General features: G+C 74.2%; 93 protein-coding genes and 5 pseudogenes (1 of these 98 running past the window's edge). 53 read left to right on the plus strand and 45 right to left on the minus strand.

The genetic code is table 11. The features are described from left to right. On the plus strand, positions 1 to 179 hold the 3' portion of the coding sequence (locus tag HCN08_RS08185) for a hypothetical protein (protein ID WP_167982080.1). Its footprint begins 97 nt before the window's first position; only the last 179 of its 276 coding nucleotides appear in the window; the start codon falls outside the window, past its left edge; its stop codon occupies positions 177 to 179. Next, complete coding sequence (locus tag HCN08_RS08190; protein ID WP_167982237.1) at positions 176 to 484, plus strand: hypothetical protein; 309 nt, start codon at positions 176 to 178, stop codon at positions 482 to 484. Before HCN08_RS08185 ends, HCN08_RS08190 begins: the two co-directional genes overlap by 4 nt. 7 nt (positions 485 to 491) lie before the next feature. On the opposite strand, the gene HCN08_RS08195 is transcribed toward HCN08_RS08190, so the two are convergent. Further along, entirely contained in the window at positions 492 to 4,337 is a 3,846-nt protein-coding gene (locus HCN08_RS08195) for an nSTAND1 domain-containing NTPase (RefSeq protein ID WP_167982238.1), read from the minus strand. Positions 4,338 to 4,587: 250 nt separating this feature from the next. Between HCN08_RS08195 and HCN08_RS36465 the strand changes: the two genes are divergently transcribed. From HCN08_RS36465 to HCN08_RS08210, 3 genes are all read left to right on the plus strand, one after another. Then, positions 4,588 to 10,878 (plus strand): RHS repeat-associated core domain-containing protein, encoded by a 6,291-nt coding sequence (locus tag HCN08_RS36465; protein ID WP_206318518.1) that lies wholly within the window; start codon positions 4,588 to 4,590, stop codon positions 10,876 to 10,878. Between the two features lie 80 nt (positions 10,879 to 10,958). Continuing rightward, entirely contained in the window at positions 10,959 to 12,617 is a 1,659-nt protein-coding gene (locus tag HCN08_RS08205) for a VCBS repeat-containing protein (protein ID WP_167982240.1), read from the plus strand. A gap of 81 nt (positions 12,618 to 12,698) precedes the next feature. Continuing rightward, entirely contained in the window at positions 12,699 to 13,397 is a 699-nt protein-coding gene (locus HCN08_RS08210; protein WP_167982241.1) for an MBL fold metallo-hydrolase, read from the plus strand. A gap of 15 nt (positions 13,398 to 13,412) precedes the next feature. On the opposite strand, the gene HCN08_RS08215 is transcribed toward HCN08_RS08210, so the two are convergent. Genes HCN08_RS08215 through HCN08_RS08225 form a run of 3 tightly spaced genes read right to left on the minus strand, consistent with a single transcriptional unit; the run spans position 13,413 to position 17,037 of the window. Next, positions 13,413 to 15,809: an FtsX-like permease family protein gene (locus HCN08_RS08215; RefSeq protein ID WP_167982242.1), complete on the minus strand. Its 2,397-nt coding sequence runs from the start codon at positions 15,807 to 15,809 to the stop codon at positions 13,413 to 13,415. Continuing rightward, complete coding sequence (locus HCN08_RS08220) at positions 15,806 to 16,516, minus strand: ABC transporter ATP-binding protein (protein ID WP_167982243.1); 711 nt, start codon at positions 16,514 to 16,516, stop codon at positions 15,806 to 15,808. The genes HCN08_RS08215 and HCN08_RS08220 overlap by 4 nt, the downstream gene beginning before the upstream one ends. After that, positions 16,513 to 17,037: a PadR family transcriptional regulator gene (locus tag HCN08_RS08225; RefSeq protein ID WP_167982244.1), complete on the minus strand. Its 525-nt coding sequence runs from the start codon at positions 17,035 to 17,037 to the stop codon at positions 16,513 to 16,515. The genes HCN08_RS08220 and HCN08_RS08225 overlap by 4 nt, the downstream gene beginning before the upstream one ends. A 200-nt stretch (positions 17,038 to 17,237) precedes the next feature. Here HCN08_RS08225 and HCN08_RS08230 point away from each other — a divergent pair, with 200 nt between their 5' ends. Further along, positions 17,238 to 18,035, plus strand: a complete 798-nt coding sequence (locus HCN08_RS08230) for an RNA polymerase sigma factor (protein WP_322974311.1) — start codon at positions 17,238 to 17,240, stop codon at positions 18,033 to 18,035. Beyond that, complete coding sequence (locus tag HCN08_RS08235; protein WP_167982245.1) at positions 18,032 to 18,649, plus strand: hypothetical protein; 618 nt, start codon at positions 18,032 to 18,034, stop codon at positions 18,647 to 18,649. Before HCN08_RS08230 ends, HCN08_RS08235 begins: the two co-directional genes overlap by 4 nt. Positions 18,650 to 18,671: 22 nt before the next feature. On the opposite strand, the gene HCN08_RS08240 is transcribed toward HCN08_RS08235, so the two are convergent. Further along, positions 18,672 to 19,250, minus strand: a complete 579-nt coding sequence (locus HCN08_RS08240; RefSeq protein ID WP_167982246.1) for a TetR/AcrR family transcriptional regulator — start codon at positions 19,248 to 19,250, stop codon at positions 18,672 to 18,674. Between the two features lie 154 nt (positions 19,251 to 19,404). On the opposite strand from HCN08_RS08240, the pseudogene HCN08_RS36880 reads away from it, so the two are divergent. The 5 genes and pseudogenes from HCN08_RS36880 to HCN08_RS08265 form a co-directional block, all read left to right on the plus strand. Continuing rightward, positions 19,405 to 20,424, plus strand: a pseudogene (locus HCN08_RS36880) (carboxylesterase family protein); the annotation flags it as partial. Between the two features lie 678 nt (positions 20,425 to 21,102). Continuing rightward, positions 21,103 to 21,657 (plus strand): carboxylesterase/lipase family protein, encoded by a 555-nt coding sequence (locus tag HCN08_RS36475; RefSeq protein ID WP_167982081.1) that lies wholly within the window; start codon positions 21,103 to 21,105, stop codon positions 21,655 to 21,657. A gap of 125 nt (positions 21,658 to 21,782) precedes the next feature. Beyond that, positions 21,783 to 22,691: an SDR family NAD(P)-dependent oxidoreductase gene (locus HCN08_RS08255; protein WP_167982247.1), complete on the plus strand. Its 909-nt coding sequence runs from the start codon at positions 21,783 to 21,785 to the stop codon at positions 22,689 to 22,691. A 191-nt stretch (positions 22,692 to 22,882) separates the two neighbouring features. Next, complete coding sequence (locus HCN08_RS08260; protein WP_167982248.1) at positions 22,883 to 23,758, plus strand: ATP-grasp domain-containing protein; 876 nt, start codon at positions 22,883 to 22,885, stop codon at positions 23,756 to 23,758. Beyond that, positions 23,755 to 24,579: an ATP-grasp domain-containing protein gene (locus HCN08_RS08265; RefSeq protein WP_167982249.1), complete on the plus strand. Its 825-nt coding sequence runs from the start codon at positions 23,755 to 23,757 to the stop codon at positions 24,577 to 24,579. Before HCN08_RS08260 ends, HCN08_RS08265 begins: the two co-directional genes overlap by 4 nt. On the opposite strand, the gene HCN08_RS08270 is transcribed toward HCN08_RS08265, so the two are convergent. The 5 genes from HCN08_RS08270 to HCN08_RS08290 form a co-directional block, all read right to left on the minus strand. Beyond that, on the minus strand, positions 24,557 to 25,630 hold the full coding sequence (locus HCN08_RS08270) for a hypothetical protein (protein ID WP_322974312.1): 1,074 nt from the start codon (positions 25,628 to 25,630) through the stop codon (positions 24,557 to 24,559). The genes HCN08_RS08265 and HCN08_RS08270 overlap by 23 nt on opposite strands. 293 nt (positions 25,631 to 25,923) lie before the next feature. Continuing rightward, entirely contained in the window at positions 25,924 to 28,278 is a 2,355-nt protein-coding gene (locus tag HCN08_RS08275) for an SCO7613 C-terminal domain-containing membrane protein (protein WP_167982250.1), read from the minus strand. Positions 28,279 to 28,875: 597 nt separating this feature from the next. Continuing rightward, complete coding sequence (locus HCN08_RS08280; RefSeq protein WP_167982251.1) at positions 28,876 to 29,646, minus strand: SAM-dependent methyltransferase; 771 nt, start codon at positions 29,644 to 29,646, stop codon at positions 28,876 to 28,878. A gap of 41 nt (positions 29,647 to 29,687) precedes the next feature. After that, positions 29,688 to 30,101 carry a nuclear transport factor 2 family protein gene (locus HCN08_RS08285; RefSeq protein WP_167982252.1) on the minus strand — a complete coding sequence of 138 codons (414 nt, stop codon included), beginning with the start codon at positions 30,099 to 30,101 and terminating at the stop codon, positions 29,688 to 29,690. Between the two features lie 42 nt (positions 30,102 to 30,143). Further along, positions 30,144 to 31,064, minus strand: a complete 921-nt coding sequence (locus tag HCN08_RS08290) for a zinc-binding dehydrogenase (protein ID WP_167982253.1) — start codon at positions 31,062 to 31,064, stop codon at positions 30,144 to 30,146. 244 nt (positions 31,065 to 31,308) lie between these two features. Here HCN08_RS08290 and HCN08_RS08295 point away from each other — a divergent pair, with 244 nt between their 5' ends. The 4 genes from HCN08_RS08295 (at position 31,309) to HCN08_RS08310 (ending at position 34,040) form a co-directional block, all read left to right on the plus strand. Continuing rightward, on the plus strand, positions 31,309 to 32,286 hold the full coding sequence (locus HCN08_RS08295) for a LysR family transcriptional regulator (protein WP_167982254.1): 978 nt from the start codon (positions 31,309 to 31,311) through the stop codon (positions 32,284 to 32,286). 325 nt (positions 32,287 to 32,611) lie between these two features. Next, on the plus strand, positions 32,612 to 32,815 hold the full coding sequence (locus HCN08_RS08300) for a TNT domain-containing protein (RefSeq protein WP_167982255.1): 204 nt from the start codon (positions 32,612 to 32,614) through the stop codon (positions 32,813 to 32,815). Continuing rightward, positions 32,812 to 33,045, plus strand: a complete 234-nt coding sequence (locus HCN08_RS08305; RefSeq protein ID WP_167982256.1) for a hypothetical protein — start codon at positions 32,812 to 32,814, stop codon at positions 33,043 to 33,045. The genes HCN08_RS08300 and HCN08_RS08305 overlap by 4 nt, the downstream gene beginning before the upstream one ends. 539 nt (positions 33,046 to 33,584) lie before the next feature. After that, positions 33,585 to 34,040 (plus strand): SPW repeat protein, encoded by a 456-nt coding sequence (locus HCN08_RS08310; RefSeq protein ID WP_167982257.1) that lies wholly within the window; start codon positions 33,585 to 33,587, stop codon positions 34,038 to 34,040. Between the two features lie 104 nt (positions 34,041 to 34,144). Here HCN08_RS08310 and HCN08_RS08315 read toward each other — a convergent pair whose 3' ends face one another. Both HCN08_RS08315 and HCN08_RS08320 read right to left on the minus strand, forming a co-directional pair. Then, a complete protein-coding gene (locus HCN08_RS08315; protein ID WP_167982258.1) occupies positions 34,145 to 34,411 on the minus strand; it encodes a DUF6295 family protein in 267 nt (88 codons plus the stop codon). A 6-nt stretch (positions 34,412 to 34,417) separates the two neighbouring features. Continuing rightward, complete coding sequence (locus HCN08_RS08320) at positions 34,418 to 35,215, minus strand: dienelactone hydrolase family protein (RefSeq protein WP_167982259.1); 798 nt, start codon at positions 35,213 to 35,215, stop codon at positions 34,418 to 34,420. 49 nt (positions 35,216 to 35,264) lie between these two features. Here HCN08_RS08320 and HCN08_RS08325 point away from each other — a divergent pair, with 49 nt between their 5' ends. Both HCN08_RS08325 and HCN08_RS08330 read left to right on the plus strand, forming a co-directional pair. Further along, entirely contained in the window at positions 35,265 to 35,834 is a 570-nt protein-coding gene (locus HCN08_RS08325) for a MarR family winged helix-turn-helix transcriptional regulator (protein WP_167982260.1), read from the plus strand. A 151-nt stretch (positions 35,835 to 35,985) separates the two neighbouring features. Then, on the plus strand, positions 35,986 to 37,647 hold the full coding sequence (locus HCN08_RS08330) for an MFS transporter (protein WP_167982338.1): 1,662 nt from the start codon (positions 35,986 to 35,988) through the stop codon (positions 37,645 to 37,647). A 73-nt stretch (positions 37,648 to 37,720) separates the two neighbouring features. Here the strand turns inward: HCN08_RS08330 and HCN08_RS08335 are convergent, their stop codons facing one another. The 3 genes from HCN08_RS08335 to HCN08_RS08345 all read right to left on the minus strand — a co-directional run bounded on the left by HCN08_RS08335 (position 37,721) and on the right by HCN08_RS08345 (position 40,228). Continuing rightward, a complete protein-coding gene (locus tag HCN08_RS08335) occupies positions 37,721 to 38,647 on the minus strand; it encodes a Dyp-type peroxidase (protein ID WP_167982261.1) in 927 nt (308 codons plus the stop codon). 71 nt (positions 38,648 to 38,718) lie between these two features. Continuing rightward, positions 38,719 to 39,900, minus strand: a complete 1,182-nt coding sequence (locus HCN08_RS08340; RefSeq protein ID WP_206318520.1) for a baeRF3 domain-containing protein — start codon at positions 39,898 to 39,900, stop codon at positions 38,719 to 38,721. Positions 39,901 to 40,051: 151 nt separating this feature from the next. After that, entirely contained in the window at positions 40,052 to 40,228 is a 177-nt protein-coding gene (locus HCN08_RS08345; protein WP_167982262.1) for a hypothetical protein, read from the minus strand. A 187-nt stretch (positions 40,229 to 40,415) separates the two neighbouring features. Between HCN08_RS08345 and HCN08_RS08350 the strand changes: the two genes are divergently transcribed. The 5 genes from HCN08_RS08350 (at position 40,416) to HCN08_RS08370 (ending at position 44,504) form a co-directional block, all read left to right on the plus strand. Beyond that, positions 40,416 to 40,784: a hypothetical protein gene (locus HCN08_RS08350; RefSeq protein WP_167982082.1), complete on the plus strand. Its 369-nt coding sequence runs from the start codon at positions 40,416 to 40,418 to the stop codon at positions 40,782 to 40,784. A gap of 104 nt (positions 40,785 to 40,888) precedes the next feature. Beyond that, positions 40,889 to 41,398 carry a SigE family RNA polymerase sigma factor gene (locus HCN08_RS08355; protein WP_167982263.1) on the plus strand — a complete coding sequence of 170 codons (510 nt, stop codon included), beginning with the start codon at positions 40,889 to 40,891 and terminating at the stop codon, positions 41,396 to 41,398. Positions 41,399 to 41,746: 348 nt separating this feature from the next. Then, positions 41,747 to 42,574 (plus strand): hypothetical protein, encoded by an 828-nt coding sequence (locus tag HCN08_RS08360; RefSeq protein WP_167982264.1) that lies wholly within the window; start codon positions 41,747 to 41,749, stop codon positions 42,572 to 42,574. A 186-nt stretch (positions 42,575 to 42,760) separates the two neighbouring features. Then, entirely contained in the window at positions 42,761 to 43,045 is a 285-nt protein-coding gene (gene tatA, locus HCN08_RS08365; RefSeq protein ID WP_167982265.1) for a Sec-independent protein translocase subunit TatA, read from the plus strand. A 391-nt stretch (positions 43,046 to 43,436) separates the two neighbouring features. Beyond that, a complete protein-coding gene (locus HCN08_RS08370; protein WP_167982340.1) occupies positions 43,437 to 44,504 on the plus strand; it encodes a PucR family transcriptional regulator in 1,068 nt (355 codons plus the stop codon). A gap of 24 nt (positions 44,505 to 44,528) precedes the next feature. Here the strand turns inward: HCN08_RS08370 and HCN08_RS08375 are convergent, their stop codons facing one another. Then, positions 44,529 to 45,059 (minus strand): MarR family winged helix-turn-helix transcriptional regulator, encoded by a 531-nt coding sequence (locus HCN08_RS08375; protein WP_167982266.1) that lies wholly within the window; start codon positions 45,057 to 45,059, stop codon positions 44,529 to 44,531. 103 nt (positions 45,060 to 45,162) lie between these two features. On the opposite strand from HCN08_RS08375, the gene HCN08_RS08380 reads away from it, so the two are divergent. The 4 genes from HCN08_RS08380 (at position 45,163) to HCN08_RS08395 (ending at position 53,486) form a co-directional block, all read left to right on the plus strand. Then, a complete protein-coding gene (locus HCN08_RS08380) occupies positions 45,163 to 45,714 on the plus strand; it encodes a YceI family protein (protein WP_167982267.1) in 552 nt (183 codons plus the stop codon). A 220-nt stretch (positions 45,715 to 45,934) separates the two neighbouring features. After that, on the plus strand, positions 45,935 to 46,687 hold the full coding sequence (locus HCN08_RS08385; RefSeq protein WP_167982268.1) for a hypothetical protein: 753 nt from the start codon (positions 45,935 to 45,937) through the stop codon (positions 46,685 to 46,687). 29 nt (positions 46,688 to 46,716) lie between these two features. Then, positions 46,717 to 48,777: an SPFH domain-containing protein gene (locus HCN08_RS08390; RefSeq protein WP_167982269.1), complete on the plus strand. Its 2,061-nt coding sequence runs from the start codon at positions 46,717 to 46,719 to the stop codon at positions 48,775 to 48,777. 89 nt (positions 48,778 to 48,866) lie between these two features. Further along, on the plus strand, positions 48,867 to 53,486 hold the full coding sequence (locus tag HCN08_RS08395) for a DNA repair ATPase (protein ID WP_167982270.1): 4,620 nt from the start codon (positions 48,867 to 48,869) through the stop codon (positions 53,484 to 53,486). A 54-nt stretch (positions 53,487 to 53,540) separates the two neighbouring features. Here the strand turns inward: HCN08_RS08395 and HCN08_RS08400 are convergent, their stop codons facing one another. Beyond that, positions 53,541 to 54,119 (minus strand): CGNR zinc finger domain-containing protein, encoded by a 579-nt coding sequence (locus HCN08_RS08400; RefSeq protein ID WP_322974313.1) that lies wholly within the window; start codon positions 54,117 to 54,119, stop codon positions 53,541 to 53,543. A 395-nt stretch (positions 54,120 to 54,514) separates the two neighbouring features. Here HCN08_RS08400 and HCN08_RS08405 point away from each other — a divergent pair, with 395 nt between their 5' ends. Both HCN08_RS08405 and HCN08_RS08410 read left to right on the plus strand, forming a co-directional pair. Further along, positions 54,515 to 55,684, plus strand: coding sequence for an MFS transporter (locus HCN08_RS08405; protein ID WP_322974315.1), 1,170 nt, complete (start codon positions 54,515 to 54,517; stop codon positions 55,682 to 55,684). Between the two features lie 106 nt (positions 55,685 to 55,790). After that, positions 55,791 to 56,657: a hypothetical protein gene (locus HCN08_RS08410; protein ID WP_167982271.1), complete on the plus strand. Its 867-nt coding sequence runs from the start codon at positions 55,791 to 55,793 to the stop codon at positions 56,655 to 56,657. A gap of 57 nt (positions 56,658 to 56,714) precedes the next feature. On the opposite strand, the gene HCN08_RS08415 is transcribed toward HCN08_RS08410, so the two are convergent. Next, a complete protein-coding gene (locus HCN08_RS08415) occupies positions 56,715 to 57,308 on the minus strand; it encodes a phosphatase PAP2 family protein (protein WP_167982272.1) in 594 nt (197 codons plus the stop codon). Further along, positions 57,305 to 58,015 (minus strand): DedA family protein, encoded by a 711-nt coding sequence (locus HCN08_RS08420; RefSeq protein ID WP_167982273.1) that lies wholly within the window; start codon positions 58,013 to 58,015, stop codon positions 57,305 to 57,307. Before HCN08_RS08420 ends, HCN08_RS08415 begins: the two co-directional genes overlap by 4 nt. 271 nt (positions 58,016 to 58,286) lie before the next feature. Here HCN08_RS08420 and HCN08_RS08425 point away from each other — a divergent pair. Continuing rightward, positions 58,287 to 58,637, plus strand: a pseudogene (locus HCN08_RS08425) (BlaI/MecI/CopY family transcriptional regulator); the annotation flags it as partial. 506 nt (positions 58,638 to 59,143) lie between these two features. Further along, on the plus strand, positions 59,144 to 60,058 hold the full coding sequence (locus HCN08_RS08430) for a M56 family metallopeptidase (protein WP_167982274.1): 915 nt from the start codon (positions 59,144 to 59,146) through the stop codon (positions 60,056 to 60,058). A gap of 21 nt (positions 60,059 to 60,079) precedes the next feature. Here the strand turns inward: HCN08_RS08430 and HCN08_RS08435 are convergent, their stop codons facing one another. Next, positions 60,080 to 60,730, minus strand: coding sequence for a TetR family transcriptional regulator (locus HCN08_RS08435; protein ID WP_167982275.1), 651 nt, complete (start codon positions 60,728 to 60,730; stop codon positions 60,080 to 60,082). Between the two features lie 87 nt (positions 60,731 to 60,817). On the opposite strand from HCN08_RS08435, the gene HCN08_RS08440 reads away from it, so the two are divergent. Together HCN08_RS08440 and HCN08_RS08450 are read left to right on the plus strand one after the other, a co-directional pair. Further along, the gene (locus HCN08_RS08440) at positions 60,818 to 61,822 is read left to right on the plus strand and encodes a quinone oxidoreductase family protein (RefSeq protein WP_206318521.1); all 1,005 of its coding nucleotides are present in this window, start codon (positions 60,818 to 60,820) and stop codon (positions 61,820 to 61,822) included. 79 nt (positions 61,823 to 61,901) lie between these two features. Beyond that, positions 61,902 to 63,170 carry a DUF2786 domain-containing protein gene (locus HCN08_RS08450; protein WP_322974316.1) on the plus strand — a complete coding sequence of 423 codons (1,269 nt, stop codon included), beginning with the start codon at positions 61,902 to 61,904 and terminating at the stop codon, positions 63,168 to 63,170. Positions 63,171 to 63,232: 62 nt separating this feature from the next. Here the strand turns inward: HCN08_RS08450 and HCN08_RS08455 are convergent, their stop codons facing one another. Continuing rightward, positions 63,233 to 64,444, minus strand: a complete 1,212-nt coding sequence (locus tag HCN08_RS08455; RefSeq protein ID WP_167982276.1) for an RCC1 domain-containing protein — start codon at positions 64,442 to 64,444, stop codon at positions 63,233 to 63,235. A gap of 181 nt (positions 64,445 to 64,625) precedes the next feature. On the opposite strand from HCN08_RS08455, the gene HCN08_RS34750 reads away from it, so the two are divergent. The 3 genes and pseudogenes from HCN08_RS34750 (at position 64,626) to HCN08_RS08470 (ending at position 66,076) form a co-directional block, all read left to right on the plus strand. Beyond that, positions 64,626 to 65,309: a DUF4253 domain-containing protein gene (locus tag HCN08_RS34750; protein WP_206318522.1), complete on the plus strand. Its 684-nt coding sequence runs from the start codon at positions 64,626 to 64,628 to the stop codon at positions 65,307 to 65,309. Positions 65,310 to 65,451: 142 nt separating this feature from the next. Beyond that, positions 65,452 to 65,599, plus strand: a pseudogene (locus HCN08_RS36885) (DUF4291 family protein); the annotation flags it as partial. A 174-nt stretch (positions 65,600 to 65,773) separates the two neighbouring features. Further along, a complete protein-coding gene (locus HCN08_RS08470) occupies positions 65,774 to 66,076 on the plus strand; it encodes a hypothetical protein (protein ID WP_167982083.1) in 303 nt (100 codons plus the stop codon). Between the two features lie 164 nt (positions 66,077 to 66,240). On the opposite strand, the gene HCN08_RS08475 is transcribed toward HCN08_RS08470, so the two are convergent. Then, entirely contained in the window at positions 66,241 to 66,771 is a 531-nt protein-coding gene (locus HCN08_RS08475; RefSeq protein WP_167982277.1) for a hypothetical protein, read from the minus strand. Positions 66,772 to 67,060: 289 nt separating this feature from the next. Beyond that, complete coding sequence (locus HCN08_RS36480; RefSeq protein ID WP_322974327.1) at positions 67,061 to 67,564, minus strand: replication initiator; 504 nt, start codon at positions 67,562 to 67,564, stop codon at positions 67,061 to 67,063. A gap of 500 nt (positions 67,565 to 68,064) precedes the next feature. Here HCN08_RS36480 and HCN08_RS08485 point away from each other — a divergent pair, with 500 nt between their 5' ends. After that, positions 68,065 to 68,547 (plus strand): hypothetical protein, encoded by a 483-nt coding sequence (locus tag HCN08_RS08485; protein ID WP_167982279.1) that lies wholly within the window; start codon positions 68,065 to 68,067, stop codon positions 68,545 to 68,547. Positions 68,548 to 68,579: 32 nt separating this feature from the next. Here HCN08_RS08485 and HCN08_RS36485 read toward each other — a convergent pair whose 3' ends face one another. Together HCN08_RS36485 and HCN08_RS36490 are read right to left on the minus strand one after the other, a co-directional pair. Further along, positions 68,580 to 69,011, minus strand: coding sequence for a phosphotransferase family protein (locus tag HCN08_RS36485; RefSeq protein ID WP_322974317.1), 432 nt, complete (start codon positions 69,009 to 69,011; stop codon positions 68,580 to 68,582). A 4-nt stretch (positions 69,012 to 69,015) separates the two neighbouring features. Further along, the gene (locus HCN08_RS36490; RefSeq protein ID WP_322974318.1) at positions 69,016 to 69,501 is read right to left on the minus strand and encodes a phosphotransferase; all 486 of its coding nucleotides are present in this window, start codon (positions 69,499 to 69,501) and stop codon (positions 69,016 to 69,018) included. 235 nt (positions 69,502 to 69,736) lie between these two features. Here HCN08_RS36490 and HCN08_RS08495 point away from each other — a divergent pair, with 235 nt between their 5' ends. Together HCN08_RS08495 and HCN08_RS08500 are read left to right on the plus strand one after the other, a co-directional pair. Continuing rightward, positions 69,737 to 70,333, plus strand: a complete 597-nt coding sequence (locus HCN08_RS08495; RefSeq protein ID WP_167982346.1) for a hypothetical protein — start codon at positions 69,737 to 69,739, stop codon at positions 70,331 to 70,333. Positions 70,334 to 70,357: 24 nt separating this feature from the next. Continuing rightward, positions 70,358 to 70,813: pseudogene (locus tag HCN08_RS08500) on the plus strand (DUF4291 domain-containing protein); the annotation flags it as partial. A gap of 16 nt (positions 70,814 to 70,829) precedes the next feature. Here HCN08_RS08500 and HCN08_RS08505 read toward each other — a convergent pair. Further along, complete coding sequence (locus HCN08_RS08505; RefSeq protein WP_167982281.1) at positions 70,830 to 71,390, minus strand: MarR family winged helix-turn-helix transcriptional regulator; 561 nt, start codon at positions 71,388 to 71,390, stop codon at positions 70,830 to 70,832. A gap of 113 nt (positions 71,391 to 71,503) precedes the next feature. On the opposite strand from HCN08_RS08505, the gene HCN08_RS08510 reads away from it, so the two are divergent. Continuing rightward, entirely contained in the window at positions 71,504 to 72,271 is a 768-nt protein-coding gene (locus tag HCN08_RS08510; RefSeq protein ID WP_167982282.1) for an SDR family NAD(P)-dependent oxidoreductase, read from the plus strand. Between the two features lie 41 nt (positions 72,272 to 72,312). Here the strand turns inward: HCN08_RS08510 and HCN08_RS08515 are convergent, their stop codons facing one another. Then, positions 72,313 to 73,269: an SDR family NAD(P)-dependent oxidoreductase gene (locus HCN08_RS08515; protein ID WP_167982283.1), complete on the minus strand. Its 957-nt coding sequence runs from the start codon at positions 73,267 to 73,269 to the stop codon at positions 72,313 to 72,315. Between the two features lie 111 nt (positions 73,270 to 73,380). On the opposite strand from HCN08_RS08515, the gene HCN08_RS08520 reads away from it, so the two are divergent. Continuing rightward, complete coding sequence (locus HCN08_RS08520; protein ID WP_322974319.1) at positions 73,381 to 73,959, plus strand: TetR/AcrR family transcriptional regulator; 579 nt, start codon at positions 73,381 to 73,383, stop codon at positions 73,957 to 73,959. A gap of 66 nt (positions 73,960 to 74,025) precedes the next feature. Here the strand turns inward: HCN08_RS08520 and HCN08_RS08525 are convergent, their stop codons facing one another. From HCN08_RS08525 to HCN08_RS08535, 3 genes are all read right to left on the minus strand, one after another. Next, entirely contained in the window at positions 74,026 to 74,379 is a 354-nt protein-coding gene (locus HCN08_RS08525) for a hypothetical protein (protein WP_167982284.1), read from the minus strand. After that, positions 74,376 to 74,870, minus strand: coding sequence for a hypothetical protein (locus tag HCN08_RS08530; RefSeq protein ID WP_167982285.1), 495 nt, complete (start codon positions 74,868 to 74,870; stop codon positions 74,376 to 74,378). Before HCN08_RS08530 ends, HCN08_RS08525 begins: the two co-directional genes overlap by 4 nt. Positions 74,871 to 74,960: 90 nt before the next feature. Continuing rightward, the gene (locus tag HCN08_RS08535) at positions 74,961 to 75,542 is read right to left on the minus strand and encodes a PH domain-containing protein (protein WP_167982286.1); all 582 of its coding nucleotides are present in this window, start codon (positions 75,540 to 75,542) and stop codon (positions 74,961 to 74,963) included. A gap of 252 nt (positions 75,543 to 75,794) precedes the next feature. On the opposite strand from HCN08_RS08535, the gene HCN08_RS08540 reads away from it, so the two are divergent. Together HCN08_RS08540 and HCN08_RS08545 are read left to right on the plus strand one after the other, a co-directional pair. Then, entirely contained in the window at positions 75,795 to 76,583 is a 789-nt protein-coding gene (locus tag HCN08_RS08540; RefSeq protein WP_167982287.1) for an SDR family oxidoreductase, read from the plus strand. Between the two features lie 70 nt (positions 76,584 to 76,653). Continuing rightward, positions 76,654 to 76,864: pseudogene (locus tag HCN08_RS08545) on the plus strand (hypothetical protein). Here HCN08_RS08545 and HCN08_RS08550 read toward each other — a convergent pair. Next, on the minus strand, positions 76,842 to 78,122 hold the full coding sequence (locus HCN08_RS08550) for an APC family permease (RefSeq protein ID WP_322974320.1): 1,281 nt from the start codon (positions 78,120 to 78,122) through the stop codon (positions 76,842 to 76,844). The pseudogene HCN08_RS08545 and the gene HCN08_RS08550 overlap by 23 nt on opposite strands. Positions 78,123 to 78,987: 865 nt before the next feature. On the opposite strand from HCN08_RS08550, the gene HCN08_RS08555 reads away from it, so the two are divergent. The 6 genes from HCN08_RS08555 to HCN08_RS08580 all read left to right on the plus strand — a co-directional run bounded on the left by HCN08_RS08555 (position 78,988) and on the right by HCN08_RS08580 (position 94,932). After that, entirely contained in the window at positions 78,988 to 80,493 is a 1,506-nt protein-coding gene (locus tag HCN08_RS08555; RefSeq protein WP_167982288.1) for an acyltransferase domain-containing protein, read from the plus strand. A gap of 14 nt (positions 80,494 to 80,507) precedes the next feature. Continuing rightward, a complete protein-coding gene (locus HCN08_RS36495) occupies positions 80,508 to 88,094 on the plus strand; it encodes a cytochrome P450 (RefSeq protein WP_167982289.1) in 7,587 nt (2,528 codons plus the stop codon). Beyond that, positions 88,091 to 90,706 carry a KR domain-containing protein gene (locus tag HCN08_RS08565; RefSeq protein WP_167982290.1) on the plus strand — a complete coding sequence of 872 codons (2,616 nt, stop codon included), beginning with the start codon at positions 88,091 to 88,093 and terminating at the stop codon, positions 90,704 to 90,706. The genes HCN08_RS36495 and HCN08_RS08565 overlap by 4 nt, the downstream gene beginning before the upstream one ends. A 42-nt stretch (positions 90,707 to 90,748) precedes the next feature. Next, positions 90,749 to 92,092: a flavin-containing monooxygenase gene (locus HCN08_RS08570; RefSeq protein WP_167982291.1), complete on the plus strand. Its 1,344-nt coding sequence runs from the start codon at positions 90,749 to 90,751 to the stop codon at positions 92,090 to 92,092. Beyond that, positions 92,092 to 94,341 carry an MMPL family transporter gene (locus HCN08_RS08575; RefSeq protein ID WP_167982292.1) on the plus strand — a complete coding sequence of 750 codons (2,250 nt, stop codon included), beginning with the start codon at positions 92,092 to 92,094 and terminating at the stop codon, positions 94,339 to 94,341. Before HCN08_RS08570 ends, HCN08_RS08575 begins: the two co-directional genes overlap by 1 nt. A gap of 102 nt (positions 94,342 to 94,443) precedes the next feature. Beyond that, positions 94,444 to 94,932, plus strand: a complete 489-nt coding sequence (locus tag HCN08_RS08580) for a nuclear transport factor 2 family protein (RefSeq protein WP_167982293.1) — start codon at positions 94,444 to 94,446, stop codon at positions 94,930 to 94,932. Positions 94,933 to 95,039: 107 nt separating this feature from the next. Here the strand turns inward: HCN08_RS08580 and HCN08_RS08585 are convergent, their stop codons facing one another. Then, a complete protein-coding gene (locus HCN08_RS08585) occupies positions 95,040 to 96,185 on the minus strand; it encodes a DUF3103 family protein (protein ID WP_322974321.1) in 1,146 nt (381 codons plus the stop codon). A gap of 287 nt (positions 96,186 to 96,472) precedes the next feature. On the opposite strand from HCN08_RS08585, the gene HCN08_RS08590 reads away from it, so the two are divergent. Both HCN08_RS08590 and HCN08_RS08595 read left to right on the plus strand, forming a co-directional pair. Beyond that, positions 96,473 to 96,730 carry a type II toxin-antitoxin system Phd/YefM family antitoxin gene (locus HCN08_RS08590; RefSeq protein ID WP_167982294.1) on the plus strand — a complete coding sequence of 86 codons (258 nt, stop codon included), beginning with the start codon at positions 96,473 to 96,475 and terminating at the stop codon, positions 96,728 to 96,730. Beyond that, entirely contained in the window at positions 96,727 to 96,987 is a 261-nt protein-coding gene (locus HCN08_RS08595) for a Txe/YoeB family addiction module toxin (protein ID WP_167982295.1), read from the plus strand. Before HCN08_RS08590 ends, HCN08_RS08595 begins: the two co-directional genes overlap by 4 nt. Positions 96,988 to 96,993: 6 nt before the next feature. Here the strand turns inward: HCN08_RS08595 and HCN08_RS08600 are convergent, their stop codons facing one another. The 4 genes from HCN08_RS08600 to HCN08_RS08615 all read right to left on the minus strand — a co-directional run bounded on the left by HCN08_RS08600 (position 96,994) and on the right by HCN08_RS08615 (position 99,296). Continuing rightward, positions 96,994 to 97,230, minus strand: coding sequence for a helix-turn-helix domain-containing protein (locus HCN08_RS08600; protein WP_167982296.1), 237 nt, complete (start codon positions 97,228 to 97,230; stop codon positions 96,994 to 96,996). Positions 97,231 to 97,335: 105 nt separating this feature from the next. Then, positions 97,336 to 98,382 carry a rod shape-determining protein gene (mreB, locus tag HCN08_RS08605; RefSeq protein ID WP_322974322.1) on the minus strand — a complete coding sequence of 349 codons (1,047 nt, stop codon included), beginning with the start codon at positions 98,380 to 98,382 and terminating at the stop codon, positions 97,336 to 97,338. Beyond that, positions 98,379 to 98,870, minus strand: coding sequence for a DUF7144 family membrane protein (locus tag HCN08_RS08610; protein ID WP_167982297.1), 492 nt, complete (start codon positions 98,868 to 98,870; stop codon positions 98,379 to 98,381). The genes mreB and HCN08_RS08610 overlap by 4 nt, the downstream gene beginning before the upstream one ends. A gap of 210 nt (positions 98,871 to 99,080) precedes the next feature. Beyond that, positions 99,081 to 99,296 (minus strand): dodecin, encoded by a 216-nt coding sequence (locus HCN08_RS08615; RefSeq protein WP_167982298.1) that lies wholly within the window; start codon positions 99,294 to 99,296, stop codon positions 99,081 to 99,083. A 113-nt stretch (positions 99,297 to 99,409) separates the two neighbouring features. Here HCN08_RS08615 and HCN08_RS08620 point away from each other — a divergent pair, with 113 nt between their 5' ends. Continuing rightward, positions 99,410 to 100,501 (plus strand): PP2C family protein-serine/threonine phosphatase, encoded by a 1,092-nt coding sequence (locus HCN08_RS08620; RefSeq protein ID WP_167982299.1) that lies wholly within the window; start codon positions 99,410 to 99,412, stop codon positions 100,499 to 100,501. A 10-nt stretch (positions 100,502 to 100,511) separates the two neighbouring features. Here HCN08_RS08620 and HCN08_RS08625 read toward each other — a convergent pair whose 3' ends face one another. From HCN08_RS08625 to HCN08_RS08645, 5 genes are all read right to left on the minus strand, one after another. After that, positions 100,512 to 101,915 (minus strand): glutamate decarboxylase, encoded by a 1,404-nt coding sequence (locus HCN08_RS08625; RefSeq protein WP_167982300.1) that lies wholly within the window; start codon positions 101,913 to 101,915, stop codon positions 100,512 to 100,514. Between the two features lie 85 nt (positions 101,916 to 102,000). Beyond that, positions 102,001 to 104,439 carry a polysaccharide pyruvyl transferase family protein gene (locus HCN08_RS08630; RefSeq protein ID WP_240969881.1) on the minus strand — a complete coding sequence of 813 codons (2,439 nt, stop codon included), beginning with the start codon at positions 104,437 to 104,439 and terminating at the stop codon, positions 102,001 to 102,003. Then, a complete protein-coding gene (locus tag HCN08_RS08635; protein WP_167982301.1) occupies positions 104,436 to 105,749 on the minus strand; it encodes a hypothetical protein in 1,314 nt (437 codons plus the stop codon). The genes HCN08_RS08630 and HCN08_RS08635 overlap by 4 nt, the downstream gene beginning before the upstream one ends. Positions 105,750 to 105,956: 207 nt before the next feature. Next, complete coding sequence (gene wrbA, locus HCN08_RS08640) at positions 105,957 to 106,586, minus strand: NAD(P)H:quinone oxidoreductase (RefSeq protein ID WP_240969882.1); 630 nt, start codon at positions 106,584 to 106,586, stop codon at positions 105,957 to 105,959. Between the two features lie 177 nt (positions 106,587 to 106,763). Beyond that, positions 106,764 to 108,974: a tetratricopeptide repeat protein gene (locus HCN08_RS08645; protein ID WP_167982303.1), complete on the minus strand. Its 2,211-nt coding sequence runs from the start codon at positions 108,972 to 108,974 to the stop codon at positions 106,764 to 106,766. A gap of 205 nt (positions 108,975 to 109,179) precedes the next feature. On the opposite strand from HCN08_RS08645, the gene HCN08_RS08650 reads away from it, so the two are divergent. Next, positions 109,180 to 110,046 (plus strand): alpha/beta fold hydrolase, encoded by an 867-nt coding sequence (locus HCN08_RS08650; protein WP_167982304.1) that lies wholly within the window; start codon positions 109,180 to 109,182, stop codon positions 110,044 to 110,046. Positions 110,047 to 110,061: 15 nt separating this feature from the next. On the opposite strand, the gene HCN08_RS08655 is transcribed toward HCN08_RS08650, so the two are convergent. From HCN08_RS08655 to HCN08_RS08670, 4 genes are all read right to left on the minus strand, one after another. After that, positions 110,062 to 110,517 (minus strand): hypothetical protein, encoded by a 456-nt coding sequence (locus tag HCN08_RS08655; RefSeq protein WP_167982305.1) that lies wholly within the window; start codon positions 110,515 to 110,517, stop codon positions 110,062 to 110,064. 479 nt (positions 110,518 to 110,996) lie between these two features. Beyond that, entirely contained in the window at positions 110,997 to 113,663 is a 2,667-nt protein-coding gene (locus HCN08_RS08660; protein WP_322974324.1) for a tetratricopeptide repeat protein, read from the minus strand. A 143-nt stretch (positions 113,664 to 113,806) separates the two neighbouring features. Beyond that, a complete protein-coding gene (locus HCN08_RS08665; RefSeq protein ID WP_167982306.1) occupies positions 113,807 to 114,124 on the minus strand; it encodes a DUF397 domain-containing protein in 318 nt (105 codons plus the stop codon). Beyond that, positions 114,121 to 114,957 carry a helix-turn-helix domain-containing protein gene (locus HCN08_RS08670; protein WP_167982307.1) on the minus strand — a complete coding sequence of 279 codons (837 nt, stop codon included), beginning with the start codon at positions 114,955 to 114,957 and terminating at the stop codon, positions 114,121 to 114,123. Before HCN08_RS08670 ends, HCN08_RS08665 begins: the two co-directional genes overlap by 4 nt. Positions 114,958 to 115,219: the final 262 nt, after the last annotated feature.

Genomic DNA, 115,219 nt, shown 5'->3' on the forward strand with positions numbered 1-115,219 from the left:
CCCTGTGTCCCGCGCCGTACACGCTGCGTGGCGAGGACGTCGCGCTCGTACGGCCGTACTACGTCGCGTACGAGTGGCAGCGGCCCCGCAGGGTGCGGCGGGCCCTGTGGGTGACGTCCGCCGCGTTGGATCTGGGGCCGCTCGTGGGGCACCCGGCGGAGAGGCGGGACGCGGCATGAGCGTCAACAGCATGCGGCTGTTGCCGTGGGCGACGTCGGACGGGCGGCCGTGCTACCTGATCGGCGGCGGGACGGGGTACGTCAGCCGGGTCGCGGACAACATGGAGGGCGTGCAACTGGCCATGGCGGAGGACCTGTTGGACCACGCGGCGGACCTGTTCGCCGACGACAGGGCGACCGCCCCGCAGATGCGCTTCCTCGCCGGCCGCCTCGCCGAGTCGTTGCGGGACGTCCACCGTATCGCCGAGAGCCGCGGCGCCCGGCTGCCCGCCCCGGAGCACACCCGCGCCGCCGACAGGGAGTGAGCGAGCGTCAGCACAGCGGCCTGAAGTGGGCCTCAGGTATGTATGCGCGCCACTGCTCCGGCGTGAGGTTGTCCCGGGTGGTGGCGCACACCCTGCGCACCGCCCGGTCCAGGTCCAGCGGCGACAGCTGGACGGCGCGGTCGGCTCCCGCGCTGGCCAGCACGCCGCCGCGGGGGCTGTACGCGACGGCGGCGAGGGAGCCCGTGTGCCCGGCCGTCGCCGGTGTCCGTACCGGCGTGACGCGGTGGATGTCGGCTACGTTCCAGAACCGGATCGTGCCGTCCTCGCTCGCCGCGGCCAGCGTGCCGCCGCCGGGCGCGAACGCCACCGAGGTGACCGCCTCGGTGTGGCCGGTCAGCGGCTCGCCGAGGGACACCGGGCGGGCCGGGTCGGCCACGTCCCACAGCCGCACGGCGTGGCCGACGCCCGCGGTGGCCAGCACGTGCCCGGTGGGCGCGAAGGCGCCGCCGAGCAGCCCGCCGGTGTCACCGGTGGCGATCAGCGGCAGCGGCCGGGGGCGGGCGGGATCGCGCACGTCCCACCGGCGCACCTTGTCGTCGTAGCTGGTGGCGGCCAGCGTGCCGCCCGCCGGGTCGAAGGCCGCCCAGGTGACCGTGCTGATGCCCGCGTCGAGCGGCGGGCCGGTCCGTACCGGGGCGGCCGGGTCGCGCAGGTCCCACAGTTGCAGCCGGTAGCCGTCGCCGCCCGCCGCGAGCAGCGCCCCGTGCGGCGAGAACGCCAGCGCGTCCGCCGTGTCGGGGCGGCCCGCGCGGATCGGCGGGTACGGCCGCGGGTGCGCCGGGTCGGCGGTGTCCCACAGCCGTACCGTCCCGTCGGCGCCGAGGGCGGCCAGCAGGCGGCCGTCCGCGCCGAAGGCGACCCGGGACGCGCCGGTGGGCACCGCGAGGGCGGGCCCGGCCGGGCGCGGGCGCGCGGGGTCGGCGACGTCCCACAGCCGTACGGTCCCGTCGCCGCTCGCGCTGGCCAGGACCGTGCCGTCCGGGCGGTAGGCAAGGGCGTCCACGGCGCCGGTGTGGCCGATCAGGGCGGTGCCCGGCAGGTTCCACAGCCGTACGGTGTGGTCGTCGCCGGCGCTCGCCAGGGACCGGCCGTCCGGGGCGAAGGCGATCCAGTTGACGAACCCGGTGTGCCCGACCAGCGGCGGGCCCAACTGCGCGGCGTGCGCGGGGTCCGAGACGTCCCACAGCCGGATGGTGTGGTCGGCGCCGCCGGTGGCCAGGGTCCGGCCGTCCGGGCTGAAGGCGACCGCGAGCAGCGTGCTGGTGTGCCCGGTCAGCGGCTGCCCCACGGTCCGGGGCCGCGCCGGGTCGTGGACGTCCCACAGCTGTACGGTGCGGTCGTCGCCGACCGTGGCCAGGGTGCGGCTGTCGGGGCTGAAGGCGACGGCGTAGACGGTGGAGGAGAACTCGGTCAGCGGCGGCGCCCACAGCGTCGGCGCGGGCGCGTCGGCCTTCCACAGCCGTACGGTGTGGTCGTGCCCGGCGCTGGCGACGGTGCGGCCGTCCGGGCTGAACGCCGCCGAGGCCACGGAGTCGCTGTGGCCGGTCAGCGGCTGGCCCATGGGCCGCGGGTGCGCCGGGTCGCTGACGTCCCAGCGGCGTACGGTGTGGTCGTGGCTCGCGGTCGCCAGCATGCGGCCGTCGCCGCTGAAGGACACCGAGAACACATAGCTGCCGTGGCCCGTCAGCGGCGGCCCCCACGCGCGCGGATTCGCCGGGTCGCGGACGTCCCACAGCCGGGCGGTGCCGTCCCGGCCGGCGCTGGCCAGGGTGCGGCCGTCGGGGCTGAACTGGAGCCAGTACACCCAGTCGGTGTGGCCGCGCAGCGGCGGCCCGAGCGGCACGGGGTGGGAGGGGTCGGCCAGGCTCCACAGCCGGATGGTGTCGTCGCCCCCGCCGGTCGCCAGGACGCGGCCGTCCGGGCTGAAGGCGACCGCGTAGACCGCCTCGGTGTGGCCGGACAGCGGGAGCGACAGCGGGACGTTCTGCGTGTCGAGCAGCCCGGTCGCGGCCTCCGGGCCCGGCCGGGTCCGGTACGAGGCCAGGTCGAGGTCCGCGGCGAGCGAGAGGTCGGTCTGCCTGGTCTGGCCCGCCTCGGCCAGCACCTGCTCGGCCACCGCCCGGTCCCGCTCCCCGCGCGCGGTCGAGCGCTGCTGGACGGCGAGCACGGCCGTCCCGGTGGCGAGCAGCGCGAGCACCGCCAGCAGCGCGACCGCGCCCCGCCGGACCCGGTTGATACGCCGGCGGTGCCGCAACGAGGCGGCGAGGAACGCCTGGACGCGGTCGCTCACCGGGACGGCGTGCCGCCGCTCGGCCCATTCCGCAGCCGCCGCGAGCCGGCTGCCGCGGTAAAGGGTGCCGGAATCGTGCTGCTCGCGCTCCCACACCGCCGCGGCCTCGCTCAACTGCTGGTGCAGCAGCAGCCCGGCGCGGTCCTCGGCGATCCAGCCGTGCAGCCGCGGCCAGGCGGGCAGCAGCGCCTCGTGGGTGATCTCCACCGTCTCGGTGTCCAGCGTCAGCAGGCGGGCCGCGGCCAGCGCGTCCAGCACGGCCCGGGTGTCCGCGTCGCCGGAGTCGAACTCGCTGAGCGGCACCCGGCGCTTGGTCGGCTCCGCGCCCTCGCCGAGCGCGACCAGCCGCAGGAAGACGCCCTGCGCGAGCCGGGCCTGACGTGGCGTCAACTCCGTCCAGACGGTCTCCGCGGTCTGCGCGAGCGCCTGCCGGATGCCGCCCGCCGCGAGGTAGCCGGCCGCGGTGAGCGCGTTGCCGCGGCGGCGGCGCCATGTCTCGCGCAGGGCGTGCGAGACCAGGGGCAGCACGTTCGCCCGGCCGGCCGCGTCACCGACCACACCGGCCAGCAGCGCGCCCTCCACCGTGCAGCCGGCCCGGACCGCGGGGCCGGTGATGGCCAGCCGCAGCTCGTCGGTGGTCATCGGCCCGACCAGCAACTGGGCGTCGCGCAGCGCCTCGACGAGCTCGGGATGCTCCGAGCAGCGGGCGTAGAAGTCGGCCCGCACCCCGATCACCACCCGGATACGGCTGTTGGCCGCCTGGGCGGCGGTCAGCAGCGCCGTGATGAAGCGGTCGCGCTCGCGGCGGTCCGCGCAGAGCGTGAAGACCTCCTCGAACTGGTCCACGACCAGCAGCAGTTCGGCGTCCGCCGGTTGTCCGGCCAGCAGTTGCAGGACGGTCAGGTGCAGTGCCCGCGGGGTGCGCTCCAGCTCCTCGCGCAGCGCCGCGGCCGACCCCGCGCCGAGCGCGGCCAGCCGTACCGCGCACTCCTCCAGCGGATGCGGCCCGGGGGTCAGGAGCACCGCCGGCCGCGCGGTGTCCTGGCCGCCGCTCATCCGGGGCAGCAGGCCGGCCCGCAGCAGCGAGGACTTCCCGGCGCCGGAGGCACCGAAGAGGGCGACGAACCGGCGCTCCCCGACCCGCTGTTCGAGGTCCGCCGTGAGCTGCTCCCGGCCGAAGAACCACTCCGCGTCCTCGGGCCCGAACGCCGCGAGGCCCACGTACGGGCAGCGCTCGTCCGCCGCCGGCCGGTCCTGCGCCTCCTCCGCCTCGCGCAGCGCCTCCGCCGCGGCGGTGTGCCAGCGCTCCTCCCACTGCGCCGGGTCGCCGCCGCACGCCCGGACGTAGGCCAGGGTCACCGCCAGCGTCGGGAAGCGGCGGCCGGCCGCCGCTTCCGCCAGCGTGGTCGCCGAGTAGTGGGCCTCGCGGGCGAGTTGGCGGTACGGCGGGCTGCCCGCGGTCCTGCGTAACCGGCGCAGACTCGCGGCGAAGCGGGTGACCGCGGCGTCGTCGTCGCCCAGCGGGGCCTCGGGACGTGGCACTCGTCCCCCTTCCCTGACGTGATCAAGTGGTCATTGTCCGGTGATTGTTGTCCGACCGGCCATCCCCGAAACCGGACAACCGCCGGGCTTGTAGAACGGCTGCCGGGTGCGCCACCGGCTGGTGGGCGGCCCGCCGCCGCGCCGCCGCGCCGCCGGCACCTCTCCCCGGACGGACACCATCCCCATGACCTTGCACCGGACTCCCGCCGTACGCCACCGGACTCCCGCCGTTCGCCACCGGGCTCCCGGGGTGCGCCACCGGGCTGCCGGGACACGTCACCGGGCGCCCGGCGTACGGCCGCGCCGCCTCGTCGCGCTGCTGTCCGGCGCCCTGCTGGCCGCCGGGACGCTCCAGGCGGTGCCGGCCGCCGCGCACGCCGCGGGCGGGCACGCCCCGGCTGCTGCGGCGGCGACGGCCGGGCGGTCCGTGCCCGGGAGCGCGCTGCCGCACACCGCGCGACCACCCGACCCGGAGGCCGGGCCCGCCCCCGCGCTCGCCCGTCCGGCGTGGCCCGCCGCCCGCAGCGGCGCCCTCACGGTGGGCGGCGGCGAACCGGTCGCGCTGCCCGGCACCGGCCTGGCGGTGACGGCCGCGCACGGCGCGCAGCTGGCGGTGCGCACCCTGGACCAGGACACCGTACGGGCCCTGGGCGGCGTCGGTTACGCCTTCACCGCGTCGGTGCCCGGCGGCGCGCGGGCCGCCGCCCCGCAGCCGGTGACCGTACGGCTGGACTACGCGGCCTTCCGGCAGGCCGCCGGCGGCGGATTCGCCGACCGGCTGCGGCTGGAGCGGCTGCCGGGCTGCGTGCTGGCCCGACCCGCGTGCGCCGCCCGGCCCGTCGTCGTCCCCGCGCGCAACGACCCGGCCGGCGCGACGATCACCGCCGACGGCGTGCAGCCGGACGGCGACGTCTACGTACTGGCGAGCACGGCGTCCGGCAGCAGCGGCGACTACCGGGCCACCGACCTGAAACCCTCCGGCAAATGGTCCGTCGGCCCGCAGTCCGGCGACTTCACCTACTCCTACCCGCTCCCGCTGCCGCCCTCCCCGTACGGCAAGGCCCCCGCGCTCGCGCTGGGTTACTCCGCCCAGTCCGTGGACGGCAGGACCTCGGCCACCAACAACCAGGCGTCCTGGGCCGGTTTGGGCTGGAGCCTCGAACCGGGCTTCATCGAGCGCAAATACCGCGCCTGCGTGGACGACGGCAGCCCCACCCTGTCCGACCTGTGCTGGTACTCGCCCTACTCCTCCGCCGAGGAGGGCGCCGAGTACGTCATCTCCCTCAACGGCACCACCACCGAGCTGATCAGGGACGCCGACGGCGGCTACCACGCCGAGGCCGACCCGGGCTGGAAGATCCAGCACACCTACGACGGCACCAACTCCGACAACAGCAAGGAAGCCTGGGTGGTGTCCACCCCCGACGGCTCCCGCTACTACTTCGGCTACCACGAGGACTCTAACCTCACCGTCCCCGTCGTCGGCAACAACTCCGGTGAGCCCTGCCACGATTCGGGCCAGTCGCTGTGCCGGCAGACCTACCGCTGGAACCTGGACCAGATCCGCGACCCCGACGAGAACGACACCCGGCTGTACTGGACCAAGGAGACCAACTCCTACAAGCGCTTCAGCAACGGCGACGTGGAGACGTACGACCGCGGCAGCTACCCCAGCCGCGTCGAGTACGGCATGCAGGCCGGCCAACAGCCCGCCGTCCGCGTCGACTTCACCAGCGCCTACCGCTGCCTGTCCGACATCGACAAGCCGAGCCCCGACTGCGCCGCCCCCACCTCCTCCGCCGGCAGCGACTACCCGGACGTGCCCGCGGACCTCATCTGCGGCTCCACCTGCACCAAGAACAGCCCGTCGTTCTTCGTGGTGCGCCGGCTGGCCGCGATCTCCACCCAGGTGTGGGACCCGGCCACCTCCGCCTTCATGGAGGTCGACCGCATCCAGCCCACCTTCGCCCTGCCCGACCCGGTCGGCGCCACCGACGCCATGCTGTGGCTCAACTACCTCCAGGTGTACGGGAAATGGGGCGACAACGTCACCCTCCCCGCAGTGGACTTCGACGGCGCATGGCTCAACAACCGCGTCGACCACCCGAGCGGGGACACCACCGCGGCGATGCCGATGCGCCGGATCACCTCCGTCCAGAACGGACTCGGCGGCGAGACGGACGTCCACTACGGGCACGGCTCGCCCGCCGCCACCTGCCCCAGCGACGGCTCGACCTCCACCTGGGAGTCGGGCAAGCACTGGGACACCAACACCCAGGAATGCTTCCGCGTCGACTACAAGCCGGAGGGCGCGACGTCGACCACGCACGGCGTCTTCCAGAAGTACGTGGTGACCGGCGTCGACCAGGTCGACCTGGTGGGCGGCTCACCGACGCAGACCACCACGTACGACTACCTCGGCGATCCCGCCTGGCACTACGACGACGACCCGACCGCCCCCGCCGACCGGCAGATGTGGGGCGACTGGCGCGGCTACCAGGACGTCCGGCAGACCGACGGCACCGGACCCGAAGGGCAGCGCACGGTCACCGAGACCACGCGCTTCCGCGGCATGGACGGCGACCGGCTCGCGTCCGGCGGCACCAAGAGCGTGACCCTGACCGACTGGGCCGGCAACACCTTCGCCGACAACCACGCCAAGGCCGGCCAGGTGCTCCAGGTCCGGCACTTCCGCCTCGACGGTTCCGGTACCTCGGGCACCTCCCGCACCGAACTGGCCGACGAGCGCTACACGTACTGGGACTCCGGCATCACCGCCAACGGCGCCGGCCTGCACAACGCCCACATGATCCGCCCCTACCAGACCCGCGCCCGGCAGCTGAAGGCCGACGGGACATGGCGGGAGACCGGCAGCGACCAGGACGGCTACAGCGCCGCGAACGGCGGCCTGCCCACCCGCAAGGTCCAGTGGGGCGAGATCGGCACCGGCGCCGACAACACCTGCACCGAGATCGACTACGCCCGCAACACCGACGACTGGCGCTGGATGCTGGACTACCCCGAGCGCACCGAACTCCACAGCGGCGACCCGGACCCGCAGAGCACCCAGTGCCCGGGCCCCGCGGTCTCCCGCACCGTCACGCTCTACGACAACGCCACCGCGCCCGGCACCGCGGACAAGCCGATCGACGGCAACCCCACCGAGGTCCGCACCTACTGGAACGACACCAACTACGCGTCGCAGAAGAAGGCTTACGACGGCTACGGCCGGGTCACCTCCGACACCGACGGCCTGAACCACACCACGACCACGTCGTACACCCCGGCGAGCGGCTGGCCCATGAACGGCACCAGGACCACCGACCCGCTCGGCCGCGCCACCACGACGTACACCAGCCGCGCCTTCGGCACCACCACCCGCACCGTCGACCCCAACGGCCTTGCGACCACGACCGATTACGACGGCGCCGGCCGCGTCGAGCGGGTCTGGCTGCCGACCGAGCCCAAGCCGAACGGCGTGGACGTGCCGCCGCCGGCCGGCGCCGTCCCGTCGTACACGTACACCTACCACTTCACCCTCGGCGGCACGGCCCCCAACTCCCAGCCCAGCAAGCCGACCGTGGTCACCGCCGAGCAGTTGCAGTCCCTCGACGCCGGCACACCCACCTGGCTGCCGACGTACACCTACCTCGACGGGTTCGGCCGCACCCGCGAGGTCCAGACCCCGTCACCGTCCGGTTCGGGGGGCCGGACGGTGACGGACACCACGTACGACGAACGGGGCCTGGCCAAGGGCACCTCCGCCCCGTACTGGAACTCCACCGCGCCCGGCGACGACCCCGGCCTGTTCCTGAACCCGCAGCGGGCGGAGCTGCCGTCCTGGACGGAGAAGACCTACGACGCGCTCGGCCGCGAGAGCGCCGCCACCCTCTACACCCTCGGCCAGGCGCAATGGACCACCGCGACCGCCAACTACGGTGACGGGAAGGTCGTCACACCGCCGCGCGGCGGACGCACCGCCTACTGGAACGACGGCCTGGACCGGACGGCGCTGGTCGAGGAGAACGTCCCGGCCGGCACCGACGTACCGCCGCCCACCGTGCCCACGACCCGCTACACGTACACCCCGCGCGGCGAACTGGCCGGCATCACCGACGCCGCCGGCAACGCCACCGCCTACGGCTACGACTGGATGGGCCGCCGCACCAGCACCAAGGACCCCGACGCCGGCGCGTCCAGCACCGTCTACGACCCGGTCGGCAACGTTCAGAGCACCACCGACGCGGCCGGCAATACGCTCGCCTACACGTACGACGCGCTCAACCGCAAACGCGTGGAATGGTCCGGGTCGGTCGGCGGCGTGAAGCTCGCCGAGTGGACGTACGACACGGTCCCCTTCCCCGGCCAGACGGGCACGCCGGTCAAGTTCGTCCTCGGGCAGCCCGCCGGCACCACCCGCTACGTCGACGGCCGGCCCTACCGCGTCGACGTCACCGGCTACGACCTGCGCTACCAGGTCACCGCCCGCACCTGGACCGTGCCGGCCGACGAGGGCTTCGCCGCCGCTTACAGCGTCGGCTACGGCTACGACCGCGCCGGGCACCGCACTTCCGTCAGCTACCCGGCCGCCGGCGACCTGCCCGCCGAGACCGTCACCACCGGCTACAGCGCCGCCGGGCAACCGGACACGCTCACCGGCCCGGCGGCCACGTACGTCAAGTCCACCACCTACAGCGGCGCCGGCCAGCTCATGGCCAGGGCGTACGGCGGCGACGGGGCGGTGCAGCGGGCTTACGCCTACGAGGCGGGCGGGGCACAGCGGTTGACCGGCATCAGGACGCTGGTCGGCACCGGTGCTGACGCCGGCGCCGGCACCGTCACCGTGCAGAACGACCTGTACGGCTACGACCAGGCGAGCAACCTCACCTCCGTCACCGACCTGACGCAGGCGCCCGCGCAGAACCAGTGCTACCAGTACGACGCGCTGCAACGCCTCGGCGCGGCCTGGACGACCGCCGCCGGCTGCGCCAACGGGCTCTCCGGCGCGGACACTTCGGGCCCCGACCCGTACCGGCTCGCCTACACCTACGACGCGGTGGGCGACATGGCGTCGGTGGCCGACGCAGCCGGCACGGTCACCTACACCTACCCCGCGCCGGGCCCGGCCGCGATCCGCCCGCACGCCGTTTCGGCGGTGGGCGCGGACTCCTACGGCTACGACGCCGACGGCCGCCTCACCTCCCGTACGGTGGCCGGCACGCCCGCCACGCTGGCCTGGGACGACGCCGGGGAGCTCGCCTCGGTGTCGGCGGCGGGCGGCGCCCGGACGTCCTTCGCCTACGACGCCGACGCCGACCGCCTCCTGCGCCGCGACGCCGGCGGCACGACGCTCTACCTGGACGGCACCGAACTGCGCGCCTCCGGCGGGGCGGTGAGCGCGGTGCGCTACTACACCGCCGGCACCGCGGTCGTGGCGATGCGGACGGGGGGCGGGGTGGTGTGGCTCGGCAGCGATCAGCAGAACTCGACGCAGGTCGCGATCGGTGCCGGTGCCGGTGCCGGGGTCGGGGACGGGGCCGGGGATGGGGACGGAGCCGGTGCCGGGGTCGGGGCCGGCGGTGGCGCCGAGGGCGGGGTCGGGGCCGTCTCCCGGCAGCGGTACCTCCCGTACGGCGCCCACCGCGGCGCCGGCGACGCCCTGCCCGCGACCGACCGCGGCTTCCTCGGCAAGACCGAGGACGCCGACACCGGCCTGGTCCAGGCCGGCGCGCGCTACTACGACCCGTCCACCGGCCGCTTCATCTCCCCGGACCCCCAGTACGACACGTCCGAGCCCAAGTCCCTGAACCCGTACGCGTACGCCGAGGACAACCCGACGACGCTGAGCGACCCGAGCGGGCTGAGCGCCTGCGGCCACGCATGCGACTCCAACGCGACGTCCCTCGACCTCTACGCCGGCGGCACCAGCGACAACTCCAGCTCCGTCACGCGCTCTTACTGGGGCGGCCACACCGAGGAGGAGGTCGCCACCACGGCGACGATGTGCGGCAACTGCAGCCGCGCGGAACAGAACCGGATGCGCCGGGCACCCGACTGGTCGGACGCGTACGTGAAGCAGATGGCCGACGACCCGGCCAAGGAACCTGCCTGCACCCCATCGCTGTTGTTCCCCCGCTGCGTGAACGTGCCTTCCCCGCAACAGCCCGGCGGGTGCGGACTCGTCTGCCTGCCCGCCCCCCATCTCCCGGAGGTCCGCCTGCCGCGGATTCCGGCGCACTGCACCTGGTTCGGCTTCTGCCAGGTCAACGCACCCAAAAAGATCTCCGATCCCATTTCCCGGTTCGTGAGCCGGCACGGGAATCTGATCACTGCTGCCGGCGGCGGGGCCGCGGCCATCGGCTGCGCGGCGCTGACCGACAGCGCTGTGGGGGCCGCGACATGCGGAGCCGCCGGCGCCCTGTGGACCGGTTACCTGGTGGACAAGTGGGCCCCGGCAAGCGGGCAGGGCAGATGCATCGGCCTGGGCGTACTCGTGCCGCCACCAGGCTCTCCCCCCATCGCCACAAGCCGCAGTTGCTGACCCCCGACACGCCCCCTCGACACGACCCCGGACACGACCCCCGACACGCTGACCAGCGTCAGCTGGCCTAAGGAGACCACGTGTTTCACCGCAGACCGGTTCTGGCCACGGCCGCCGTCCTCACGGCCCTAGCAGCCGCCCTCGCACCCGGCGCGACCGCCGGTGCGGCTCCAGCGGGCCAGGGAGCGGGGCCGCAGGCCGTCGCCCCACCCGGCGGCGCAGCCGCCCGCGCGGATGTCAACGGCGACGGGTACGCCGACGTGGTCGTGTCCACCGGCGCGCGGCTCACGTACGCCGGCGACCCCAACACCCTGGGCGTGGACCGGGGCGGGTCGGTGTACGTGATCCCGGGCGGCGGGAGCCTGCCGACCGCGCCGGCCGTGGTCGTCAGCCAGGACAGCCACGACTTCGTGCCCGGCAGCGGCGAGGACGACGACACGTTCGGACAGGCCCTGGCCACCGGCGACTTCAACGGCGACGGCCTCGCGGACGTCGCGATCGGCAACCCCACCGAGAGCTTCGGCACGAAGCTCGGCGTCGGCATGGTGACGGTGCTGTACGGCAGGACGACCTCGCCGTACCTCGGCCTGATCCCCAACACCCTCACCCAGATCGACCAGGGCCAGCCGGGCGTGCCCGGCGACAACGAGGCCGGCGACCGGTTCGGCGCGAGCCTGGCGGTCGGCGATTTCAACGCCGACGGCTACGCCGACCTCGCCATCGGCCAGCCCGGCGAGGCCGTGGGCACCACGCAGCGGGCCGGCGCGGTCACCGTCGTCTACGGCGGCACGCACGGCCTGACGGCGACCGGCTCGGTCGGCTACACGCAGGACACCGCGGGCCTCAACGGCACCCCGGAGACCGACGACAGGTTCGGCTGGTCGCTGGCCGCCGGCGACGTCACCGGCGACGCCAGGGACGACCTGGTCGTGGGCGCCTCGGGCGAGGCGGTCGCCGGCACCACCGACGCGTGGGGCGGCGTATGGCTGCTCCCGGGCTCGGCGAGCGGCGTGGACCCCGCCACGAGCAGCAGCTTCAGCGTCGCGAGCACCGGCACGCAGGACCACCTGCGTTCGGTCGCGGTCGGCAAATTCCACGGCGGCGCGTACGCCGACGTGCTCGTCACCGCCGACCGGAAGAAGGGCGCCCCGCAGTACGCCGGCGCCCTGGTCGTCGCCCGCGGCGGCAGCGACGGCGTGAGCGCGAGCCGGCTGCAGACCCTCGACCAGTCCAGCCCGGGCATCGCCGGCACCCCGGAGGAGAACGACTTCTTCGCCGGCTCGCTCGCGGTCGGCGACCTGGACGGCGACGGCTACGACGACCTGGCCGCGGGCTCGCTGCGCGAGGACAACGTCGGCAGCGTCACCCTGCTGCGCGGCGGCACCGCGGGCCTGCTGTCGGCCACCGGCACCACCGTCACCGAGGACACCCCGGCGATCGGCGCGAGCGCCCAGCCCGGCGAGGGCTTCGGCTACGGCCTGCGCATCCTCGACGTCACCGGCGACGGCACCCCCGAACTCCTGGTCACCGCCCCCTGGGAGGACGGCTCCCTCCAGTCCGGCGCCCTCTTCCGCCTCTCGGTGACCGCCACCGCCGGCAGCCTGACGGTCACCTCCGCCACCTCCACCACCCGCGGCACCCTCGGCGGCGGCTCCGCCTTCGGCCCGGCCACCCCCTTCGCGGGCGGCACGGTGGTCACCCTGGACACCAACCAGCAGCCCCAACTCAGCAAAGGCTGAGCCGAAGTTCGGGCGGGCCTCACCCGTCTGCCGTGGGCGTACGGCCGCGCCGGGGGAGGCGGGGGCTGGCAGCATGGCGGGATGAGGCATGACGTGGACGTACGGCGGCTCGATCTGGGGTATTTCGTGCGGCCCGCGGTGGAGACCGGGGGGCCGGAGCCGCGGGTGGAGCCGGTGCTCGGGTATTTGGTGCGGCGGGGGGAAGGGCTGGTGCTCTTCGACTCCGGGATCGGGGCCGTCGACGACGAGACCGAGGCGCATTACCGGCCCCGGCGGCGGGAGTTGGCCGCTGCGCTGGGGGCCGCCGGGGTGCGGCTCGGCGACATCTCGCTGGTGGTGAACTGCCATCTGCACTTCGACCATTGCGGCGGGAACAGACTGCTGGGCAGCACGCCGATCCTGGTGCAGGACGTGGAGTTGGCCGCCGCGCGGCAGGGCGGCTACACCGTCGACGCGCTCGTCGACTTCCCGGGCGTGCGGTACGAGGAGATCGCGGGGGAGGCCGAGGTGTGGCCGGGGGTGTGGATCATTCCCACGCCCGGCCACACCGACGGCCACCAGTCGCTGGTCGTCGAGCAGAGCGACGGCACCGTCGTCCTCGCCGGGCAGGCGCACGACTTCGCCTCGCAGTTCGGCTCGGACCACCTGGCCCGGCGCGCGGCACGCGAGCAGGTGGCACAGCCGCTGCCGGGCTTCCGGCCCTGGCTGGACCGGCTCGCCGCCTTCGACCCGCGGCGGGTGCTGTTCGCGCACGACTGCTCGGTCTGGGAGCCGTCCTGAACAGGCGTACTGGGGCTACTCGTTGCGGGCGTTCGCCGGGGCCGTCAGGCGGGTGAGGAGGGGGAGGGTCGCGGTGATGACGGCGAGGGCGGCGAGGAGGCCCGCGGCGACCAGGGCGTAGTAGGACGGGCCCGGCGGATGGAGGGAGTAGCCCATCTGCGCCCGGAGGAAGAGCTGCGCGGTCAGGAAGCCCGCCGCGATGGCGACGGCGGCCACCGCGAGGAGCGGCAGGGCGCTTTCGAGGAGGACGACGACGCGGAGGGTGCGCAGCCGGACACCGGTCAGGCGCAGCAGGCTGAAGGGGCGCCTGCGGTCGCCCAGGCCCGCGGCGACGCTGACGGCGAGGCTGCACCCGGCGATCGGGAAGCTCACCGCGATGACCACGTCGGCCAGTTGACGGAATCCGTCGAGTTGCGCCGACATCCGGGCGCGGTCCTCGGCCACGGTGTGGGGCGGCGCGTCCGCCGGGTACGCGCGGGCCAGCAGCGTACGGGCCCGCTCGACGGCCGTCCGCGAGCCGTCGGTGGTGACGACCAGCTGCGTCACCGGCAGCCGGCGCAGCTCCTCGGGTGAAGTCGCCGCCGCGGGCCAGGTGTTGGGCCAGTCGCGGGCCGACCCGAGACCGTACGCGTCGAAGGTGGCGGGCACGGCTGCGGTACGGGCGCCGGGCGCGCATGTGCCGTACACCCGGGTGGCCGCGAGCTCCGCGCAGTCCGCGAGGCCCGAGTCGAACTCCCGCCCCGCCGGGTCGGAATGCAGCACGGTGACGCCGCCGACGCCGGGGACCGCGCGCAGGGCGGCGAGCAGGCTGTCCGGCGGGGTCGGGGCGGTGCCGGCCTTGCGGCCGGGGCCGTAGTCGACGTGGTCGCTCAGCACCGTGTTCCGTACGGCCTCCGGGCTGCTGGGCAGGCCGCGTTCGTGGACCATCGCGTCGATCACCCCGACCGCGCCGGTCGTCACGCACAGCGCGAGGACCAGGCCGCTGACCGCCCGGAAGCCCGCCTTGGGGTCGTCGGCGAGCCGGCGGCCGGCGACCAGGCCGGCCGGGCGGCGGGCGCGGGCGGCCAGCAGCCGGGCGCCGACCATCGTCAACCACGGCCCGGCCAGCACGATCCCGCCGAGCACCAGCAGCGTGCCGGGCAGGAAGGCGAGCGCCTGGCCGTTGCTGGTGGCGGGGCGGCGGCCGATGAAGAACGCGATCTCCAGCAGGCCCGCCGCCAGCGGGATCGCCCGCCGGGCGCGCGGCGGTCGCGGGGTCACCCGGCGGGTGACGCCGAGCGGCGAGATCCGCACCCGGCGCAGCGCGATCCGCGCGGAGAGCGCTGCCCCCACCGGGACGCCGAGCGCGACCGCGAGGACATCGGCGGCGGTCAGCGACACATCGCTCGGGAAGAACGGCGTGCCGGTGACGTCGATGTGCGCCAGCAGCGGCCGGATCAGCGCGTAGAGACCGAAGCCGGCCGCAACCCCTGCCGCCGCGGCCACCGTTGACTCCACCGCCGAGACCACCGCTGTCTGCCGCGGTGTCGCGCCGATCAGCCGCATCGCGGCGAACCGCTGCTCGCGGCTCGCCGCCGAGAGCCGGGTCGCGGTGCCGACCAGGACCAGCACCGGGAAGATCAACGCCGCGGCGACGACGGAGAGGACGAGCGTCATCCCGCTGCTGTCGGTGCCGACCGCGCAGCTCGCACCGTCGCAACTGCTGGGCGAGAGCGTCGCGATGGAGGTGGTCCGCACCGCGTCCCGGCGCCCGGCGAGCTCGTTGGGGCGGTGGCCGACCACGACGATCAGCGAATCGGGGCCGGGCAGCGCGGAGTTGCCGATCACCCCGACCTGCCGGCCCGGGTAGCGGGCGGCCAACTCGGCGGCGGGCGTCTTACGCAGCAGGTCGCTCATCGCGGGCGACGCGTAGAACTCGCCCGGGCCCGGAAGCCGGCTCATGCCGGGCGGGACGGGGGAGCGGGGGCCGGTCGCGGCGACGTCGATACGGCCGATGAGCTTGCCTTGGAAGCCGTCCGCGCCGATCTGCCACCACAGGGGGTCGGGGGCTGGGGCTGCGCCGGGGGTGTGGTCCGGGGCCTGGCTCGTAGTGGGGCCCGGGGCCGGGGCCGTGCCGTGGCGCGGGTCTTGGCCCGTGCTGCGGCCTGGGGCGGGGTTCGTACTGTGGTCCGGGACCTGGCCCGTACTGTGGCGTGGCGCTTGGCCCGTGCTGCGGCCCGGGTCCGAACTCGTGCCCGGGCGGCCGGTGTTGAGCCAGGCGTTGCGGTCGTTCTGCGTACGCGTGGCGTGCAGCGCCGCGAGCGTGCCGAGCAGCAGCCCGGTGCCGAGCGCGACGGCCGCCGCGATGACGAGCAGCCGCACCAGGCCCTCGCGGCCGGTGCCGAGGGCCAGCCGCAGGCCCAGCCGGATCACGGGCCGGTCCGTTCGAGGTGCGGCGAGGTCACCTTGCCGTCGCGCACCATGACCTCGCGGTCCGCGCACGCGGCGACCCGGGCATCATGCGTGACGATGACGGCCGTCGTGCCGTTGGCGCGTACCGCGTCCACCAGCAGCTCCATCACCTGCTCGCCGGTGTACGTGTCCAGCGAGCCGGTCGGCTCGTCGGCGAACAGCACATCGGGGCGGGCGACCATCGCCCGTGCCAGCGCGACCCGTTGGGCCTGCCCGCCGGACAACTCCCCTGACCTGCGCCGCTCCAGGCCCTCCAGCCCGAGCCGGGGGAACCAGTCGCGGGCCTCGGTGAGCGCGGTGCCGCGGCGGGCGCCGCCGAGCAGCAGCGGCATCGCGACGTTCTCCTCGGCCGTCAACTCCGGGACGAGCTGGCCGAACTGGAAGACGAAGCCGAAGCGGTCGCGGCGCAGTTCGCTGCGCTCGGCCTCGCGCATGCGGTCCACGCGGCGGCCGTCGAAGAGGATTTCACCGCTGTCGGGGACGAGGATGCCGGCCAGGCAGTGGAGGAGGGTGCTCTTGCCCGAGCCGCTGGGGCCCATGACGGCGACGATCTCGCCCCGCGCGACACGCAGGTCGGTGCCGCGCAGGGCCGGGGTCCGGCCGAACGCCAGGACCGCGGCGCGGGCTTCGAGGAGGGCGGCGGCGTCGGGCCCCGCGGCGCCGCTCATTTGCACACCTCCTCGGCGAGCGCGCCCAGCCGCGCCTGCGTGACGTCGATCCAGCGCAGGTCCGCTTCGAGGCGGAACATGCTGTGGTCGGCGAGCAGCTTGTCCACCAGCGGCCCCTGGCGCTTGATCTCGGTGAGCGCGCGCATGCGGGCGACGTGCGCGGCCCGTTGCAGGTCCAGATACGCCGACGCGTCGCGGCCGAGCATCAGCGCGAGCACCACCTTCGTGAACAGCTCGGTCTGCAGGTGCTGTTCGGCCTCGACGGGCTCGGTCAGCCACGCCTCGACCTCCGTCGCGCCCCGCTCGGTGATGACGTAGCGCTTGCGGTCCGGCCCCGCGCCGGGCTCCGCCGGGCCGACGACGACCTTGCCGTCGCGGGCGAGCCGGCCGAGCGTCGAGTAGACCTGGCCGAGGAGGAGGGGCTTGGTGGGGCTGAAGTACGTGTCGTAGTCCCGCTTGAGGTCGTAGCCGTGGCTGGACTGCCGTTCGAGGAGTCCGAGGAGTGTCAGAGGTACGTTCACACTGCGTGTATACACTCGGTGTGCACACCGGGTCAACGGTTTTCCCGTGCGGCGGCGTGCGGCGGCGTGCGGCGGCGTGGTGCGGCGTGGTGCGGTGCGGCATGGCGCGGTGCGGCGTGTGTAACGCTCTGTGGTCGGGCGCGCACGTAGAGAGTGAGAGCGCGGGGAGTGGCCCGGCGCCGGAAGGGGAGGGGCGGGAAGTGAACGTCACCGCACGCAGAAGGGGTGACCCGGAGAGCGGGTCGGCAGGGGAAGCGGATGCCCCGGGCGAGAAGGGACGGGTCGGGGATCTCGCGGAGCTGGAGGCCTTCTACCGGCGGCACGTCGAGGACGTGACGCGCTTCGTCGGGCGCCGCTTCGACGACCCGCACACCGTCGCCGATGTCGTCGCCGACATCTTCCTCGCCGTCGTCGACTCGGGCGAGGCGTATCGAACCGCCGCGCGCGACGAGCGGTCCTGGCTCTACGGGGTGGCCCGGCACGTCGTCTCCGCGGAGTACCGGCGCAAGCACCGGGCCGACGTGCTGAACTCGCGGATCGCCGGGCGCCGGCTGCTCGGCCCGGACGACATCGGCCGGGTCGAGGACCGGATCGTCGCGGAGAACGCGGGGCGGACGATGGTCGCCGCGATGTCCTGGCTGCCGGCCCGGCAGCGGGCGGTGCTCGAACTCGTCGCGGTGGACGAGCTGACGGTCGCCGAGGCCGCGCGGGCCCTCGGCGTCAGCTCCGTGACCGCCCGCGTGACGCTGCACCGGGCGCGGGCCGCACTGCGCAAGGCCGCGGAGCCCCCGGCCGGCGAGCCCGTCCCCGCCCTCGACGCCGCCGCCCCGGGCGCGCTCGGGGCCAGGCTCGCCGCCTCCGCCGCTGCTACGGCCACCGCCGCCCCGGCCGCGCTCGCGGCGACCCCTGCCTCCGTGCCGGCCTCCGCCGCCGGTCCGGGCGCCGGCAAGCGCACCGACCCCGCCGTCAGCATCGACCTTTCCGGGAGCACCGCATGAACGACATGACCTTCGAGGACCGGCTCTGGGACGCGCTCGCACACGAGGCCGGGCGCCCCGCGGCGGACCTGCCCGCCGACGCCTACCGCGCGCGGCCCGCGCGGCGGGTGGTGACCGGAGGGCGGGTCGGGCTCGGGCTGGTGGCCGCCGCCGTCACCGGGACCGCCCTGGCCGTACTGCCCGGCGGCAGCGGCGCCGCGCCCGCGTACGCCGTGGAGGTGGCGAAGGACGGCGACGTGACGATCACCTATGAGCAGGCCAATGCCGCCGTCGCCGGCCGTGGCCAGATCGAGGCGCTGGAAGCCAAGCTGCGTGCGGCGGGCGTCATGGTCCTGGAGGATCCGCGGGGCGTCTACGAGTGCCGGCCCACCGGGGCGCCCGCCGACACGTTCACCTACATGGGCGGCGGCCCCCATGGGCCCGACCCGCAGCCGTCCGTCGTCACGCACTCCGTCGCCACCGCCATCCACTCAGACGAGACGTACGTCGACGGCTGGAAGGTCGTCCACATGCGGCCGGGCGAGACCGTGGTCGTCGACCACAGCGCCCCGAGCCCGCACAACGCCGGCTACGACGTCAACTTCATGGCGGCGAGGTGCACGGCTGTGCCGTAGGCGTTCCGGACGGGCCAGCCGGTCAGGAGAGGAGCGCGGCCACCGACTCCACGACGACCTGGCGGCGCCGCGCCGCCGACGCGGGGCCGGCGACCTCGTCGTACTCGGGGACGTTCCCGCTCCAGAAGCCGGACAGGTGCAGGACGAGGCCCAGCAGCTCGGCAGCGGAGAAGCGGGTCGGCAGCAGTCCCTGCTCCTGCGCCTCCGCGACCGCCCGCACCTTCGCCCGCGTGCTCTCCACGACGATCGGCACGACCGCCCCGCTGCCCGCCCGCTCCAGGCGGTACCAGGTCGCCAGGCGCTGCACCCAGGGCCGCTCGACGTAAGAGTCATGCAGCCGGCCGGCGTATTCGGGCAGGTCGGCGGGGTCGATCGGCACGGCGTCGACGGTCTGCCGGCACATGTCGTCGAAGACGGCGTCGAACAGGCCGTCCTTGCTGCCGAAGTAGTGGTAGATCTGCGCCTTGTTGCTGCGGGCCTCGGCGGCGATACGGTCGACGCGTGCGCCGGCGATGCCGTACGCGGCGAATTCGCCGGTCGCCGCGTCCAGGAGGCGGCGCCGGGTGGCTTCCGCGTCGCGGGCGGGGGCGTCCTTGCTCATACGTCCACGGTATCAACTAACTGACCAGTTGACATGGGGGTGGGCATGACTCTGGGTGGGCGACTGCGGCGCGCTGGTCCCTGCGGGACGGGCGCCAGGCCAGAACAATAGGGCCCGGACGCCCCCGCCCCCCACACCCGGAGGTCCCCCACCCGTGAACGCAGCCGACCGCCTCGTACGGACGACGCCCGCCGGTGCGCTACGGGGAGTGCCCGAGGGGGCGAAGGGCCAGGTCACGGCGTTCCGTGGCATCCCGTACGCCACGGCCCCCCGCTTCGCCGCCCCCGAACCCGCCCCCACCTGGCAAGGCATCCGCGACGCCACCCACGCCGGCCCCGCCGCCCCCCAACCCCCCTCCCGCCTGACCCCGGTGATGGGCCCGAGCGACGCCCTGCCCCAGAGCGAGGACTGCTTGACGCTGAATGTCTGGACCCCGAGCACTGCGGGGAGCTCGGCCGATGCCGCCGGGGCCGAGGCGAGCGCTGAGGTCGGCCCGGGCGCCGGTGCCGGGGAGCCCGGCGGTGGGCCCGGCGAGGGCGCTGGGCTCGGCGGTACTGGGGCCGGGGTCGCCACGGGGTCGGGCGGTGAGGTCGGCGCGCGGGCCGGGGCGGGCGAGGCGAGCGGTGGGCCTGGCGGTGCTGGGCCCGGGGTCGGGGGCGGGTCCGGTGCTGGCGGGGCCGAGGCGGACGGCGGGTCCGGCGGCGATGAGGCCGAGGGTGGGCCCGGCGGGGCTGACGGTCCTGGCGAAGGGCTGTTGCCGGTGCTTGTGTGGCTGCATGGCGGGGGCTTTTCCAGCGGGTCGGGCGGGGAGGGCTTCTACGACGGCGGGCTGCTCGCCGAGCGCGGGCGGATGGTGGTGGTCACCGTCAACTACCGGCTGGGGGCGTTCGGTTACCTCTACCTCGGGCCCGGCTTCGGGCCGGCGAACCCGGGGCTGCTCGATCAGCTCGCCGCGCTGCGTTGGGTGCGGGACACGATCGAGGTCTTCGGCGGCGACCCGGCCCGCGTCACTCTCGCCGGTCAGTCCGCCGGGGCGCTGTCCGCGCTGGCCCTGCTCGCCCACCCGGCCGGGCGCGGGCTCTTCCACCAGGCGGTGCTGGAAAGCACCCCGGCCGGCGTCGCCCCGCACTCCCCGGCGGAGGCCACCGCGAACGCCCGCCGCCTGGCCGAGCTGCTGGGCCTGAGCCCCACCCAGCCCCCGCCGGTCGACCCGGCGGAGATGGCCCACCCCGCGGAGGCCGCCAACCGCCGCGCATCCCAGGCCGCAGGCCCGACCACCCCCGGACCCCGGCGAGCCCCGGGCCCGACCGCCTCCGGCCCGGGGCGGCACGTCGACTCGACCGGCTCCGGTCCGCGCCGGGACGCGGGGCCGGCTGCCCCCGGCCCGGGGCGGGACGCCGACCCGACCGCCCCGGCTCCCCGCCCCGACCCGGGCTCGACCGGCCCCGGTCCGCGGCCAGATGCGGGCCCGACCTCCGCAGCCCCCCAGCGGGATTCGGGACCTACCGCCTCCAGGCCGGGGCGGGACCCGGGCCCGGCTGCCCCCGGGTCGGGGCGGAACGCCGACCCGACCACTCCTGGTTCGCGCCGGGACGCCGGCCCGACCAACCCGGCTCCTCGGCCGGACCCGGGCTCGGTTGACCCCGGCCGGGGGCGGGACGCCGGCCCGGCTGCCCCCGGCCCGGGGCGGGATGGAGGTCCGACGGGGCCAGGCTCGCGGTGGGACGGCGGGGGCGCCCCGGCTCACCGGTGGGAGGCGCCGCGGTCGTCTGAGGCATTTACGCCGCGGGCGGCGGAGTCCGGGGCCGCGCCGGAGGCGGATGCGCGGGGGCTCGTGGCGAGTTTGCGGGCGGTGGCCGTCCCGACGCTGCTGGATGCGCAGCAAGCGCTCTCGCGGGAGCGGTCCGCGCCGCTGTCCGTCACGCCGCCGTTGCAGCTCGTCGCGGCGGAGGGGCTGCCCGCGGACCTGCTGCGTACCGCGCGGGCCGATGTGCCGCTGCTCATCGGGACCGCCCGGGAGGAGGCGCGGGCCTTCTTCCCGGACGAGCCGGACGGCGTGCTCGCGGAGGTCACCGAGGAGCGGTTCGCGGAGCCGAGCGGGCAGCTCGCCGCCCGGGCCGCCGACGCGTATGCGTACCGCTTCGACTGGGCCCCGCAGGGCAGCCCGCTCGGTGCCTGCCACTGCATCGAGCTGCCCTTCGTCTTCGGCGCCGGCGGGGACGCCCCCGGCGGCGGGGAGGGCGACGCGGCACGCGAGGGCGCCTGGGCCGCCGCGCCCATGCTCGTCGGCGCCGCGCCGGAGGACCTGCGCCGCCTCACCGCCGAGGTGCAGTCCGCCTGGGCGTCCTTCGTCCACACCGGCACCCCGGGCTGGGCCCCGTACCCGCAGGTCAAACACATCCGCTGACGTCCCCGAGCGCACCGCCACGCCAGTCAACTAACCGGCCAGTTGACAATGGCCCCGCCGCGCAGTTCCATGGAAGCAGTTGCTAATCAACCGGTTAGTAAGAAAGCCTCGCCCCGGAGGACCCCATGTCCACCACCCCCCAGAAAACCCCCACCCCCCGCACCACCCCCGCCGTCTTCCTGGTCAGCGGTGCGTCGCGCGGGCTCGGCCGGGAGGTCGTGACGGCCGCGCTGGAAGCCGGCCACCAGGTCGTCGCCGGTGTACGCAAGGCCGGCGCGCTGGATGACCTCGCCGGGCGGTACGGCGACCGGCTGGCCGTCGTCGAGCTGGACGTCACCGACGACGCCGCCGCCCGCAACGCCGTGCGTACCGCCGTGGACCGCTTCGGGCGGCTCGACGTCCTGGTCAACAACGCCGGGTACGCGAACGTCGGCTCGATCGAGGACGTCGGCTTCGAGGACTTCCGCGCCCAGGTCGAGACCAACTTCTACGGCGTCGTCCGGCTCACCCGGGCCGCGCTGCCGGTGCTGCGCGAGCAGCGCTCCGGCCACATCGTGCAGATCTCCTCGGTCGGCGGCCGGCTCGCCACCCCGGGCCTGGGCGCGTACCAGTCGTCGAAGTGGGCGGTCGGCGGCTTCTCCTCCGTGCTCGCCACCGAGGTCGCACCGCTCGGCATCAAGGTGACCGTCATCGAGCCCGGCGGCATGAGCACGGAGTGGGCCGGCTCCTCGATGCGGATCGACGACGTGCGGCCGGAGTACGAGGAGACCGTGGGCCTGATGGGCCGGATGCGCTCCCCGCAGAACACCGCCGCGAGCGACCCCGTGAAGGTCGCCCGGCTGGTCCTCGACGTCGTCGCGCTCGACGAGCCGCCGCTGCGGCTGCTGGCCGGACCCGACGCGTACCAGTACGGCACGGCGGCCGGCCGCGCGCTGCTGGAGTCGGACGAGAAGTGGGAGGCGCTGAGCGAGTCCACGGCCGTCGACGGCATCACGCACGAGCAGCGCGACCCGCTGGGCCACCACACGCGCTGACCCCCCCGCCTGAGCCGGGCCCCCACGCACCGCAGGGCCCGGCCCCCGCACGTCAACGGGCCCAGAGCGTAAGGGAGTTGGGGCCGACGGCCCGGTGTGACGGGGCCGCGTGGCATCCTGTGACCTTCACGCTCCGCCGGTCACCGCCTTTCACCGCCGGGGATGGACGGGGAGGTTGGGGGGAAGGGTGCATGAAGCTCTGCTTTCTGGTCGAGGAGAACTACCGCTACGACGGCATGCCGGTCGAGGTGATCCGTCAACTCGACGCGTGGGGACACCAGGTGGACGTGCTGCGGCCCGGCGGCTCGCTGCTGCGGATGACCGACCTCGTCACCGCCGGCAGCCATGACGCATGGGTGCTCAAGACCGTCTCCGGCGGCCCCGGGCTCACCCTGCTGGAGGCCGCCGCCGGCGCGGGCCTGGTCACCGTCAACGACGCCCGCGCCATCCGCGGTGTACGGGACAAGGCGCTCGCCGCCGCGATCGGCCGCAGCCGCGGACTGCCGATCCCGCCGACCTACGCCGCCGCGACGCCCGAACTCCTCACCGAAATACCGGAGTCGGAGTATCCGCTGGTCGTCAAGCCGGCCAACGGCAGCTCGGGCCGCGCGGTCCACCTGCTCCCCGCGCCCGACCGGCTCGCCGCGCTCATGCCGGAACTGCGCGGCGAGGGGCTGCTGATCGCCCAGCCGTACGTGCCCAACCCCGGCGTGGATATCAAGGTCTACTGCGTCGTCGGCGACTTCTACGCCACCGAGCGCCGCTCCCCGCTGCACCCCGACCACCGGCACCCCGAGCGCCGGGTGCCGCTGTCGCAGGAGGTCGCGGCGGTCGCCGCGCAGGTCGGCGCGGTCTACGGGCTGGACCTGTACGGCCTGGACGTGCTGCTCACGCCGGACGGCCCGGTCGTCGTGGACGTCAACGACTTCCCGAGCTTCCGCCAGGTGCCGGACGCGGCGTCCCGGGTCGCCGCCGCCGTCCTCGACCTGGCCCGCACCCACCGCCCGGCCCCCGCCTGGTGCGCGCCACCGCCCGCCGCGCCCGCCGCCGCGGTGGCGGTGCCGTGAGCGCCGGCCGACCGCGGGTCGGGCTCATCACGCCGGACCCCGGGCACCCGCTGCTGGCGGCGACCACCGCGCTGCTCACCGGCTCGGGCCAGGCGGTCGTGGAGACCCTGGCACCGGACGCCGGGCTGCCCGCCGGGGAGCCGGCGGCGGTCTATCTGCTCAAGTCCCGCACCCCGCAGGCGATACGGCTGGCCCGCGCACTCGAAGCCGCGGGCGCCGCGGTGCTCAACTCCGCCGCCGCGACGGCCCGTTGCCAGGACCGTACGGCCATGGCCGCCGACGCCCGCCGCGCCGGGCTGCCCTTCGTGCCCACCCGCAGCTACGCCTCCGCCGCCGAACTCGCCGCGGGGGAGGGCGAGATGGCGGCCGGGCCGGTCGTCGTCAAGAGCCGGCGCAGCGCCAAGGGGGATGTGGTCGTACGGCTCGACGGGCCCGCCGCCGTACGGGAGTTCGCCGCGAGCGCACCGCCCGGGCCGTACGTCGCGCAGGACTTCGTGCCGAACGACGGCTGGGACCACAAGCTGTGGGTCATCGGCCCGCAGGTCTTCGCCGCCCTGCGCCGCTCCGAACTGGCCGCGTCGGCAGGTACGTTCACGGGGTCCGTCGACATCCCCGACGCCTGGCGCGACCTCGTCCGCCGGACCGGTGAGGTCTTCGGCCTCGACGTCTACGGCGTCGACGTCCTCGCCACCCCCGCGGGCCCGGTCGTCGTCGACGTCAACGCCTTCCCCGGCGTCCGCGACCAGGCCGGCGCCCCGGAAGCCCTCGCCGCCCTCGCCCTGCGTGCCGCCCGCGGCCTCACGGCGGCCCCGAACCGTTGAGCCAGAAAGCCCCGTAGACGGCGGAGCCGAGCGCCAGGACGGTGAGCATCGCGACCCGCAGCCGTACCGGCCGGCGCGCCAACCAGGCGGCGACCGGCACCAGTACGGTGAACGCCGGCATCAACAGGCGCGGCTTGGAGCCGAAATAGCTCGACGAGCACAGCGCCAGCAGGATCACGACCCCCGAATAGACCTGCACCGACAGCGGATACCGCTCCCGGAACCCGCGGGCGTACCCCCACAGCAGCACCCCGATCCCCGCGGCCAGCAACGGCCCGCCCACGTAGGGCGGATGCGCGGTGAGCCGCCCGAGGAAGCGGGCGAACGCGGCGCCGCCGTCGAAGCCGTTGCCCCAGCCCCGCTGGACGTCCAGGTAGCCCAGCAGGCTGCCGCGCCGCGCCCCCACCCACAGCACGTACCCCGCCGCACCCAGCGGCGCGAGCAGCGCGCCCGCGGCGATCCGCAGGTCCGGTCCGCCCTTCCGGCGGGCCGCCGACCCCGCCGCGACCAGCACCGCGCACACCACCGCCAGGCCGATCGGCCGGGTGAGCCCGGCAGTTGACGCCAGCAGGCCCGCGCCGATCCAGCGGCCGGTGAGCGCGCAGTACAGCGACCAGGAGGCCGCCGCCACGAACAGCGACTCGCTGTACGCCATCGACTGCACGATGCCGACCGGCAGCGCGGCCCACAGCACGACCGTGGCGGTCGCGGCGCCCTCGCCCCCGAAGAGCCGTACGACGGCGAAGATGCCGGCCGCGGCGGCCAGCGAGGCGAGCGCGGAGACCGCGAGCCCGGCGTCCGGCTCCGACAGCCCGGTCAGCCAGGAGACCGCCCGCTCCAGCCACGGCAGGAGCGGGAAGAACGCCATGTCGGACAGCCGGCGGCCGTCCGGCGCGGTCAGGACAAAGCCGTAGCCCTGGTCGACGACGCGCACGTACCAGAGCGAATCCCAGCGGGCGTTGAGCAGCGTCCGCGCGCTCTTGCCGGCGGCGGCGGACCAGGCGGTGAGGACGAGCACACCGGTGAGGCGGACCAGGGCGTAATACGCCACGGCGGTCCCGGCGGTGCGGATGCTCTCGGAATTCGGCGGGGCGAGGAACGCCTGGCCGGGGGCGGGGCCCGATAACGCGGTAATCGGCGTTGCGGGGTCAGGAGTTCCGTTCTTCTGCTGATGCACGTGGGTACTTCCGCCGTTCGTGGTACCGACTGCCGGGAAATAGCCGGGGCTCGGGAAATGCTTTGGTGGTCAAACTTACGGAGCCCGGCGGAAGTTCCTGCCCGGTTCTGGTCCTGGTCCCGGTCCTGGTCCTGGCTCCGGTCCCGGTCCCGGTCTTGCGCGGTGCTTCAGGTCAGGGAGCGGAAGGTGTGGCGCAGCCGGCGGGCCGCGACCAGGCGGCGCTCGTACGTCGCGCCCACGTACACCAGCAGCGCGCCCGCCACCGCGACCGGCACCCAGTGCGGGAGCAGGCCGAGCGACTGGACGACGGTGGGGGCGAGTTCGTGCCCGGCGTCCCCGAGGAGGACGGCGCCGCCCGTCAACAAGGGCGCGCTCAGGCGGTACTTGGCGCCCAGCAGCGTGACGGCGAGCGCGCCGAGGCCCAGGAGGAGCGGGCGCTGCCAATGGGCGTCCGCCCAGGCCGCGAAGAGGCTCGGCACCAGCGTCGAGCCGAGCCCCGGCCCGTATGCCGCCCACGAGCTCACCGCGGGGTCGCGGCGCCGCCGCACGAACCCGAGCGCGAGCAGGACGGCCGAGACGCCGAGCGTGTACGGCTCCGGCGCGTGCACGCCGGCGAGCGCCAGCCGCACCCACACGCTCGCCTCCAGCAGGACCGCCGCCCCCGCCGCCCCGGCCCGCCGCCGGTCCGCGCGCAGCGCCACCCCGGCGGCCAGCGCGCCCGCGAGCGCCAGCGCGAGGCTCAACTCCCGCGGGTGGGCGGCGGTCATGAGGACGCCCAGCGCGCCGAGCGCGTACCCCGGGTACTCGACGGCCCCGGCCTTCAGCGCCGCCGCGACCGGTACGGTGCCGGCGGCGACGCCCAGCACGACGAACCCGGTCACGTACGCGGGCCAGCCGGCCGCCTCCCCGGCGCGTACGGCCTCCACGCCGAGCGCCACGACGGCGAAGCCCTGCGCCGCCGCCGTGAACCACCCCCGGGCGGCGAGCCCACCGGCGAGCACGGCGGCGACGCCCCACACCGCGAGCGCGGCGGCGTCCCGTGGCTGCGCCCACGCGAGGGCGACGGGGCCGGCGGTGAGGAGGGTGCACACGGCGGTCGCGCGCAGGGTTGCGCCGGGGGCCGCGGGGCGGGGTGCGGGCGAGGTGGGGCGGTCCGCGGCGGCCGGTTGCCACGGAGCTGTGGCCGCCCCGGTCGGCTGGGGGGCCGCGGGCGGTGCCGGACGCCCGGCCGGTCGCCATGGAGCTGTGATCGCCCCGGTCGGCCATGGGCCCTGCCGTACGAGCACGGCCGCCGCGCACACCGCGAGGGTCGTCGGCAGCGCGACCGCCGCCGGGTAGGGACCGCCGACCGCGACCGGCAGCATCAGCGCCGCCGCGAGGGCGCACGCAACTGCCGTGAGCCACAGGGACATTGGTGCCGACCGGAGGCGTACGGCGGCTGCGGCGGTCACCACCGCGAGCAGGGCGGCGACGACCGGGACGACACCGGCCACATGCCACCCGGCGGGGAAGTCCCGGGCCCCGCGCAGGGGTTCGGCGACCGCGCGCAGGAAGAGGGGCAGGACCTCGACGCCGGTCAGGCCCAGGACGAACGCGGCGGCGGCCAACAGGCCACCGACCAGGGGTCGTTCGGGCCGGCCGGGGCCGCCTTTCGAGCTCCCCCCGCGGTCCGGGAGCTCGCCCGGCCACCACGTGGTGCCCGGCCACGCCAGGGCCACGCCCGCCAGCAGCGCCGCGGGCGCGGCCTCGCCCAGCGGCGACCAACCCGACGGCAGGGCAAGCAGCAGCGGCGCCGCACCCGCCGCCGTCAGGGCGAGGCCGGCCGGCGCGGCGCAGGACCAGCGGGTGGTGGGCGTCAGGGCGGTGAGCCGGGCCGCCCCGAGGCCCAGGCAGGCGGCCAGCACGAGGGGCGCGCAGCCGCGCAGGGCGGGGCCGTAGCCGTCGGCGGAGTACGCCACCGCCGCCGCGACCAGCGCCGCGCCCGCCGTGCAGGTCGCCGCCGCGGCACCCGCGGCGTGCCGTACCGCCGGCCGGGCCGCCATCGCGGCGTCGAGGCACGCCGTGACCAGCAGCGCGTACGCGAAGCCCGTGGCGTGCACGTGCAGGGCGCCTGCGGCGAGCGGGGCCGGGAGCTGGAGCAGCAGCAGCGCCGCGTACGGGACCAGGACCGAGCGGCTGACCCGCCCGTACCAGGCGGCGCCTGCCGCGGTGAGCGCCGTCACCGCGGCCCAGTAGCCGTACCCGCCGATGCCGCCGATGCCGCCGATGCCGTCGAGCCCGGCCAGCCCGGCCGCCCGGGCGGCGTACGCGTCGAGCAGCACGAGCGCGAGGCCCACGCAGGAAGCGGTCTCGGCGGTGGCGTCAAGTCCCCGCCGGCGCAGGGGCCATGGCGCCGCCAGCCCGGCGAGCGTGATCCCGCCGAGGACGGCGGCCCGGCCGCCGATGCCGAGGCGGCCCCAGTTGACGAGGACGAAGACCATGCCGGCGAGGACGAGGAGCAGCCCGCCCAGCGTGAGCAGCACATTCTGCGCGGACCGCGCCCCAACGTCGCCGGGTGCCCGCTTACTTCCCGCCCCGCCGCCGGCGCCCCACGCCGGCCCCGCGCCCCAGCTACTGCCCCTGGCCCCCCACGCCGGCCCCGGGCCCGCGGCGCCCCACCCCCGGGGGCTGGCGCCCCTGGGGCTCCACCCCCCGGCGTCCCCGTACGCGAGAGCCGTCGCCCGCCGTGCCCGCAACCCGCCGAGCACCGCGGCCCGCCGCGCCACGAGCCCGGCCTGCTGCTCCGTGAGCGCCCTCAACTGCGCGGCGAGCGAGGCGAGTTCCCGCAACGCCTCCGCCTCCAACGGCAACCTGCACGCCGGGCACACCTCGGACCCGTCCCCGCCGGCGAACCGCCCGCCGGCCCCGAGGTAGGCCCCGCAATCGGGACAGCTCTGCGTATCCATGAGCCGAGTGTGCGAAGCCGCTGCCGCGGCGGGCATGAGTACCCGTACTCAACCTCCCCCGCGCACACCCCCATCCGCCCGAAGCCCCGCCCCACGGCACCCACCAGGCCGCCCGCACCCCGCCGGCCGGCGGTACCGCGCCCACCGCCTCAACCCAGCCCCCGGCAGCGCACCTCACCCCACCGGCGCCAGCGTCAAGTACGCGATGCCGAGGACGCCGCGGTAGCCGCGTAGCCAGCGGGAGCGGTGCGTGTCGACGTGCTCGCGGGTTTGCGCGGCCAGCGCATGCGTGGGGTGGGCGGCGAGCCAGTCCTCCTGGGCGGCGAGGTAGCCGGACTCGAAGTCGTCCCACTCCGCGCGGTCCGCGGTCTCGACCCACGGGACGCGGAAGCCGGCGGCGACGGCGGTGTCCACCAGGGTGGCGAGGTCCGTATGGTCGGCGGCGGACGCCCCCGGCCAGGACGCGGCCAACTCCGCGGCGGTGGGCTCCCGTTCCCAGAAGCCCTCGCCGAGCAGCACCCGGCCGCCCGGCGCCACCCGCTCGCGCAACGCCCCGAGCGCGCCCACGAGATCGTCCGCCAGCGCCTGACTCGCCCCCAGGCACAAAACGACGTCCCCCCGCCCGTGGTCCCCCTCCCGGGCGTCGCCCTCGACGAACTCCACCCGCCCCGCCAGCCCCCGCGCCCGCGCGTTCTCCCGCCCGCGCGCCAGATCCCCCGCGTGGAGATCCACCCCGACCCCCCGGGCCGAAGGCGCGGCCTCCAGCAGCCGGAGCATCAACTCCCCCCACCCGCACCCGATGTCGAGCACGACCCCGCCCCCACCGAGCCGCCCCGCCAACCGCCCGACGATCCGCCCGGCCCGCGCCTCCCCCAGCGGCCCGTGGAACCCCGCCCCCTTCAGCCGCACCGGCCCCTGCTGCCCCTCGACCTCACTCGTCACCATCCGCCGAACCTATGCGCCCCGCCGCCCGCCCCACACCCGGTTTACCCCTGGGGCTCCGCGAACAGCGTCGCCGCGACGTGGTGCGTGTCCGCGTACTCGATCACCGAGGTGATGCGGCCCTCCCGCACCGTGAAGATGCCGAGGCAGCGGTTGTCGTAGTCGGCGCCGTGGACGGTGCGGGCCTTCGACGTCCACTCGGCGACGACCCGGTCGCCCTCGGCGATCGTGCCGACGAGCTCGATCCGCACCGTGCCGGGGACGAACACCGTGCCCATGCCGCCCAGGAAGTCGTCGACGATCGCGTCGCGGCCCCGCCAGACCTTCGACGTCGGGAGCGAGCCGGGGTAGTGCCAGGTCGCGTCGGGGTCAAAGCTGTCGCGGATCACGGCGGCGTCGCCGTCGCGGACGGCCTCCACGTAGCGGACGACGACGGTGCGCGGGTCGGTACTGGTCATGAGGTGCTCCTTGACGAAGAGATGAAGAGATATGGCACATGCTCAGGCGACGGTCAGGACCGCCTTGCCGCGGATGCGGCGGTCGCGCAGATCCGTCAGCACGGACGCGGTGTGCGCCCAGTCCGCCGTACGCCCGATCTCCGGATGCAGCCGGCCCCGCGCGGTGAGCCGGACCAGGGCGGCGAGATCGGCGTCGAGCGGAGAGTCCGCGTCGAGATAGTGGAAGTGGCGGATCGTCGCCGATTCTGGGCCGGCGAAGAAGTCGAAGAAGTCGAGGGTCACCGGCGTCCTGCTGGCCTGCCCGAACCAGATGAGCGTGCCGCGCCCCGCGAGCCGCGCCAGCGCTACGGGCAGCGCCTTGCCGCCGGTCGACTCCAGGACGACGTCGTACGGCCCGCGTGCCTCCGCCGGGTCGTGCACGACCTCCACCGCGCCCAACTCCCGCAGCCGCGCGCCCCGTTCGGCGTCCCGCGTCACCGCCGTGACCTCCGCCCCGGCGGCAGCGGCAAGCTCCGTCACGTAGTGCCCGACACCGCCGGAGGCCCCCGTCAGCAGCAGACGCCGCCCCACCACGGGGCCGGCCGCCCGCAGCAGCCGCAGCGCGGTGAGGCCGGCCAGCGGGAGCGCCGCGGCCTGGACCGCGGGGACCGCGTCGGGCAGGACGGCCAGCGCGGTGGTCGGCACGGCGACGAACTCCGCCCAGCCGCCGCTCATCGGGTGGCCCACGACCCGGGTCGCCCCGCCCGGCCCGCTGCCGTCGGCGGCCGGCTGCACGACCAGCCCGGCGACGTCCTTGCCGGGCCGGTCACCGGGCGCGGGCGCCTCCAGCCGGAACGTCTCGCCCCGGTTCACCGAGAACGCCTCGACCTTCACCAGCGCCTCGCCCGGCCCCGGCACCGGCTCCGGCACGTCCGCGAGCACGACCGGCTCCGCCGGGTTCCCGGTCGGTATGAACGCCTTCATGACGGCGACCCCCAAAGATCTCTTACGCGGCTGCGTGGCTGCGCGGCTGCTTCGTGACTGCGTGACTGCGTGACTGCGTGACTGCGTGGCTGCGCGGTTACGCGACTACGTGGCGGTGTGCGCGAGGTGTACGCCCCGCGCCGACTGACCCCATCCCACCCGCGGCCACCCCCGCCCGGCCAACAACGGCCCCCCACCCCCCGACAACCGGCCGTTGTCACCCCAGGCCAGCTACCCTCACCTCATGGACCTCGACCTCGATCTCGCCCAGGTCCGGGCGTTCGTCACGACCGCCGAGACGCTGCACTTCGGGCACGCCGCCGCCCGGCTCGGCATCAGCCAGCAGGCGCTGTCCAAACGCGTCGCCCGCCTCGAATCCCTGCTCGGCGTCCGGCTCTTCGACCGCGAGCCCGGCACCCGGCTCACCGCGGCCGGCGAGCGCTTCGAGCCGGCCGCACGCGAGGCGCTGGCAGCGGGGGAGCGGGCGGTCAGCGCGGCGCTCGGCGTACGGCGGGCGGTACGCCTCGACGTCTGGGGGCACCTTTACGCGCCGATGCGCACCGTCGCGCAGGCCGCGGCGGCGTTCACCGCGGAGGCGGGCGGTACGGTCGCGCTGGAGCCGGGGCCGGGGCGGGACTGGGAGTCCGTCGCCGAAGCGCTGCTGGCCGGCACGGTGGACGCCGGCTTCGGGCGGGTGCACGCGCTGCCCGGCGGGCGCGACCAGGGCCTGGCCCAACGGCTGGTCCGCCTCGAACCGGTCGACGCGGTCGTCAGCGCCGAGCACCCCCTCGCCGGGGCGGCCGAGGTACGGCCCACCGATCTGCGCGACAGCACCCTGTGGTGCCCGGCGGAACTGCCCCGGCTGGACTTCCTGCGCCGCTTCGCCGACGAGTTCGGCATCACCCGCCGCGAGGACGGCCCCAACCTCGGCACCGACCACCTCACCCGCCACCTGCGCGCCGACCCCACGCGCTTCACCCTCGTCCCCGCCGACGCCCCCCTCCCCGACCCCACGGGCCTGCGCTCCCTCCCCCTGACCGCCCCCACCCCCCTCTACGCCTGGTCCCTCACCTGGCGCACCACCCCCCACCCCCACCCCCTCCTCCCCGCCCTCCTCCACGCCTTCACCACCACCGCCCACACCCACCACTGGCTCACCTACCACCCCACCACCGACTGGCTCCCGCCCCCCGACCGCCCCAAGCTCACGCCCACCCTGTGAACCCATCGGCTGAGGCAGGCCGACCGAACGGGCCGTTCGAGGTCACGGATCCGGAGGGCGAAGTGGTGAACTACGGTACGCGGGAGATCGACGGTCATCACGTCCCCACAACTACTGGCATCCGCCGGCCGCGCCTACCTGCTATTACGCGACGGGTCTCCACTATTGCCCCTCCGAGGCGGACAGCGATTTCCACGCCGGCGACGGAGGAGTATCACACGCAGCCATCTGAATGGATGAGCTTCGGTTGCGACGGCAGCGTCCTGTGCCAGATCCGTGAGGAACGTTGAACTTCGCGGTCCTCTATGGATTCATAGGAGGCGCCATGGGTGATTTCGATGCCCGCGGCCTCCCGCCGGCCAGTGCCGAAAAGCCCTACCACCTGTATCAGGTCACGAAGCCGCTACCGACGGAGCGCGCCGTGGTGGCGCCTTGGTTCGGCGCTGTGGGTCGCGGGGTGCAATACACGTTCGATCAGAGCATCTCCGACCTCATCAAGGGCGGCTATCTAACGGAGGTCAGCCGATGAACCGCACCGAAGTGAAGAATATCCTCGTTTCGTCCGGCGTCAGCCCCGACGACTACTCGTTGAATGGTGGCCTGCCTTTCGAGGCATACTGTCTGGAACCGCGGGGCGGAACTTGGGCAGTGTATTATTCCGAGCGGGGCCGGCGCAGCTCCGAGAAGGTTTTTGCAACGGAGGACGAAGCGTGTCGTGAATTCCTCGACCGTGTTCTCGGAGACCTGGGCCGACGCTGATCCGCGCGGGCGGCGGCAGGGGGGCAAGCATCGGTAGTCACGGGCCCTGCACCACGCGTGGAGCGTCAGCGGCGTGGATGGTGCGCTCACGCAGGACGCGGACGCCTGTGGCTGTGCCTTCGGCGTCATCAGGGGTCCGCGACCAGGAGGGGCAGAAGCTGCAGCAGATCGTGCGACGGGGCAGTGCCGGTTCGGTGCGGTTCCGCCCCGCGATGATGCTGCCGGCCTCGGTCGGCGGGAACCGGGTCCCGGTGATCGCCCAGCCGGGGCAGGCCGACGCGGAGGCGGCCCACTCTCGCGGAAGGGGCGCGGAAGGGGCTGAGCTGGCACTACGCGCGTCGTGGCGTGTGCCGCGTGTTGCGCCGTGTGTACTGTGGGTGAAAGGGGCAAAACATTCTGAACATATGTATTGCGTAAGTGGCCGGACAGGACCGGACGGACTTACGCTGAGTGAGGATGCGGCACTTCGGGGCGGAGACCCGGAGACATCCGTCGGCAGAAACGAACTGCAATCTGCTCACGCGAAGGAGGTGGCTGGAATGGCCACCGATTCGACTCACTCGACGTCGCAGATAGACACCCATCCCGACTTGATGGCACTGCGCGGCCGTTACGCCGAGGCGTCTGCGAAGCCGATCTCGGGGCTGATCGAGGGCCTCTGCCTGTTGACCGGTCTCTACCTGGCGATCTCGCCCTGGGTGGTGAACTTCCAAGGCTTCGCCGGACTGCGGGTCAGCAACCTGATCACCGGTATCGCACTGGCCGTGCTGGCGATGGGCTTCGGCTCGGTGCTGGAGCGGACGGTCGGGCTCGGCTGGGTGGCGATAGCCATCGGTGTCTGGACGATCATCGCCCCGTGGGCGATCGCCGGACCCAACGCCGCTTTCACCCACACCATCGTCAACAACGCGATTGTGGGTGGTGTGGCCATTGCGCTTGGGCTGGCCACAATGGGGCTTGGCATGCTGGGAGGCCGCAAGCGCCACGCGCGCTGACGCCTGCCGCGTGAGCAGGGGCGCGGGGTTCTCCACCCCGCGCCCCTGTCCCTTGCCCGCACGGGCTCAGCCGGTGACCGTGAAGGCCCGGCCCGCAGCGGGGCTCAGACCCGCATCTCCACCGGCACCGCCGCCAGCGCCGCCTGGATCGCCTCCACCAGCCGTACCGCCGAGTCGGCGGTCAGCTCCACCGCGACCCGGGCCGAAGGCCCCCTGCTGGGGTCGGTGAAGTCGATGTTCAGCGTGTGCTCGGCCATCGCGTGCACGGGGTGGTCGAAGTAGACGGTGATGTCCGAGACATGGAACCACTCACCGCCCGCGCCCTTGGCGCTGCCGTCGATGACGTCCTTGATCGTCGTGTACGTGCACATGTCCGCTCAGCCCTCCGCCGCCAGGTGCTTGCCGTAGAAGGCGGCGATACGGGCCCAGCCGTCATTGGCCGCCGGGACGTTGTAGGCGGGGCGGTTGGGGGCGAAGAAGCCGTGGCCGGCGCCCTCGTACGTGTGGAACTCGAAGTCCTTGCCGTGCTCGGTGAGCAGCCGGCCGAGCTCGGCGACCTGCTCCGGGCTCGGGTGCTGGTCCTGGTCGCCGAACAGGCCGAGCAGCGGCGCGGACAGGTTCGGCAGGTCCGGCAGCAGGTTGGTGACCTTCAGGTTCAGGCCCGGCGGCACCTCGCCGACGACGAAGGCGCCGTAGCAGTCGACGGCCGCGTCGATGTCGTCCAGCCGGCAGGCCGCGAGCACCGACTGGCGCCCGCCGGAGCAGTGGCCGATGACGCCGACCTTGCCGTTGGCGTACGGCAGGGAGCGCAGATACGCGGCGGCGCCGGCGACATCGCCGACCAGGCGGTCGTCCGGGACGCCGCCGTTCGCGCGGGCCACGGCCGCCGCGTCGTCGGGGGACGCGCCGGGGGCCTCGCGGCTGTAGAGGTTGGGGCAGATCGCGTCGTAACCGAGTTCGGCGAAGTGCCGGACCATCTCCTTGGTCTCCCGGTCGTACCCGGGCATGTGGTGGATGACGACGACACCGCCGCGGCTGCGGCTGCCCGCGGGGCGGGCCAGGTACGCCTCGATCTCGTCGCCCTCGTGACCGGCGATGGCGGTCGTCGTGGCGAAGAGCGAGCCGGGGGAGGTGTCGGGGAAACCTGCGGGGGTGGGGGCAGATTCAGCAGTCATGGCGCCAGCTATACCATAAGGCTGGACTGATCAGTTTATACTGATGGTTATGGCGGCCAGCAGCTCGGACGAACACCAGGCGCACGGAGAGCCCGCGGCGCACCCGGAGCACCGGGAGACCGCGGTCCCCGCGCCGGCGGCTCCTGCGGCCCCTGAGGGGCCCACCGGCCATACGCCCGGCCAAGCGCCCCCCGCACCCCCCGCCCGCATCGCCGCCGACCTGCGCGCCGCGCTCGGCCCCCTCGTCCGCCGCCTGCGCCAGTTCCGCCCCGACGGCGAACTCACCCTCTCCCAGACCTCCGCCCTCGTCCGGCTCGACCGCGAGGGCCCGGCCACCGCCTCCGAGCTCGCGGCGGCCGAGGGCATACGCCCGCAGTCCATGGCCACGATCGTCAGCAGGCTGTACGAGCGCGGCCTGGTCACCCGCGAGCCCGACCCCGACGACGGGCGGCGCATCGTCGTGGCGCTCTCCGACGCCGGCCGCGAGGGCCTGCGCGGCGCCCGGCAGGAGAAGGCCCGCCGGCTGACGCACGCCATCACCGAGGAGCTGACCCCCGAGGAGCAGGCCGTGCTCGCGGCAGCCCTCCCCCTGCTGGAGAGGATCACCCGACGTGTCTGAGCCCGCCGCCGGCCCCGGCGGAGCGGACCGCCACCCCGACCGCCGTCCCGACCGCCACGCCGACCGCCGCCCCGACCGTGCCGACCGCCCCGACCGCCCCGACCGCCCCGACCGCTACAAATGGGTCGCGCTGTCCAACACCAGCCTCGGGATGTTCATGGCCACGGTGGACTCCTCCATCGTGATCATCTCCATGCCGGCGATCTTCCGCGGCATCCACCTCGACCCCTTCGCCCCCGGCAACATCAGCTACCTCCTCTGGATGATCATGGGGTATCTGCTGGTCACCGCGGTCCTCGTGGTGACCCTGGGCCGGCTCGGCGACATCGTCGGCCGGGTGAAGATGTACAACCTCGGCTTCGTCGTCTTCACCCTCGCCTCCGTCGCGCTGTCCTTCGACCCCTTCCTCGGCGGCTCCGGCGCGATGTGGCTGATCGCCTGGCGGGTGGTGCAGGCGCTCGGCGGCTCCATGCTCATGGCGAACTCCGCCGCGATCATCACCGACGCCTTCCCGGCCCGGCAGCGCGGCATGGCGCTCGGCATCAACCAGATCTCCGCGCTGTCCGGGCAGTTCATCGGCCTGATCCTGGGCGGCCTGCTGTCCGCGTGGGACTGGCGCGCGGTCTTCTGGGTCAACCTGCCCGTCGGCATCGTCGGCACCATCTGGGCCTACCGCTCGCTGCGCGAGACCTCGGCCCGCACCCACTCCCGTATCGACTGGTGGGGCAACCTCACCTTCGCCGCCGGGCTCGGCGCGATCCTGATCTCCATCACGTACGGCATCCAGCCCTACGCCGGCCACACCATGGGCTGGACCAGCCCCAAGGTGCTCGCCGGGCTCATCGGCGGGGCGGTGCTGCTGGTCGCCTTCTGCGTCATCGAGTCCCGCGTGGAGCAGCCGATGTTCCACCTCGCGCTCTTCCGCAACCGCGCCTTCGCCGCCGGCAACGCCGCCTCGCTGCTCGCCTCGGTGGCCCGCGGCGGGCTCCAGTTCATGCTCATCATCTGGCTCCAGGGCATCTGGCTGCCCCTGCACGGCTACGACTTCGCCGACGCGCCGCTGTGGGCCGGCATCTTCCTGCTCCCGCTCACCGCGGGCTTCCTCATCGCGGGGCCGGTGTGCGGATGGCTGTCCGACCGCTACGGGGTGCGCTTCTTCACCACCGGCGGGCTCGTGCTGTTCAGCCTCAGCTTCATCGGGCTGCTGCTGCTCCCGATCGACTTCCCCTACTGGGCGTTCGCGCTGCTCATCATGTGCAACGGCATGGGCTCGGGCATGTTCTCCGCGCCCAACACCTCGGCGATCATGAGCAGTGTGCCGGTCACGCACCGGGGCGCGGCCTCCGGGATGCGCTCGACCTTCCAGAACAGCGGCATGTCGCTGTCCATCGGCATCTTCTTCTCGCTGCTGATCGTCGGGCTCGCCAACCGGCTGCCGTCCGCGCTGTCGGCCGGGCTCCAGTCGCAGGGCGTCCCGGCGGCCACGGCCGCGCACGCGGCGTCACTGCCACCGGTCTCGACGGTCTTCTCGGCCTTCCTCGGCATCAACCCCATCGACACGCTGCTCGGCCCGAGCGGGGTGCTGCCGACGCTGCCCGCGCACAACAGGGCGGTGCTCACCGGCAAGGAGTTCTTCCCGCACCTGATCTCCGGGCCCTTCCACCACGGCCTGCTCATCGTCTTCGCCGCAGCCGCCGCGATGGGCCTGCTCGCGGCGACCGCGAGCCTGCTGCGCGGCACCCCGGGCCTGCGCCCCGACCAGACGACCCCGGTCGACAAGCCGGCCGGCGAGCCGGCCGACCGGCGGTCCTGACCCAGAGGACCCGGAGGGCCCGGAAGATCCAGGAGCCCCAGGAGCCCCAGGAGCCCCAGAAGACCCAGGGGACTCAGGAGTCCTTCTCGTCCCCGCCCAGGTCGTCGAGGAAGTCGCCGGTGGGCGCGAAGAACAGCGTCCCCGTCACCGGGGTGGAGAAGTCCAGTATCCGGTCGTGCGAGGTGTCGCCGTCGCCGAGGAACATGTGCCGCAGCATCTCCTCGGTCACGGCGGGCGTACGCGCGTACCCGATGAAGTACGTGCCGAACTCGCCGCTGCCCGGGTTGCCGAAGGGCATGTTGTCGCGCAGGATCTTGCGCTCGGTGCCGTCGGGGTCGGTGATGGTGTTGAGCTCGACGTGCGAACCCGGCGTGCCGGTCTCGATGTTGGTGAGCTTGCGGCGGCCGACGATCCGTTCCTGCTCCTCCACCGGCAGCCGGTTCCACGCGTCGAGGTCGTGCAGGTACTTCTGCACGATGACGTACGAGCCGCCGGCGTGGGCGGCGTCCTCCACGCCGATCAGCACGGCGTCGGCGGCCTGCTCGCCCACCGGGTTCTCGGTGCCGTCGACGAAGCCCAGCAGGTCGCGCTGGTCGAGGTAGGAGAAGCCCTGCACCTCGTCGGCGACGGTGACCGAGCCGCGCAGCCGCGCCATGATCTCGGTGGCCAGCGAGAAGCACAGGTCCTGGCGGGTGGCCCGGATGTGGAAGAGCACGTCGCCCGGCGTCGAGGGCGCCACGTGCCGGGCGCCGCGCAACTCCCGGAAGGGGTGCAGCTCCGCGGGGCGCGGGGCGTCCGTCAACCGGCCCCAGGCGTCCGAGCCGATGGCCGCGACGACGCTCAGCTCGCCGGCCGGATGCCCGAACCCGATGGCCCGTTGCAGGCCGGACAGGTCCGCGAGGAGGTCGCGTACGACGGCGTCGCCGCCGGGGTCGACGGTGACGACGAGGAAGTGGGACGCGGTGGTCAGCGGGCTGAGGACGGGCTGCGGCGTCGGCATGCCCACCATCGTGGCACGTACACCCGCCCCCCGGACGGCGGCCCGGCATATGCGCGAGCCGCCCGTGAGCGTCAGAAGCGCAGTACCGCCGCGACGCCGCCGGCCGCTTCGAGGGTGCCGTCGGGCACGAACAGCACCCGGGAGCCCGCCTCCACGGCGTTCTCCACCAGCTGCTCCACGACGTCCGTCGCCACGTCCATCGTGTCGGCGGGCCGGTGCGCGTCCTGCCGCGGATCCGGCAGCGTCACCGGCTCCGGGTAGGGGACGACCTCCAGCAGCCGCCCGTCACCGCCGATCCGGCCGGCCACCGCGAGGCTCTCCTCCACCACCAGCAGCTCGATGCGCTTGTCCGCCGCGGCGGTCCACACCTCCGGCGGGCCGCCGGCGTACAGGCCCGCGCCGCGCGCCGCGCCCAGGTCGTCCATGGCCTGCGCCACCTGCCGCTCGCGGAACTCCCGCAGCAGCGGCGCCAGTCGGCGGGCGAGATCGGGCGCCGGGTCCTTGTCCATGCCGGTCAGCGGCAGCACGCCGGCGATCCGGTCGCGCCGGGTCGTCAGGGCCGTGAAGAAGGACACCGCCTTCTCGCTGCCGACCACGAACAGCGGCAGCGCCGGGAGTTCGTCCAGCGCGGCGGCCAACCGCCGGTCCACGGTGCGCAGATACTGCTTGACCCGCTCGTCGTGCCCTTCGTACGGCGGCGCGTGCGGGATCGGCCCGGGCAACGAGTCCTCGGGCGACGGGATGCGCGGCGGGTCGGGGAAGCCGTACCGCGTCACCTCCGTCAACTCCTCGACGGAGCCCAGGTGCAGCCGGCACATCTCCTGGTCGAGGACCAGCACCAGATACGGGTGCGAGCGCTGCTCGGCGGCCACCGCGTACCGCGTCAGGAACGCCGTGGCGAACTCCACCCGCGGCTCTACGGCCGGCGACGTCAACTGCCACACCTGCACCGGCTCTCCGGCCGCGAGGTGCACCACCAGCGCGCCGGAGGGGTGGAACGGGAACCCAGCGTCCTCCACGACGTCCGGGTCCAGCACGTGGTCGCGCAACTCCAGCCGCGCGTCCCGCGGTACGTCGGGGTCGTCGGCCAACTGCCGCCGGGCCTGCACGACCAGGTCACGCAGCAGGATGCGGTCCTTGTCGCCGAAGGGCCGGTCCGGATCGGTCGGCATCGCCAGCGTGATCGCGGGATACGGCCGTGGCCTGCGCAGGTCGGCCAGGATGTCGGGTGTCAGGTCGGACGTGTGCACCATGCCACCTCCGCGACGCGCGCGAGTGTGTGTGGGGTCGGGATTCTGGTCTGGGGGCGGGGGCCCCGCGCCGGCGGACGGCGTACGGACGGCGTCCGGGCCGCGCACGGGGCCGGGGCCGGCCGCGGGGCCCGCCCGCCGGGTCGGGACCGGCTCAGGGGGTCCAGTGGCCGTCGGACTGGCGGCGTTCGTGCGGCCGGCGGCGCTTGGTGCGCGCGGGGTCCTGGGGCTGCTGCTCCGCGTGCGGGATCTGCGTGTGGTAGTACAGCGGCTTGCCCTGTCCGCGTGCCGCCAGCCCGTGCCGGCCCTTGACCGGGGAGTTCTTGCGCATGTCCTTTCAGCTCCCTCGCCTAGGAAAGCCCTGGTCCTGGCTGTTCGTTCGTAGTTTCACGCTACGCCCGGGCCGCGGCGACTGCGACCGAGTGGGCGCGGGCCATATCGACTAAAATGGCCAGAAGCGCCGGAATCACCAGCTGACGCCCTCCTGAGCCGGACATCCGTCCCCGAGAGGAGAAGCCATGGCGCACCACCACAAGTCCAACCGCGCGGTCGAGGGGAACCCGGACACCGGCCACAGCCGCGGTATGCCCGAGCGGCCCGACGACGACCGCCTCCAGGCGCGTACCGCGACCGACCGCCGCGAGGTGGCCGAGGACGAGCGGGGGCCCGGCCCGCGCCCTCGACGCGGGGCCGGCGCGCGGACCCGCCGCCCGGCCCCCGGTGAGGGCTCCGAGGCGCATATCGCCGACTGGACGCAGCGCCTGGTCGGCGAGGCGCCCACGCTGCCGCCCGACCGGGCGGAGGGGTTCGTCCACGACCTCTACTACGCCGCCCAGCGCGCGCTGGACAAGGAGGTCTGGGAAGCGGACTTCGAGCGCGACGAATAGCCCGGGGGGCCAAGCGAAGTTTCACGGTGCCCGGGGTGTAACACCCCGGGCCTCCTGACGCGTCAATGAAGTGAGAGCACGTCGTCGGGAGGGAGCCGCAGGCCGTGCGTACAGCACAGACGCAGGCGTACTTAGAATTCGCCCGGGCCCGTACCGGCCCCCTCTACCGTTCGGCGTGCCTGCTCACCGGCGGGGACACCCACCTGGCCGAGGACCTGGTCCAGGACACCCTCGGCCGGATGTACCTGGCCTGGGGCCGGTCCGCCCGGCTCGGCAACCCCGCCGCCTACGCCCAGACCGTACTCGTCCGGGCGTTCCTGACCCACCAGCGCCGCCGCAGCAGCACCGAGCGCCCCATCGCCGACCCCCCGGACCGCCCGGCCGGCCCCACCGGCGACACGACGCTGCGCGTCACCCTCCTCACCGCCCTGTCCCGGCTCACCCCGAAGGACCGGGCGGTCCTGGTGCTGCGCTACTGGGAGGACCGCAGCATCGAGGAATCCGCCGCCGCCCTCGACACCACCCCCGCCGCCCTCCGCACCCGCTGCACCCGCGCCCTCAACCACCTCCGCACCGAACTCGGCGACACCCTCCCCGACCTCACCCCCCACTGACCCATCCCCGGCAGAAAACCATCGACAACAGCCACGGCGGAGAGTCACCGGCAGAAAGCCATCGCCCGAAAGCCACCGGCGTGGGGAGGGCCCGATCCCCCACCCACCCCCGCCCCCACCGGCAGAAAGCCACCGGCAAAGGCCACCGCCGGAAAGCCACCCCCCGAACCCCACCGGCGGAAGGTCGCCGACGTACCGCCCGAGGGGCCGATCCGGGGGGTGCCCCCGCAGGACTGCGCACGACGGCCGGGCGCCGGATCCGCCCGAAGGTCGATGTGCGCAGTCCGAGGAGGTACCCCCCGGAGTGGCCCCGACCCCACCGACCCGCACACCACGTGAGGATCCCGCATGCCCGCGCACTTCGACGACGAGCTCGGCAACGCCCTGCACGCCACCGCCGAGACCTTCCACCCCGAAGACCCGCAGCGCCTCGTCGCCGCCGGCCACCGCACCGGCCGCAAGCTGCGCCGCCGCCGTACGGCCGTCGTCGCGGCCGGCGCCGCCACCCTCGCCGCCGTCGCCGCCGGCGGCGTGCTCGCCGGCACCGCCGGAAGCCCAGCCCACCGCGCCGGCCCGGCCGCCGCCCCCGCCCCGGCGACCACCACCGCCCAGACCCCCGCCCCCGCCCAGACCACCACCGCGCCCGCCCCGGCGACCACCCCGCCCCCCCACACCGCCCCCGTGACCGGCAAACAAATCAGCACCGTCCTGAGCACCCTGCTCCCCAAGGGCACCAGGACGACCAAGGTCGACTACACCGGCCAGGGCCCCGACTACGCCACCGCCGCGATCGTCGTGAACGACGGCCACGGCCTCGCCTCGGTCTCGGCGATCATCGAGTCCCAGGGCACGCTGCCGAGCTGCCCGACGGCCGGCAGCGGCGGCCCGGGCACCTCCTGCAAGCTCACCCACGTGGGCGGCGGCACCCTCTTCGTCTACAAGGGCTTCGAGTACCCCGACCACAAGGGCAACGTCAAGGAGTGGCTCGCGCAATTCGTCACGCCGGACGGCCACTCGGTCACCGTCAGTGAATACAACGCGCCCTCCGAGAAGGACACCCCCATCACCCGCACCAACCCGCCGCTGGACACCGCGCAGCTGACCGCCGTGGCCAGGGCCGCCGCCTGGAAGCCGCTGCTCGCGGCCCTGGAGCAGCCGAAGCCGTACGCCAAGTAGCCGCGCGGCCGTACGCTGGCACATCGTGCCGCCAGGCGCCAGACCTGGAGGGTCTTCCCGTTCACGCGCTTTTTGCGCATGCTTTGAGTACCCGGGTGCCGCCGTCGGCCGGTTCCGGGTGACAATGCGAAGTCGAGGCGTTCGACGTAAGAAGAAGCAGTCGGCCCTGAGTGAAACGAGGATCCCATGTTGCGAAACGGGCTGGAGCCGTGGCACCTGATCGTGGTGGCGATCGTCGTCATCGTGCTGTTCGGTTCCAAGAAGCTTCCGGAGGCCGCCCGCGGCCTGGGGAAGTCGATGCGCATCCTGAAGTCGGAGGCGAAGGCGATGAAGACGGACGACGCGGGTGCCGCGAGCGCCGCGCCGGCCTCCACGCCGACCCCGGCGCCGGACGCCCTCACCCCCAGTGAGGTCGTGACCGCCCAGGAGGCCGCCCCGACCGCCCAGCAGGCCACCACCACGGCGAAGTAACCGGAGCCCCCGAGGGGCCACGAGACAGCCCCCAGAGCGCCCCGAGACCCCGGACGGCCCGCCCGCCCGGGGTTTCGTGCTGCCCGAAAACGGCCCGTACCCCCCGAAAACCCCCGAGCACCCCCGCGCCCCCGGGGTGAGACGTTTCCGGGATCCGGCAGTTTTGATACGTTCATGGCGTCCGGCTTACGGAATTGCAGGCGCCGGCACGACCAGGGGTGGGGACGTGACTACGGGCACGGGCACGGGTACGCCGACGGGCGCCGGCGCGCACGCGCAACCGCACGGGCCGGGGACGCAGGGGGCAGCGGCGCACGGGCCGGCGGCGCACGCCCACGCCGTCCCCGCGGAATTCCTCGCCGGCTTCCCCGAATCCCTCGCCGACATCTCCATGACCGGCCGCGCCCTCACCCGCGCCGAGCGGGAGAGCCGCCGCGCGCTGGGCGAGCAGGCCGCCGACGCCGGGATCGGCCTGCGCGAGCTGACCGCCGGGCACCTGTCCGCCGCCCGCCGCGCATGGCTGCACCTGCCGGGCGTGGCCGGCGCCCGCGACGCCGCCGACCTGCGCCGTACCGGAGCCGCGGTGCTGGCGGCGCTGGAGGCGGGGGTGGCGGCGCTCGCCGAGGGCCACACCCGCGCGCAGCGGCACGCGGTACGCCGGGCGGAGGCGGCCCGCCGGGCCTTCGTCGACGACCTGCTCTACGGTCGCAGCGACCCGGGCCGTATCGCCGAGCAGGCCGAGGGCTTCGGGTTGCGGCTGGCCGAACGCCATGTCGTGGTCGTGGCGGCGCCGCCGCCGGGGGAGACGTACGACGAGGCGCACCCGCTGCTGCGCCGGGTCGAGCGCGAGCTGACCGGGCGGTTCGGCGACCACGACGCGCTCATCGCGCCCAAGGACGGCCGGCTGGTGTGCGTCGTGCCGGCCGGGCAGGCGCCGGTCCTGGAGGTCTTCCTGAAGCTGGCCACCGCGGACGCCGGGCCGGCGGCTGCGGGGGAGCGGGGCGGTCCGCCGCGGGGCGGCCGGGTCGCGGTGAGCCGGGCGCACAGCGGCGCGCCGGGTGTCGTGCGCTCGTACGAGGAGGCGCTCAGCGCGCTGGACCTCGGCGACCGGCTCGCCCTGGACGGGCGCGTCCTGCGCGCCGCCGACCTGCTGGTCTTCCCGGTCCTGATGCGGGACAGGGCGGCGATGACGGACCTGGTCCACTCGGTGCTGGGCCCGCTGGAGCACGCCCGCGGCGGCCCCGGGCCGCTGCTGGAGACGATCTCCGCCTACGCCGCCTCCGGCCACGTCAACGCCGAGGCCGCCCGCCGCCTCGACCTGAGCGTGCGCGCCCTGGCCTACCGGCTGGAGCGCATCGCCGACCTCACCGGCTTTGACCCCGTCGACCCCCTCCAGCGCTACACCCTGGAGACCGCCGCGCTCGGCGCCCGCCTCCTGGACTGGCCGGGCAGCGGATAGCGGGGCTCACCCGCCCAGCGGGGCTCACTCGTCGCAGGGGTCCTGCGTGTCCTCCGCGTCCTGCGTGTCCTGCGCGTCCTCCGCGCGGGCGGCGTCGCACGCGGGCTTGAGCCCCGCGCTGATCGCCAGCCCGATCTCCCGCAGCGTCCGGAGCTGCTCGGGCGTGAGCACGTCGAAAAGGTGCTCGCGGACCGTCGTGACGTGCCCGGGAGCCGCGGCGGCCAGCGCCGCGAAGCCCTCGTCCGTCAGCGAGCACACCCATCCGCGCCGGTCGCCGTCCGCGGGACGCCGCTCGACCCACCCGTTGCGCTCCAGCGCGGCGACCGCGTGCGACAGGCGGCTGCGGGAAGACAGCGACGCGTCCGCGAGTTCACTCATACGGAGGCGGCGGTGCGGGGCTTCCGAGAGGCGTACCAGGATCTCGTAGTACGCCATCGGCATCCCGGCGTGCTGCCGCATCTGCCGGTCCACGTGCGCGGCGAGGGACACACTGGCGGACAGGTAGGCCCGCCAGATCTCCTGCTCGTCCGCGCTCAGCCAGCGCACATCGTCCATATGTTCAGTATAGGGTGGTTGAACTCTCAACACCAGCGCGGTACAGTTACTGAGTTCTCAACCACCCTCCACTTTGACGGTTCCGTCCAAGGAGTTTCCCGCCATGAGCGCAGACACCGCAGTGATCGACGGCTACGTCGCCGGTACGTGGACCATCGACACGGTGCACTCCGATGTGTCCTTCTACGTCCGCCACCTCGGTGTCTCGAAGGTCCGTGGCCACTTCGCCACCTTCGAGGGCACCATCGTCACCGCCGAGGACCCGCTGCAGTCGTCGGTCAACGCGGTGATCAAGACCAGCTCCGTCTCCACGAACAACGAGACCCGTGACGCGCACGTGCGCGGCGAGGACTTCCTGGACGTCGAGAAGTACCCGGAGATGAGCTTCACCTCCACCGCGATCCGCCCGCAGACCTCCGAGCTGTTCGAGGTCGACGGCGAGCTGACGCTGCACGGCGTGACCAAGGCCGTGACGCTGACCCTGGAGCTCAACGGCTTCGGCAAGGGCTTCGACGGCAACCCGGTCGCCGGCTTCTCCGCCGCCACCGAGATCAGCCGCGGCGACTTCGGCGTGACCGGCGGCGCCGCCGGTGCCGCGGTCAGCGACAAGATCAAGATCGCCCTGGAGATCGAGGCGGGCCTCGCCCAGTCCTGACCCTCGCCGGGCCCGCCCCGGCCCCCGCGCAGGTCGCACCCACGGCCGCCGTCCGCGCTGAACCGCGCGGACGGCGGCCGTTCGCGTTCGGTTCCGGTACGTTCCGGACGTGATCGCCCGGTGAAGTCTGCCGGGAAGCGGCAATGCCGCGCGGCGCCTCCTCCTGCCACGATCACTGCGGCGGTCGGACCGCGGCGAGACGGGGGAGGCGAACGGGGACATGGGGGAGTTCACCGGAGTCGTTCTCGGCTTTCCGACCGTGGTGTTCACCGGCGGCCTCGTGGTCGTGGTGCTGTTCTGGGCGATCGTGCTGGTCGGCGCGGCCGACGCGCACGGCCCCTGGCACCACGCCGGAGGCGCCGGCGGACACGGGGGAGACGGGGGACACGGGGGACACGCTGGTCATGGCGCCGGGGGGCGCCATGACCACGTCACCGCCGGGCACGACGCGCATGACGCCCACGGCTCCGGGGGCCTGCTGGCCGCCGCCGGGCTCGGCGGGGTGCCGGTCACCGTCGTGCTGTCGCTGCTCGTCGCCGTCGCCTGGTTCCTCAGCCTCGCCGGCTCCGCCGCGGTCCACTCCGCGAGCGGCCTGCCCGCAGCCGTCCGCGCGCTGCTGTACGCGGCCGTGGCCGCCGCCGCGCTGACCGGCTCCTGGTGCGCCACCTGGATCCTGGTACGGCCGCTGCGCCACCTCTTCCCCGACGTGAGGCCGCCCTCCCGGGAGGACTTCGTCGGGCAGCTGTGCGTCATCCGCACCGGCACCGTCACCGCGCGCTTCGGCCAGGCCGAGGTCACCGCGACCGACGGCTCCACCGCCGTCGTCCAGGTACGCGCCGACGGGACCGGCACCGGCACCTTCACCGCCGGCAGCACCGCGCTGCTCTACGACTACGACCCCGAAGGCGAGTTCTTCCGGGTCGCGCCCTTCGACGCGCCAGGGGGCGCGTCACCCGACACGTTCACCACCTGACGCCAGGTGACCTGACCTGAGGATCCGCCATGGATGCCACTGCCATAGGGATCGGTGTGCTCGTCGCCGTTCTCGCCCTGATCGCCCTCGGAGTGTTCTTCACCGTCGGCCGGCTCTTCCGCAAGGTCGAGCAGGGCCAGGCGCTGATCATCTCCCGCACCCGCCAGGTGGACGTCACCTTCACCGGCGCGGTCGTCCTGCCGGTGCTGCACAGCGCCGAGCTGATGGACATCTCCGTCAAGACCATCGTGATCCAGCGGGTCGGCCGCGAGGGCCTGATCTGCCAGGACAACATCCGCGCCGACATCCATCTCACCTTCTTCGTCCGGGTCAACAAGACGAAGGAGGACGTGATCAAGGTCGCGCAGGCGATCGGCACGCAACGGGCCAGCCACCAGCAGACGTTGCAGGCGCTGTTCAGCGCGAAGTTCTCCGAGGCGCTCAAGACGGTCGGCAAGCAGCTGGACTTCGTCGACCTCTACACCCACCGCGAGCACTTCCGCGACCAGATCATCCAGGTCATCGGCACCGACCTCAACGGCTACCACCTGGAAGACTGCGCGATCGACTTCCTGGAGCAGACCCCGCTCACCCAGCTCGACCCGGCCAACATCCTGGACGCGCAGGGCATCCGCAAGATCACCGAGCTGACCGCGATCGAGCACGTACGCACCAACGAATACCAGCGCACGGAGGAGAAGGAGATCACCCGGCAGAACGTCGACGCCCGGGAGACCATCCTGGAGCTCGAACGGCGGCAGTCCGAGGCGGAGATCAGGCAGCGCCGGGAGGTCGAGACGCTGCGGGCCAAGGAGGAGGCGGCCACCGCGAAGGTCGCCGAGGAGGAACGGCTGGGCGCGCAGGGGGCGTTCCTGCGCACCGAGGAACTGCTGGGCGTGCAGCGGGAGAACCAGGCGCGGGAGATCGCGGTCGCGCAGAAGAACCGCGAGCGGGTCATCGCGGTGGAGAACGAGCGGATCGAGAAGGACCGCGTGCTGGAGGTCATCGCACGCGAGCGGCAGACCGAACTGGCCCGGATCTCCAAGGAGAAGGAGGTCGAGGGCGAGCGCCGGGAGGTCGCGGACGTGGTGCGCGAGCGCATCGCGGTCGAGCGGACCGTCGCCGAGCAGGAGGAGTCCATCAAGGCGCTGCGGCTGGTGCAGGAGGCCGAGCGCGAGCGGCAGGCGCTCGTCATCACCGCGGAAGCGCAGGCGCAGGAGCAGCTGGTCAAGGACATCAAGGCGGCGGAGGCCGCCGAGCAGGCCGCGCAGCACCGGGCGCGGGAGGCGCTGACCATGGCAGAGGCGCGCAAGGCCGCGTCCGAGCTGGACGCGGCGGCGAAGGTGCGGCTCGCGGAGGGACTGCGCGCGGAGGCCGCGGCGAACGGGCTCGCCGAGGTCGAGGTGCAGGAGCGCAGCGCGGCGGCGATCAGCAAGGTCGGCGCGGCCGAGGCGCAGGGCATCGCGGCGCGGCTGAAGGCCGAGGCGGAGGGCGCCCGGGCGAAGGCCCTCGCCGAGGCCGAGGGCACGACCGCGCAGGCCGCGGCGGAGGCGGCGCTCATCGGCGAGCGGCTGAAGGCGGAGGCCGCGGGCCTGACGGAGAAGGCCGCGGCGATGGCCGCGCTCGACGAGGCGTCCCGCGGCCACGAGGAGTACCGGCTGCGGCTGGCCGCCGAGAAGGACATCCGCCTCGCGGGCCTGGACACCCAGCGGCAGATCGCCGAGGCCCAGGCGACGGTGCTGGCCACGGGCCTGGAGAAGGCGGACATCCAGATCGTCGGCGGCGAGGACGTCTTCTTCGACCGCCTGCTGGGCGCGGTGTCCGCGGGCCGCAGCGTCGACTCCTTCGTCGGCAACTCCGAGACGGTACGCACCCTGGGCGCCGACTGGCTCGACGGCTCGGGCCGCTTCACGGACGACGCGACGAAGGTCTTGACGGCGCTGGCCGCCGGCAACGGCGGCGCGAACGGAAACGGCAACGCGGCGACGGTACTTGCCGCACTGCTGAGCCAATTGCAGGGCGGTAAGCCCTCGTTGGAGCAGGCCCCGGCGGCGGCCGGCGCCGCGGCCAACGGCACCGCGAAGAAGTGAGCGGGGCGGACGGGATGCACACGGAGGAGGGCCCCCAGCCCGCGGGCCCGGGCGCCGCCCCGGGCCCGGGTGAGGCTCCCGGGGATGGGTTGGACGCTGACGCGTACGACCTGCTCAGGGGGCGGCTGCACGCTCATGCTCGGGAACTGGCCGGGCGGGCGGAGGGGTTGAACCGGGCGCGGCAGGGGGTGTTCGGGGGCGGGGAGATGCGGCTCGCGGGGGCCGAGCGGATCGGGACCGTGCAGCCCGCGCTGCCCGCGGACGTCGCGCCCGTCGCCGGGCGGCTGCTCTTCGCCGCGAACCCGACGGAGGTCGCCGACGTCGGGGACGTCTTCGCCTGGCGCGAGGGCGACGAGCCCGTACCCGGCCTGCTCGACGACCCCCGCTTCGTCCGGGACTTCCGCGAGCTCTACCGCTACTACCGGCAGACCCGGCTGCTGCGGCTGCGGGTCCAGGACGGCCGGCTGCTGGCGGTGTTCGGCACCGGGCCCGCCGCCACCGACGTCAAGGCGCTCGCGTGGCGCACGGACGAGGCCGCGGGCACCTGCCGCTACGAGGGCACCACCCGCGACACCGCCGAGGCGGACGGCGGCGCGTACGCCGTGCGCTGGACGGCGGCCGGCCGCGAGGCCCATGTGCCCGGCCGGCACCCGCACCTGGCGATCGGCGGCGTCACCGTCGACCCCACCGGCGGCACCCTCACCATCACGGTGGGCGGCACCGTCCACGAGGAGCCCGTCGAGGACGCGTTGCAGTCCCTCGCCGACGCGGACGTCGGCCACGCCGCCGTCGAGCCGCTGCTGCTGCTCCGGATCCGCCCCTACCACGAGGACGCCGACCGCTACTTCGCCGTCAACACCCGCACCGAGGAGGTCGAACGCCTCGACGCCCTCGGCCAGGCGTGCCTGCGGCTGCCGGAGGAGCAGGGCGTCGTCTTCCCCGGCGGCTACGCGCTCGCCACCGGCGGCACCCGCACGTTCGACCTCGAAACAGCGGGCGTGCGACTGGACTTCGAGCGCATCGTGCGCTCCGCCAACGGCGAGGACGTGCTGTACGTCTTCCACGCCGAGGGCCGCCGGCTGCTGCTGCCGTACAACCTCATCCGCAAGGAGGTCGCCGCGCCGCTCACCGCGCAGGGCTGCGCGCTCTACGACGACGGCACGCTCCTGACGCTGCGCCCCGCCGACGCCGGCGAACCCGGCCGGGTGCACACCCTCCAGCGCTGGCAGACGCCGTTCGTCGCCGACACCTGGGCCGCCGCCCACCCGGCCGGCGACGGCCCGCTCGCCCGCATCGGCAACGCCGACCTCGTCCGGGCCGTCTCCGACGCGCTGTCGGTGGCCCGCGCGGCCCTGGAGACCGCGCCGGGCGCGGCGGTCTACGAGGCGCTGGCCGCATCCTGCGACCGGGTGCTGGACCGGCACCACTGGCTGTCCGACCTGGACGTCTCCGGTACGCAGGCCCTGGAGGCCGGCCGGCAGGACCTCGCGGCGCCGCTGCTCGCCGTACGGGACACCGCGCGGGCCGTGCTCGCCGAGTACGCCCGGGTCAGGGAGGCCACCGCGCGGGCCGCGCAGGCCGTCGAGGACGCGGGCACGCGCATCGCCGGGCTCGTACGGCGGTTGCGGGGCGAGGCACCGGCGAGCGCCGCGGAGTGGGTCGAACGGCTCGGCGAGATGCGCGCCGCGCAGGGGCGGTTGGTGACGCTGCGGGAGACGCGGTACGCCGACCTCGGCCGGCTGGACGAGCTCGTGGCCTCGCTCACCGAGGAGTTGGCCGACGCGGCGGCCCACGCGGCGGAATGCTTCGCCGGCGAGCACGCCTTCGACGGCTTCGCCCAACGCGCCGCCGAACTCGCCGAGCAGGCGGCGGAGTTGCAGACCGCGGCCGGCGGGGACGCGCTCGGCGCCGCACTGGACGAGCTGGCCGGCGGCCTCGGCACCGTCACCGAGACCGCCGCGACCCTGGAGATCGCGGATGCGACCGTACGCACCCGGATCCTGGCCTCCGCGGCGGACGTCCTCGGCGCCGTCAACCGGGCCCGGGCCGTGCTCGACGCCCGCCGCCGGGAACTGCTCGGCGCGGAGACGGCGGCCGAATACGCCGCCGAGAGCGCGCTGCTGGCGCAGAGCGTGAGCGGCGCGCTGGCCGCGGCGGACACCCCCGAGGCGTGCGATCTGCACCTGGGGCGGCTGCTGGTCCAGGTGGAGAACCTGACGACCAGGTTCGCCGCCGACCCCGAACGGCTCACCGCGCTCGCCGAGCGCCGCGACGAGATCCAGCACACCCTCACCGCCCGCAAGCAGTCCCTCGCCGACGAACGCGCCCGCCGCGCGGCCCGGTTGGCGGCCTCCGCGGACCGCATCCTCGACACCGCCCGCCGCCGCGCCCAGGCGCTGGACTCCGCGGACGAGGTCAACACGTACTTCGCGGCGGACCCGCTCATCGCGGAACACCGCCGGATCGCCGCGGAGTTGCGCGCCCTGGGCGACCCGGCGAAGGCGGCCGAGCTCGAATCCGCCCTCGCCGCCGCCCGCGAGGACACCGCGAGGTCGCTGCGCGACCGCCACGACCTCTACGAGGACGCCGGCGCGACCATCCGGCTCGGCCGCCACCGCTTCCCGGTCAACACCCAGCCCCTCGACCTGGCGCTCATCCCGCACGGCGACACCCTCGCCTTCACGGTGACCGGCACGGATTACCTCCGGCGGCTGGCCGACCCGGCTTTCGCCGCGACCCGCGCCTTCTGGTCCCGCCCGCTGCCGTCCGAGACGCCCGACCTCTACCGCGCGGAATACCTGGCGGCGAGCCTGCTCCTGAGGGCCCTCGCCGAGGGCGCGGGCGGGGAGCCCGCTGGGCTCGTGCGGGATGCCGTGGGGCGGCGGGTGGACGAGGGGTATCAGCGGGGGGTGCACGACCGGGACGCCGTGGCCGTGCTCGGCGCGTTGGCCGAAGCCGCCGCCGGGGCCGGGCTGCTGCGGTATCCGCCCGGGGTGCGGGCCGGCGCGCAGGTCTTCTGGGCGTACGGGACGACGGCGGAGGGGCGGGCCGCCTGGACGACCCGGGCCCGGTCGCTCACCCGCGCGGCGGCGTTCGCCGGGCGGGCGGGGGCCGGGGGCGGGGCGTTGGAGGCGCTCGCCGGGGAGATCGGGGCCGTCGCCCGGGAGTTCCTGGCCGGAGCCGGGCTCGGCGGGCTGGGGCAGGAGGGCGGGGTGGATCTGCTCGGGGAGTACCTGGTCGCCGAACTCGCCGACGAGCGGCCCGGGTTCGTCGTAGGGCCGGCCGCGGAGGAGGTCGGGGCGCGGTTCGCCGCGGAGTTGGGCGGCGCGGACGCCGTGCCGTACAAGGACGTGCTCGGGGATCTGGACGCCCTCGGCGGTGACCTCGCCGCGCGCTGGCAGCTCGCCCTCGGCTGGCTCGGGCCCTTCGCGAGCGCGCACGGCGACCACCTGGAGGCCGCCGCCGCGCTGCTGTGCGGCACCACCCGCTACCCGGCCGGCGGCGACGTCCGGCTCACCGTCGAGGGCCTGCTCGGCTCGCACCCCCGCGTCGTCGACGGCACGCTCACCCTCCGCCTCGACGAACTCCTCACCCGGGTCCGCCGGTTCGAGGCCGAGGAGCTGCCGGCGTACCGCGCGTACCAGCGGCAGCGCACCGCGCTGGTCAGCGCCGAACGGGAGCGGCTGCGACTCGACGCGTGCCGGCCGCGCCCGCTCACCGGCTTCGTCCGCAACCGGCTCATCGACGAGGTGTACCTCCCGCTCGTCGGGGACAGCCTCGCCAAGCAGTTCGGCACCGCGGGCGGCCTGCTGATGCTGCTCTCGCCGCCCGGCTACGGCAAGACGACGCTCGTCGAATACGTCGCCGCCCGGCTCGGGCTGGCCCTGGTCACCGTCTCCGGCCCGGCCCTCGGCACCGGCGTGACCTCGCTCGACCCGGACCGCGCCCCGGACGCGACCGCCCGACGCGAGGTCGAGAAGCTGGACTTCGCGCTCTCCCTCGGCTCCAACGTGCTGCTGCACCTGGACGACATCCAGCACACCTCGCCCGAACTCCTCCAGAAGTTCATCCCGTTGTGCGACGCGACCCGCCGCATCGAGGGCGCCGGCGGCACGTACGAGCTGCGTGGCAAGCGCTTCGCTGTCTGCATGTCGGGCAACCCGTACACCGAGTCGGGCCGGCTCTTCCGGGTGCCGGACATGCTCGCGAACCGCGCGGACGTCTGGAACCTCGGGGACGTGCTCACCGGCAAGGAGGAGGTCTTCGCGCTCAGTTACGTCGAGAACGCGCTCACCGCCAACCCGGTGCTCGCCCCGCTCGCCGGCCGCGACCGCGCGGACCTCGCCCTGCTGCTGCGGCTCGCCGCCGCCGACCCCACGGCCCGCGCGGACGCGCTCACCTACCCGTACCAGCCGGACGAACTCGCCTCGGTCGTGGCCGTGTTGGGGCAGGCGCTGCATGTGCGGGACGTGCTGCTCGCCGTCAACGCGGCCTACATCGCCGCCGCCGCGCAGGACGCGGACGACGAGCCCTTCCGGCTCCAGGGCTCCTACCGGGACATGAACCGCCTCACCGCCCGCCTGCACCCCTCGCTCACCCGGGAGGACGTCGACGCGCTGATCACCGACCACTACCGCGCCGAGGCCCACACGCTCGCCTCGGGCGCCGCGACCGCGCTGCGCCGCCTCGCGGCGATCCGCCCGGCGTAGGGGCCGCTACGGGGGCCGTCACCGGGGCCGCTGCGGGGCCGCTAGGGGGCTGGCTCAACGGGCCTGGCGGGCGCGGAAGGCCGCGGCCTTCGTACGGTTCTGGCACGCGGTGGAGCAGAACTGGCGGGCGGCGTTGCGGGAGGCGTCGGCGTAGACGCGGTCGCAGCCGGTGGCCGCGCACACGCCGAGCCGGCCCGCGAGGCCGCCGCCGAGCACCATCGCGACGCCGGTCGCGCAGCCGGCGCTCCACCCCACGGCGAAGGAGTCGTCCCGGCCGTGGAAGTGCACCCGCCACTCGCCCGTGCCGCCCTCCGTCTCGAACTTGTCGAGCTGCGGCCGGGCCCCGTTGGCGTCCAGCAGCGCGTTGAGCGCTTCTGCCGCGTCGTCCGTCCGCCCGCCGGCCAGCGCCTCGAACACCTCCCGCAACGCCCCCGCGGTCCGCCCCAGCCGCGCGATCTCCCCCTCGGCGAGGACCTGCCCGGCGGGCAGCCCCAACGCCTCCGCGAGCGCGGCCCCCAACTCGCCCCCGCGCGGCGCACGATACGGCCGTCCCCGCGCGGCCCCGTCCGTGGCGATGTTGACCAGCGCCGCGGCGGAGGCCAGCAGCACCTGCATGTGACTGTCGAAACGCACTTGACCGGTTACTCCCTCGGGCTTAACGTCATACCTGACGATACCGCTTACGCCAGTGACGAGGGGAGCTCCCGTATGCCCAGCCCCGCCCCCGCGACCCTCCGGGCGCGCAGCCGCCCGGCCCCCGGGGGCGTGCCCTCGCGGGTCGGGGCCGGCCCGGCGGTGGGGCGGGCGGCGGGAGGCGTGTCCTCGCGGGTCCGGGAGGATTCCGCGCCGTGCCGGGCGGCCGAAGGCGTGCCCTCGCGGGTCGGGGCCGACCCCGCGCCCGGCCGAGCGCCCGCAGGTGTGCCCCCGCGAGTCCCGCCCACCCCCGCGCCGGGCCGAGCGCCCGGGCGCGGGGCGCCAAGGGTGCCCGCCCGGCCCCCGGGTGCGTGGCCGGGCTCAAGGGGCTCCGGGTGACGTTGCCGCGCCCCGTGAAAGTGCTGCTGGTCGCGCGGGTGGTCAATCGGGTCGGGGCGTTCTCCGTGCCCTTTCTCGCGGCGCTGCTCGCGGCGGATTATCACGCCGGGCTCGCGTCCGCCGGGGTTGTCGCCGCCTTCTTCGGGGTCGCCTCGATTCCCTCGCGGCTGGTCGGCGGGCGGCTCGCCGCCGGGCTCGGGCGGCGGCGGACGATCGTCGCCGGGCTCGTCGGGTGCGCGCTCGCGCAGCTCGGGCTCGCGGGGGCGGGCTCGCTCCCGGTCGCCGCCGGGTGCGCGTTCGCCCTGGGGCTGGTCTTCGAGCTGTACGAGCCGCCGAGCCAGGCGCTCATCGCCGAACTCGCCGGGCCCGGCGGCCAGGAGCGGGCGTTCAGCCTCTTCAACGCCGCCCTCGCGCTCGGCGGCATCGGCGCCGGGCTGCTCGCGGCGCTGCTCGGGCGCTGGGACCTGCGCTGGCTCTTCGTCGCCGACGCCGTGAGCTGCCTGCTGTGCGCCCTGCTCGTACGGCTCGCCGTCCCCGCGGACACCCGCCCCCGCGACCGGGACCGTACCGCCTCCGCCGCATCCCCCTGGCGGGACCCCGCGCTGCTGCTCATGCTCGCGCTCGGCACCGGATACGCCCTGCTCTACCTGCAGATCGTCACCGCGCTGCCGCTCAGCCTGCCCGCGCGCGGGCTGCACACCGCCGACGCGGGGCTGCTCTTCACCGTCTCCGCTGCGGCCGTCGTCGCCGGCCAACCCCTGCTGCGGCTGCGGCGCATCGCCGCGCTCGGCACCGCGACCGGGCTCGCCCTCGGCCATCTCCTCATCGCCGTCGGGCTGTTGGGCTACGCCGCCGCGACCACCCTCCCCACCGCCGCCGCGGCCACGATCCTCTGCGCACTCGGCGAACTCCTCGTCATGGGACGGGCGTACGGCGCCGTCGCCGCCCTCGCCCCGGCCGGCCAGGCCGACCGCTACCTCGCCGCCTTCGGCACCTGCTGGGGCTTCGGCGGTGTCGCCGCGCCGCTCGTCGCGACCCAACTCCTCACCCACGCCGGCCCCGTGGCCCTCTGGACGACCCTCGCCGCCCTCTCCCTCACCCTCACCGCCGCCCACCTCACCCTCCACCGCCCGGCGCCGACCCCGGAGTTGACGCCACCGAGCTGAGCGCCGCCGCGGCCGTACCGCCGAGCCCGTGCGCGACGCCGCAGGTTCATGCGGGGCCCATCTGGTGGGCACCCCGCGGATACCGGTCGGCGGAAACGTCATGGGCATGGCCACTACTTCCTCTCGCGCCCTCGGGGCGGCCGGCGCAGCCGGTATCGCGCTCGCCGCGGCGTTCACGCTGCTCGCCCCCGCCACGCCGGCCTTCGCGGACTCCGACGCCAAGCCGACCTACGAGGTCAAGATCGACCTCACGGCGAGCGCGCTGGACTCCTCCCACGCGCCCCTCGCCGCCGTCAAGTCGGCGTTCGGGATCTCCGGTTCGGCGAAGGCACGGTCCTACGAGTACTTCGACACCTCCGCGCTGGGCCTCAACGCCCAGGGCTGGGACGTCCGGTTGCGGCACAAGTCCGGCAAGGACTTCGAGGAGAGCTACAAGAAGCGTTTCCCGGTCACCGGCGGCGACATCGGCGCCGCCCTCGACGAGGCGAACGACGCGGGCTTCGACAGCAGCGACACCAACTACGACGCCGAGGTCGACTGGGGCTACTCCAAGCAGACCCTGAGCTTCAGCAACGAGAAGAGCCACAGCGGCAGCGGCTACTCCGGCACCACGCTGCCCGCCGCGAGCACCGGCCGCTCCTGGCTGGTCGGCGAGATCCCCGGCAAGCTGGAGGACTGGAACTCCAAGAACTGGGGCAAGGACACGCTCTCGGCGTCCGCCGCCCACGGCCCCGTCACCTCGCAGGTGTGGGAGGGCGCGTGGGAGTCCTCCGACGACGCGAGCATCGAGGTGCTGCCGGTGCGCAACGCCGCCGGCACCGGCACCGAATACGTCGTCGAGGTGTCGTTCAAGGTCGACGACTACGCCGACGCCGCCGACCTGCACGCCGACGCGATCTCCGTCGCCGACGCGCACGGCTGGCTCTACCACGGCGACATCCTCAAGACGCAGCTCATCCTCGACCGCTACTGAGCCCGCCGTCCCCACCGCTGTCCCGCGCCGGGGCCCGTCCGGGAGGCCGGGCCCCCTTCACACCGGCGCCGCGGACAGCAGCGAGCGCAGCCGGGTCCCGCGCAGCCGCACCACCGCCGGCGCGGCCCGCCGCGAGGCCAGGGCCAGTGGCCAGGCCACCAGCGCGCCCAGCGCCAGCGCCGCCAGCACGTCGTGCGGATAGTGCACGCCGATCCACACCCGGGACGCCCCCATGAGCAGCGCGAGCGGCAGCGCGTACAGCCCCGCCCGGCGCCAGGCCGGCAGCAGCGCCACCGCCGCTGCCGCGGCGATCGCGGTGTGGTTGCTGGGGAAGGCGTAGTCGCCGAGCGCCGGGCACGCCTCCAGCGTCGCGGTGTGCAGCGTGCGGCAGGGCCGCTGCTCGGCGACGGCCGACTTCACGCCGTCGTTGACGAGGAAGACGGCGGCGACGACGAGCGGCACGCACAGCGCCGCCGCCATCCGCTCGGCGTCCCCGTGCCGGGCCCGCCACCACGCCAGCAGCATCAGGGCGGCGAAGAGGCCGAGGCCGTAGTCGCTGAAGGCGCGCACGGCCTCGTCGAGGGGCTGCGGGGTGCGCTGGGCGAGGTCGGTGATCCAGCGGTACGCGCCGGCGTCCACACGGGAGTTCACCGTCCCTCCCGCGTGCCGGCCGGGACCTGCGTACGGTCCGGGGCGGGGCGGGCGCGGAGCAGTTCGCGTATCAGGGGCGCCGGCGAGGCCAGGACGATCAGGGCGACGATCGGCAGCAGGTACGTGTCGACGTGCGGGACCGACGAGCCGAGGCCGTACCCGGCGAGGACCAGGCCCGTACTCCACACCGCCCCGCCGGCGACCTGCCAGCGGGTGAAGACGCGTACGGGCACGCCGAGCGCGCCGGCGAGCGGGTTGAGGACGGTGCGGACCACGGGGACGAAGCGGGCCAGGACGACGGCCTTGGCGTGGCCGTAGCGCTCCAGCAGGCCGGCGGCGCGGGCGGCGCCCTCGTGGAGCCTGCGGCTGCGGCTGCGGGCCAGCAGCGCGGGGCCGGAGCGGCGGCCGAGGACGTAACCCGTCTGGGCGCCCAGCAGCGCGCCGGCCAGGGCGGCGAGGAGGACCTGCCACAGGGAGAGGTGGACGGTGCCGGAGGCGCCATGTGCGCCGGGGACGCACAGCAGGCCCGCGGTGAACAGGAGGGAGTCGCCGGGGAGGAAGAAGCCGATGAGCAGGCCGGTCTCGGCGAACATCACGACGGCGATGCCGAGCGCGCCGAAGGAGGACAGGAGGGAGGTGGCGTCGAGGACGTTCACCGCCTCGTTCACCGCCTCGTTCAGTGCGAGGTTCACGGTGGGCAGGGGCATGACGGGGGAGCCCTCTCATAATGGGGTCCGGTGGGGCGCCGCCGGTCACGTCGGTGGGGCGCCACTGCCGACTACAGTCATGTAGACGGTCTACAGCACTGTAGACGAATGAGCGGGAAGGAGCGATTCCATGCCGGAGGCTCACGGGGGCCGTGCGGCTCGCGGGGCTCGCGGGGCGCGTGCCGCCCACGCGCCCCAGCCGGCCCATGAAGCCCGGGAGGCCCACGAGGCCCCCGAGGCCGCGGCCTCGGCGCGCCGCCCGTCGGGCGAACTGGAGGCCAGCGTGCTGGCCGCGCTGTGGGCGGCGGACGGCCGCCCGCTCACCCCCGCGGACGTGCAGCGCGACCTCGTCGCCGCGCTCGGCGCGGACCTCGCCCGTACGACCGTCACGACGATCCTCGCCCGCCTCCACGACAAGGGCGCCGTCAGCCGCACCCGCGCCGGCCGCGGCTACGCCTACCTCCCCGCCCAGGACCCTCCCGGCCTCGCCGCCCGCCGCATGCGCACGGAGCTCGACAAATCCGCGGAGGGCCAGCGCGGCACGGTCCTGGCCCGCTTCGTCTCCGAACTCGACCCGGCGGACGAACGCCTCCTCCGCGAACTGCTGGCGCAAGCCTCGCAGCCGGACCCGGGCCCGCCCCCCGCCTCGGGGGCGAACCCGGCGGGGCGGCACGCGGCCGACTCCGCCGGGCCGCCCGGCGCGGGCGGTACGGGCGCCGGCGGGCGGGGCGCGTCCGCCGCCGCGGGGACGGGCCCGCACGGGGCGAGCGCGGGAGCGGGCGGGGTGTCGCCGGCCGCCGAGGTGGCCGGCGGGCCGGGCGTCTCCTCCGCCGCGGGCGCGAGCGCGGGCTTGCCCGGCGCGGCTGCGGAGGTGGCCGCGGGGCCGGGCGCGGGGTCACCCGGCGCGGGGCTCGGCGAGACCCCGCCCGCCGCGGGGGCGGGCGGGGCGCCGGCCCCCACGGAATCCGGCGCGTGGCCCGGCGGCGGGGCGTCCGCCCTCGGGTCCACCGGGTACGCCGCCGGACCGGCTGCGGAAGCCGATGCCGCCGGATCGGCCCCCGGGTCCGACGGCGGGGCCGGCGCCGGCATCGACGCGCGCCGGGGCGGCGACCTCGGGGGTGAGGCGGGGTGATCTACGCCGTTTGGGTGCCGTTGCTGCTGCCGTTGCTGGCCGCGCCCGCCGCGCGGAGGCTCGGGGATGCGCTCGCGCCGCGGGTGGCGGCGTGGCTGCTCGCCGGGTCGGCGGTCGCGCTCGCCGCGTGCAGTACGGCCGCGCTCGCGCTGCTCGCCGCCACGGGGGCGCTGCGGTTGCCGCCCGTCGCGGCGCTCGGGCACCTCGTGCTGCCCGTGGTCGGCGACCGGGTGACCGTACCGGCGGCGTGCGGGGCGGCGGTGCTGCTGGCGTGCGTGGCCGGCGCCGTCCTGCGTACGTACCGGCGGCGTGTCGTCCTCACCGCCCGTGCCCGGCGTGCCGCGGCGGCCGGCGCGACCGGCGGCGACCTCACCGTCCTGGACGACGACGGACCCGACGCGTACGCGCTGCCCGGGCGCCCGGGCCGGATCGTCGTCACGACCGGCATGCTGCGCGCCCTCGACCCCGCCGAGCGCGAGGTGCTGCTCGCGCACGAGCGGGCCCACCTCGCCGGGCGGCACCACCACTTCCTGACCGCGCTCGCCCTGGCCTGCGCGTGCCACCCCGCGCTGCTCCTGCTGCGCGCCCCGCTCGCCTACGCCCTCGAACGCTGGGCCGACGAGTCCGCGGCGGCGGCCGTCGGCGACCGCCGGGTCGCCGCCCGCGCCATCGGCCGCGCGGCCCTCGCCGCCCGCCCGACCGCCGCCCGCCCGCACGTCGCCCTCTCCGCCACGACCGGCCCCGTGCCGCGCCGGGTCGCCGCCCTGCTGACCCCGTCCGCCTCCCGCGCGCCCAAAACCCTCGCCCTCACCCTCGCCGCCTGCCTCGGCCTCTCCGCCGCCTGCGCCCTCGAAGCCGCCCACGACTTCCACGGCTCGATCGAGATCGCCCAGGGCGCCGACCACCGCTGACCCGCCGGCGGGCCCTCCCCGTCAGCGCGGCGGTGCGGCGAGCCCCGCCGCGGTCGCCGCGAGCAGCGCGTCCAGGCGCGGACGGAAGTCGCGTACGTCGTGGTACCAGCGCGGCTCCTGCTCGTAGAGCGCGGCCAGCGTGGCGGTGGGGTGCGACGCCTGCCACAGCCCCGCGGCGAGCAGCACGGCCGCCGCCAGCAGGCTCGTGACCTGCTCCTGGCCCATCAGCCCGGCCCGGACCAGCACCGCGGCGATCGCGTCGTGCGCGGCGAAGGCGTGGGTCTTGTAGCGGCGGGCGCGCTCGATGTCCACGTCGCCCTCCAGGTACAGCGTGACGTGGGTCAGCAGGTCGCAGAAGACCGGCAGCGCGGCGAGCGTGCCGCTGAGCACCGCCGCGATCGCCGGCGCGTCGAGCCCGGTGCGGTCGCCGACCTCCGCGGCGACCTTGTCGCGCCACTGGCCCCAGCCGCGCTCGGCGAGTTCGAGCAGCAGCTCCTCCTTGCTGGAGTAGTACCTGCGCACCCCGGTGCGGTGCAGCCCGGCGCGTTCGGTGACCGCCAGGAGGGTGACATGGCGGATCCCGCCGAGGTCGCGCGCGACCGCCTCCGCGGCGGCCAGCAGATCCTCGGCGCGGCGCTCCTTGTCCTCGGGCGACCTGGCTCGTTGACGCATGGCCCCAGGTTAACGCACCTCGTGATGCCTTAAGCCCCGGTCGCGTGTTACGGTCGGGCTTAGCGCATCACGAGGTGCGTTAACCCGATGAACGAGCGAGGGAAGCGCACCATGAAGGCAGTCCAGGCCACCGCGTTCGGCGACCCGTCCGTCCTCACCCCCGTCGAGCTGCCCGACCCCGCTCCCGGCCCCGGCCAGGTGACCATCGACGTCAGCCACGCCACGGTGGGGCTCATCGACGTCTACCTGCGCCAGGGGCTGTTCAAGGACCGGCCGGGGCTCGCCCGGCCGCCGTACGTGCCAGGGCTTGAGGTCGCCGGCACCGTACGCGCCCTCGGCGAGGGGGTCGACGGGCTCGCCGTCGGGGAGAAGGTCGTGGCCATGGCCGGTGACGGCACCGGCGGCTACGCCTCCGTCTTCCGCAGCGACCACCGCCGCGTGGTGTCCACCGAGGGCCACGCCCTCGACCCCGCGCTCGCCGCCGCGGCCGTCCCCAACGCGGTCATGGCGCACATCGCGCTCACCCGCGCCATCTCCCTGGCCGAGGGCGAGCGCGTCCTCGTGCACGGGGCGCTCGGCGCGTTCGCCGCCGCGTTCCCGGGCATCGCCCGGCAGTTGGGCGCCGCCCGGATCGTCGGGACGGTACGCGCCGGCAGGCTCGCGCAGGCCGCCGCGACGCCGCTGCCGTACGACGAGATCGTCGACTCCGGCGACCTGGCCGGCGCGCTCGGCGACGAGAAGTTCGACGTCGTCGTCGACCCGGTCGGCGGGGCCTTGCGCACCCGCAGCCTGGACCTGCTCGCGCCGTCCGGGCGCCTGCTCCTGGTGGGCAACGCCAGTGGGGAGTGGGACCACACCCTCCCCAGCAACGCGCTGTGGTACGGCAACACCGTCGTCGCCGGCTTCAACGCCGGTGGCTACGTCCCGGCCCACCCCGAGGCCGTCCCCGAGGCCGCCCGTGCCGCGCTGCGGGCCGCTTCCGCGGGGCTGCTCACGACGCCGGTCGAGGTCCTGCCCCTCGCCGAGGCGGCCCGCGCGCACGAGAAGCTGGAGTCCCACGCCACGACCGGGCGCCTCCTCCTCGCGCCCTGAGCCCCGGCGGATGGCGCGGCCGGCGCGGCCGGTGCGGCCGGCGGGGTCGGCGGGGGCGCGGCCCGGCGACAATGGGCTGGTGGACGAGGCATTCGCGGCGGCGTACGGACGGGCTCTCGGCTCCGGGGGCGCGCCGGACGAGGTGGACGGGGCGGCGTCCGCGCTGGCCGCGGGGGCGGACTGGGGCGCGGTCGCCGCGGGGTGCGCCGGTGAGGTCGTGGCGGGCTGCGTGCGGCGCGGGTGGGAGGGCGCCGACCTCGTACGGATGGCGGGGCGCGAGCTGGGGCCGCGGCACCAGCGGCTCGCGGCGGCGCTGGAGGCGGGGGCGGGCGGTACGTCCGGCGCGGGAGCCGGCGGGGAGGCTGGTGCGGGGTCCGGCAAAGGGGCCGACGCCGGGTCCGGCGGTGCGTCCGGCGCGGGAGCCGGCGATAGGTCCGGCAAGGGGCCCGGCGCGGGCGGCGGCGGGAAGTCCGGCGCGGGGTCCGGCAGTACGTCCGGCGGCAAGGCGCGCCAGGAGCCTGGGCGGGATGTGCTCGGGGATTTCGCGCGGGGCGAGCGGCTGGACCGGTTCTCCGCCGCCACCGTGTTCGTCGAGCTCATGTGCCTGTACGGGCGGCTCCCGCGCATCCCGGCGCTCGACGTGCCGCCCGCGTCCGGCGGCGTCGGCGGGACGGGGGCCGTCGCGCCGAAGATGCTGGCCCGGGTGCGGGCGCTGCTCGCCAAGGCGGAGTCCACCGGCTTCCCGGAGGAGGCCGAGGCGCTGTCGGCCAAGGCCCAGCACCTCATGGCCCGGCACAGCATCGACGCCGCGCTGCTCGCCGCCCGGGGCGGCGTACCCGGGGACGGGCCCGGGGCCCGGCGGATCGGGGTGGACCGGCCGTACGAGGGGGCGAAGGCGCTGCTCCTGGACGCCGTCGCCGCGGCGAACCGCTGCCAGGCGGTGTGGTCCGCCGAGCACGGCTTCTGCACGGTCGTCGGGCACGCGCCCGACCTCGACGCCGTCGAACTGCTCTACACCAGCCTGCTCGTCCAGGCCGACCGCGCCCTGCACACCGGCCGTACCAACCGCTCCCGCGACTTCCGGGAGTCCTTCCTGATCGCCTACGCCTCCCGGATCCGCGAGCGCCTCACCGCCGCGACCGCCGCGGAGGAGTCCGCCGACCCGGCCCCCGACCTGCTCCTGCCGGCGCTGGCCTCCCGCGCTCTCGCGGTCGAGGACACCACCCGGCGCCTCTTCCCCGCCACGACCACCTCGCGCCTGCGCGCCCGCGACGCGGAGGGCTGGCAGCACGGCGAGTCCGCGGCGGACCGTGCGACCCTGCACGAGCGGACGAACCGCCGCCGCTGATCCGGGGGCCGGATACGCGCGGAGGCCCGGGGCGCGCGCCCCGGGCCCCCCTGCCGTCAACCTCAGTACGCGTACGTCGTGTTGCCGCCCAGCGACACCGCGACGCCCTTGACCGCGGCGCCCGACCGGACGGCCCGCACCGCGTCGAAGCCCGCCGTCGTCGTACCGTCACCGAGCTGGCCCTCGCTGTTGTCGCCCCACGTCAGGACGTCGTCGCCGGCCACCGCAGCGGCCGAACGGGCGCCCACGGCAAGGTGGGTGACGCCTTCGAGGCGCGGGATCTCCACCGGGGCGGTGCGGTCGGCCCGTTCTGCGCCGGCGGCGAAGGGCTCGGCGCCCTCAAGGAGCTGGCCGTACTGGTTGTCTCCCCAGCCCCACACGTGACCGTCCGCCGTGCGGGCGAAGTTGGTGGACGCGCCGGCCTCGATGTCGTTCACGCCCTCCAGCCAGTCGACGTCCACCGGGACCGCGGAGGAGGCCGTGGAGGAATTGCCGAGCTGGCCGTCGCCGTTGGCGCCCCAGGACTTGACGGTGCCGTCGGAGAGCAGGGCGAGGGCGTCCTGGCAGCCGGCCTCGATCTGGACGACGTCCGCAAGTCCCTTGACCTGCTGGGGCGTCGAGCTGGTGGCGCGGCTGCCGGTGCCCAACTGGCCGTCGACGCCGCGGCCCCAGGAGTAGACCGTGCCGTCCTGCGCGAGCGCGAGGCTGAAATCGCAGCCGGCCGCGACCTGTTTGACCTCGGGCAGGCCCGTGACGCGGTCCGGGAGGGTGCGGTCCGCGCCGGTGCGGGAGTCGCCGAGCTGGCCGTATGTGTCGTCGCCCCACGCGTAGGCGCGGCCGGCGGTGTCGACGGCGAGCGCGTGCCTGCCGCCGGCGGCGACGTCCATGATCCGCGTCAGGCCCGAAACCGCCTGCGGCGAGGCGCTGTCGACGTCGGAGCCGGCGCCGAGCTGGCCGGCCGAGTTGTGGCCCCACGCGGTGACCGTCCCGGTGGACGTACGCGCCAGGGCGAAGGCGTCGGCGGAGGAGGTGCCGCCGGCCGAGATCTGGTCCACGCCGGTACGGGTCAGGCCGCTGACGGCGACGGGCGTGTGGCTGTCGGCGAGGGCGCCGTTGCCGAGCTGGCCGGTGCGGCCGGCACCCCAGCTCATGACGGCGGAGCCGGCGTCGCCGTCCGCTGCGAGCGCGAGCGGGGCCGCGCCCAGCGCCGTGACGGCGGCGGCCAGCACCGCGAGGTGGCGCGGGGCGCGCCGGCGGGTGGTGTGTCGGGTCATGTCGGCCTCGGGCCTTTCGGGAGGTGGGGGGTTCGCTCAGAAGGTAGGACCAGCTGTCCGCTTTGTCCGGCACCGGACGGCTCCCGCGGCCCGCACCTCACCCGCATGGGCCAGATCCCGCGGTTGTCGGAGGCAGCCCTTAGCGTGAGGGCTCACGGAGCGCGGGCGAAGGGGGAAGGCGATGGGGGAGCGTACGGCGGAGGAGGTGCTGCGCGAGCAGTGGGCGGCCTACGCGGCGGAGGCGACGCGCGAGGACGACCCGGCGTCGCCGGCCCTGGCGGCGGCCCGGGCGTATTTCGACCCGCCACCGTACGCCGAGACCGTCGCCCCCTTCACCGCCGGCTGGCCGGGCCTCGCCCCCGCCCCGGCCGTCCCGCCGCCGGACGCGGACGAGGTGGCGGCGCGGGTGCTGGCGGAGCAGTGGGCGGCGGACGACGGGGACGACGACTTCGAGGACGAAGAGGACGAGGACGAAGAGGAGTTGGGCGGCGAGGTGATCGACCTGGCCCCGCGCGGCCACCTCCTGGACCGCCCGCACCGCGCGGCGGACGTCCCGGCCCTGCTCGACGCCCACGGCCTGACCGACCACCTCCGCGGCCACCTGCTGTTCGGCCTCCCGGACCTCGTCACCGTCCTCCGTTCCTGGGAGCAGCGCTTCGGCACCCGCGTCATCGGCCTGGCCCACGACCGGGTGACCCTCTCCGTCGCCGCCCCACCCCGCACCCCCGCCGAAGCCGAACACGTCGCGGCCGAGCACTTCGCGTTCTCCTCCGACACGATCGTCCAGGACGACGCCGAGACGCTGAGCGCCCACGCGGCCGACCAGGTGCTCAACTCCGAGGTGTGGTCCTTCTGGTGGGACTGACCCGGATCAGAACGCCAACCCCCGCCGAAAGACAACCCGCGCCTCCCCCGGCCCGTCCACCCCCCGCGCGACCAGACAGGCCGGCGCAGGGCCGGGCCAAAACCGCTGGCGCCCGGGGCGGACCCGCGCCCAGGCTTGGCATATGGCAGAGCCGAAACACCGTGTCCGCGCGGCCTTCACGGACTCCACCGTCACCGTCTACCAGGCGTACGCGCCGGAGATCGGGGTCCCGGCGGCGCGTGAGGGCCGTTTCCCGGCGGTCTGGCGGCGGGACCGGATGACGGGCATCCGCGTCTTCCGCGGCGAGGAGATCGGAGACGGCGAGTGGCCGCCGATCATCGACCGCGGCACGTGGCTTGAGGCCAAGGCCCGACGTGGCTACCGGGCCACGACGAAGTACATCTGCAACCAACACCCACCGGCTCCACGTGCCCCGCTGCAACCGCGCAGTCAAAGCCGCCCCCGTGGACGAGTTCGTCACCGAGGCCGCCCTCTACCTGCTGGAACACCTGGATCTGACGGAGGTGCCCGCCCCGTCCTCGCTGTCGGCGGAGGACCAGGCCGCCATCGACGCCGACAGGCAGGAACTCGACGAACTCAAGGGCATGTGGCAGAGCCAGGAGCTGACGACGCGGGAGTACCGCGAGATGCGCAAAACCGTCGAGGCGCGCATCCAGGCCCTCCAGCAGAAGATGATCGTCCGCCCGACCGTGGAGTCCTGGACGGACTCGCCGGCCCCGACGCCCGCGCGAGCTGGGCAGCTCTGAAGGACGCCGAGAACTTCGAGCGCATGAACGCGGTGCTGCGGTTCCTGTTCGCCGCCGTGAGGATCAAGGAGACCACGAAGCGGGGCCGCCGGTTCGACCACGGCAGGATCGGCATAGAGCAGAACCCGATCTGGACCTGACGGCCGTAGTGCGCTGGTCCTGAGTCAGAGGGGCAGGGGCTCAGGACGGATGACGATGGTACTGACGGTGCCGCTGCCCCAGACCGTGGTGTTCAGCATCATGCAACCGTCCAGGGACGCCATGGTGAACTCCGGGACAAAGCGGTCAGTGAAGAGCGTCGCAAACCCACTTCGCAACAGGTCCACCTCACTTCGAACCAAGTCCCAGTCGGCAAGCAGCCTTACTCGGAACCACAGAGTGGAAGGTTCATCATCCGGGTCCCCTCCGAGACGTACACCGCTGACACCGAGCAGGAACTCGCGGTTGCCGTCGAAGAGGCCGAATTCAGTGGCCATCCGGTACCAGCTCGCGTTGATTTTGTCGGCCATGTCCGGAGCCTGCACGTCAGCGATCTCGTCCTTGCGAGAGTCAAAGCGTCCGTGCTCCGGTCCGGCACTCGCCGGTGAGTGGTAAGGCGGCAGCTGCGGCAGGTCGACTTCTCCTTCGATCGACTCGACCAGGCAGAGTCCGGCGGGTGCCAGCAACTCCCGAATTTCGGCCTCAGCAAGAATCACATCCGCACAGTATCCGCAGGTCACATCGCCGTCGTCAGATTTTCAAGATCAGGACGCCCCAACCTTCCTCCCGGTGTCCCAGAGATGTTTGGAATGGACGGCCCTGGGCCTACCCGGTCGTCCCTCCGAGCTTGTTGTCCAGGAGCCGGGCCAGCCGTCGCGCGGCAGCTGGCTGATCTTGGTACAGAACCTGCTGCACACGCGTTCCAGGTGCCGGGCGCCTTCCGCGTTGTGATCCTGCGCAGTCAGGGGCCCACCCCGAGCCGCTCCTCGCGGGCAGCCTCGCGGTTCAGCGCCAGCTCCTCGGCGACGCCCGCAGCGAGAAAAGCAGCACCGGCAGTGTGGCCGGAGCCCACGTAGCGCCACGGTGACACGGCGCAGCCAGACGGACGGCTGCGGCAGCAGTCGGTACGGCATCGATCAGAAGCTGGGCATCCGCCCAGTCAGGCGGTGCGCCGTCCGCTCCCGTGGCTCCGTCGAGGCGCATGACGGCGTGGATGTGGACAGCCGCTCGTCGCTGGTACTCCGCGACCTTGGCGTAGGAGACGCGCACCGACCGCCGGAGGACCGTCCGGCTCTGGCCGGTCCGGGAGGCGAGGTGGTGGTACAGATTGTTGGTGAACGCCTTCCACAGGCGTCCGGCGTGTGCGTGCCACAGGACGTGACCGGCGTAGTCGTAGCAGCCGGCGCACAGCGGCTGCCCCGCCCGGGGATCGGCGTCGAAGTGGGCGACGTGGCAGGCGAGCGGTCGCCCGTGGTCACATCGACGAGCGGTGCGCGCCTCGGCCGGCAGGGGTGTCCGTCAGTGACGCGGTGGATCACACCGAATCCGGGAGCCGGCACCGCCCAAGACCCCGACTGCCTCGCGTACATCGACGAAGCCGAGATCATCGGCGAGTTCTCCCACTGCTTCCGAGACCTCAAGCTGCCCAGCGAGGCGCTTAGGTTCGCCGAGCAGGCAGTAGCCCAGACCGACCCCCAGCACGCCCGCACGCTCGGGTTCTGCCGAATGGTCCTGGCGCAGGGCCAGTTCCTCAATGGCGACCTTGAGAACGCCGTCGCCACGGCGACCCTTGCGGTCGACGCAGGGGAGTCGTTGCAGTCAGCGCGCTTCGTCCGCTACGTCGAGGACTTCCGGCGCGAGATCAGTGCGTACTCCTCCGCACCGATGGTCAGAGCGCTCAACGAGAGGGTGGTTGCTGCACGCGCTGAGTTGGAGGAGTAGAGCGACTCTTGAGCAGCTGCTCTGCCGTTCCCCATCCTTCAGCGCTCGCTCGTACGTACGATCAGAGCATGTCCTCGGAGCCGTTGACCCGTGAGTCGTTCCTCCCACCTCTGCGGCCCATCACGAAGCCCAAGGCGATGACGTTGTTGCCGACGCGCGTGTGGACGGAGCAGGACTGGGAGCGGATCCGACTCGGGTACGGGGCTGCAGACATGGACGAGAAGTGGCACGTCGTGACGGAGGATCGAACGGTCTGCGCTTTCCGGAGCTGGACGGGACGCGAGATCTACGCGGCGAATTTCGCTCCCTGCGATGGTGGGTGGCGGATAGCGTCGGCGGTGGTCGAGACGAAGCGCAAGATCTACCGCTCGATCTCTCCTGAGTTCGACGCGACGATGCTCTACGGCGTCCTGAGCGGAGTGGTCCTGGGCGAAGAGTGGTCCGAGCCGGGCGTCGAACTCGTGAGTACGGCTGTCTCGGGAGTGAACCCTTCGACTCTGCTGGGGCGGGTCGCACTCCACCACTTCCTGGGCAACCGCTCCGAGCGATGACTTCGCCGAGGGCACGAACTGCCTACTCGCGGTCAGTACGGCTGCCAGTGCCGCGGTGCTTCGTCGTCCCGGAGTGATGCGAGCCGGGTTCGGACCTCCTCGGCTATGTGCGGTCCCTCCGCGATGTTCTGCATGAGCCAGGTGGTCATCTTGAACTCTTGGACGGCGGCCAGGACGCCGAAGCCGGGCCAGTCACGCAGGCCCCGGCCGTATCCGTCGACGAACGCGGCGTACTCGTCACCGTTCAACCATCCCAACCGGTCGTACTCGTGAGCGGACACCACCAGGTCCCACTCCGGGTGGTCGAGACAGAAGTTCTCCAGGTCGATCAGGTGCGGCCTTCCCTGCCGGTCCACCATCAGGTTGTCGGTGTGGGCGTCCCCGTGCACGGGCCCCCTACGAGAGTCGAATTCGAGGCCCGCCAGCCGGTCCGCCAGTTCCTGCCGCCGCTTGCGCAGTAACACCCGGTCATCGTCCGACACTCCTTCCGACGAGTTCGATACGGCGGTCAGCACGCCCGAACGCGTCGAAGTGCGGCAGCCCGAGGTGAGAGGGAGGCGTCAGGGAGTGCAGGTCCCGCAGAACGGCGCCCAGTTCGCCGTACGTCGCCGGCCGCCCGGCGTCCTCGATCAGGCGCCAGAAGGTCACCGGGTGCCCGTCGACCGTCAGCGGCTGCTCGATGTCGTCCACGGTCCGGACAGCGGGGAAGCCCTCGTCCGCCAGCCAGCGCGACACAGCCACCTCACGCCGCGTAGACGGCAGGTACGCCGGCCCCCGAGCCACCCGGACCACGACCGGTGCGGTCGCGAGCCGGTACAGGGCGTTTTCGTCGAAGCGCAGCTGCTCTGCACCCTCGTCGTCCAGGCCCACCATCCGGCAGGCGGAGGCCATCACCCGCGCCGCGACAGCCGACGTGAATCCCGCACCCGAACCGAGGTCAGAGTCAGACGCCATGGCTGTCCGCGTTCCCCAATCGTGCTCGCCCTACCGCCGCGCGAGCACAGGCCACCCGTGCACGCGCCCGAAACGACGATAGTCGGCTCACGCAAGGGGCTACGGAGCGCGGGCGGGTCGAAGCGGCATCGATCGGGATGTGTGGGCCCCGCGGACACCTTCGAGAGGGGACACGGATCATGGACTGGTGACGAGAAGACCCGAAGAAGCTGTGCCGGATGCGTCGACAGGGCGTATGGCGCACCTGTCCGCTTACCAGCAGGCATTGCGTAACCGGCTTCTGGACGCCCCGCAGGTTGCCACTCCACCGCCGTGGAAGCTCGTCTCCGAGCGCCGCATCCCCATCGGTGGGCTCCTCGGGATCGGTTTCGCCGTGCACCCCGACAACGGCCATGACCTGGTGATGGTCGTCTCCCAGGACGGTCACGGCCTCTTCGACGCGCTCACCGGCGAGAAGATCGCCCGGGACCGCGACCCAGACCCTGACGACAGCACTCCCGAGGCGGTCGACGATCTGTCCTGCCCGGGCTTGGGTCCGGTGACGGGTACCAGAGTGCGCATCGCGGGGCTCTTCGGCGGAGGGCTGCACACCGGCACCGGCGACGGCTGGAGCGTAGAAGTCGCCAGTCCCGATTGGCCGCACGACCGCGTACTCCTGTCCTGCGGCGGCGGGTTTGCGCACGGAGGCTCGCACGGCGGGACGTGGTGGCACATCTTCCACTCCACGTACTCCGAACTCCGAGCCGTCGGCTTCTCTCCCTCCGGGCGCACCCTCGCCGTGGCGACGAGCAGCGACGTGACGTTCTGGACCCGCTGGGAGAGCGAAAGGTGAGTTGAAAAGGACTACGAACGAGGCTTGACGTGGATCAAGCCGTCGTTCCTGTGGATGATGTACCGCTGCGGGTGGGGCACGAAGGAGGGCCAGGAGACCGTGCTGGCCGTCGAGATCACCCGGGAGGGCTTCGAGTGGGCTCTCGCGCACGCGTGCCTGTCGGCGTACGAGCGCGGGCTGCACCCCGACCGCGCCGCGTGGAGCCGTAGCCTCAGGCGGGCGCCCGCGCGTGTGCAGTGGGACCCCGAACGCGACCTGCACCTGCGGCCGTTGCCGTATCGCTCGCTCCAACTCGGCCTGGCGGCCGAGGCGTCCAGCCGTTACGCCGACGAATGGCTCGTCTCGATCAGCGACGTCACCGGCCTCGCCCGGGCGGTCCACGCACACGTCCGCGCGGGCGAGTCGGCCGCCGCGCGTGAACTCCTGCCGGTCGAGCGGCCGTACGCCGTGCCAGGCGGGCTCGCGCACCTGGGGGCGTGAGGCGGCGGGGGGCGGGTCATGGCTGGGTGCGGTGGCGGACGTCGGTCGTGAGTTTGGCCAACAGGGTGGTGAGGGTGGTGCGTTCGGTGGGGGTGAGGCCGGCGACGAGGGTGGCCTCGCGGCCGAGGACCGCGTCGACGGAGCGCTCGATGAGGGCGTGACCGGCCGGCGTGAGGGTCACCAGGACGGTGCGGCCCCCGGCGGGGGAGCCGCTGCGGTGGACCAGGTCGTCGCGTTCGGCGCGGGCCACGCGCTGCGAGATCGCGCCCGCCGTCACCAGGGTGCGGCGGGCGAGTTCGCGGGTGCTCAGGGCGTACGGCGGGCCCGAGCGGCGCAGCACCGAGAGCAGGTCGAGCGTCGCCGCGTCGATGCCCGCCTCGCGCAGCACACGGGCCCGGTCGTCCGCGAAGAGCTTGCCGAGCCACCAGATGGGCGTGACGACCTCGATGGAGTCGGTGGGCGTGCCCGGCCGCTCCCGCTGCCACGCGGCGGCGATGTCCGCGGCGGAGTGCGCGGGGGCCGCGGTGCCGGGCCGCGGGTCCTCGGGGGCGGGCTCTTGCGTCGTCGGGTCGGGCACGGTGCGGCTCCCGGGGTGCTGTGCGGCATGCGCAGGTCTGCGTTATGTTTAGGTCTAAACATCGCAACGTCCGAACGCAGACCGTACCAGCGCACCGCCGAACAGGAGTCACCGTGTCCCGCAGCGTGCTCGTCACCGGAGGCACCAGCGGCATCGGCCGCGCCATCGCCGCGCTCTTCGCCGCCGAGGCCCACCCCGCGGGCACCCCCGCGGGCGCCTCCGCTGACGCCCCCGCCGGCCCACCGCAGGTGTACGTCACCGGCCGCCACCAGGCCACCGTCGAGCGCACCGCCAAGGAACTCGGCGTCCACGGCATCGTCTGCGACGCCACCGACCCCGCCCAGGTCGCCGCCCTCGCCGTGCAACTGCCCACCGTGGACGTCCTGGTCAACGCCGCCGGCGGCCTCCCCGGCGACGCCCCCGGCGGCCTCGCCCCGCTGGAGGCGCTGCTCGCGCAGTGGACCACCAGCCTCGCGCAGAACCTGCTCACCGCCGTGCTGACCACCACCGCCCTGCGCGACGCCCTCACTCCCACCGCCGCCGTCATCAGCATCGGCTCCATCGGCGCGGAGCGCCGCGGCGGCTCGTACGGCGCCGCGAAGGCCGCGCTGGCCGCCTGGAACGCCGCCCTGTCCGCCGACCTCGGCCCGAACGGCGTGACCTGCAACGTCATTTCCGCCGGCTACACCGCCGGCACCAACTTCTTCGGCGGCACCCTCCCCGCCGCCCGCCACGAAGCACTCGTCGCCGAGACCCACACCCAACGCCCCGGCACGGCCGACGACATCGCCGCCACCGCGTACTTCCTCGCCTCCCCCGGCGCCCGCCACATCACCGGCCAGACCATCCACGTCAACGGCGGCGCGTACACGACCCGTTGAGCCGCGAACCCGCCCGCCCACCGGCGCGACGAAAAGCACGCCTACGGCAGCGGCGCGGCCAGCAGCTCCTCCGACAGCTGCCAGAGGCGGTCCGCCTTGGCCGGGTCGAGCGCGTACGCCGCGACGCCGCGCCGTACGCCGGGGGTGAAGGGGCCCGCCTCCTGGCAGTCCTCGAAGTACCTGCCGGTCACGCCCTCGACCAGCGGCGACGCCGCGAGCAGCACGGACGTCGCGGCGCCCTGCGGGACGTCCTTGACGGAGACCCCGGTCGTGCCGGCCGGGTCGAAGGACTGCGGGGGCAGCGCCGCCGGGTCCGCGGAGCGGGACAGGCCCGTACTGGCGATACGCCCCGGGTTCAGCGCGTTGCCGGTGATCCCGTCGGCCGCCCAGCGGCGGGCGATCCCGACCGCGAAGAGCACGTTCGCCGTCTTGGACTGGCTGTACGCGGCCCACGGGTCGTACGGGTGGCGGGCGAACACGGGGTCGTCGAACAGCACCTCGCCGTTGACGTGCCCGACCGAGCTGACGTTCACGACCCGTGCGCGGCCGGCCGCGGCGAGGGCGTCGTGCAGGCCGGTCGTGAGGCCGAAGTGGCCCAGGTGGTTGGTGGCGAACTGCATCTCCCAGCCCTCGGCCGTGCGCAGTTCGGGCGTGGCCATGATGCCGGCGTTGTTCACCAGGATGTGCAGCGGCCCCTGCCAGGCACTGACGAACGCCCGCACCGAGCGGCGGTCGGCGAGCTCCAGCGGCGCGACCAGCACGTCCGGGTTGCCGGTCGCGGCACTGATCTCCCGCGCCGCTTCCTCGCCGGCCTCCGCGTTCCGTACGGCCAGCGTCACCTCCGCGCCGGCCGAGGCGAGCGCGCGGGCGGTCTCCCGCCCGATGCCCGAGGTCGCGCCGGTGACGACGGCCCGCCGGCCGCTGAGATCGACGCCGGCGACGACGTCCGCGGCGGTGGAGGCGGCGCCGAAGGGGGTGGTGATACGGGGGGTGTCCATGGTGGTCGGTCCTTCCGGCGGAGGGGTTGCTAGGCTATCCGGAGGAGGCTCCGTTACGTCCACGGTAAGCGGAGCCAGCTCCGGAAAGCAACTTCCGACACGGAGGCCACCGTGACGTCACCCCCCGGCGAGCCGGAGCGGCTGCGCGCCGACGCACGCAAGAACCGCGAGCGCATCGTGTCCGCCGCCGCCGAGGCATTCGCGCGCGAGGGCGCGGACGCGACGCTCAAGGACATCGCACAGCAGGCCGGCGTCGGCATCGGCACGCTCTACCGGCACTTCCCCACCCGCGAGGCGCTCGCCGACGCGGTGTACCGCACGGAGACGCAGCGGCTGTGCGACGCCGCGGCCGAACTGCTGCAACGGCACGCGCCTCTCGACGCCCTCCGCGAGTGGGTCCTGCTCTTCCTGGACTACATGGCCACGAAGGACGGCATGGCCGAGAGCCTGCACGCCGTCCTCACCGCCGACGCGTCCCTGCGCACCGACACGCGCGCCCGCCTCCAGGACGCCCTCCGCCTCCTCGTGGACGCCGGCCAGCGCGCCGGCCACCTCCGCACCCCCCTCGACCCCGCCGACCTCTCCCTCGCCCTCGCCGGCCTCGCCCTCGCCCTCCGCCACCACCCCGACGCCCCCCGGATCGCCCCCCGCCTCTACACCCTCCTCCTCGACGGCCTCCGCCGACGTTGATCTCCCGGAGGCCACGCCCCGCTGCCGGAGCGTGCCCCGAGCGCGGGCCGCGCTGCTCGGGCGGGCTCAGTCGGTCTGCCGGGGGTGACCGGTTCCGGCGTGAACCAGCCAGCAGGTAGTGGCGTTCTCGTCGAAGAGGTACCAGATCCGGCCTCCGCCGGTGACCTCGATCTGCCACTGGGGGTAGGACTTGCCGTTCCGCGTCCCCGTGGCCAGGTCACCTTTCATCCGGTGGTGGCGTGAGGTCGGCACGACCGGGGCGGGGCAGGTTCGCATCTGGATCCAGGCGTCGAGTGTGTTGCCCGGCGCCTGCCTGCACAGGTCCTGCCACCCGACGGCGGCAGCTCGGGACGCGAACTTCACCTCGTACTCGCCTTTGCCGGGCGGCGGCGGTACGGGATCGCCTTTGCCGAGGCTCACTCGCCGGCCACCTCCGGCATGGGGACGGCGCCGTGGTCGGCGTCACCGTGGTCGGCGCTGAGCGCCCTGTGCAGGTCGGGGTCGGCGTACGCCTCGGCGGTGTGGCGCCACTCCGTGATGAGCTGCGCGATCGGACTCACCGTGCCGAGGTCCGTACTGGCCCGCGCCGTCTCGATGAATTCGACGAGGAACGTCCTCACCTCCCGCTCCGGGAGGAACCTGACCCACGGGAAGGCGTCGGGGAACACCTCGGTGAGGATTTGCACGGCGCCGGGATCATGCTTCATGAGGGCGACGAACATGCGCGTCGTCGAGTCCACCACTTGCACGGCTTCTTCCGCGCGTGCGGCAGTAGTCAGATAGAGATCCTCGTCGTCCCTGCGGTGCAGTCGGATACCTCGGCGAAGGCTGCTCTGCATGCGGGCGACGGTGTCTTTGGGTCTGTTGATCAGCTCGGAGAAGTTCGCTTCGACAGCAGGGAGGGTCGTCATGACTTTGAAACTACTTCGAAGGTCGTGCTGCTGTCCATGCGGAATGCCGTGGTGCGGCCAATGTGTGCCCTGGCGGCTTCCGGAACGTGGCTACTGGGTGACGAGGGCGATCGCGACGATCGCGAAGGTGATGACGATGCCCAGGACGAAGCCCACCGCCGTGGGGGAAAGGCGCTGGTGGAGCCTGACCGGGGGACGGAAGCGGGCGGAGGGGGCGGTGCTCGCCTCCCACCAGCGCAGGACGCGCGCGTAGTTCGCGTCGAGGTCGGGGTTGGGGTGGAGGGCGGTGCGCTGGAGCACCGGCAGGGAGCGGCGGCGGCCGTCCGCGAGGGTGATGCGGACCGCCTCGTACGTGCCCTGCCGGGTCTTCGTCTCGCGCATGTCGATCCAGCGGATCCGGTCCCACGGGTGGGTGCGGCCCCGGCCGAAGCCCCAGCAGATGGTGATGCCCGCGGGCCCGACCTCCGTGCGGCTGCGCCGGGACGAGACGAGGCACGCGCCGCCGACGAGGACCGTGGCGCCCAGCAACCAGCCGGCGCCCGCGAGGCCGAAACGGGCGAGGGAGAGGCCGCCCTCCAAGGCCAGCACGAGGGCCGCCACGGCCGGCCGCCGCCATGACGGGCGGTAGCGGTCCCGCCCCCGGAAACACAGCTCCTGCTGCTCCACCCGCACGGCGAACCCCCCCGGTGTCCGAACCCCCGAGCCCCCTGGGCGGCGCTCCCCGCCCTGCTCACGACCGCCATCGTGCCATCCTTGCCCCGCGCCCGCTTGTCCCGCATACGGCAACGTGGCGGCCCGGAACGCTGCCGTATGCGGGCACCGCCACCTGCCCGCCTCCCCGCGCGGACCCGCCCGCCCGGCGCTAGGTTGACGCTAGGCCGAGCAGCAGCGAGGCGGCCGGCGACGACAGGATGCGGGGCAGCGATGGACACCGACATGCGCGGCAGGACCGCCGTCGTGACCGGCGCCAGCAAGGGCATCGGCCTGGCCGTCACCCGCGCCCTCACGGACTGCGGGGCGCATGTCGTCGCCGGATCGCGCTCCCTCAGCGACGGGCTCCGGGAGCTGGTGGACGCGGGCCGGGCGACCTTCGTGCAGGGCGACCTCAGTACGCCCGCCGGCCCGGCGGCCCTGGTGGCGGCGGCGGTGCAGCGCGGCGGGCCCGACATCCTGGTCAACAACGTCGGCGGCGTCACCCCGCGCCCGGACGGCTTCACCAGCATCAGCGACGCGCACTGGACCGCCACCTGGGACCTCGGCTTCATGACGGCCGTCCGCACCACCCGCGAGGCCGTCCCGCCCATGGCCGCCAAGGGCGGCGGCGTCATCGTCATGGTGGGCTCGGTCAACGCCTTCCTCCCCGACCCGCTGGTCCTCGACTACTCCGTGATCAAGGCGGCCCTGACGAACCTCGCCAAGGGCCTGTCGAAGGAGCTGGGCCCGCGCGGCATCCGCGTCGTCTCCGTCAGCCCCGGCCCGGTCGAGACCGACCTCTGGCTCGGCGAGAGCGGCATGGCCAAGACCATGGCCCACGCCACCGGCAAGCCCCCCGAGGCCATCTCCGCCGGCGCCGTCGACACCACCCCCCTCGGCCGCTTCAGCACTCCCACCCAGGTCGCCGACCTCATCACCTTCCTGGCCAGCGACCGCGCGGCCAACATCACCGGCGCGGACGTCACGATCGACGCCGGGATGATCACGACGATGCGCTGAGCAATGTGCCGAGCCGAGGCCGTGCACTGAGCAATGTGCCGAGCTTTTGCGTGAGCCACGCAGGGGACCAATGAGCGCGGGAAAACGGTGCGCGCTGCACCCCACGCCCGGCTACCACCACATCACCGTCGTGGCGGCGGGGCGGACCGGGTATCTGGCGGGCCGGTGACTCGCGCCTCGCGCCCGCCTTCACCACCGCGAGCACCCTGCTCGGTGTGGCGCGGCTCGGGTTCGCCGGTCAGCTCGTCGAGGTCGACCTCACCGCGGTGTTGCCCGCCTGAGTGGGTAGAGGGCGGCGCCCGTCGCCGTGGCGGCCAGGCCCGCGAGGACGGAGGCGGGCGGGAGGCTCAGGGCGAGGGTCGCGCAGCCGGCGAGGCCGACGAGCGGTACGGGCAGTGGCGGGCGGCGTTCGGCGGGGGAGAGGCGCAGGGCGCTGGCGTTGGCGACGGCGTAGTAGAGCAGCACGCCGAAGGAGGAGAAGCCGATCGCGCCGCGCAGGTCGGTCGTGGCGGCCAGCACCGTCGCGAGGGCGCCGACGGCGAGCTCGGCGCGCAGCGGTGCGCCCCCGGCGCCGGACAGCGCCGCCAGCGCGTGCGGGAGGTGCCGGTCGCGGGCCATGGCCAGCGCCGTGCGGGACACCCCGAGCAGCAGCGCCAGCAGCGAGCCCAGCGCGGCGACGGCGGCTCCGGCGCGCGCGACCGGCACCAGCCCCGGCGCACCCCCGGCCCGTACGGCGTCGGCCAGCGGCGCGGCGGAGTGCGCCAGCGCGTCCGGGCCCAGCACGGCCAGCAGCGTGCCGGCGACGGCCGCGTACACCCCGAGCGTGACGGCCAGCGCGAGGGGGATCGCGCGCGGGATCGTACGGGCCGGGTCGCGGACCTCCTCGCCGAGCGTGGCTATGCGGGCGTAACCGGCGAAGGCGAAGAAGAGCAGGCCCGCGGCCTGGAGGAAGCCGCGCGGGGAGACGCCGGCGCCGTCCCAGGCCAGCCGCGAGGCGTGGGCGTGCCCGCCGCCCAGGCCCGCCACGACGCACGCGGCGAGCACGGCGAGCGTGACGGCGACGATGAGGCGGGTGAGCCACGCGGCCTTGCGCACGCCCAGGCAGTTGACGGTGGTGAGCGCCACGACCGCGGCGACGGCGGTCGCCCGGGCCTGGCCGGGCCACGCGTAGTGGCCGACGGTCAGCGCCATCGCCGCGCACGACGCCGTCTTGCCGGCGACGAAGCTCCAGCCGGCGAGGTAGCCCCAGAAGGGGCCGAGGCGTTCGCGCCCGTAGACGTACGTGCCGCCCGACTCCGGGTGCCGGGCGGCGAGCCGCGCGGAGGACGTGGCGTTGCAGTACGCCACGACCGCGGCCAGGCCCAGCGCCCCGAGCAGTTCGCTGCCCGCGGCCCCGGCGGCCGGCCCGAACGCGCCGAAGACGCCGGCCCCGATCATCGCGCCGAGGCCGACGACGACGGCGTCGAGGAGGCCGAGGCGGCGGGTGAGGGCCGGGGCGGGCACGGGGGCCGGCGGCGGGGCGGTGGGTCTGCGCGTCACGCGCGCATGGTGCCATCCCGAGGTGACGGGAAAGTGCCGCGCCGGGCGGGACGGGCGAGGCGGGGCGAGGCGGGGCGGGGCGGTCACCGCGGCGGGGCGGTCGCGGCTCGGTGGGCGGTCGCGGCGCCGGGAATGAGCGCTGGCGGTAAAAATACCATCGTAAAAACCTAAGGGTTGTTCACTTCGGGTTTCCTGGGTTGCAGCGGTCAATTCCCGGACCGCCTTGACTTTTTCGGACACGGCTTTCTAGGCTGAACGCGTATGAGCCGTTGTGCCGACTCCGGCACACAGCGATACGGGGGAAAGTGAACGTGAATACGGCAACGCCTGCCGGCTGCCCCGGCGCGGGCCCGACGCGTCGTCCGACGTGTCGTCGGGCCGCGCCGCCATTGCGCGGAAAACCGTCCGCCGGAATGCCCTGCGCCGGAAAACCCTCCGCCGGGGATCCGTCCGGCGGCAGACGGCCGCCCCGCCCCGCGAGGGGCCGCGGCTGAACGTACCGGCGCGCCTCGCGCCGGCCTCCTCGGGAGTGCAACGGAGCACGTCCAGGGCCCTTTTCGTACGCCGCGCGCCCGGCGAGGCCGCCACGCGAGCCGGCGTACGCCCACGCCACCGGCCCACGCCACCGGCCTACGGCATCGGCCCACGCCCCTGGCGGACGACAACGCCCCGACCGGCTTCCGCCGCTTTCCGCGCCGTGACCGCGGGATTCACCCAGGCGTAACAGGGCGCCGCCCTGCGGTGCCGCCCTGCGCCTTATGAAGCCCCGCGCACGCGAAACGCTTCCATTGGCCATGCATTTCTGTACGCGCCCCGCGAATAATGCCGGGCGCGGGAAAAACAAAGTTCGGGGGACGTCAGCACCATGCCCAAAACATCCACCACCGTTCTCTTCCCGGGACAGGGCGCGTATTACGGCCGGGCGCTTGCCGACCTGCGGGAGGGTTTCCCCGAGGTCGCGCCGGTCCTCGCCGGCATCGCCGACGCGGCCCGCCCGCTGCTCGGCGACGCGGCCGTGGCGCCGCTCCTCGCGCCCCGCACGCCCGAGCCGGACCAATGGCTCAGGGAAGCGCCCGAAGCGCTCCAGCTCGCCCTCTACACCGTCTCCGTCGCCACCTACGGGGTGCTGCGCGCCCGCGGACTGCGGCCGGACGTGCTCGTCGGCCACAGCCTCGGCGAGATCGCCGCGCTCGTCGCCGCGGGCGCCTTCACCCCCGCCGAGGGCGCGCGGATCGTCTGCCACCGCAGCCTCGCGCTGCGCGAGGCCGGCCTCGGCGACGCCTACATGGCGGCGCTCGGCACCGGCCCGGAGCGCGCCCGGCAGCTCCTCGACGTCGTCGGCGACCCGCTCACCGGCGTCGCGGCCGAGAACCACGCCGCCCAGACGGTGCTGTCCGGCCGCGCCGAAACCCTGGACACCGTAAGGCAGTTGGCGTCCGTGCTGCGGATCGACTTCGCGCGGCTGAAGTCGCCGTACGCCTTCCACAGCCCGCTGCTCGGGCCGGCCGCCGAGAAGTTCGCCGCGCGCATCCGCGACATCCGGCAGGGCCCGCTGCACACCCCCGTCCACTCGCCCATCCTGGGCCGCCGCTACGAGGACGCCGACGACCTCCCCGGCCTGCTCGCCGGCCACCTCACCCGCCCGGTCCGCTTCGCGGAGGCGGTACGGGCGGTGTGCGCGGACGGGGCCGGCGCGGAGGCGGCCGTCTTCGTCGAGAGCGGGGCGCTGGACGCCCTCTGCCGCATCGTCGCGCGGGTCGCGCCGGCCGGGCCGCCCACGCGGGTGCTGACCCTGCCGACGCTGCTGCCCGAGGCCGGCGGGGCGGCGGCGCTGCGGCAGGCGCTCGACCGGCTCGCGGCGGAGGGCGCGATCCCGGCGGCGCAGGCCGCGGCGGGCGACCCGCTGCACGGCGCGCTGCTCGCGGAGGTGCCGGCGGCGGAGTTCGCCGCCTTCTGGGCCGGACGGGGCGGCGAGGTACGGGAGTTCGTCCGCCGCGCCTACGCCGACCACACCGCCGCGGCACCCGTCGCCGCGCCCCCGGCCGCGCCCGCCGCCAGCACCGTCGCCGCGCCCGCCGCTACCCCCGCCGCCATGCCGCCCGCCCCGCCGCCGAGCGCACCGGAGCGCGACCGGGGCGCGCTGGTAAGGGAGTTGGCCGGGGTGTACGCGCAGGCGCTGGAGTATCCGGCCGAGGTCTTCGAGGAAGGCACCGACCTGGAAGCCGAGTTGGGCGTCGACTCGGTCAAGCAGACGGAGCTGCTGGTACGGGTCGGGGACCGCTACGGGCTGCCGCCGCGGCCCTCGGACGTACGGCCCGCGGCGTACAACACGCTCGGCAAGATCGCCGACCTCATCCTCGCCACCGCGTGAACGGGGACGGGGACATGGCCGGCACACCGCAGGACCTGCGCGGGAAGGTCGCGCTCGTCACGGGCGGGGCGCGCAACGTCGGCAAGGCCATCGCCCGGCGGCTCGCCGCCGGGGGCGCGCTGGTCGTCGTCAACCACTTCCACTCGCCCGGCCCCGCCCGGCAGACCCTCGCGGAGATCGAGGCGGCCGGCGGCCACGGGCACGTCATCCGGGCGTCGGTGGCCGTACCGGCCCAGGTGGACCGGATGTTCGCGGAGATCGAGGAGCGCTTCGGCGGCCTCGACATCCTCGTCAACAACGCGGCCGACGGCGCGCTCGTGCCCGGCGCCGAGGTCACCGAGCAGCAGCTCGACCGCGCCCTCGACGTCAACCTCAAGGGCGGCCTCGCATGTGCCCGCCGCGCCGCCCCGCTGATGGCCCGGCGCGGCGGCGGCAGCATCGTCAACATCTCCACGCTCGGCGGCGGCCAGTTCGTGATGGCCAACTACCTCGCGTGCGGCCCCGCGAAGGCCGCGGTCGAGGCGATGACCCGCTATCTGGCGGTCGAGTTCGCCCGCGACGGCATCCGCGTCAACACCGCGGCGGCCGGCATGCTCACCTCCGAGGTCGCCGGCCTCTTCCCCGACGCCGAGGCCATGCAGGCCGCGACCGTCGCCGCGACCCCGCTCGGCCGCCTCGGCCGCCCCGACGAACTGGCCGAGGTCGTGGCCTTCCTCGCCTCCCCGCGGGCCAGTTGGATCACCGGCCAGCTCATCCTCGCCGACGGCGGCCTGTCCACCGGCCAGGCACTGCTGTCCGCCCCGCAGGCCGCCCAGGCCCCGGCGCCCCCGCCGGCCGCACCGGTCACGATCCCGGCTCCGCGCGCCGAGGCCGCGGTACGCACGCCGGGCCGCACGGCAGCCGCCCCGGTCGCCACCACTCCGCCCCGTACCACCACCGCCACCGCGGCGGGCGAGCCGTACGACGAAGGGCACGGGGACGGCGACGAAAACAGGGGCTGGGACGGGGACGAGATCGCCGTCGTCGGGATGGGCATCGTCGTGCCCGGGGCCAACGGCCCGGACGAATACTGGCGCGAACTCATGGACGGCGCCGACCGGTTCGTCGAGATCCCGCGCGACCGGTGGGAGAACGCCGCCTTCCACAGCGCCGACAGGCGCGCCGAGGACAAGACCTACTCCAGGCACTCCGCCTTCATCACCGACTTCGTCCCGCACCCCCGGGTCGCGGCCGAACTCGCCGCAGGCGGCGGCGACATGGAGTCCACCACGTTGTGGCTGCGGCACTCCCTCGTCCAGGCCATGGAAGGTGTCGCCCGCCGCCCCGGCGACCGCTGCTCCTTCCTCGTCGGCTACACCGCGGACGGCTCGCAGCACCTGGAGGAGGCGACCGTACGGGCCGGGGTGCTGGCCCGGATGGGGCCGATCCTCGACGAACTCGGCCTCACCGCCGAGGACAAGCGCGCCGCGCTGGCCGGCGTCGAGCGGCGGCTCGCCGCGCACTACGGCCGCAGCGGGCCCGATCCGCTGCGGTTCTTCCCGCACCAGGTGGGCCTCAACGCCATGCGCGATGTGCTGCCCGTCGACGCCGAGTTGCTGCTCGTCGACACCGCGTGCTCTTCCTCCCTCTACGCCGTGGACCTCGGGCTCAAGGGCCTGCTGGAGGGGCGGCACGACATCGCCGTGTGCGGCGGCTCCTTCGCGGTCGGCCCGCGCGGTTCCATCCTCTTCGCCAAGCTCAACGGCCTCTCGGTGGGCGGCGAGGTGCGCTCGCTGGACAAGAGCAGCGACGGCGTCCTGTTCTCGGACGGCGCCGCGACCGTCGTCCTCAAACGGCTCAGCCGCGCCCGGCGGGACGGCGACCGGGTGCTCGCCGTCGTACGCGGCTTCGGCTCGTCCTCCGACGGCAAGGGCAAGGCGATCTACGCGCCCAGCGCCGCCGGGCAGAAGCTCGCCATCCGGCGGGCGCTGGACCGGCCGGGCATGGCGGGCGTACGGCCGGAGTGGATCGTCGCGCACGCGACGGGCACCCCGGCGGGCGACCTCGCGGAGTTCACGACGCTGCGCGAGACGCTCGGCGGCCACCGGCCGGGTACGGGCCGGCCCGTGGTCGTCACCTCCAACAAGTCCGTGATCGGGCACACGGGTTGGGCGGCCGGCGTCGCCTCGCTCATCGAGGTGGTGCTCGGCTTCGCGCACGACGTCATCCCGCCGCAGCACCGCTTCACCGAGACGCCCGCGGACTTCGCCGCCGCCGGCTCGAACCTCACCGTGCCGACCCGGGCCGTGCCGTGGCCGCGCGGCGCCGGGCGGCGCAGGACGGCGGCGGTCTCCGGATTCGGCTTCGGCGGCACGAACGCGCATCTGGTCGTCCAGGAGCCCCCGCAGGGCCCGCACGGCACCCGGGACCGGGACCGCCCGCGCACGCCCGCCGCGAAGGCGCAGCGCATCGCCGTCGTCGCCCGCACCGCCCATGTGCCCACCACCGGCTCCGGCGGCGACCTCGCCGTACGGTGGGAGGGCGGCGAGGCCGCGGCGCTGTCCTTCGGGGAGACGTATCCGCTGCCGTCCTTCCGGCAGGTCCGCATGCCCCCGGGCATGATGCGCGGCATCGACCGCTGCCAGTTGATGATCCTCAGCTGCGCGCACCGGCTGCGCGACAGCCTCGGCTCCTTCTGGGAGGACAGCCGCGAGACCACCGGCGTCGTCCTCGGCCACCTCGGCGCGACCCGCAACGCCACGCTGTACGCGACGCGTTGCTACCTCGACGACCTCAACGGCGCCCTGCGCGCCGACCCGGAACTCGCCGCCGCGCCCTGGCTGCCGCAGGCCCTGGACCGGCTCAGGGAGGAGGTGCGGCGGCTCGTACCGCCGTCCAACGAGGACTCCTTCCCCGGCATGATGCCGAACGTCATCCCGGCCCGGGTCGCCAACTACTTCGACCTCAAGGGCCTCAACATGACGGTCGACACCGGCTTCACCTCCACCCTCGGCGCGATCGACGTCGCCATCCGCTATCTGCGGCAGGGCGAGCTCACGATGGCCCTGGTAGGCGGGATCAACGGCAACAGCACCGCGGAGGTGCGGCAGTTGCTGGCCGACGCCCTCGACGCCGACGCCCGACTCGCAGAAGGAGCCTTCCTCTTCGCCCTCGTGACGGAGCAGACCGCGGTGGCGAACGGCCTGGAGGTGCTGGCGTATCTGGACACCCCGGAGGCGGCCGGCGCCGCGCCGGACGCCGTCGAGTGCGGTGCCCGCCGCGCCGGCCGCCCGGCCTGCTACCTCGGCGCGGAGGGCGCGATCGGCATCCTCCAGGTGCTGGCCCGCGAGCCCGCCGCACGCGACGCCCTCGTCGTCTGCCGCGGCGAGCAGGGCGCCCCCGACCTGGCCGTACGGATCAGCGCGCCCGGCAGCCCGCCGACCGCCGAGGACGCCGAGGACGCCGAGGACGCCGGGGACGCCGGGGACGCCGGGGACGCCGAGCCGGCCACCGCGGTGCCGCCGCACTTCTACGACGAGCGCTGCCATGACGGCGCGCTGGTCTCCCGCTACGTCCCGGGCCTGACCGAGACGCCGGGGCGGGCCGTACGCGCCGAGGTGCCGTTCTGGCCCGCGGAGCCCACCGTCGTCCTCACCGACCGCCCCGCCGCGGTCGGCGCGGCCGGCGCCCCGGCGGGCACCCTGGTGCTGTCCACCGTGCCGGGCCCCGGCGCCACCTACGTGACCGGCCAGGACGTGGTCGGCCGGCTCCTGGACGCCGCCGACCCCGAGGGCCGTATCCGGCACGTACGGCTGGTCACCGACCTGCCCGCCGCGACCGGCGACGACCCCGACGACCCCGACGACGAGGCGCTGACCGCGCTGCACGAACTGCTCTTCCTCGTCGTGCAGCACCGCTACGACGCCCTCGCCGCCGAGCCCGACCGCGGTGCGCTGCCGCCGAGTTGTGTCGGGCTGCTGCTGGGCGCCCTCACCGACCGCACCCCGCATCCGTATGTCGGCCTGTTCACCGGGCTGTTCAAGGTCATCCACCTGGAGCTCGCACCCACCGTGACCTTCGCGCTGGTCACCGAAACCCGCGACCCGGCGGCCGGAGTGGCCGCCGCCGTACGGGAGTCGGCGTACGGGCGCGGGCTGCCGGTCGCGTACGACGACGGCGGGCGGCGGCTCACCGTCACGCTCGCCGAGGAGCCCGGCGAGCTGGTGCCGCCGGGGCAGGCCGCGCTCGGGCCCGGCAGTACCGTCGTCGCCGTCGGCGGCGGGCGCGGCATCACCGCCGAGCTGCTGACCGAGGTCGCCCGGCACTTCCGGCCCACGCTCTACGTGCTCGGCTCCAACCCGGTCGACCGCCACCCGGCGGAGTATCTGGCCCTCGGCGAGGCCGAGTTCGCCACGAGCCGCGCCGACTACATCCGCCGCGGGCTCGCCACCGGACGTACGGCGGGAGAGCTCAACCGGGACTACGAGCGCATCGGCCAGGCGCGCGTCATCCGCGGCAACCTCGCGCGGATGGCCGAGCACAGCGGCGCCGCCCGCGTCCACTACCTGACGTGCGACGTCACCGACCCCGCGCAAGTGGCCGCGGCGATGGACCGCATCACCGCCGAGTCCGGCCGGATCGACCTGCTCGTCAACGCCGCCGGCCTGAACCGCTCGGCCCCGCTCGCCACCAAATCCCTCGCGGAATTCCGCCGGGTGCGGGATCTGAAACTACGCGGCTACCGCAACCTGAAGGCCGCGCTGCGCGGCCGGCCGCCCGCCGTATGGTGCAACTTCGGCTCGCTGCTGGGCATGACGGGCCAGGTCGGCGAGGCCGACTACGCCTCCGGCAACGACTTCCTCGGCACCGCCGCCACCTACCGCCACCAGGTGCTGGGCGCGCACGAGTTCACCGTCGGCTGGACGCTGTGGGGCGATGTCGGCCTGGGGGCCGCCGAGTTGACCAAGGCGTATTTCGAGAAGAGCGGGCTGTACTCCGCGATGAGCACACCCGAGGGCGTGCACCACTTCGTGCGGGAGCTGAACCTCGCGAAGCCCGCGCCGTACACGATCCACCTCGGCGAGGCCGAACGGCGGGCGGTCGGACGCCTGTTGCCCGGCTTCCTGCACGCCGAGCCGGTCGGCGCCGACTTCTACCTCGGGCCCGAGGTGGCCCGGGAGGGCGCGCGGTCGGTCACCTTCGAGCGGGTCTTCGACCTCACCACGGACGACTACCTGCGCGGCCACCTCGTCGGCGGAGTGCCCACGCTGCCCGGCACGTTCGTGACCGAGATCGCGTACGAGGCCGCCGGCCGGCTCGTGCCCGGGCTGCACGTCTACGCCTTCGAGGACCTGCGCTTCCACCACTTCCTCAAGGTCCGCGAGTCCGACCGGGCGCCGAAGCGGATCCGCGCGGAGGTCGTGGAGCGGCGGGCCGACGTGGAGCAGGCGGTGGTACGGGTCCGCGTCACCGGCGACGTCGTCGCGCCGAACGGCACGGTGCTGGTCGAGGACCGGCTGCACTTCGAGGTGCGGGTGCTGATGGCCGGGCGGCTGCCCGCCGCCCCGCGCTGGGCGCCCTGGCACGAGGCCGCCGAGACGCCGGTACCCGACCCGTACCACAGCCCCGGCTCGCCGGTGCTGCTCAGCGGCCCGTTCGTCTCCACGACCGCGACGCGGCTGCACCCGGGCGGCAAACGGGCCACGTACACACTGGAGTTGCCGCCCGACCATCCCGTCTTCGGCCGCTTCGGCATGCCCGTCGTGCTGCTCGACGGGCTCGCCCGCACCGGCGTACTGGCCCTGGTGGAGGGCGACTTGGTGCCGTTGGCGGCGCCGCTGGGGATCGGGCGCATCGACGTCTACGAGCACGGCGGCGACCCGGCGGTGGCCGCGCGGCACGGCCGGGTCGAGCTCTACGCGGTGCTGCCCGCGGCGGAGGCGGACGGGCGGGCGCCCGGGGCCGGCAACCGCTTCGTGGCCGTCCGGCCGGACGGCCGGCTGCTGCTCCAGATGAAGGACCTGGACTGGACGGTGATGGGCTATCTCGACCGCAGGACCGGGCGGTTCCTGAGCCCCGAGGAGGCCGCGGACTCCGCGGCCGGGGAGGTGGCGGCGATGGGAAAATCTGAGACCGGCGCGGCGGAGGAGCCGGCGCCGGTGCTCACGGCTTCCGCCGAGGTCCCGCGGCAGCGGGGCGCCGCGCGGCGCACGGCGGGCGGCCCGGTGCGTACGGCCGGCCGGGTCGCGCCCGGGCCGCGCGGCCTGCGGACCGTGCCGGGCAGCCTGCGCGCCTTCCAGCGCAACGCGCCCGCGCTCTTCCGGCAACTCGGCCGCGCGTACGGCGACATGGTGCGGCTGCCGCTCGGCTTCTTCACGGTGCACCTCAACTACCACCCGGACAACATCCGTTACGTCCTGCAGGACAACAACGCCAACTATGTGCGGGGCAAGGGGTACGACCGCTTCAAGATCTTCATGGGCATGGGGCTGCTCACCCTGGACGGCGAGGAGTGGCGGGCGCACCGGCGGGTGGTGAACCCGCTCTTCCACAAGAAGGCGATCGACGGCATGGCGGCCACCATGACGGACTCGACGGCCACCGTGCTGGACCGCTGGGCGAGTTCGGCCGGCTCGGGCGAAGGGGTCGGCGTCGGCGTCGGCGGGGGCGGCGGTGTCGGTGTCGACGTCGTGCCGGAGATGATGGAGCTGACGCTCGGCGCGCTCGGCAAGGTCATGTTCGACACGGACCTGCACCCCGAGAGCCGGCGGGTCGGGCCGGCGATGGCCACGTCCATCGAGGCGATGGTCTTCCGCGGCACGCTCGGCCAGTTGACGCCCGACGTGGTGCCGATCCCGTACAACCTGCGCATCCGCAGGGCCCGCAAGGTGATGTACGAGATCGTCGACCGCATCGTCGACGCCCACCGGGCAGGCCGGCACGAGGGGTTGACCGACCTGGTGAGCCTGCTGCTCGCCGCGCGCGACGAGAGCGGGGGCGCGTGGACGCGGCAGCAGGTGCGCGACGAGCTCATGACCGTCTTCATGGCCGGCCACGAGACCACCGGCACGGGGCTCGCATGGGCGCTGTACGAACTCGCCCGCGACCCCGAGGCGCAGGAGCGGCTGCACGAGGAGGTCGAACGCGTCCTCGCCGGCCGCGCCCCCCGCATCGACGACCTCGCCGCACTGCCCTACACCCGGCAGGTCGCCGACGAGACGCTGCGCCTGCACCCGCCGATCTGGGTCTACCCGCGCGACGCCGTGGCCGAGGACGAGGTGGGCGGCTGGCGCATCCCCGCGGGCGGCTCGGTCTTCATGGTCCCGTACGTCACCCACCGCCACCCCGACTTCTGGGTACACCCCGACACCTTCGACCCCGACCGCTTCTCCCCCGCCCGCCGCGCCTCCCACCCCCGCTACGCGTACTTCCCCTTCGGCGGCGGCCAACGCAAGTGCATCGGCAACCAGATGGCCACCGTCCAGATGCACCTGACCCTCGCGATGATCACCCAACGCTTCCGCCTCCACCCGGTCCCCGACCACCCGATCACCCTGGGCACAAGCGTGTCCTTCCGCCCCCTGGGCGGGATCCGCGTCGTGGCGGAGGCGAGAAAACGATGAGCTTTCCCCAGGGGCCCGCGCATCCGCGCGAGGCCGGCGCCGCGGCGCTTGCGGCGGGCGGCGAGGCGCTGGTGGGCGGGGCCGGTTCTGCACCGCCTGCGGGAGGCGGGGCGCGGCCTGTGGGGCGGTTCGTGTGGGAGGCCGTGGAGACGGGGGTGGGGGTGGAGGGGGTCGCGGACGGGTTGCGGGGGCGGGTGGTGGCTGTCGTCGGGGGGCGGGAGACGGAGGCGGATGCGGTCGGGGTGGCGCTCAGGGCGGCGGGGGCGCGGGGGTGCCGGTTGGCGCCGCCGCGGGCGGGGGAGGGCGCGGGGGAGGGGGTCGGCGCTTTCGTCGACGCGGCCGGCGGGCGGATCGACGGGATCGTCGACCTCAACCTCGCGGAGCCGTTCGCGGGCGTGGGCGAACCCGGCGCGGGGCCGGAGTTGTGGGAGCCGGCGTTCGCGCAGACCATCGCGCTGCTCCAGGCGCTGTACGCCGACTGGGCCGCCGAGACGGACGCCACCCGGCTCTTCTACATGCCGGTCACCCGGCTCGGTGGGCTCATGGGCTTCGGGCCGGCCGCCGGCTCCGCGGGGGCGGACTCTTCGCCGCGGGTCGAGCAGCCGCTCGGCGGGCTGTGGGCAGGGCTGGCCAAGGGGCTGCCGCGGGAGCTGCCCAACTGCAATGTGCGGGTCCTCGATCTGGCCGGGGACGTAGGGGCGCAGGCCGCCGACCTCGTGTGCCGGGAGCTCTACCGGTGGGGAGCTTTCGAAGCCGGCTACCGCGAAGGGCGGCGCTATACGCTGCGGGCCCGGGCCGCCCGCCCCGCACCACCGGCGGCGGCGCTCGGGCCAGGGGACACCGTCGTGATGTCGGGCGGCGGGCGCGGCATCGGCTTCGCGCTCGCCCGCGCGCTCGCCGGCGACTTCGGCGTACGGGTGGTCGTCAGCGGGCGCGGGCCCGCCCCCGACCCGGAGGCCACACCCGAACTCGCCCTCACCGAAGCGGACTTCCGCACGTACCGCGACCAGGTGCTGCGCCGGGCCGCCGCCGAACGCCGACTCCCGCAGGCCCGCGCCGACTTGGCCCGGCTCGGCCAGGCCCGCGAGCTGTGGGGCAACCTCTCCGGAGCCCGCCGGGACGGGCTGCGGATCGACTACGTGCCGTGCGACGTCACCGACCCCGCCCAGGTCGAGGCGCTGCTCGCGCACGCGGGCGACCGGCTCGCCGGCGTCGTCCACGACGCGGGCCTCGACGTGCCGGTGCGGCTGCCGGGCAAGTCCCCGGAGACGGTTGCCGCGGTCGTACGGGTCAAGGTCCGCGGCTTCCTCAACCTCCTGCGGGCGGTGGACGCCCGCCCGTTGCCGGCGTTCTTCTGCAACGTCGGCTCACTGACCGGCCGTTGGGGCGGCATGGTCGGCCAGCTCGACTACGGCGCCGCGAACGAGGCCCTGAGCCGCCTCGGCCTGTGGGCCGCCGCCCCCGGCCCCCAACCCGGCCGCGCCCGGCGCACCCCGGTCACCACGGTGTGCTGGCCCACCTGGGAACGCCTGGGCATGATCACCAACTACGAGGCCACCTTGCGCTACATGTCCGCGGTGTCCGTCCCCGAGGCCCTGCACCACTGGCAACGCGAACTCCTCGCGGGCCCGGCCCTGAGCGCGCGGACGGGCGCGGGCGCAGGCAGCGGGGGGTCGTGGGGCGGGGGAGAGGTCACGTTCATCGGGGACGTGGGGCCGGCCATATTGCCCTCCGTGTTGCGGGGGTACGCGCAGGACTCCGGGTTGCCCGGCATCGAAGGGCTGGTCGCCAGCCGGTATTGGCTCGGGGAGCCGGTGCGGTTCGTGCCGTACGGCGGGCTCGGCACGGTGCATCGCCTCGACGCCGGCAGCTTGCCCTGCGCCGACGACTTCCGGGTCGGCGGCGAGCCCGCCCTGCCCGTGTCGCTGCTCCTGGAGCTCATGCATGCCGCCGGCCCCTGGGTGCAGCCCGAGCGTGCGGACGCCCTCACCCTCACCGCGGTGACGGCTCTCGACCTCGACCTCGGCGCGCTGCGGCTCACCCGGCCCGTCGTGCTCACCCGGGAGGCCGAAGGGGCCTGGGCGGCGGACGGCACCTGGCGGGTGAGTGTCACCCTCAGGCGTGAGGGGCGCCGGGCCGCCTCGGCGGTGCTGGCGTACGGGGCGGCGGAAGCCGAGGCGGAGCACCCGGCCGTCCCGCCCGGCGCCGACGGGTGGCCCCTCGCCACCGTCCCGCCCGGCGCCGCGGCCGGCCCCAGCTGGGCCGGGCACACCGTGCGGCTCACCCACTGGCGCCGGGAGCCCGCGGCGGGGCGGTGGTACGGCGTCGCGGACGGCGTGCGTACCGCCGACCTGCTGCTCGCGTCCCCGGCGCCCGGCGCCGCCCTGCCCCTCGGCGCCGTCGAGAACGTCCTGCGCGCCGCCTGGGCGGCCCAGCGCCACCCGCGCGCCACCCGCCTCACCGTCGCCCGGCTCGCCTTCGCACCGGACGGCCCCACCCACCCCCTCACCCTCCTCGGCACCCCCGGCGCCCACGACTGGACCGGCCACCGGCCCGGAAACCCCACCGCCGCCGGCCCCGCCCTCCGCGTCAGCGGCCTGCGCCTCCACTGAACCCCGACCCCCACCCCCCATTCCACCCCCACAGGAGAGACCGTGACCACCGTCGACCGGTCCCACGCATATTGCGTCATCGGCGCAGGCGCCGGCGGCCTCGCCGCCGCCAAGAACCTCAAGCAATTCGGCTTCGAAGCCGACCTCATCGAGCGCGCCGACGACGTCGGCGGCACCTGGAACGGCGGCAACAAGCACAGCGCCGCCTACGACTCGATCCACCTCATCACGTCCAAGCCGTACATCCAGTTCGACGACTTCCCGATCCCCGCCGACTACCCCACCTACCTCGGCCGCGCCCACGCCCACGCCTATCTCCGCGCCTACGCCGAGCACTTCGGCCTCTACGACCGCGCCGAATTCCACCGCACCGTCGAGCGGGCCGACCGCCGGGACGGCTCACCGCACTGGTATGTGACCCTCGACGGCGGCGAAGTCCGCCGCTACGGCGGCCTCGTCATCGCGCACGGCCACAACTGGGCGCCCCGCGAGCCGACTTACCCCGGCCGCTTCGACGGAGTCGTCATGCACAGCCGCGACTACCGCGAGCCGGCCGCCCTGCGCGGCAAGCGCGTCCTGGTGGTCGGCGGCGGCACCTCCGGGTGCGACATCGCCGTGGAGGCGGCCCAGACCGCCGCCGCCACGTACCTCAGCGTCCGGCGCGGCTGCTACTACTGGCCGAAATACCTCTTCGGCGTGCCCACCGACGTCCTTTACGAGAACGTCCTGAAGTGGCGCCTGCCCAGGCCCCTCGTCCGCGCCTTCGGCCACCTCTTCCTGCGGCTCAACAGCGCGGGCCGGCCGCAGGCGTACGGGCTGCCGAAGCCGGCGCACAAGCTGCTCGAAGAGCACTTCGTCATCAACTCCACGCTGCTCTACGCCCTCGGCCACGGCGACGTCGCCGCCCGCCCGGCGATCGCCGAACTGCGCGGCGACCGCGTGCTGTTCACCGACGGCCGGGAGGAGCAGATCGACGTCATCGTCAACGCCACCGGCTACCGCATGACCGAATTCCCCTTCATCGACCGCCGCCACCTCAACTGGACCGGCCGCACACCGCGGTTGCACCTGAGCGCCTTCCACCCCGACTACGACAACCTCTTCCTCGTCGGCTACTTCCAGACCTCCACCGGCAATTGGCCGATCATGGACTACCAGGCGCAGATCACGGCCCGCTATCTGCACCTGCTGCGCACGGACCCGCGCAAGGCGGTGTGGTTCCGCAAGGCCAAGGCGGACCCGCTGACCATCGACCGGCTCGGCGGCGGCATCGGCTACTACGACTCCGAACGGCACTGGCTCCAGGTCGAGCACTTCTCCTACCGGGCACTGCTGCGCAGGACCGTCCGGCGGCTGGACGCCACCCCGCAGGAGAGCGCCGCGTGATGGACCTGCTCACCCGGCTGGCCACCCGCCGGGCCCGGGCCATGGTGCTGGCCGCCGTCGCGGCGGCGCTGCTCGCGGCGGTGCTGGGCGCACCCGTCGCGGGCCGGCTCACCGGCGGCAACCCGGACTTCGTCACGCCCGGCTCCGGCAGCGTGCTGGCCGACCACCGCATCCAGCAGGCCACCGGCGTCCACGCCGACGGCGGCGTCATCGCCCTCGTCGACACCGGCACCCCCGTCACCGACCCGCGCGCACACGCGGAGGCCGGCAAGCTCGCCCGCCTCATGGCGAGCGACCCGCACCACGCCTTCGCCCGCGTCAGCGGCTTTGACCAGGGCAAGGACCCGGCCCTGGTGTCGAAGGACGGCCGACTCGGCCTTGTCGTCGGGGAGTTCCGCGCTGGCGCCGGCGACCACTACCAGGACGCCGTCAAGCGGCTGCTGCACCTGACCGCCGGCGACCGGTATGTGCGGCTCGGCGGCAGCGAGGTCGTCGGCGAGCAGGTCGTCGGCACCGTGCAGCACGACCTGGAGCGGGCCGAACTTGCCGCCTTCCCCGTGCTGTTCGTGCTGTCGCTGTGGATCTTCCGCAGCCTCGTGGCGTCCGCGCTGCCGCTCGTCATCGGTGGCCTGAACGTGGTCCTGACCCTGCTCGGCATGCGCATCGTCGACCACTTCACGCCGCTGTCGATCTTCTCGCTCAACCTCGTCACGGCCCTCGGCCTCGGCCTCGCGATCGACTACAGCCTGCTGATCGTCTCCCGCTTCCGCAGCGAACTGGCCCTCGACCCGGACGTGTCACGGGCGATCGCGGTCACGCTGCACACCGCGGGCCGCACGATCCTGTTCAGCTCGCTGACGGTGAGCGCGGCGATGGCGGCGCTTTTCGTCTTCCGGCAGCGGTTCCTGTACTCGATGGCGGTCGGCGGGCTGCTGGTCGCCGTGTCCGCGCTGCTCGTGGCGCTGCTGGTGCTGCCCGCGCTGCTGCGGCTGCTCGGCCGGCACCTGGACTTCCTGGCGCCCAGGCGCCTGCACCGGGCGCTGGAGAAGCCGGAGAGCACCGACGGCGGCTGGTTCCGGCTCGCGCGGGGCGTGATGCGGCGGGCGCCGCTGGTCGCGGTCGGCGCGAGCGCGTTCCTGATCCTGCTCGGACTGCCCTTCGCCCGGGCGCAGTTCACCACCGTGGGGCCCGGCTCGCTGCCGGGCAGCGCGAGCAGCCGGGCCGTGGACGACACGCTGCGGGCCCGCTTCCCGGCCGACCCGCTGGAGGCCGTGCAGGTCGTGGTGAGCGCCGGCCCCGCCGCGGCGCCCCGGGTCGAGGCGCTGCGCGACCGTATCGCCCGGCTGCCGGGCGCCGCCGCCGTGTCCGCGCCGGTGCGGCTGGACGGCGGCACCTGGCTGATCCAGGCGGCCCCGCGCGCACCCGGGTTGAGCGCCCAGAGCCGGCAACTGGTGAAGGACATCCGGGACTTGCCCGCACCCGGGCCCACCGCACCCACCGCGTCCGGGCCCACCACCTCCGGGCCCACCGCCCCCGCGCCGATCGCCCCCGGCCACATCGCCGTCGGCGGCCAGTCCGCGACCTTCGTCGACCTCGAAGCAAGCCTGCTCGCCCGCCTCCCGGTGGCCGCCGCGATCGTCTTCCTCACCAGCATGCTGGTGCTCCTGCTGATGACCGGCTCGGCCGTACTGCCGCTCAAGGCCGTCGTGATGAACCTGCTCACCCTCGCCGCGACCTTCGGCGTCCTGACGGCGGTCTTCCAACACGGCCACGGGGCAGGGCTGTTCGGCACGAGCGGGCAGGGCGCGCTGGACGCGACACAGCCGGTGCTGCTCTTCGCGATGGTCTTCGGGCTGTCCACCGACTACGGCGTCTTCCTGCTCGCCCGCATCAAGGAGGCGCGGGATTCCGGCGTCGGCGAGCGGGAGGCGGTGGCGCTCGGCCTCGGCCGTACCGGACGGGTCGTGACGGCCGCGGCGCTGCTCTTCTGCGTGGCCCTCGGGGCGCTCGCCACCTCGCGGATCGTCTTCATCAAGGAGCTGGGCCTCGGCACCGCGCTCGGCGTGCTGCTGGACGCCACGGTCGTACGGGCGCTGCTCGTCCCGTCCCTGATGGCGCTGCTCGGCCGCTGGAACTGGTGGGCGCCGGCGCCGCTGCGGTGGGTGTACGAGCGGTACGGGCTGCGCGAGGGCGCTTCCCGGACTCCGCAGGAAGCCGGCGCACTACGGGTCGCCGCGGACGAGCCGTGAGGGGTACGTGCGCGGGCGCTGACGAACCGTCACCATGAGTGTGCGGTGCGCACACGTCAGCCGCAGCAGACCGTCCAGCACCGACCAGCCCAGGGGTGAGCCGTGTACCACGCCATCGTCCGGCGCAATCTGCGCAAGTCCTTCGCCGAGGTCAACCGGGGCAACTACCCGGCGATCGTGCGGCAGTTCACGCCCACCGCCGAGCACTGGTTCTCCGGCGCGCACGCCCTGGCCGGCGGGCGGCACGACACGCGGCGCATCCAGGAGTGGTACGACCGGCTCGCCGAGCTGCTGCCGGACCTGCGGTTCGAGCTCACCAAGGTCGCGGCGAAGGGCTGGCCCTGGGACACGGTGGCCTTCGTGGAGTGGGTGGACCACCTCACCGACCGCGAGGGCAACCACTACTCCAACCAGGGCGTGCACGTGCTCCGTATCAAGTGGGGCCGGATCACGGAGCTGCACATCTACTGCGACACCGCGCTGCTCGCCGACGTCCTCGGCACGCTCGCCGCGCAGGGCGTGAGCCAGGCGTCGGCCCCGCCGGTCGGCGAACCGGGCCCGTTCCGGGGCGCGGTGGCGCCGGCGCGGTGAACTGCCGTACGGGGCAGGGGTGACGGGGGCGGGCTGGACGGCGGCGTGTCCGGCCGGCCACTGCTGCCGCCCACACCGCCGCCCCGCCCCGCCCCCGTCGCCGCCGGCTACAGCTCGGCGACCCAGTAAGGCTCCACCGTCAGCCGCCCGTTGCCGCGGGCACCGTTCAGGGTGCCGGCGGAGTTGACGCCGAGGGTGTACCAGGAGTCGACGTAGTCGTCGTCGTTCGTCCACCAGTTGGAGGGGATCGCGTCGAGGATCGCGTCCACCAGCGGGATGTAGGTGCCCTGGTCGGTGATGGTGAGCAGGGCGTCGGCGAGGGCCTTGGCGAGAGCGGCGTAGTTGGTGTCGCTGTCGGCCTCCATCATCACGACGTCGGCGAGGTTGTACTTGTAGTTCGACCAGTTGACCAGGATCTGGTTCGGGTAGTACGTGGTGTGGTCGTCGTCGAGGTAGGGCATGTCGACGGTGTCCACCCGGACCTTGCCGTCCTGGCCGAAGCCGGTGACGATCGAGTAGATCTCGGCGTCGCCGAGGATCCAGGGCTCCTCGTCGTCGTTGAGGTAGACCGAGTCGACCTTGGTGGTCCAGAAGCCGCCGGTGGCCGCGGGGGCGGCGGCCGAGCTGAGACCGGACTTGCCGAGGGCCTTGTCGACCTGGGCGAGCCCGGCGGCCGTCGCCTTGTCCTCGTCGAGGTCGACGACGTAGACGGCCTGCTTCGGGGTCCGCGTCGCGCTGAGGGTGTGGGCGCGGCCGGCGCTGTCGTACGCGGTGACGGTCGCCGCCTTGTCGTCGCCGGTGGCGACGGCCACGAGCGGGACGGTGCCCGCGGTGAGCGCGGCCTTCATCGAGTCGGCGCCGAGCCGCACCTGGAGCAGCGGGCCGGCGGCCGTGCCGAGGCCCTTGGCGCGGGCGATACGGCTCTCGGCGGCGGTGACGGCGCCGGTGAGCGCGGCCGGCGCGGATTTGCCCGCGGTGAGCGAGGCGAGGCCCACCTGGCGCGAGGCGAGCGCGGCGCTGCGCACCTGGGCGCGGAAGTCCGGGCCGGCGAGCGCGGCGGCGAGCTGCCGGGCCACGGTGTCCTCGGCGGCGCCGACCTGGCTCGTGGCGGCGCCCTGCGCGGTGGCCGCGCCCGTCGCGGCGGTGCCGCCTGCCGCGTGCGCGGCGGGCAGGGCGAGTGCCTGGAACGTCAGTGCGCAGGTCGCGCCGAGTGCGAGGGTGAGCGCGGCGCGCGTGCGTACGGTGAGGTGCACGGGGGTTTCCTCCTGGAGGCGTGCCGTGCCGCCGCCGGGTCGCGACGGCGGCTGCGGTCGGGGTGGGTCAGGAGAGCCGTTCTATGCGGGTCCGTTCTATGCGGGTAGAGCCCGCACGGCCGCCATCATGTCCGTTACATGCCAACGTGGACAAGCCCCCTCCCGGCCAACGCGCAAACTTCCCGTGCCGCGGGGGTGCGCGCCTGGCGCGGTTGCCGGGCGTCCGGCGGTCGACGTACAATTTCCTGTACGTCACAACGCGAACGAGGGGAAGGAGGCGCCGTCCGGTGAAGACCATGTCGTATTCGGAGTCGCGGGCGCGCTACGCCGAGGTGCTCGACGCGGTGACCGACGACCGGGAGGAGATCGTGATCACGCGCGCCGGTCACGAGCCGGTCGTCATCGTCTCCCTGGAGGACTACGAGTCCCTGAAGGAGACCGCGTACCTGCTGCGCAGCCCCGCGAACGCCCGCCGGCTGCTCGCCTCCATCGAGGAGCTGGAGCACGGCGGCGGGACGGCACGGGAACTGGCCGACCCCGAGTGAAGATCGTCTTCGCCTCCCGCGCCTGGGAGGACTACCAGTGGTGGCAGCTCCAGGACCGCCGCGTCCTGAAGCGCATCAACACCCTCGTCGCCGACATCACCCGCAACGGCAACGAGGGCATCGGCAAGCCCGAACCCCTCAAGCACGGCTTCCAGGGCTACTGGTCCCGCCGCATCACCGACGAGCACCGCCTCATCTACAAGGTCACCGACGACTCCGTCCTGATCGCCCAGTGCCGCTACCACTACGAGAGCTGAAGCCCGCTACGGGAGCTGAATCCCGCCGCCCTCGGCGCGGGCGACCTCGTGCTCAGGGACGCCCCAGCGCTCGGCCAGTTCCGCCTGCGACAGCCCCAGCGCCGTGCGCCGGTCGTAGACCAGCTGTCCCAGGTCGTGCGCCAGTTCCGCCTCCTCGTACAGGCGGTCGTACTCCGGGGCCCCGTCGAGCGCCTCGGACAGGAGCCTGCGGTCGCGGCGGTACTTCCATCGGCGGTGATTCATCGCCAGGCAACGGTAGCGGGCCCGGTCGGCGGCGGGGCCACGCGGGCTGCCCTGCCCGCGGGCCGGGCGACCGGGGGGTGGCTCGGCCCGCGGAGGGGAGGGGCGTCAGACCGTCAGGGGGTCGAGGAGGAGGGGGCGGACGCGGCCTTCGATCATGGCGCCCAGGCCCTGGACGGCGACGGTCGCGGGGTTCTCGGCGACCAGGACGGGCATGTCCGTGGCCTGGCGGAGCATCGTGTCCAGGCCCGGCATCAGCGCGCTGCCGCCGGCCAGCATGATGCCGCGGTCGCCGAGGTCGGCGACCAGGTCGGGCGGGCAGTGGCGCAGGACGCCGGTGATCGCGTCGACGACCGCCGTGAGCGGGGTGCGCATGGCGTGCCGGACGCCCTCCGTCTCGATCGTCACGGTGCGGACCATGCCGCTGGCCACGTCCCGCCCGTGCACCTCCGTGGTGAGCGCGCCGGCGGTCGCCGGCGAGCCGAGCATCTGGTGCAGGGGCCGCACCGCCTGGCTCGGCAGCATCAGCTCGTGCGCGTTGCGCAGGTGCTGCACCACCGCCCGGTCGATCGCGTCACCGCCGACCGGCACGGTCTCCGCCGCCACGATCGAGCCCAGCGACAGCACCGCGACCTGCGTCGTACCGGCCCCGCACACGACGATCATCGTCGCCTCCGGGTGCTCCACGGGCAGCCCGCAGCCGACCGCCGCCGCGATGAGGGTGTCCACCAGCTCCACCCGCTTCGCGCCGAGCCCGTACATCGTCTCGACGGCGGCCCGCCGGGCGATCGGCTCGCTGCCGTGCGGGGTGCACACCGCGGCCCGCATCATCGGCACCCGCAGCCTGCGCCGGCCGAGCTTGCCGCCCAGGATGTGCCGCAGCATCCGGTGGGCCATGGCGATGTCGACGACCGTGCCGTTCTGCACCGGCCGGGCCACCCGGATATGGTCGGGCGTGCGGCCGGCCATCTGCTCGGCGTGCACGCCGACGGCGATCAGCGCGCCGGTGCGCACGTCCACCGCCGCGACGCTCGGCTCGTCGGCGACCAGTCCGCTGCCGCGCAGGTAGACGCGGGTGCGTGCGGCACCCAGGTCCACCGCGACGGTGCAGCGGCGCAGCTGGTCCAGCGTGGGGTTCGAGGGTGCGCCGATCACCGTGTGCCTCCGGCCTTGTCGATGCGATGGTGGTGGTGGACGGTCAGCGACCAGATGATGAACAGGTCGATCGCGATCATGATCAGCGACCAGATCGGCTGGTAGGGCAGGAACATGAAGTTCGCGACCATGTTGAGCGCGGCGATCGCGATGCCCGCGTAGCGCGCCCAGGTCGCCCCGTTCAGCAGCCCGATGCCGACCATGAAGGCGAGCACGCCGAGCACGAGGTGGATCCACCCCCAGGCGCGCAGGTTGAAGTGGTACGCGTAGCCGCCGCGGGTCACGACCAGGACCGAGTCCCGGGCGATGCCCAGGACGCCCTCCAGGACCGCGAGCACACCGCCGACCACCAGCAGGATGCCGGCGAAGACCGTGCCGCCGGCCGCCCAGGCGCGGCGGCCGTCGCCGCCGTCGTGCGGGTGGTGGCTGCCCCGGCCGCCGCCCGGATCCGGGGGTGGCGGCTGCGGGGCGGGGTTGGCTTGGCTCATGGCGGCTCCCGGTCGGTCGGCAGGCGGACGGCAGGCGGTCGGCAGGCGGACGGCAGGCGGCGGGAGGGTGCGATGCGCGCTGCATCCGGCGAAAACCGTACAAACCCGCCTTGACGACAACATGATCGGACGACCAGTCCGATAATGCGAGGAAGACTGGGCCGGTCAGGAGTGCGCCATGCGGGGGGTTCGGGCCGCCGAGGGGCCGGATCAGCCGGCGTCCTCCAGCCGGAAACCCACCTTCAGGCCCACCTGGTAGTGCTCGATCCGGCCGTCGACGATGTGGCCGCGCACCTGCGTCACCTCGAACCAGTCCAGCTCGCGCAGCGTCTGCGAGGCGCGCGCGACCGCGTTGCGCACGGCGGCGTCCACGCCCTCCGTCGAGGTGCCGACGATCTCCGTCACCCGGTAGATGTGCTCGCTCATGGCGGACCGCCCTTCGCTCGGGGTCGCGGTGTCCTCCCCCCACCGTGCCGCACGCCGTCCGCCCCCGCACGGCGGCTGCGGACGCGACAAGTCAGGGGATGAATCGTCATAAAATGGTCCGTGTGACATCGCCGTCGTTGTCGGGCCCGGTACTGCGCTGGCTCCCTGGTGCCCTGATCGTCGGCGGCGTCCTCTTCGACGTCTTCACGCCGCAGGACTACACCGGCGATCCGCTGCTGGTCGCCGCCTGCGTGCTGGTCGGCGCCACGCAGGGCATCCGCGCGACCGTCGTCACCTGCGCGGTGGCCATCATCGCGATGATCGCCCTCGCCACCGGCGAGGACAAGATCGTCCACCACCGCGGCATCGGCGACGTCGCGAGCGTCGTCTTCGCCGGGGTCGTCGCCGTCGTCGTCAACCGGGTGATCCACCGCTACGGGCGGCGGCTGGAGACCGTCCGCGGGGTGTCCGAGGCCGCGCAGCGCGCCCTGCTGCCCGACCCGCCCGCCCGGATCGGCCCGCTCAGCATCGCCGCGCGGTACGACGCCGCCGCGTCCGAGGCCAGGATCGGCGGCGACATCTACGCCGCCCAGGCGACCCCGTACGGCATCCGGCTGCTCATCGGCGACGTGCGCGGCAAGGGCATGGGCGCGGTCGGCACGCTCGCGGTGCTGCTCGGCGCCTTCCGGGAGGCCGCCGACGCCGAGCCCGACCTGCCCCGGCTCGCCGACCGGCTCGACCGCGCGCTGGACCGGCACCGCGCGCAGGCCGGCGAGGAGGCGGCCCTGGAGAGCTTCACCACCGGGCTGCTCGCCGAGTACGAGCCGGACGGCGGCACCGTACGGCTGGTCAACCGCGGGCACCCGCCGCCGTACCTGCTGGGCCGGGAGGGCGAGGTGCGCACGCTGGCGCCCACCGCGCCGGACCTGCCCTTCGGCATGGCGGGCCTGGGCGGCGTCCGCTCGGCGCCCGACGAGCTGGCCGTACCGCACGGCGCGACGCTGCTCATGGTCACCGACGGCGTCACCGAATCCCGCGACCGCGCCGGCACCTTCTACGACCCCAGCACCCGGCTGCCCGCCCTCGGCCCGCACGCCACCGCCCAGGACACCGTCGACGCCCTGCGCCGGGACCTGGCCGTCTGGACGAAGGGCTGCACGGACGGCACCGACGACCGCGCGATGCTGGCGGTCCGCCGGGACTAGGGGCCTGACCTCAGTGGTGGAAGGCGGTCGACTCGGCTGTCGTGCCGTGCAGGGGGTGCGGCTGGCGGTGGAGGTGGGGGAGCAGGCCCGTGAGGTCGTCCATCAGCAGGTCCGCCAGGTCCTCGGAGAAGCCGTTGCGGCACACCACCCGCAGCACCGCCAGGTCCTGCCGGTCGGCAGGGTACGTATACGCCGGGACGAGCCAGCTGTGCTCGCGCAGCCGCTTGGAGACGTCGAAGACGTCGAAGTTCTTCACGTCCGGCGCGGTGGTCACCGCGAAGACCGGCAGCTGCTCGCCCTTCGTGATCAGCCGGAACTCCTCCAGCTCACCGATCCGCGAGGCGAGCGACATCGCGACGTTCCGGGAGTTCTGCTGCACCGCCCGGTAGCCGTCCCGCCCCAGCCGCAGGAAGGAGTAGTACTGCGCCACGACCTGCGCGCCCGGCCGGGAGAAGTTCAGCGCGAAGGTGGGCATGTCGCCGCCCAGGTAGTTCACCCGGAAGACCAGCTCCTCCGGCAGCGCCTCGGAGTCCCGCCACAGCGCCCACCCCACACCCGGGTAGACCAGCCCGTACTTGTGCCCCGAGCTGTTGATCGAGGCGACCCGCGGCAGCCGGAAGTCCCACACCACGTCCGGGTCCAGGAACGGCGCCACCATGCCGCCGGACGCGCCGTCCACATGCACCGGGATGTGCGTGCCGGTGCGCTCCTCGTACGCGTCCAGCGCCGCGCAGATCTCGGCGACCGGCTCGTAGGAGCCGTCGAAGGTCGAGCCGAGGATCGCGACGACGCCGATGGTGTTCTCGTCGCACAGTGCGAGCGCGGCGTCCGCGTCCAGGTGCAGCCGGTCCTTCGTCATCGGGGCCAGCCGCGCCTCGACCTCCCAGAAGTTGCAGAACTTCTCCCAGCACACCTGCACGTTCGCGCCCATCACCAGGTTGGGCCGGGCGCTGCCCGGATACCCCTTCGTGCGCCGCATCCAGCGCCGCTTGAGCGCCATGCCGGCGAGCATGCACGCCTCGGACGAGCCGGTCGTGGAGCAGCCGACGGCCGCGTCCGGGTCGGGCGCGTTCCACAGATGGGCCAGCATCGACACGCAGCGCCGCTCCAGCTCCGCGGTGCGCGGGTACTCGTCCTTGTCGATCATGTTCTTGTCGAAGCACTCCGCCATCAGGACGTCCGCCTGCGGCTCCATCCAGGTGGTGACGAAGGTCGCGAGGTTCAGCCGCGAGTTGCCGTCCAGCATCAGCTCGTCGTGCACGAGCTGGTAGGCGGCGTGCGGCGCCATCGGCCCGTCCGGCAGCCGGTGCTTGGGCGGCGCCTCCGCCATGCTGCCGACGGGGTCGGCGTCCCCGAGGAAGAAGGGGTTCACGGACATGGGTTTGTCGGCGCCCGAGGCTTTGTGCAGTGCCATGTTCGTCACGATACGTCCGCTTACGGCCTGCCGCCCGGCCGCCCGACCGCCCCGCCGCCCCGCCGCCCCGCCGCCGGGGGAGCGGTCAGTCCAGCGGGCCGCCGACGAGCTGCCGCAGGTCCGCCGCGTTGGCCTGGGTGACCTTCCACAGCAGCTGCTGCCGGTCGTGGACGTCGGCCACGGCCGCCTCGTGGTCGTCCAGGACGGCCAGCGCCTGCTCCGCCAGCCGGGCGCCCAGGTGCGGGTGGTGGACCGACACACCCCACTCCGGTCGGTCGATGTCGGCCAGGAAGTAGGCCATCTTGGGGTGCGAGATGAGGCTCACGACGGGCGTGCCGCAGCCGAACGGGATCATGCCGGCGTGCCCGCGCATGCCGATGACCAGGCGCGTACGGGCGTACGTGTCAGTGATGCGCGCGTTGTCGTAGTCGTACATCGGCACGACCGGCAGCGAGATGCCGTGCTCGCGCCGCAGGTCGAACACGAAGCGCTCGTCGGCCTGCGCGTGCGCGACGCACCGGACCTCGGCGCGCGCGCCGATCGCCCGCACCGCCGCGGCCATCTCGGCGAGGAAGTGGCCGTAGTCGTGGCCAAAGCGCAGGCCCGCGCGGTCGTAGGCGGCGTTGAGCAGCACGGTGTCCTCGCGGACGGCCGGGTCGGTCCAGCCGCCGGTGATCTGCCGGGTGACCGTGGTCGGGCAGGGCTGGAAGCGCACCCGGTCGTGCAGGTGGGGCGGGAGCATCGCCCGTACCTTCTCGATCGAGCCGTGGTTGCGCAGCCCGAAGAAGGCGGATTTCTCCACCAGGGTGCGCAGGGCGGTGGCGAAGCGGCGGGCGCGGTAGGACTGGCCGTCGAAGGCGTTGAAGCCGACCGCGTAGACGATGACGGGCACCTCGATACGGCGCAGGGTGTCGTCGGCGACGTTCCACTGCCAGGCGCTGTTGCCGTTGGGCGCGGTGTCCGGGATGAACAGGCCGCCGCCGCCGACGACCAGGGCGCGGCGGGAGTTGGCCGCCGTGAGGGCGGCCTCGTCGAAGAGGCGGTGCGCGTGGACCGAATGCCAGCGGCGCGGGCCGGTGTCCGAGCCGAAGGCGAGGCGTACGGACTCCGGGAGGAGCTTGTCGCCGGCGTTGCCCTGGTGGGGCATGTAGAAGGCGACATGCGTCACCTGGTCGGCGGGCGCGCCGCTTTCCTGCGCGGCGGGCGTGGGTACGGTGCGCTGCCGCATCTCCTCGCTGGGGCCGTGCGTGGGGTCGGCGTCCAGGCCGGCCAGCGCATATTGCTGGGCCGAGGCGTCGTCGCCGAGCACCCACTCGATGTGCGCGAGCCGCGCGAAGGCGGGCGCCGCGTGCTCGGCCGCTGCCGTGGCGGCCAGCAGGTGGGTGCGGGCCTCGGCGTAACGGGACACGCTCATCAGCGCGTGCCCGTACACCTCGTGCGGCCATGCGGCGGCCAGCGGCAGCGTGACGGAGGCCATCGTGTCGACGGCCTCCTGGTAGTGACCCGCGGCAATATGCGCAGCCGCGACCCGCCGCGCGACGTCCACGTCGCCCGTGCGGGCGGCGAGCGGGGTGCCGAAGTGGACGAGCAGGTCGGGGTGGGTGACGCCGGGGGCCTTCAGGTACGCGGCCTGCGTCTCCGCGTCGGAGGGGGCGGGTGCCTCCGGCTCGGTGAGGTGCGCGAGCGCCCCGCCGGCCAGCTCCCGGAGCGCGTCCCCGAGCACGCCCTTGAGCAGCGCGAGCGCGGGGGCGTCGGGGTGCGCACCGCCCGCCTTGCCGGCCGGCCGGGACCCGGGGGCCGCGTCCGCGGCGGGCGGTGTGCGCTCGGGGCCGGGGCCGGGGTCGGGGCCGGGGTCGGTGGCTGAGCCTGCGGCGGGCGGTTCGGCGGCGGTGCGGCTGGCCTCCGGGGCTGCGGTGGGCGGTGTGCCGGGGGTGGAGCCTGCGGTGGGCGGTTCGGCGGGGGTGGTGCGGCCGGCGTCCGGGCCGGCGGTTGCCTGGGCCTGTGCTGCCGCCGCGGCGACGCGCTGCCGGAACTCCGGTGTGAGCTGGGCGCGTTGGAGCACGAGCGCGCCGGGTGCGGCGGTCGCCGCCGGGGCGGTCCTGAGGGTCAGCAGCTCGCCGAGCGGCCCGGCCGCGACGGTCCCGGCGCAGAAGGCCACGACGGTGTCGTAGTCGTCGATCCCCAGCACCCCGAGCAGCGGGTACGGCCCCGCGCCGCCGCGCGCCACGGCCCGCAGCTCGGCCCGCGGGTGCAGCGCGTGCACCCGCTCGGCCGCGGCGGCCGGCAGCGCGGCGTCGTACAGCACGACGAAGTCCTCGCACACCCCGGGGTTGGTCAGCGCCAGGCTCCGCAGCAGCGCGAGCACGCCGGGGAGCCGCCCTTCGTCCGCGTACGCGGCGAACGCCACCCGCCGCTTCCCGGTGAGCCCGCCGGCGGAGTGGACATCGGCCCCGGCGCCGGGCCCGGCGGCCGGGCCTTGCGGCGTACCGTCACCCGGGCCCGTGGGAGAAGATTGCGTGCTCATCGGAGCGAGATCACCGGGCCCTCTACGTGCCGGGCGTGGTCCATGACCCACGCCTTCTCACGGGAGTAGTCGGACGGCGTGGCAATGTGCGACGCCTCGGGCAGGCGGAAGGGCTCGCTCGCGAAGAAGTCGAAGCCGATCAGGTCGAGGCGCGGGCTGACGTCGAGGAAGTCCAGGAGCCAGGCCATCTCGAAGCCGCAGGTCAGCGGGGCCGGCCAGCGGTCGGCGGACAGGCCGCCGACGCCCCGCAGCGGGCGGCGCAGCGAGTCGTCGCCGGTGAAGCGCTGCGCGCCGGGGCGCATGCGGTCGCGCATCGCCTGCCGCCATTCGCCGGGCTTGTCGCCGAAGACCAGCCGCGTCGTCACCTTCTGGTCCCAGTTCTGCGCCGTGCGATGGCCCGTCGCGTGGATGTCCGTGCGCTCGCCGGTCGCGGCCGGCTCGATGCGGAAGGAGGTGAAGCGCACCACCAGGTCGTACGCGTCGATCACCGCGCCCAGCGAACCGTCGCGTACCGTCGCGGAGTTGGCGACCAGGCACACCGAGCGGCCGGCGATCAGGTTGCGGAACTCGCCGATGCGCAGCCGGGACGTACCGCCGAAGAGCGGGTCGGGCAGCGGGGGGCGGGTGCGGTGGCGGCGGCGGTCGGCGTAGCGGGCGACCACGGGCGCCAGCCGCGCCATCTCCTCGGCGCCGGCGAGCGGCAGCCGGGTGTCGAGGTGGCGTTCGAGCGCGGCCTCGAAGTCCGCGAGCGGGCCTTCCGCGCGGGCGGCGACCTCGGGCGCGGCGCCGTCCAGCGCGCCGAGCACGTCCTGCCGCCAGCGCTGTGCGGCCCGTAGCGCCCCGATCCGGGCGGTCGCCTCCGCTGCCCCGCCGCTACCGGCGTCCGTACGCTCCAGGTAGCCCTGGAAGGCCGTGACGGCGCCCTCCAGGTCGCCCGCCGCCTCCAGCGCCCGCGCGCGCAGCTGCCACCCGGCCCGTGAGCCCTTGCGGCGGGCCAGGACGGCGTCGGCGGCGGCCAGCGCGAGGTCCGGTTCCGCGGGGAGGGCGGCGCCGCCGAAGGCCAGCAGCGCGTCGGTCAGCTCACCGCCCGCGGCGGAGAGCTTGCGCAGCTGGGCCGCGGCGTCGGCGAGCGCCCCGCCGCCGTCCCCGTCCCCGTTCCCGTCCGCCGTGTCCCGCCCCGCGGCGGACTCCTCGTACAGCCGCAGGCAGTCCGCGGCGGTCGCGGCGCCAGGTGCGCCCGGGGCGCCGCGGGCGCCGGATCTGGCCGGCCGTGCGAAACCGAACAGGCGGCGGCCCAGGGTCTTCGTCATGGTGCTCCAAGCGTCCGCAGCCCCGGACGGCTCGCGGGTGGGGGCTGAAACACTAGGAGAGGGCGGCGGAAGCGGTGATAGTCGGGACGTGAACTCCTGGCGTCGGGAGGCGGAACTTCTCTTGCTCAGTGACCGTCGAAAGAGCAAAGCGTGACGCGTGGGGCGCATGCGTCCGGTCTGCCCGCCGCCGCGCCCGACCCGGCGGACTCAGGACCGGGCGGCCTCCGCCGCGAAGCCGTCCTTGATCGCGCGGGTGAAGCGCACGACGCGCCGGGTCTGCACGCGGGCGGCGGTCAACGTCTGCTCCCCGACCGGGAGTTCGCCCTGGCCGGCGACGTGCGAGGTGCCGTACGGATTGCCGTCCACGAACTTCGAGGGGTCGGTGTAGCCGGGGGAGACGATGACGCCGCCGAAGTGGTGGATGGTGTTGTAGAGCGCCAGCAGCGTCGTCTCCTGGCCGCCGTGCGCGGTCGAGGACGCGGTGAAGCCGCTGTAGACCTTGTCGGCGAGCTTTCCGGCCTGCCACTGCGGTCCGAGGATGTCCAGGAACTGCTTGAGCTGGCTGGTGACGTTGCCGAAGCGGGTGGGCGTCCCGAAGATCACCGCGTCGGCCCACTCCATGTCCGCCGGCTCCGCCTCCGGGATCCCCGCGGTGGCCTCCACGTTCGCCCGCCACGCCGGATTCGCGTCGATCGCCGCGTCGGGCGCGAGCTCCTTGACCCGCCGCAGCCGCACCTCGGCGCCGGCCTTCTTCGCGGTGTCCGCGATCGCTTCCGCGATGGTGGCGAGGGTGCCGGTGGCGGAGTAGTAGATGACGGCGACATTGACGTCGGCCATGACGGTGCCTCCTGGGGGCGCGGGGGTGTGACGTCCTGCGACCATACGGTGACGATGCGCCACCCCACGTCTCCGGCACGCGCGGGCGCCCCCGGGGGGCGCCGGGTCAGGGGTCGGGGTTTGCACCGGGGCTCGGTGCTGGGCCCGGGCTTTGCGCCGGGGGCGCGGGGGGGCGGGTCAGGTGGGCGGGGGGCTTGTGCGGCGACGGGAGGGGGGCTGCCGCCAGTAGGCGAGGTAGTCACGGGTGTCCCCGGTGTCGGGGTGGTCGGGGCCGAGGACGCGCAGCCGGTCTTCCAGCAGTTCGCCGAGCGCCTTCACGGCGCCGGCCGCGTCACCCGCCTCGCCCCGCCAGTGGGCGAGGTTGTGGCGGGCGGTGAGCGTTTCGGGGTGGTCGGGCCCGAGCACGCGCCGCCGGTCGTCCACCACGTGCGCCAACACCTCCGCGGCCTCGCGCGCCTCGCCCGCCCTCCCCCGGCAGACGGCGAGGTTGTGGCGGGTGGTGAAGGTTTCGGGGTGGTCGGGGCCCAGCACCCGCAGCTGGTCCTTCGCGAGCGCCGTGAACGCTTCGGCGGCGCCTGCCAGGTCTCCTGCCTCGCCCCGCCAACGGGCCACGTTGGCGCGGGTGGTGAGGGTGTCGGGGTGGTCGGGGCCGAGGACGCGCAGCCGGTCCTCCAGCAGTCCCGCGAGCGCTTCCGCCGCGGTGGCGGGATCCCCCGCCATGCCCCGCCAGTGCGCGAGGTTGTGCCGAGTGACGAACGTGTGCGGATGTTTGGGCCCGAGCACGCGTACTTCGTCCCGCAGCAGCGCCAGATGCGCCAACACGGCACCTGCCGGATCACCTGCCTTTCCCTGCCAGTCGATCAGATTGCCGCGTGCGGCGAAGGTGTCGCGGTGGTCCGGGCCCAGGCGCCGCGTGGCGGTGTCGACCAGATCCTGGAAGCTGTCGAGGGCGCCCGCCAGCTGGCCGGACTCGCCCAGACTCATCGCGAGCCTGAACAGCACGGGGTGGACGTACAGGTGGAACAGGTCCCCGGTCCGCGCGGTGTTGGCGGCGAGCGCTGTGGCGTTGGACCGCAGGGCCTGCGCGAGCTCGGTGTCGCGCTCGATCTCGGGCCAGGCGGCCAGGAGGGCGGTGGCGACGGTCACGGCGGTCCCGAGGCGTTGCACGCGCGGCAGCGCATCCCGCGTCGTGCGCTGGATCAGCGCGTGTACGCGCACCGCGCGGTGCGGGGCGTCCGGGGAGTGCTCGATGAGGCTCAGCCGGTGCAGCACGCGCAGCGTCTCGTGGACCTCCGCCTCGGACATCCGGCTCCGGCCGCGTACGAACCGCCAGGGCCTGCCCATCGCGCCGACCAGTTTGCGGGCCGGCGGTGAGGTGAGCACCGCCTCCGGGATACCGTTCGGGTCGAGCATCGAGGCGAGGTCGAGCAGCGGCCGGGCGAGGCCGCGCGGCTCGCTGCGGTCGGCGAGGTCCACCGACAGGGACCACGTCGCGGCCACCGGGTTGCGCTGGTCGTCGGGCAGGGAACCCTCCGCGGGCATCGCGTGCGCGAGCTTGCGCGTACGGTCGGCCAGCAGCGCGCGGTACCCGGCAACGGTCAGGCCCTGGTCGGCGAGGTACGCCGCCGCCTGGGAGAGGGCGAGCGGTAGCCGGCCCAAGTCGTCGGCCAGCGCGGCGAGTTCCGCCTCCGGCTCGGTGCGGTCGTGCGCGGCGAGCGTGGCGGCGAGGTAGCCGGTGGCCTCCTGCGCGGAGAAGACGCCGACGTCGATACGGCGCCGGCCCGTGCCGGTGAGGGCGGCGTCCCGGCGGCGGGTGGTGAGGAGGGTGCGGCCGTGCGAACTGCCGGGCGGCCACAGCGCTTTGAGGTCGTCGGGGTCGGCGACGTCGTCCAGGACGACGAGCCAGCGGTGCCGTTTGGCCCGCAGCCACGCGAGGAACGCGCCCGCCGCACGCTCCGGGTCGGAAGGGTCCGCCCCGCACAACTCCGCGCCGGCCTGCGCGTACGCGGCGACGATCGCGCTGCGGCTCGCCGCGGTGACCCACACCAGGACGTCCAACGCGCCCTCGTCCCACGCCCGGTGGGCGAAATCCGCGGCGAGCTGCGTCTTGCCGACGCCGCCCGTGCCGGTGAGCACCTGGCACAGCACCGCCGTGCCGCCGCCGGCGAGCGCGGCCCGCAGCCGTTCGGCCTCGGCCCGCGCCTGGAAGGACGCCGCGCGGGACGGCACGACGCCCACCTGGTGCGGAAGCTCAGCCCTTTGCCGCGCCGCGGCCTGGACGGTGACGTGACCGGCCGACCCGACGGCGAGCCCGCCGCCTGCCGCGCTGATCCGTACGTCCCGCCCGGCGCCCAGCCCGCCGCGCCGCGTACGCCCTCTGCCCGCCACGCTCCACCACCCCCTGTCCGACTCTAGGGCGGGGCGGGCGTCCGGAGGGGGCGAACGGGGCAGAGTGGGGCGCTTGGACCTGCGCGCGGGCCGGGGCTAGCGTGGAGAGCGTGGCAGTCGGCGCCATCCGCCGTGCGGCAGCGCGCCTACCAGGGAAAAAGGCTCCCGAGCCTGCCCTGCGCCCAGGTGGCGCCTGGAGGACGACATGCTTCCCACGCGACACAAGACAGCGACGATCAAGGGCCAGGAGGTCTTCTACCGCGAGGCCGGCCCGAGCGACGCGCCCGTCGTGCTGCTGCTGCACGGATTCCCGAGCAGCTCGCACATGTTCCGCCACCTCGTGCCCGCGCTGGCCGACGATTACCACGTGATCGCGCCCGATCACATCGGCTTCGGCCACTCCGCGATGCCCAAGGTGGACGCGTTCGACTACACCTTCGACAACCTCGCCGCCGTCACGGCGGGGTTGCTGGACCATCTGGGCGTACGGCGCTTCGCCATGTACGTGCACGACTACGGCGCCCCGATCGGCTGGCGCCTGGCGCTCGATCCGGCCTTCGACGTCACGGCGATCATCACGCAGAGCGGCAACGCGTACATGGAGGGCTTCACGAAGCCCTTCTGGGACGACCTGTTCGCGTACGTGACCGAGCCCGGCCGCGAGACGGAACCGGGCGCGCGGGCCAAGTTCAGCCCGGCGACGACCCGTTGGCAGTACGAGAACGGCGCGCCCGACCCGAGCCTGGTGAGCCCCGACACGTGGACCCTGGACCAGCTCCTGCTGGAGCGTCCCGGCAACGACGAGGTGCAGCTGGCGCTCTTCCGCGACTACCCGACGAACATTGAGCGCTACCCTGAGCTGCAGGGATACTTCCGGAGCAGCCAGGTGCCGCTGCTCGCGGTGTGGGGCGAGAACGACGAGATCTTCGGCCCGGACGGTGCGAGGGCTTTCTCCCGCGACCTCCCCGACGCCGAGGTCCACCTGCTGCCCGCCGGGCACTTCGCACTGGAAACCCACCTGGACGCGATCAGCGGCTACACCCACGGCTTCCTCGGCCGCATCCAGCCCTGACCCTGCCGCGTCGCTTTACTCCGGAAGGTCACGGAGCGCGAGGTCGGCCTTGCGGTACCGCCTGGCAAGCCGTCCCACGCTGGTCTGCGCTCCTGCGTCGAGTCGCATCAACGTCAGGGCGCCGCGCGGCTCTTCGTAGCTCAGCAGCTTGAGGATGCGCAGGGCGTGCGCGGTGCCGGGGTCGGCGGAGACGGCGTCGAGGCCGGCGAACAGTTCGTAGTGGGGCCGGTCCGTCGAGGTCGCCTGGGCGAGGGGTATTGCGTCGAGCGGGCCACTTGCTGCGGCAGCGTGCAGCCGTAAGGCGAGGAGGGTGGTGCTCAGGTTTTCGGCGGTGGGGATCGCGATGCGCCAGGTGCTGAAGGCGGCGAGGCGCCGGTCGCGGTCCCAGGGCACGAGGTCGTGGACCTCGAAGACGCGCGCGGCGGAGGTGACGCCGAGGTCCCAGTGCTGCTGCGGGGTTTTGGGCGCCATGCGCATGATGCTGCCGCACGGGGCTGGGCTGCGGACACCTCGGTGGGTGGGGTGGTCGGGGGCGCTCCGGGGGGTACCTCCTCGGACTGCGCACCATGGCCTGCGTTCGCATTCGGTGACCTCTTGTCGTGCGCAGTCCTGCTGGGGCACCCCCCGGATCACCCCCTCCCGCCCGTCGTCGGGCGGCTCTCCGCCGGTGGGTCGCCCCCTACCGCACGTCCGGCGGCGGCTTTCCGTTGCCGGGGGCCGGGGTGGGTGGGTGAGCGCGCCCTTTTGCGCGTTCGTCGGGCGGCTGTGTGCCGGTGGGCGCCTCCTTCCGCACGTTCGGGGGCGGCTTTCCGTTTCCGGGGGCTGGGTTGGGCCAGCACGTCCTTCCGCGCGTTCGTCGGGCGGCTCTCTGCTGGTGGGGGTGGGTGAGTGCGACCTTTCGTGCGTGGGCTGGGGGCTGTCCGCCGGTGGGGGTGGGGGGTGGGCGCTGTCTACCGTGCGTTGGGTGGGGGTTGTTTGTTGGTGGGGGTGGGGGATTTGGTGCGCCAGGTGGTGAGGGCGTGGCGGGTGGGGGGGGGGGGGGGGGGGGGGGGGCCGAGGGTGCGGGTTTGGGTGGTGAGGACTTCGGTCAGGGTGGTGAGGGTGGCTGCGGTGTCGCCCGTTGCGCCGCGGAAGTTGGCCAGGGTGTAGCGGGTGGTCAGGGTGTCGATGTGGTCCGGGCCGAGCGTTCGCTCCATGTCGGGGAGTAGTTCGGCCAGCAGGGCGACCGCCACGTCGGCGCCCTCCGTCTTGCCGCGCCATTTGGCGAGTTCGTGGCGGGCGGTGAGGGCGCCGTGGCAGTCAGGGCCGCCTGTCCGACGGCAGTCGTCCGCCAGTTCGGCGAACGCCGCCTTGGCGCCCTCGGCGTCCCCTGCCTGCCCGCGGCACGCGGCGAGATTGTGCCGGATGACGAGCACGTAGGGGTGGTCCGGGCCGAGCGCCCGCACCCGGTCGAGCAGTTCGGTGAACGCCTCGGCGGCCCCCGCGGCATCCCCGGCAGTCTGGCAGCGGAACGCGAGGTCGCGGAGGGTGGCGACGGTGTCGGAGTGGTGGGGGCCGAGCACCCGCTGCTGGTCGGCGAGGATCTCGGCGTACTCCTTTGCGGCGCCGGCGGGGTCCCCCGTTTCCGCGCGCCAGTGGGCGAGGTTGTGGCGCAGGGTGAGGGTTTCGGGGCTGTCGGGGCCCAGCACCCGGTGCACGTCCGGGAGCAGTTCACGCAGCGCGGCGAAGGCGCCGGCCGCGTCCCCGGTCCAGCCTCGCCATGTGGCCAGGCTGTGCCGGGTGCGGAAGGTGTCCGGGTGGTCGGGGCCGAGCGCCCGCGCCAGGTCGTCGACCAGTTCGGTGAGCGCGGCGGCAGCTCCCGGCCCATCGCCCGCCTCCCCTCGCCAACAGGCCAGGTTGTGCCGGGTCATGAGGGTCCTGCGGTGGTCGGGCCCGAGGACACGTGTCTGGTCGTCTAGCAGTTCGGCGAGTGCGATGACGGCGCCCTCGGCGTCTCCCGCTTCCGCGCGGCAGTACGCGAGGTTGTGCCGGACGGCGAGCGTCTCGGCGTGGTCGGGGCCGAACACCCGCCGCATGTCCGGGAGGAGTTCGGCGAGCGCGGCGGCGGCGTCCGACCTCTCACCCGACTGCCCGCTCCACGACGCGTGGTTGCCCCGCGCCATGAGAGTGTGCGGGTGGTCCGGGCCCAGCCGCAGGGCGGCGGCCTCGGCGACTGTCCGGAAGTAGCTTGTGGCCGCGGCCGAATGGCCGGACGTGCCCAGACTTGAACCGAACCGGAAGAGCAGCATGTGGACGCTGTCCCGGTAGAGGGAGCCCGCCGGCCCGGTGGAGTCGATCAGCATCACCGTGCAGGCGCGCAGGGCCTGGACGAGGGCGGTGTCGCGTTCGATCGCGGGCCAGGCGACCATCAGCGCAGCCGCGGCTACGCCGGCGGCCAGCTCGAAGCGCTCGGGGGTGAGCGCGTCACGGGTGGCCCGCTGGACGAGTTGGTGGACGCGGACCTCATCCGCGCCCTCGGGGTTCGCCGGGCCCGGGGCGGTCACGAGGCTCAGGCGGTGCAGCGCACGCAGCGCGGCCACCGCGTCGTCGGCAGTCACCTCGGGGCCCAGGTACGCCAGCGCGGGGGCACTGGTCAGGACCGCCAGGGGGATGCCGCTCGGGGCCAGGAAGGACGCGAGCTCCAGCATCGGGCGGGCCAGGCCCTTCGGCCGCAGCCCGTTCGCGTACTCGACCGACAACTCCCACGCCGCCGCCATCGTGTGGCGCTGCTCGTCCGGGAGCGTGTCCGGCGTGACCTCCTCCAGCCTCCGCACCCTGCTGGACGTCCGGCCCGCGAGCCGATCCCGGTAGGCCCGCACGGAGATCTCCGCGTCCACGATGTACGCCGCCGCCTGCGACAGCGCCAGCGGCAGGTGCCCCAACTCCGCCGCCAGGACGGTTGTTTCCGCGTCCGGTGCCGCCGCCTCGTGCCCTGCGAGCGCCGACCGCAAGTACGCCGCCGCCTCCTCGGGCGTGAACACGCCCACCCCGATACCGCGCCGGTCTGCCCCCGCCCGTACGACGTCCAGTCGCCGCGTCGTCACCAGCGTCCGGCCCGACGGCGACTGCGGCGGCCACAGGCCCGCCATATCCGCCGGGTCCGCCACGTCGTCCAGCACCACCAGCCAACGGCACGGCGGCTGCCCGGACTTCGGCTCCAGCCACGCCACGAACGCCTCCGCCGCGCCCTGCGGATCACCCGCGTCCGCGCCCGCCACCCGCGCCCCGGCCTGCGCCAGCCGCTCCACCACCGCCGTACGGCCCGACGCCGTGACCCACACCAGCAGGTCCACCTCGCCGTCCGCCAGCGCCGTCCGTACGTACTCCGCCGCGAGCTGCGTCTTGCCGACGCCACCCGTGCCCGTCAGCACCGCCGTCCCGCCCTCTGCCAACGCCTCGCGCAGCCCCACCCGTTGGGCCCGCTGCTGGAACGCCCCCGCCTTCGGCGGGATCACCCCCACCTGCTGCGGCCAGTTCGCGACCGGGGCCCGGCCCTGCCCGGCGTGGTAGTTGAGGGTGCCGATGCGCTGCGCCGCCACGCTGCCGCCGATCGCGCTGATTCCGACCTCTCCGCTCACCCGAACCCCCTTCCTCCCCTACCGACTGTAGGGCCGCCCTTACGCGTCCGGTGGCCGATCCGCCGCCGGGCCCGTACGTGCTTCGCCCGCCGTCCGGAAGTGTGCTTCGGGCGGCGGGCGAAGGGGTGGTTCGTTACGCGGACTTACGCGCTCGGCACGTCCTGCGCGGCGGCGAACGCGGTGAAGGCGGACCATGCGGTGGGGCTGAAGCTGAGGGCTGGGCCCTCGGGGTCCTTCGAGTCCCGGACGTGGACGGCCCCGGGGTGGGCCGCCACTTCGACGCAGTTGCCGCCCTCCTCGCTGCTGTGGCTCGACTTGCGCCAGTCGGCGGCGACTTCGACGCAGTTCCCGCCCTGGCTGCCGCTGTAGCTGGACTTGCGCCAGTCGTACGCGATCTCGACGCAGTCGCCGCCCTGGCTGCCGCTGTAGCTGGACTTGAACCACTTCAGGGACTCGGTCATTGCTCTCCTAGCAGCTGGTCCAACAGACCCATAGTTTCCTCGGGGTTGAGGGCCTGCGTCCGCAGCATCGCATATTTCTGCGCCAGGATGCTCACCTCGTCGGGGTCGTGGATGAGCAGGCTCCCGCGCTGCGTCTCCGCGTAGGCGAGATGCTCGTGTTCGGGAGTCTCCAGGAGAACGAACGGGCCGTCGAGCCCGGCATGCGTGGACCGCCCGAGCGGGAGAATCTGGATGGTGATGCCCGGCACTTCGGCGCTCTCCCGGAGGTGCCGGAGTTGCGCTCCCCAGACTGCCGCGCCGCCGATCCGGTCCCGCAAAATTGCCTCGGACAGGATGAAACTGGCCGCGGGAGGAATGCGGCGTTGCAGGAGTTCCTGCCGCGACAATCGGGCGGCGACGCGTAGTTCGATCTCGTCCTCGCCAAGGGTCGGGATGTCGTCGCGGAAGACCGCCCGCATGTATTCCTCGGTCTGGAGGAGTCCGGGTACTACCTGGTTCTCAAACGACGAGATCGCGACCGCCTCGCGCTCCAGGTCCACGTACGCCAGCGCCCACGTCGGGATCACGCTGTCCGCGTCGGGCAAGTGCTGCACGCCCTCCTCCAGCGCGCCGCCCGTGTCCAGCAACTGGTCCAGTTCCTGGGCCAGGTCGAGGGTCAGTGGCCGGCGGCCCTGTTCGATCGATTCGAGTTTGGCCAGGCTGATGATGACCGTCTCGGCCAGCCGGACCTGCGTATAGCCGCGCGCCACGCGGACCCGTGCTAATTGTGCTCCCAGGGACTCGAACGGTGTCGGATTCTTCTTCCTCGGCAGTCGCCGCCTACGTGGTGCCATGGCTATGGATTACCCCACTTCAACCCGTGCCGTATTGCTCGTTACCCGTACATCCGCGATGTACGGGTAACAGGACTGGTATAGCGCGATCACCGTGCGCGACGCTGGCGTTCATGAAGAAAGAGGGAGAGCACGGCGATGTGAGGGAGCGGTTCTACCGCCGGGAGCGGCGATCCGTGCCCGCCGCGCGGGAGTTCGCGCGGGAGGCGCTGGAGGAGTGGGATTTCGGCAGCCGGGCGGACGAAGTCCTCTTGTGCGTCAG

It is taken from the genome of Actinacidiphila epipremni (assembly GCF_012034175.1).
Classification (GTDB): Bacteria; Actinomycetota; Actinomycetes; order Streptomycetales; family Streptomycetaceae; genus Actinacidiphila; species Actinacidiphila epipremni.

Coding starts and splice junctions, on each gene's coding strand:
- HCN08_RS08305 (WP_167982256.1), top strand. CDS start 32,812: ATGAACCGCACCGAAGTGAAGAATATCCTCGTTTCGTCCGGCGTCAGC.
- HCN08_RS08390 (WP_167982269.1), top strand. CDS start 46,717: ATGGATGCCACTGCCATAGGGATCGGTGTGCTCGTCGCCGTTCTCGCC.
- HCN08_RS08255 (WP_167982247.1), top strand. CDS start 21,783: ATGTCCACCACCCCCCAGAAAACCCCCACCCCCCGCACCACCCCCGCC.
- HCN08_RS08565 (WP_167982290.1), top strand. CDS start 88,091: ATGAGCTTTCCCCAGGGGCCCGCGCATCCGCGCGAGGCCGGCGCCGCG.
- HCN08_RS08335 (WP_167982261.1), bottom strand. CDS start 38,647: ATGCCGACGCCGCAGCCCGTCCTCAGCCCGCTGACCACCGCGTCCCAC.
- HCN08_RS08630 (WP_240969881.1), bottom strand. CDS start 104,439: ATGAGCACGCAATCTTCTCCCACGGGCCCGGGTGACGGTACGCCGCAA.
- HCN08_RS08440 (WP_206318521.1), top strand. CDS start 60,818: ATGAACGAGCGAGGGAAGCGCACCATGAAGGCAGTCCAGGCCACCGCG.
- HCN08_RS08600 (WP_167982296.1), bottom strand. CDS start 97,230: ATGAATCACCGCCGATGGAAGTACCGCCGCGACCGCAGGCTCCTGTCC.
- HCN08_RS08380 (WP_167982267.1), top strand. CDS start 45,163: ATGAGCGCAGACACCGCAGTGATCGACGGCTACGTCGCCGGTACGTGG.
- HCN08_RS08555 (WP_167982288.1), top strand. CDS start 78,988: ATGCCCAAAACATCCACCACCGTTCTCTTCCCGGGACAGGGCGCGTAT.
- HCN08_RS08410 (WP_167982271.1), top strand. CDS start 55,791: ATGGCCACTACTTCCTCTCGCGCCCTCGGGGCGGCCGGCGCAGCCGGT.
- HCN08_RS08635 (WP_167982301.1), bottom strand. CDS start 105,749: ATGACGAAGACCCTGGGCCGCCGCCTGTTCGGTTTCGCACGGCCGGCC.
- tatA (WP_167982265.1), top strand. CDS start 42,761: ATGTTGCGAAACGGGCTGGAGCCGTGGCACCTGATCGTGGTGGCGATC.
- HCN08_RS08665 (WP_167982306.1), bottom strand. CDS start 114,124: ATGACCGAGTCCCTGAAGTGGTTCAAGTCCAGCTACAGCGGCAGCCAG.
- HCN08_RS08315 (WP_167982258.1), bottom strand. CDS start 34,411: ATGTGCACGTACACGACGATCAAGGACGTCATCGACGGCAGCGCCAAG.
- HCN08_RS08455 (WP_167982276.1), bottom strand. CDS start 64,444: ATGACCCGACACACCACCCGCCGGCGCGCCCCGCGCCACCTCGCGGTG.
- HCN08_RS08575 (WP_167982292.1), top strand. CDS start 92,092: ATGGACCTGCTCACCCGGCTGGCCACCCGCCGGGCCCGGGCCATGGTG.
- HCN08_RS08515 (WP_167982283.1), bottom strand. CDS start 73,269: ATGGACACCCCCCGTATCACCACCCCCTTCGGCGCCGCCTCCACCGCC.
- HCN08_RS08190 (WP_167982237.1), top strand. CDS start 176: ATGAGCGTCAACAGCATGCGGCTGTTGCCGTGGGCGACGTCGGACGGG.
- HCN08_RS08670 (WP_167982307.1), bottom strand. CDS start 114,957: ATGGCACCACGTAGGCGGCGACTGCCGAGGAAGAAGAATCCGACACCG.
- HCN08_RS08655 (WP_167982305.1), bottom strand. CDS start 110,517: ATGGCGCCCAAAACCCCGCAGCAGCACTGGGACCTCGGCGTCACCTCC.
- HCN08_RS08625 (WP_167982300.1), bottom strand. CDS start 101,915: ATGGCACTGCACAAAGCCTCGGGCGCCGACAAACCCATGTCCGTGAAC.
- HCN08_RS08375 (WP_167982266.1), bottom strand. CDS start 45,059: ATGGACGATGTGCGCTGGCTGAGCGCGGACGAGCAGGAGATCTGGCGG.
- HCN08_RS08295 (WP_167982254.1), top strand. CDS start 31,309: ATGGACCTCGACCTCGATCTCGCCCAGGTCCGGGCGTTCGTCACGACC.
- HCN08_RS08210 (WP_167982241.1), top strand. CDS start 12,699: ATGAGGCATGACGTGGACGTACGGCGGCTCGATCTGGGGTATTTCGTG.
- HCN08_RS08435 (WP_167982275.1), bottom strand. CDS start 60,730: ATGCGTCAACGAGCCAGGTCGCCCGAGGACAAGGAGCGCCGCGCCGAG.
- HCN08_RS34750 (WP_206318522.1), top strand. CDS start 64,626: ATGGGGGAGCGTACGGCGGAGGAGGTGCTGCGCGAGCAGTGGGCGGCC.
- HCN08_RS08220 (WP_167982243.1), bottom strand. CDS start 16,516: ATGAGCGGCGCCGCGGGGCCCGACGCCGCCGCCCTCCTCGAAGCCCGC.
- HCN08_RS08495 (WP_167982346.1), top strand. CDS start 69,737: ATGGCGCACCTGTCCGCTTACCAGCAGGCATTGCGTAACCGGCTTCTG.
- HCN08_RS36495 (WP_167982289.1), top strand. CDS start 80,508: ATGGCCGGCACACCGCAGGACCTGCGCGGGAAGGTCGCGCTCGTCACG.
- HCN08_RS08615 (WP_167982298.1), bottom strand. CDS start 99,296: ATGAGCGAGCACATCTACCGGGTGACGGAGATCGTCGGCACCTCGACG.
- HCN08_RS08385 (WP_167982268.1), top strand. CDS start 45,935: ATGGGGGAGTTCACCGGAGTCGTTCTCGGCTTTCCGACCGTGGTGTTC.
- HCN08_RS08300 (WP_167982255.1), top strand. CDS start 32,612: ATGGGTGATTTCGATGCCCGCGGCCTCCCGCCGGCCAGTGCCGAAAAG.
- HCN08_RS08320 (WP_167982259.1), bottom strand. CDS start 35,215: ATGACTGCTGAATCTGCCCCCACCCCCGCAGGTTTCCCCGACACCTCC.
- HCN08_RS08260 (WP_167982248.1), top strand. CDS start 22,883: ATGAAGCTCTGCTTTCTGGTCGAGGAGAACTACCGCTACGACGGCATG.
- HCN08_RS08540 (WP_167982287.1), top strand. CDS start 75,795: ATGGACACCGACATGCGCGGCAGGACCGCCGTCGTGACCGGCGCCAGC.
- HCN08_RS08280 (WP_167982251.1), bottom strand. CDS start 29,646: ATGGTGACGAGTGAGGTCGAGGGGCAGCAGGGGCCGGTGCGGCTGAAG.
- HCN08_RS08235 (WP_167982245.1), top strand. CDS start 18,032: ATGAACGACATGACCTTCGAGGACCGGCTCTGGGACGCGCTCGCACAC.
- HCN08_RS08360 (WP_167982264.1), top strand. CDS start 41,747: ATGCCCGCGCACTTCGACGACGAGCTCGGCAACGCCCTGCACGCCACC.
- HCN08_RS08290 (WP_167982253.1), bottom strand. CDS start 31,064: ATGAAGGCGTTCATACCGACCGGGAACCCGGCGGAGCCGGTCGTGCTC.
- HCN08_RS08325 (WP_167982260.1), top strand. CDS start 35,265: ATGGCGGCCAGCAGCTCGGACGAACACCAGGCGCACGGAGAGCCCGCG.
- HCN08_RS08350 (WP_167982082.1), top strand. CDS start 40,416: ATGGCGCACCACCACAAGTCCAACCGCGCGGTCGAGGGGAACCCGGAC.
- HCN08_RS08285 (WP_167982252.1), bottom strand. CDS start 30,101: ATGACCAGTACCGACCCGCGCACCGTCGTCGTCCGCTACGTGGAGGCC.
- wrbA (WP_240969882.1), bottom strand. CDS start 106,586: ATGGCCGACGTCAATGTCGCCGTCATCTACTACTCCGCCACCGGCACC.
- HCN08_RS08345 (WP_167982262.1), bottom strand. CDS start 40,228: ATGCGCAAGAACTCCCCGGTCAAGGGCCGGCACGGGCTGGCGGCACGC.
- HCN08_RS08620 (WP_167982299.1), top strand. CDS start 99,410: ATGGTCCGTGTGACATCGCCGTCGTTGTCGGGCCCGGTACTGCGCTGG.
- HCN08_RS08330 (WP_167982338.1), top strand. CDS start 35,986: ATGTTCATGGCCACGGTGGACTCCTCCATCGTGATCATCTCCATGCCG.
- HCN08_RS08420 (WP_167982273.1), bottom strand. CDS start 58,015: ATGCCCCTGCCCACCGTGAACCTCGCACTGAACGAGGCGGTGAACGAG.
- HCN08_RS08485 (WP_167982279.1), top strand. CDS start 68,065: ATGTCCTCGGAGCCGTTGACCCGTGAGTCGTTCCTCCCACCTCTGCGG.
- HCN08_RS08610 (WP_167982297.1), bottom strand. CDS start 98,870: ATGAGCCAAGCCAACCCCGCCCCGCAGCCGCCACCCCCGGATCCGGGC.
- HCN08_RS08530 (WP_167982285.1), bottom strand. CDS start 74,870: ATGACGACCCTCCCTGCTGTCGAAGCGAACTTCTCCGAGCTGATCAAC.
- HCN08_RS08370 (WP_167982340.1), top strand. CDS start 43,437: ATGACCGGCCGCGCCCTCACCCGCGCCGAGCGGGAGAGCCGCCGCGCG.
- HCN08_RS08310 (WP_167982257.1), top strand. CDS start 33,585: ATGGCCACCGATTCGACTCACTCGACGTCGCAGATAGACACCCATCCC.
- HCN08_RS08340 (WP_206318520.1), bottom strand. CDS start 39,900: ATGGTGCACACGTCCGACCTGACACCCGACATCCTGGCCGACCTGCGC.
- HCN08_RS08650 (WP_167982304.1), top strand. CDS start 109,180: ATGCTTCCCACGCGACACAAGACAGCGACGATCAAGGGCCAGGAGGTC.
- HCN08_RS08240 (WP_167982246.1), bottom strand. CDS start 19,250: ATGAGCAAGGACGCCCCCGCCCGCGACGCGGAAGCCACCCGGCGCCGC.
- HCN08_RS36490 (WP_322974318.1), bottom strand. CDS start 69,501: ATGGCGTCTGACTCTGACCTCGGTTCGGGTGCGGGATTCACGTCGGCT.